General features: G+C 59.9%; 108 protein-coding genes, 2 tRNA genes and 1 pseudogene (2 of these 111 only partly in view). 47 read left to right on the top strand and 64 right to left on the bottom strand.

Annotation, left to right across the window (positions count from 1 at the left end; translation table 11 throughout):
- The 3 genes in view from IHQ43_RS01225 to IHQ43_RS01235 are tightly spaced (each overlapping or abutting the next) and all read left to right on the top strand, a layout consistent with a single transcriptional unit that may run on beyond the window.
- A protein-coding gene (locus IHQ43_RS01225; RefSeq protein ID WP_192563098.1) for an efflux RND transporter periplasmic adaptor subunit crosses the window boundary here: on the top strand, positions 1 to 457 show its 3' end. The gene continues 647 nt to the left of window position 1, outside the view; only the last 457 of its 1,104 coding nucleotides appear in the window; its start codon lies off the left edge, out of view; the stop codon is at positions 455 to 457.
- Positions 454 to 1,518 (top strand): efflux RND transporter periplasmic adaptor subunit, encoded by a 1,065-nt coding sequence (locus IHQ43_RS01230; RefSeq protein ID WP_192563099.1) that lies wholly within the window; start codon positions 454 to 456, stop codon positions 1,516 to 1,518. Before IHQ43_RS01225 ends, IHQ43_RS01230 begins: the two co-directional genes overlap by 4 nt.
- Complete coding sequence (locus tag IHQ43_RS01235; protein ID WP_192563100.1) at positions 1,515 to 4,568, top strand: efflux RND transporter permease subunit; 3,054 nt, start codon at positions 1,515 to 1,517, stop codon at positions 4,566 to 4,568. Before IHQ43_RS01230 ends, IHQ43_RS01235 begins: the two co-directional genes overlap by 4 nt.
- Before the next feature lie 26 nt (positions 4,569 to 4,594).
- Here the strand turns inward: IHQ43_RS01235 and IHQ43_RS01240 are convergent, their stop codons facing one another.
- Positions 4,595 to 5,224: a class I SAM-dependent methyltransferase gene (locus IHQ43_RS01240; protein WP_192563101.1), complete on the bottom strand. Its 630-nt coding sequence runs from the start codon at positions 5,222 to 5,224 to the stop codon at positions 4,595 to 4,597.
- 307 nt (positions 5,225 to 5,531) lie between these two features.
- Here IHQ43_RS01240 and IHQ43_RS01245 point away from each other — a divergent pair, with 307 nt between their 5' ends.
- A complete protein-coding gene (locus tag IHQ43_RS01245) occupies positions 5,532 to 6,848 on the top strand; it encodes a hypothetical protein (RefSeq protein ID WP_192563102.1) in 1,317 nt (438 codons plus the stop codon).
- Positions 6,849 to 6,900: 52 nt separating this feature from the next.
- Here IHQ43_RS01245 and IHQ43_RS01250 read toward each other — a convergent pair whose 3' ends face one another.
- The 11 genes from IHQ43_RS01250 to IHQ43_RS01300 all read right to left on the bottom strand — a co-directional run bounded on the left by IHQ43_RS01250 (position 6,901) and on the right by IHQ43_RS01300 (position 18,463).
- A complete protein-coding gene (locus IHQ43_RS01250; protein WP_192563103.1) occupies positions 6,901 to 7,545 on the bottom strand; it encodes a methionine ABC transporter permease in 645 nt (214 codons plus the stop codon).
- On the bottom strand, positions 7,535 to 8,659 hold the full coding sequence (locus IHQ43_RS01255) for a methionine ABC transporter ATP-binding protein (protein ID WP_192563104.1): 1,125 nt from the start codon (positions 8,657 to 8,659) through the stop codon (positions 7,535 to 7,537). The genes IHQ43_RS01250 and IHQ43_RS01255 overlap by 11 nt, the downstream gene beginning before the upstream one ends.
- Positions 8,660 to 8,661: 2 nt before the next feature.
- Complete coding sequence (locus IHQ43_RS01260) at positions 8,662 to 9,471, bottom strand: MetQ/NlpA family ABC transporter substrate-binding protein (protein ID WP_007952748.1); 810 nt, start codon at positions 9,469 to 9,471, stop codon at positions 8,662 to 8,664.
- Positions 9,472 to 9,619: 148 nt separating this feature from the next.
- Positions 9,620 to 10,972: an LLM class flavin-dependent oxidoreductase gene (locus IHQ43_RS01265; protein WP_192563105.1), complete on the bottom strand. Its 1,353-nt coding sequence runs from the start codon at positions 10,970 to 10,972 to the stop codon at positions 9,620 to 9,622.
- The gene (locus tag IHQ43_RS01270) at positions 10,972 to 12,165 is read right to left on the bottom strand and encodes an SfnB family sulfur acquisition oxidoreductase (RefSeq protein ID WP_192563106.1); all 1,194 of its coding nucleotides are present in this window, start codon (positions 12,163 to 12,165) and stop codon (positions 10,972 to 10,974) included. Before IHQ43_RS01270 ends, IHQ43_RS01265 begins: the two co-directional genes overlap by 1 nt.
- Before the next feature lie 38 nt (positions 12,166 to 12,203).
- Positions 12,204 to 13,445 carry an SfnB family sulfur acquisition oxidoreductase gene (locus IHQ43_RS01275; RefSeq protein ID WP_192563107.1) on the bottom strand — a complete coding sequence of 414 codons (1,242 nt, stop codon included), beginning with the start codon at positions 13,443 to 13,445 and terminating at the stop codon, positions 12,204 to 12,206.
- A gap of 266 nt (positions 13,446 to 13,711) precedes the next feature.
- Complete coding sequence (locus IHQ43_RS01280; RefSeq protein WP_192563108.1) at positions 13,712 to 14,476, bottom strand: hypothetical protein; 765 nt, start codon at positions 14,474 to 14,476, stop codon at positions 13,712 to 13,714.
- A gap of 457 nt (positions 14,477 to 14,933) precedes the next feature.
- Entirely contained in the window at positions 14,934 to 15,683 is a 750-nt protein-coding gene (gene tcyN / locus IHQ43_RS01285; protein WP_192563109.1) for an L-cystine ABC transporter ATP-binding protein TcyN, read from the bottom strand.
- Between the two features lie 4 nt (positions 15,684 to 15,687).
- A complete protein-coding gene (gene tcyL, locus IHQ43_RS01290; protein ID WP_007952735.1) occupies positions 15,688 to 16,353 on the bottom strand; it encodes a cystine ABC transporter permease in 666 nt (221 codons plus the stop codon).
- Complete coding sequence (tcyJ, locus tag IHQ43_RS01295; RefSeq protein WP_192563110.1) at positions 16,353 to 17,153, bottom strand: cystine ABC transporter substrate-binding protein; 801 nt, start codon at positions 17,151 to 17,153, stop codon at positions 16,353 to 16,355. The genes tcyL and tcyJ overlap by 1 nt, the downstream gene beginning before the upstream one ends.
- Positions 17,154 to 17,458: 305 nt before the next feature.
- Positions 17,459 to 18,463, bottom strand: coding sequence for a D-cysteine desulfhydrase (locus tag IHQ43_RS01300; protein ID WP_192563111.1), 1,005 nt, complete (start codon positions 18,461 to 18,463; stop codon positions 17,459 to 17,461).
- Between the two features lie 190 nt (positions 18,464 to 18,653).
- Between IHQ43_RS01300 and epsC the strand changes: the two genes are divergently transcribed.
- Both epsC and betT read left to right on the top strand, forming a co-directional pair.
- Complete coding sequence (gene epsC / locus IHQ43_RS01305) at positions 18,654 to 19,580, top strand: serine O-acetyltransferase EpsC (protein ID WP_192563112.1); 927 nt, start codon at positions 18,654 to 18,656, stop codon at positions 19,578 to 19,580.
- A gap of 409 nt (positions 19,581 to 19,989) precedes the next feature.
- Complete coding sequence (betT, locus tag IHQ43_RS01310; protein WP_192564935.1) at positions 19,990 to 21,951, top strand: choline transporter BetT; 1,962 nt, start codon at positions 19,990 to 19,992, stop codon at positions 21,949 to 21,951.
- Positions 21,952 to 21,975: 24 nt separating this feature from the next.
- On the opposite strand, the gene IHQ43_RS01315 is transcribed toward betT, so the two are convergent.
- A complete protein-coding gene (locus IHQ43_RS01315; protein ID WP_007952727.1) occupies positions 21,976 to 22,236 on the bottom strand; it encodes a hypothetical protein in 261 nt (86 codons plus the stop codon).
- 213 nt (positions 22,237 to 22,449) lie between these two features.
- Positions 22,450 to 23,487 carry a LacI family DNA-binding transcriptional regulator gene (locus IHQ43_RS01320; RefSeq protein ID WP_192563113.1) on the bottom strand — a complete coding sequence of 346 codons (1,038 nt, stop codon included), beginning with the start codon at positions 23,485 to 23,487 and terminating at the stop codon, positions 22,450 to 22,452.
- A 206-nt stretch (positions 23,488 to 23,693) separates the two neighbouring features.
- On the opposite strand from IHQ43_RS01320, the gene IHQ43_RS01325 reads away from it, so the two are divergent.
- The 3 genes from IHQ43_RS01325 (at position 23,694) to mgrA (ending at position 28,388) form a co-directional block, all read left to right on the top strand.
- Positions 23,694 to 25,919, top strand: coding sequence for a TonB-dependent receptor (locus IHQ43_RS01325; protein WP_192563114.1), 2,226 nt, complete (start codon positions 23,694 to 23,696; stop codon positions 25,917 to 25,919).
- 1 nt (position 25,920) lies between these two features.
- Positions 25,921 to 27,240 (top strand): LLM class flavin-dependent oxidoreductase, encoded by a 1,320-nt coding sequence (locus tag IHQ43_RS01330; protein WP_192563115.1) that lies wholly within the window; start codon positions 25,921 to 25,923, stop codon positions 27,238 to 27,240.
- A gap of 110 nt (positions 27,241 to 27,350) precedes the next feature.
- Positions 27,351 to 28,388, top strand: coding sequence for an L-glyceraldehyde 3-phosphate reductase (mgrA, locus tag IHQ43_RS01335; RefSeq protein ID WP_008087334.1), 1,038 nt, complete (start codon positions 27,351 to 27,353; stop codon positions 28,386 to 28,388).
- 160 nt (positions 28,389 to 28,548) lie between these two features.
- On the opposite strand, the gene tauD is transcribed toward mgrA, so the two are convergent.
- The 8 genes from tauD to IHQ43_RS01375 form a co-directional block, all read right to left on the bottom strand.
- A complete protein-coding gene (tauD, locus tag IHQ43_RS01340) occupies positions 28,549 to 29,391 on the bottom strand; it encodes a taurine dioxygenase (RefSeq protein WP_192563116.1) in 843 nt (280 codons plus the stop codon).
- 57 nt (positions 29,392 to 29,448) lie between these two features.
- Entirely contained in the window at positions 29,449 to 30,288 is an 840-nt protein-coding gene (gene tauC / locus IHQ43_RS01345; RefSeq protein WP_192563117.1) for a taurine ABC transporter permease TauC, read from the bottom strand.
- Positions 30,285 to 31,079, bottom strand: a complete 795-nt coding sequence (gene tauB / locus IHQ43_RS01350; RefSeq protein ID WP_011331959.1) for a taurine ABC transporter ATP-binding subunit — start codon at positions 31,077 to 31,079, stop codon at positions 30,285 to 30,287. The genes tauC and tauB overlap by 4 nt, the downstream gene beginning before the upstream one ends.
- A gap of 16 nt (positions 31,080 to 31,095) precedes the next feature.
- Positions 31,096 to 32,073 (bottom strand): taurine ABC transporter substrate-binding protein, encoded by a 978-nt coding sequence (gene tauA / locus IHQ43_RS01355; RefSeq protein WP_192563118.1) that lies wholly within the window; start codon positions 32,071 to 32,073, stop codon positions 31,096 to 31,098.
- Positions 32,074 to 32,253: 180 nt separating this feature from the next.
- Positions 32,254 to 33,623, bottom strand: a protein-coding gene (locus IHQ43_RS01360; protein ID WP_192563119.1) for an IS3 family transposase whose coding sequence is annotated in 2 segments (ribosomal slippage) — positions 32,254 to 33,152 and positions 33,152 to 33,623 — 1,371 coding nt in all. Because the reading frame shifts where the segments join, the coding sequence is not laid out codon by codon here.
- Positions 33,624 to 33,900: 277 nt separating this feature from the next.
- Positions 33,901 to 35,484, bottom strand: coding sequence for a glutamate--cysteine ligase (gene gshA, locus IHQ43_RS01365; RefSeq protein WP_192563120.1), 1,584 nt, complete (start codon positions 35,482 to 35,484; stop codon positions 33,901 to 33,903).
- A 318-nt stretch (positions 35,485 to 35,802) separates the two neighbouring features.
- Positions 35,803 to 36,186, bottom strand: coding sequence for a PaaI family thioesterase (locus IHQ43_RS01370; protein WP_085712709.1), 384 nt, complete (start codon positions 36,184 to 36,186; stop codon positions 35,803 to 35,805).
- On the bottom strand, positions 36,186 to 38,510 hold the full coding sequence (locus IHQ43_RS01375; protein ID WP_192563121.1) for a Tex family protein: 2,325 nt from the start codon (positions 38,508 to 38,510) through the stop codon (positions 36,186 to 36,188). The genes IHQ43_RS01370 and IHQ43_RS01375 overlap by 1 nt, the downstream gene beginning before the upstream one ends.
- A gap of 360 nt (positions 38,511 to 38,870) precedes the next feature.
- Between IHQ43_RS01375 and ompR the strand changes: the two genes are divergently transcribed.
- Both ompR and IHQ43_RS01385 read left to right on the top strand, forming a co-directional pair.
- Entirely contained in the window at positions 38,871 to 39,611 is a 741-nt protein-coding gene (gene ompR / locus IHQ43_RS01380; protein WP_192563122.1) for an osmolarity response regulator transcription factor OmpR, read from the top strand.
- Between the two features lie 114 nt (positions 39,612 to 39,725).
- Entirely contained in the window at positions 39,726 to 41,039 is a 1,314-nt protein-coding gene (locus tag IHQ43_RS01385; RefSeq protein ID WP_192563123.1) for an ATP-binding protein, read from the top strand.
- A 35-nt stretch (positions 41,040 to 41,074) separates the two neighbouring features.
- Here the strand turns inward: IHQ43_RS01385 and rimK are convergent, their stop codons facing one another.
- The 3 genes from rimK to rimA are packed head-to-tail and all read right to left on the bottom strand — an operon-like array spanning position 41,075 to position 43,252.
- Complete coding sequence (rimK, locus tag IHQ43_RS01390) at positions 41,075 to 41,980, bottom strand: 30S ribosomal protein S6--L-glutamate ligase (RefSeq protein WP_007949201.1); 906 nt, start codon at positions 41,978 to 41,980, stop codon at positions 41,075 to 41,077.
- Complete coding sequence (rimB, locus tag IHQ43_RS01395) at positions 41,977 to 42,456, bottom strand: retropepsin-like aspartic endopeptidase RimB (protein ID WP_482082710.1); 480 nt, start codon at positions 42,454 to 42,456, stop codon at positions 41,977 to 41,979. The genes rimK and rimB overlap by 4 nt, the downstream gene beginning before the upstream one ends.
- A gap of 16 nt (positions 42,457 to 42,472) precedes the next feature.
- Positions 42,473 to 43,252: a S6 modification regulatory phosphodiesterase RimA gene (rimA, locus tag IHQ43_RS01400; RefSeq protein ID WP_192563124.1), complete on the bottom strand. Its 780-nt coding sequence runs from the start codon at positions 43,250 to 43,252 to the stop codon at positions 42,473 to 42,475.
- Between the two features lie 116 nt (positions 43,253 to 43,368).
- Here rimA and IHQ43_RS01405 point away from each other — a divergent pair, with 116 nt between their 5' ends.
- Entirely contained in the window at positions 43,369 to 43,776 is a 408-nt protein-coding gene (locus IHQ43_RS01405; RefSeq protein WP_192563125.1) for an RNA-binding S4 domain-containing protein, read from the top strand.
- Between the two features lie 65 nt (positions 43,777 to 43,841).
- Here IHQ43_RS01405 and IHQ43_RS01410 read toward each other — a convergent pair whose 3' ends face one another.
- Positions 43,842 to 44,642 (bottom strand): phosphatase PAP2 family protein, encoded by an 801-nt coding sequence (locus IHQ43_RS01410; protein WP_192563126.1) that lies wholly within the window; start codon positions 44,640 to 44,642, stop codon positions 43,842 to 43,844.
- Positions 44,643 to 44,746: 104 nt separating this feature from the next.
- Here IHQ43_RS01410 and hslO point away from each other — a divergent pair, with 104 nt between their 5' ends.
- Both hslO and IHQ43_RS01420 read left to right on the top strand, forming a co-directional pair.
- A complete protein-coding gene (gene hslO / locus IHQ43_RS01415) occupies positions 44,747 to 45,649 on the top strand; it encodes an Hsp33 family molecular chaperone HslO (protein ID WP_085608616.1) in 903 nt (300 codons plus the stop codon).
- A 181-nt stretch (positions 45,650 to 45,830) separates the two neighbouring features.
- Positions 45,831 to 47,372, top strand: coding sequence for a phosphoenolpyruvate carboxykinase (locus tag IHQ43_RS01420; protein WP_192563127.1), 1,542 nt, complete (start codon positions 45,831 to 45,833; stop codon positions 47,370 to 47,372).
- Positions 47,373 to 47,437: 65 nt separating this feature from the next.
- Here IHQ43_RS01420 and nadS read toward each other — a convergent pair whose 3' ends face one another.
- The 6 genes from nadS to IHQ43_RS01445 form a co-directional block, all read right to left on the bottom strand.
- The gene (gene nadS / locus IHQ43_RS01425) at positions 47,438 to 47,725 is read right to left on the bottom strand and encodes a NadS family protein (protein WP_192563128.1); all 288 of its coding nucleotides are present in this window, start codon (positions 47,723 to 47,725) and stop codon (positions 47,438 to 47,440) included.
- Positions 47,726 to 47,727: 2 nt separating this feature from the next.
- A complete protein-coding gene (locus tag IHQ43_RS01430; RefSeq protein WP_115076186.1) occupies positions 47,728 to 48,042 on the bottom strand; it encodes a type II toxin-antitoxin system RelE/ParE family toxin in 315 nt (104 codons plus the stop codon).
- A 111-nt stretch (positions 48,043 to 48,153) separates the two neighbouring features.
- Positions 48,154 to 48,453, bottom strand: a complete 300-nt coding sequence (locus IHQ43_RS01435) for a hypothetical protein (RefSeq protein ID WP_115076187.1) — start codon at positions 48,451 to 48,453, stop codon at positions 48,154 to 48,156.
- A gap of 326 nt (positions 48,454 to 48,779) precedes the next feature.
- On the bottom strand, positions 48,780 to 48,956 hold the full coding sequence (locus tag IHQ43_RS29720) for an antitoxin PaaA2 family protein (RefSeq protein ID WP_341829654.1): 177 nt from the start codon (positions 48,954 to 48,956) through the stop codon (positions 48,780 to 48,782).
- Positions 48,957 to 49,003: 47 nt separating this feature from the next.
- The gene (locus IHQ43_RS01440; protein ID WP_192563129.1) at positions 49,004 to 50,131 is read right to left on the bottom strand and encodes a hypothetical protein; all 1,128 of its coding nucleotides are present in this window, start codon (positions 50,129 to 50,131) and stop codon (positions 49,004 to 49,006) included.
- A 102-nt stretch (positions 50,132 to 50,233) separates the two neighbouring features.
- Entirely contained in the window at positions 50,234 to 50,515 is a 282-nt protein-coding gene (locus tag IHQ43_RS01445) for a hypothetical protein (protein ID WP_192563130.1), read from the bottom strand.
- A gap of 304 nt (positions 50,516 to 50,819) precedes the next feature.
- Between IHQ43_RS01445 and IHQ43_RS01450 the strand changes: the two genes are divergently transcribed.
- Positions 50,820 to 51,323: a polysaccharide deacetylase gene (locus IHQ43_RS01450; protein WP_192563131.1), complete on the top strand. Its 504-nt coding sequence runs from the start codon at positions 50,820 to 50,822 to the stop codon at positions 51,321 to 51,323.
- Between the two features lie 17 nt (positions 51,324 to 51,340).
- On the opposite strand, the gene IHQ43_RS29660 is transcribed toward IHQ43_RS01450, so the two are convergent.
- Positions 51,341 to 51,475 (bottom strand): hypothetical protein, encoded by a 135-nt coding sequence (locus tag IHQ43_RS29660; protein ID WP_267895892.1) that lies wholly within the window; start codon positions 51,473 to 51,475, stop codon positions 51,341 to 51,343.
- Between the two features lie 234 nt (positions 51,476 to 51,709).
- Here IHQ43_RS29660 and IHQ43_RS01455 point away from each other — a divergent pair, with 234 nt between their 5' ends.
- The 3 genes from IHQ43_RS01455 to IHQ43_RS01465 all read left to right on the top strand — a co-directional run bounded on the left by IHQ43_RS01455 (position 51,710) and on the right by IHQ43_RS01465 (position 55,434).
- Positions 51,710 to 53,638 carry a RecQ family ATP-dependent DNA helicase gene (locus tag IHQ43_RS01455; RefSeq protein WP_192563132.1) on the top strand — a complete coding sequence of 643 codons (1,929 nt, stop codon included), beginning with the start codon at positions 51,710 to 51,712 and terminating at the stop codon, positions 53,636 to 53,638.
- A gap of 109 nt (positions 53,639 to 53,747) precedes the next feature.
- The gene (locus IHQ43_RS01460; protein WP_192563133.1) at positions 53,748 to 54,971 is read left to right on the top strand and encodes a 3-hydroxyacyl-CoA dehydrogenase; all 1,224 of its coding nucleotides are present in this window, start codon (positions 53,748 to 53,750) and stop codon (positions 54,969 to 54,971) included.
- A 31-nt stretch (positions 54,972 to 55,002) separates the two neighbouring features.
- Positions 55,003 to 55,434: an acyl-CoA thioesterase gene (locus IHQ43_RS01465; protein ID WP_192563134.1), complete on the top strand. Its 432-nt coding sequence runs from the start codon at positions 55,003 to 55,005 to the stop codon at positions 55,432 to 55,434.
- A 65-nt stretch (positions 55,435 to 55,499) separates the two neighbouring features.
- On the opposite strand, the gene IHQ43_RS01470 is transcribed toward IHQ43_RS01465, so the two are convergent.
- The 4 genes from IHQ43_RS01470 to IHQ43_RS01485 form a co-directional block, all read right to left on the bottom strand.
- Entirely contained in the window at positions 55,500 to 55,979 is a 480-nt protein-coding gene (locus tag IHQ43_RS01470; RefSeq protein WP_085698021.1) for a glycine zipper domain-containing protein, read from the bottom strand.
- 357 nt (positions 55,980 to 56,336) lie between these two features.
- Positions 56,337 to 58,685 carry an FdhF/YdeP family oxidoreductase gene (locus IHQ43_RS01475; RefSeq protein ID WP_192563135.1) on the bottom strand — a complete coding sequence of 783 codons (2,349 nt, stop codon included), beginning with the start codon at positions 58,683 to 58,685 and terminating at the stop codon, positions 56,337 to 56,339.
- Positions 58,682 to 59,521: a formate dehydrogenase accessory sulfurtransferase FdhD gene (fdhD, locus tag IHQ43_RS01480; protein ID WP_192563136.1), complete on the bottom strand. Its 840-nt coding sequence runs from the start codon at positions 59,519 to 59,521 to the stop codon at positions 58,682 to 58,684. Before fdhD ends, IHQ43_RS01475 begins: the two co-directional genes overlap by 4 nt.
- Positions 59,522 to 59,613: 92 nt before the next feature.
- Positions 59,614 to 60,501 carry a LysR family transcriptional regulator gene (locus IHQ43_RS01485; RefSeq protein WP_192563137.1) on the bottom strand — a complete coding sequence of 296 codons (888 nt, stop codon included), beginning with the start codon at positions 60,499 to 60,501 and terminating at the stop codon, positions 59,614 to 59,616.
- A gap of 138 nt (positions 60,502 to 60,639) precedes the next feature.
- On the opposite strand from IHQ43_RS01485, the gene lysM reads away from it, so the two are divergent.
- Entirely contained in the window at positions 60,640 to 61,089 is a 450-nt protein-coding gene (lysM, locus tag IHQ43_RS01490; RefSeq protein ID WP_007952645.1) for a peptidoglycan-binding protein LysM, read from the top strand.
- Between the two features lie 93 nt (positions 61,090 to 61,182).
- On the opposite strand, the gene yrfG is transcribed toward lysM, so the two are convergent.
- The gene (gene yrfG / locus IHQ43_RS01495) at positions 61,183 to 61,845 is read right to left on the bottom strand and encodes a GMP/IMP nucleotidase (protein WP_007952643.1); all 663 of its coding nucleotides are present in this window, start codon (positions 61,843 to 61,845) and stop codon (positions 61,183 to 61,185) included.
- Positions 61,846 to 61,933: 88 nt separating this feature from the next.
- Here yrfG and nudE point away from each other — a divergent pair, with 88 nt between their 5' ends.
- Both nudE and cysQ read left to right on the top strand, forming a co-directional pair.
- Entirely contained in the window at positions 61,934 to 62,500 is a 567-nt protein-coding gene (nudE, locus tag IHQ43_RS01500) for an ADP compounds hydrolase NudE (protein ID WP_192563138.1), read from the top strand.
- Positions 62,501 to 62,505: 5 nt separating this feature from the next.
- Entirely contained in the window at positions 62,506 to 63,339 is an 834-nt protein-coding gene (gene cysQ / locus IHQ43_RS01505) for a 3'(2'),5'-bisphosphate nucleotidase CysQ (RefSeq protein ID WP_192564937.1), read from the top strand.
- Positions 63,340 to 63,352: 13 nt separating this feature from the next.
- Here cysQ and IHQ43_RS01510 read toward each other — a convergent pair whose 3' ends face one another.
- The 4 genes from IHQ43_RS01510 to rfbC all read right to left on the bottom strand — a co-directional run bounded on the left by IHQ43_RS01510 (position 63,353) and on the right by rfbC (position 67,694).
- Positions 63,353 to 63,808: a YiiD C-terminal domain-containing protein gene (locus IHQ43_RS01510; protein WP_192563139.1), complete on the bottom strand. Its 456-nt coding sequence runs from the start codon at positions 63,806 to 63,808 to the stop codon at positions 63,353 to 63,355.
- A gap of 40 nt (positions 63,809 to 63,848) precedes the next feature.
- On the bottom strand, positions 63,849 to 65,237 hold the full coding sequence (locus IHQ43_RS01515) for a sigma-54-dependent transcriptional regulator (protein WP_192563140.1): 1,389 nt from the start codon (positions 65,235 to 65,237) through the stop codon (positions 63,849 to 63,851).
- Complete coding sequence (locus IHQ43_RS01520) at positions 65,234 to 67,042, bottom strand: sensor histidine kinase (RefSeq protein ID WP_192563141.1); 1,809 nt, start codon at positions 67,040 to 67,042, stop codon at positions 65,234 to 65,236. The genes IHQ43_RS01515 and IHQ43_RS01520 overlap by 4 nt, the downstream gene beginning before the upstream one ends.
- Positions 67,043 to 67,148: 106 nt before the next feature.
- Entirely contained in the window at positions 67,149 to 67,694 is a 546-nt protein-coding gene (rfbC, locus tag IHQ43_RS01525) for a dTDP-4-dehydrorhamnose 3,5-epimerase (RefSeq protein WP_192563142.1), read from the bottom strand.
- 175 nt (positions 67,695 to 67,869) lie between these two features.
- On the opposite strand from rfbC, the gene IHQ43_RS01530 reads away from it, so the two are divergent.
- The 3 genes from IHQ43_RS01530 to IHQ43_RS01540 all read left to right on the top strand — a co-directional run bounded on the left by IHQ43_RS01530 (position 67,870) and on the right by IHQ43_RS01540 (position 72,525).
- A complete protein-coding gene (locus tag IHQ43_RS01530; protein WP_192563143.1) occupies positions 67,870 to 70,782 on the top strand; it encodes an aminotransferase in 2,913 nt (970 codons plus the stop codon).
- Between the two features lie 178 nt (positions 70,783 to 70,960).
- Complete coding sequence (gene aguA / locus IHQ43_RS01535; protein ID WP_085608632.1) at positions 70,961 to 72,067, top strand: agmatine deiminase; 1,107 nt, start codon at positions 70,961 to 70,963, stop codon at positions 72,065 to 72,067.
- A gap of 245 nt (positions 72,068 to 72,312) precedes the next feature.
- Positions 72,313 to 72,525: a hypothetical protein gene (locus IHQ43_RS01540; protein WP_065257771.1), complete on the top strand. Its 213-nt coding sequence runs from the start codon at positions 72,313 to 72,315 to the stop codon at positions 72,523 to 72,525.
- A 64-nt stretch (positions 72,526 to 72,589) separates the two neighbouring features.
- On the opposite strand, the gene IHQ43_RS01545 is transcribed toward IHQ43_RS01540, so the two are convergent.
- The gene (locus tag IHQ43_RS01545) at positions 72,590 to 74,677 is read right to left on the bottom strand and encodes a TonB-dependent receptor (protein ID WP_192563144.1); all 2,088 of its coding nucleotides are present in this window, start codon (positions 74,675 to 74,677) and stop codon (positions 72,590 to 72,592) included.
- Between the two features lie 254 nt (positions 74,678 to 74,931).
- Between IHQ43_RS01545 and IHQ43_RS01550 the strand changes: the two genes are divergently transcribed.
- From IHQ43_RS01550 to IHQ43_RS01575, 6 genes are all read left to right on the top strand, one after another.
- On the top strand, positions 74,932 to 75,600 hold the full coding sequence (locus IHQ43_RS01550; RefSeq protein WP_192563145.1) for a DsbA family protein: 669 nt from the start codon (positions 74,932 to 74,934) through the stop codon (positions 75,598 to 75,600).
- A 298-nt stretch (positions 75,601 to 75,898) separates the two neighbouring features.
- Entirely contained in the window at positions 75,899 to 77,185 is a 1,287-nt protein-coding gene (locus IHQ43_RS01555) for an OprD family porin (protein ID WP_192563146.1), read from the top strand.
- A gap of 233 nt (positions 77,186 to 77,418) precedes the next feature.
- A complete protein-coding gene (locus tag IHQ43_RS01560) occupies positions 77,419 to 78,165 on the top strand; it encodes a 2OG-Fe dioxygenase family protein (protein ID WP_192563147.1) in 747 nt (248 codons plus the stop codon).
- A 79-nt stretch (positions 78,166 to 78,244) separates the two neighbouring features.
- Entirely contained in the window at positions 78,245 to 78,622 is a 378-nt protein-coding gene (locus IHQ43_RS01565) for a GNAT family N-acetyltransferase (protein ID WP_007952618.1), read from the top strand.
- Entirely contained in the window at positions 78,619 to 79,335 is a 717-nt protein-coding gene (locus IHQ43_RS01570; RefSeq protein ID WP_085702720.1) for an AzlC family ABC transporter permease, read from the top strand. The genes IHQ43_RS01565 and IHQ43_RS01570 overlap by 4 nt, the downstream gene beginning before the upstream one ends.
- Positions 79,314 to 79,631 (top strand): AzlD domain-containing protein, encoded by a 318-nt coding sequence (locus tag IHQ43_RS01575; RefSeq protein ID WP_007952614.1) that lies wholly within the window; start codon positions 79,314 to 79,316, stop codon positions 79,629 to 79,631. Before IHQ43_RS01570 ends, IHQ43_RS01575 begins: the two co-directional genes overlap by 22 nt.
- Here IHQ43_RS01575 and IHQ43_RS01580 read toward each other — a convergent pair.
- On the bottom strand, positions 79,548 to 80,474 hold the full coding sequence (locus tag IHQ43_RS01580) for a LysR family transcriptional regulator (protein ID WP_085712740.1): 927 nt from the start codon (positions 80,472 to 80,474) through the stop codon (positions 79,548 to 79,550). The genes IHQ43_RS01575 and IHQ43_RS01580 overlap by 84 nt on opposite strands.
- A gap of 459 nt (positions 80,475 to 80,933) precedes the next feature.
- On the opposite strand from IHQ43_RS01580, the gene IHQ43_RS01585 reads away from it, so the two are divergent.
- From IHQ43_RS01585 to IHQ43_RS01610, 6 genes are all read left to right on the top strand, one after another.
- Positions 80,934 to 81,224: a type II toxin-antitoxin system RelB/DinJ family antitoxin gene (locus IHQ43_RS01585; protein ID WP_085712741.1), complete on the top strand. Its 291-nt coding sequence runs from the start codon at positions 80,934 to 80,936 to the stop codon at positions 81,222 to 81,224.
- Entirely contained in the window at positions 81,190 to 81,504 is a 315-nt protein-coding gene (locus IHQ43_RS01590) for a type II toxin-antitoxin system YafQ family toxin (protein WP_169428431.1), read from the top strand. The genes IHQ43_RS01585 and IHQ43_RS01590 overlap by 35 nt, the downstream gene beginning before the upstream one ends.
- A 326-nt stretch (positions 81,505 to 81,830) precedes the next feature.
- Positions 81,831 to 82,049, top strand: coding sequence for a tautomerase family protein (locus IHQ43_RS01595; protein ID WP_192563148.1), 219 nt, complete (start codon positions 81,831 to 81,833; stop codon positions 82,047 to 82,049).
- On the top strand, positions 82,046 to 82,690 hold the full coding sequence (locus IHQ43_RS01600) for a DsbA family oxidoreductase (protein ID WP_192563149.1): 645 nt from the start codon (positions 82,046 to 82,048) through the stop codon (positions 82,688 to 82,690). The genes IHQ43_RS01595 and IHQ43_RS01600 overlap by 4 nt, the downstream gene beginning before the upstream one ends.
- 33 nt (positions 82,691 to 82,723) lie before the next feature.
- On the top strand, positions 82,724 to 83,434 hold the full coding sequence (locus IHQ43_RS01605; RefSeq protein ID WP_085608639.1) for an SDR family NAD(P)-dependent oxidoreductase: 711 nt from the start codon (positions 82,724 to 82,726) through the stop codon (positions 83,432 to 83,434).
- 492 nt (positions 83,435 to 83,926) lie between these two features.
- Entirely contained in the window at positions 83,927 to 85,258 is a 1,332-nt protein-coding gene (locus IHQ43_RS01610) for a DNA cytosine methyltransferase (RefSeq protein ID WP_192563150.1), read from the top strand.
- Here IHQ43_RS01610 and IHQ43_RS01615 read toward each other — a convergent pair.
- Entirely contained in the window at positions 85,245 to 86,048 is an 804-nt protein-coding gene (locus tag IHQ43_RS01615) for a hypothetical protein (protein WP_192563151.1), read from the bottom strand. The genes IHQ43_RS01610 and IHQ43_RS01615 overlap by 14 nt on opposite strands.
- Before the next feature lie 198 nt (positions 86,049 to 86,246).
- Between IHQ43_RS01615 and IHQ43_RS01620 the strand changes: the two are divergent.
- A pseudogene (locus IHQ43_RS01620) lies at positions 86,247 to 86,637 on the top strand (SDR family NAD(P)-dependent oxidoreductase); the annotation flags it as partial.
- Positions 86,638 to 86,695: 58 nt separating this feature from the next.
- Here IHQ43_RS01620 and IHQ43_RS01625 read toward each other — a convergent pair.
- Positions 86,696 to 86,962 carry a DUF3077 domain-containing protein gene (locus tag IHQ43_RS01625; RefSeq protein ID WP_192563152.1) on the bottom strand — a complete coding sequence of 89 codons (267 nt, stop codon included), beginning with the start codon at positions 86,960 to 86,962 and terminating at the stop codon, positions 86,696 to 86,698.
- Positions 86,963 to 87,091: 129 nt separating this feature from the next.
- On the opposite strand from IHQ43_RS01625, the gene IHQ43_RS01630 reads away from it, so the two are divergent.
- Complete coding sequence (locus IHQ43_RS01630; RefSeq protein WP_192561489.1) at positions 87,092 to 88,342, top strand: IS256 family transposase; 1,251 nt, start codon at positions 87,092 to 87,094, stop codon at positions 88,340 to 88,342.
- Between the two features lie 166 nt (positions 88,343 to 88,508).
- Here IHQ43_RS01630 and IHQ43_RS01635 read toward each other — a convergent pair whose 3' ends face one another.
- The 9 genes from IHQ43_RS01635 to IHQ43_RS01675 all read right to left on the bottom strand — a co-directional run bounded on the left by IHQ43_RS01635 (position 88,509) and on the right by IHQ43_RS01675 (position 95,466).
- The gene (locus IHQ43_RS01635; protein WP_192563153.1) at positions 88,509 to 89,126 is read right to left on the bottom strand and encodes a GNAT family N-acetyltransferase; all 618 of its coding nucleotides are present in this window, start codon (positions 89,124 to 89,126) and stop codon (positions 88,509 to 88,511) included.
- Positions 89,127 to 89,140: 14 nt separating this feature from the next.
- A complete protein-coding gene (locus IHQ43_RS01640) occupies positions 89,141 to 89,317 on the bottom strand; it encodes a hypothetical protein (protein WP_192563154.1) in 177 nt (58 codons plus the stop codon).
- 607 nt (positions 89,318 to 89,924) lie between these two features.
- A tRNA-Thr gene (locus IHQ43_RS01645) sits at positions 89,925 to 90,000 on the bottom strand.
- 75 nt (positions 90,001 to 90,075) lie between these two features.
- On the bottom strand, positions 90,076 to 90,912 hold the full coding sequence (locus IHQ43_RS01650) for an FkbM family methyltransferase (RefSeq protein WP_192563155.1): 837 nt from the start codon (positions 90,910 to 90,912) through the stop codon (positions 90,076 to 90,078).
- Between the two features lie 344 nt (positions 90,913 to 91,256).
- On the bottom strand, positions 91,257 to 92,492 hold the full coding sequence (locus IHQ43_RS01655) for a methyltransferase (protein ID WP_192563156.1): 1,236 nt from the start codon (positions 92,490 to 92,492) through the stop codon (positions 91,257 to 91,259).
- Positions 92,473 to 93,162: an ABC transporter permease gene (locus IHQ43_RS01660; RefSeq protein ID WP_192563157.1), complete on the bottom strand. Its 690-nt coding sequence runs from the start codon at positions 93,160 to 93,162 to the stop codon at positions 92,473 to 92,475. The genes IHQ43_RS01655 and IHQ43_RS01660 overlap by 20 nt, the downstream gene beginning before the upstream one ends.
- Positions 93,159 to 93,854 carry an ABC transporter permease gene (locus IHQ43_RS01665; RefSeq protein WP_192563158.1) on the bottom strand — a complete coding sequence of 232 codons (696 nt, stop codon included), beginning with the start codon at positions 93,852 to 93,854 and terminating at the stop codon, positions 93,159 to 93,161. Before IHQ43_RS01665 ends, IHQ43_RS01660 begins: the two co-directional genes overlap by 4 nt.
- 78 nt (positions 93,855 to 93,932) lie before the next feature.
- The gene (locus IHQ43_RS01670; protein ID WP_192563159.1) at positions 93,933 to 94,679 is read right to left on the bottom strand and encodes an ABC transporter substrate-binding protein; all 747 of its coding nucleotides are present in this window, start codon (positions 94,677 to 94,679) and stop codon (positions 93,933 to 93,935) included.
- A 13-nt stretch (positions 94,680 to 94,692) separates the two neighbouring features.
- Positions 94,693 to 95,466 (bottom strand): ABC transporter ATP-binding protein, encoded by a 774-nt coding sequence (locus tag IHQ43_RS01675; protein ID WP_007897462.1) that lies wholly within the window; start codon positions 95,464 to 95,466, stop codon positions 94,693 to 94,695.
- 552 nt (positions 95,467 to 96,018) lie between these two features.
- Between IHQ43_RS01675 and gabP the strand changes: the two genes are divergently transcribed.
- Complete coding sequence (gabP, locus tag IHQ43_RS01680; RefSeq protein ID WP_192563160.1) at positions 96,019 to 97,410, top strand: GABA permease; 1,392 nt, start codon at positions 96,019 to 96,021, stop codon at positions 97,408 to 97,410.
- 71 nt (positions 97,411 to 97,481) lie between these two features.
- Here gabP and IHQ43_RS01685 read toward each other — a convergent pair whose 3' ends face one another.
- From IHQ43_RS01685 to IHQ43_RS01695, 3 genes are read right to left on the bottom strand one after another with little or no spacing between them, the layout of a single operon-like run.
- Positions 97,482 to 97,934, bottom strand: coding sequence for a hypothetical protein (locus IHQ43_RS01685; protein WP_192563161.1), 453 nt, complete (start codon positions 97,932 to 97,934; stop codon positions 97,482 to 97,484).
- A gap of 6 nt (positions 97,935 to 97,940) precedes the next feature.
- Positions 97,941 to 98,354, bottom strand: a complete 414-nt coding sequence (locus IHQ43_RS01690) for a hypothetical protein (RefSeq protein ID WP_007952560.1) — start codon at positions 98,352 to 98,354, stop codon at positions 97,941 to 97,943.
- A 20-nt stretch (positions 98,355 to 98,374) separates the two neighbouring features.
- A complete protein-coding gene (locus IHQ43_RS01695) occupies positions 98,375 to 99,325 on the bottom strand; it encodes an alpha/beta hydrolase family protein (protein ID WP_192563162.1) in 951 nt (316 codons plus the stop codon).
- Positions 99,326 to 99,588: 263 nt separating this feature from the next.
- Between IHQ43_RS01695 and IHQ43_RS01700 the strand changes: the two genes are divergently transcribed.
- On the top strand, positions 99,589 to 100,038 hold the full coding sequence (locus IHQ43_RS01700; protein ID WP_192563163.1) for a carboxypeptidase regulatory-like domain-containing protein: 450 nt from the start codon (positions 99,589 to 99,591) through the stop codon (positions 100,036 to 100,038).
- Here the strand turns inward: IHQ43_RS01700 and IHQ43_RS01705 are convergent.
- From IHQ43_RS01705 to IHQ43_RS01725, 5 genes are all read right to left on the bottom strand, one after another.
- Entirely contained in the window at positions 100,035 to 100,373 is a 339-nt protein-coding gene (locus IHQ43_RS01705) for a hypothetical protein (RefSeq protein ID WP_192563164.1), read from the bottom strand. The two genes, IHQ43_RS01700 and IHQ43_RS01705, sit on opposite strands and share 4 nt — an antisense overlap.
- A 136-nt stretch (positions 100,374 to 100,509) precedes the next feature.
- Positions 100,510 to 100,585: transfer RNA gene (locus IHQ43_RS01710), tRNA-Phe, on the bottom strand.
- A gap of 104 nt (positions 100,586 to 100,689) precedes the next feature.
- The gene (locus IHQ43_RS01715; RefSeq protein WP_007952551.1) at positions 100,690 to 100,962 is read right to left on the bottom strand and encodes an oxidative damage protection protein; all 273 of its coding nucleotides are present in this window, start codon (positions 100,960 to 100,962) and stop codon (positions 100,690 to 100,692) included.
- Complete coding sequence (gene mutY, locus IHQ43_RS01720) at positions 100,959 to 102,026, bottom strand: A/G-specific adenine glycosylase (RefSeq protein WP_192563165.1); 1,068 nt, start codon at positions 102,024 to 102,026, stop codon at positions 100,959 to 100,961. Before mutY ends, IHQ43_RS01715 begins: the two co-directional genes overlap by 4 nt.
- A complete protein-coding gene (locus IHQ43_RS01725; RefSeq protein WP_192563166.1) occupies positions 102,023 to 104,248 on the bottom strand; it encodes an AsmA family protein in 2,226 nt (741 codons plus the stop codon). The genes mutY and IHQ43_RS01725 overlap by 4 nt, the downstream gene beginning before the upstream one ends.
- 355 nt (positions 104,249 to 104,603) lie before the next feature.
- Between IHQ43_RS01725 and IHQ43_RS01730 the strand changes: the two genes are divergently transcribed.
- From IHQ43_RS01730 to hisF, 6 genes are all read left to right on the top strand, one after another.
- Positions 104,604 to 106,268, top strand: coding sequence for an OFA family MFS transporter (locus tag IHQ43_RS01730; protein ID WP_192563167.1), 1,665 nt, complete (start codon positions 104,604 to 104,606; stop codon positions 106,266 to 106,268).
- A 294-nt stretch (positions 106,269 to 106,562) separates the two neighbouring features.
- Positions 106,563 to 107,156, top strand: coding sequence for an imidazoleglycerol-phosphate dehydratase HisB (hisB, locus tag IHQ43_RS01735; RefSeq protein ID WP_192563168.1), 594 nt, complete (start codon positions 106,563 to 106,565; stop codon positions 107,154 to 107,156).
- The gene (hisH, locus tag IHQ43_RS01740) at positions 107,156 to 107,794 is read left to right on the top strand and encodes an imidazole glycerol phosphate synthase subunit HisH (RefSeq protein WP_192563169.1); all 639 of its coding nucleotides are present in this window, start codon (positions 107,156 to 107,158) and stop codon (positions 107,792 to 107,794) included. Before hisB ends, hisH begins: the two co-directional genes overlap by 1 nt.
- On the top strand, positions 107,795 to 108,055 hold the full coding sequence (locus IHQ43_RS01745; RefSeq protein WP_011332018.1) for a DUF2164 domain-containing protein: 261 nt from the start codon (positions 107,795 to 107,797) through the stop codon (positions 108,053 to 108,055).
- Positions 108,056 to 108,097: 42 nt separating this feature from the next.
- Entirely contained in the window at positions 108,098 to 108,835 is a 738-nt protein-coding gene (hisA, locus tag IHQ43_RS01750; RefSeq protein WP_003220753.1) for a 1-(5-phosphoribosyl)-5-[(5-phosphoribosylamino)methylideneamino]imidazole-4-carboxamide isomerase, read from the top strand.
- A gap of 9 nt (positions 108,836 to 108,844) precedes the next feature.
- Complete coding sequence (hisF, locus tag IHQ43_RS01755; protein WP_007897430.1) at positions 108,845 to 109,615, top strand: imidazole glycerol phosphate synthase subunit HisF; 771 nt, start codon at positions 108,845 to 108,847, stop codon at positions 109,613 to 109,615.
- A 51-nt stretch (positions 109,616 to 109,666) separates the two neighbouring features.
- Here hisF and IHQ43_RS01760 read toward each other — a convergent pair whose 3' ends face one another.
- Positions 109,667 to 111,133 (bottom strand): trypsin-like serine peptidase, encoded by a 1,467-nt coding sequence (locus IHQ43_RS01760; RefSeq protein ID WP_192563170.1) that lies wholly within the window; start codon positions 111,131 to 111,133, stop codon positions 109,667 to 109,669.
- Between the two features lie 218 nt (positions 111,134 to 111,351).
- Here IHQ43_RS01760 and IHQ43_RS01765 point away from each other — a divergent pair, with 218 nt between their 5' ends.
- On the top strand, positions 111,352 to 112,053 hold the 5' portion of the coding sequence (locus tag IHQ43_RS01765) for a substrate-binding periplasmic protein (protein WP_192563171.1). The gene runs 54 nt beyond the window's last position; 702 of the gene's 756 nt are visible here — the first part of the coding sequence; the start codon lies at positions 111,352 to 111,354; the stop codon falls past the right edge of the window.

Consider the following 112,053-nt stretch of genomic DNA (forward strand, 5'->3'; position numbering starts at 1 on the left):
CGAGCGGCCGGCGGAGCGCTCGATTGTTGTCAGCCTGCTCGACAACCCCGCCATCAAGACCACCGGCACCGTGCGTGAAATCACCCCGGCGGTGTCCGCGCAGTCCGGCACGGTGCAGGTCAAGGTCAGCCTCGACAGCCTGCCGCAGGGGATGCAACTGGGCTCGGTGGTGAGCGCCACGGCCAAGGGCACCGGCAAGTCGGCGGTTGAATTGCCGTGGTCGGCGCTGACCAAGAACATCAGCGATCCGGCGGTGTGGATGGTTGACGACAAAGGCGAAGCGCAGTTGCACAACGTCACCGTCAGCCGCTACCTGATCGGCAAAGTCATCATCAGCGAGGGCCTCAAGGGCGGGGAGAAAGTCATTGTCGCGGGAGGGCAGTTGCTGCATCCGGGGATGAAGGTCGAAATTGCCGAAAACACCTACAAGGATCTGCAACCGGGAGCACAGCCATGAAGCGTCTGGGGCTGTTATCCATTGGCGTGTTGCTGGCCGCCTGCTCGAAAAGCGAGCCACCGCCGGAACCGGTACGGCCGGTGTTGTCGGTCAAGGTCGAAGCAATGAGCGAGGAAAACCTCGGGCGTTTCGCCGGCAGCATTCAGGCGCGCTATGAAAGCAACACCGGTTTTCGTGTCGGCGGGCGCATTGCCAGCCGCAACGTCGATGTCGGTACCGAGGTGCAGAAGGGCACGCTGCTCGCCACCCTCGATCCGTCCGACCAGCAGAACCAGTTGCGTTCGGCCCAGGGCGACCTGGCCAGGGTTCAGGCCCAACTGATCAATGCCCAGGCCAATGCCCGCCGTCAGCAAGCGCTGTTTGATCGCGGCGTGGGTGCGCAGGCGCAACTGGACATTGCCATGACCGACCTGAAAACCACCCAGGCTTCGCTGGATCAGGCGCGGGCGGCAGTCAATCAAAGCAAGGATCAACTCGACTACACCGAGTTGCGCTCCGATCACAAAGCCGTGGTGACCGCGTGGAACGCCGAGGCCGGGCAAGTAGTGACGGCGGGCCAGCAAGTGGTGACCCTGGCGCAACCGGACATCAAGGAAGCGGTGATCGATCTGCCGGACACCCTGGTCGATGAGATCCCGTCCGACGTGGTGTTTCTGGTGGCCGGGCAGCTCGACCCGAGCATCAACACCACGGCCACCCTGCGCGAGATCGAACCGCAGGCACAAAGCGCAACGCGCACCCGACGCGCGCGGTTGACTCTGGCCAATACGCCTGACGGCTTCCGCCTTGGCACGGCGATCAGCGTCACCCTCAGCTCGGCGATCAAGCCGCGTATCGAATTGCCCGTCACAGCGTTGCAGGAGGTCGATGGCAAACCGCGAATCTGGGTCATCGACACCCAAAGCAAAACCGTCAACCCGCGCGACGTCAGCGTGATCAGCCGCACCGACAGCAGCGTGGTGCTCGCGGGGGGCGTGAAGAACGGCGAGCGTGTGGTCAGCGCCGGCGTCAACAGTCTCAAACCCGGACAATCCGTGAAACTTGACGAGGACAGTCAATGAAAGGCTCTTTCAATCTCTCCGAATGGGCCCTCAAGCATCAGTCTTTCGTCTGGTATCTGATGTTCGTCGGATTGCTCATGGGGGTGTTCTCCTACTTCAATCTGGGGCGCGAGGAAGACCCGTCGTTCACCATCAAGACCATGGTGATCCAGACCAAATGGCCGGGCGCGACCCAAGAGGAAACCCTCAAGCAGGTCACCGACCGCATCGAGAAAAAACTCGAAGAGCTCGACTCCCTCGATTACGTGAAAAGCTACACGCGCCCCGGCGAATCGACGGTGTACGTGTACCTGCGCGACACCACCAGCGCCAAGGACATTCCGGAAATCTGGTACCAGGTGCGCAAGAAGATCAACGACATTCGCGGACAGTTTCCGCAAGGCATTCAGGGGCCTGGATTCAACGACGAATTCGGTGACGTGTTCGGCTCGGTGTACGCCTTCACCGCCGACGGCCTGACCATGCGCCAGTTGCGCGACTACGTGGAGCAGGCGCGGGCCGAGATCCGCAATGTGCCGGGGCTGGGCAAGATCGAGATGATCGGTCAGCAGGACGAAGTGCTCTACCTGAACTTCTCGACCCGCAAACTCGCGGCGCTGGGCATCGATCAACGCCAGGTGGTGCAGAGCCTGCAATCGCAGAACGCCGTGACCCCGGCCGGTGTCATCGAGGCGGGGCCCGAGCGGATTTCGGTGCGGACTTCGGGGCAGTTCGCTTCGGAGAAAGACCTGGCCGAGGTCAATCTCAAGCTCAACGACCGCTTCTATCGCCTGGCCGATGTGGCCGATATCAGCCGTGGCTACGTCGACCCGGCCACACCGGAATTCCGTTTCGACGGCAAGCCGGCGATCGGTCTGGCGATTGCCATGCAGAAGGGCGGCAACGTCCAGGAGTTCGGCAAGGCCCTGCATAAACGCATCGATGAGCTGACGGCAGATCTGCCGGTCGGCGTGGGTGTGCACACGGTGTCCGATCAGGCGGTGGTGGTGGAGGAAGCCGTCGGCGGCTTCACCAGCGCGTTGTTCGAAGCGGTGGTGATCGTGCTGGTGGTCAGCTTCATCAGTCTCGGCGTGCGCGCCGGGCTGGTGGTGGCGTGCTCGATCCCGCTGGTGCTGGCGATGGTGTTCGTGTTCATGGAGTACAGCGGCATCACCATGCAGCGGATTTCCCTCGGCGCTCTGATCATTGCCCTCGGCCTGTTGGTGGACGATGCGATGATTACCGTGGAAATGATGGTCACGCGGCTGGAAATGGGCGAGAGCAAGGAGGAGGCGGCGACATTCGCCTACACCTCGACGGCGTTCCCGATGCTCACCGGTACGCTGGTGACGGTCGCCGGTTTCGTCCCCATCGGCCTCAACGCCAGTTCTGCCGGCGAGTACACCTACACGCTGTTCGCGGTGATTGCCGTGGCGATGATCGTGTCCTGGATCGTGGCGGTGTTCTTCGCACCGGTGATCGGCGTGCACATTCTCAGCACCAACGTGAAACCCCATGAGGCCGAGCCGGGGCGCGTTGGCCGCGCATTCAACGGCGGCTTGCTGTGGTGCATGCGCAATCGCTGGTGGGCCATCGGCATCACCGTGCTGTTGTTTGTGCTGGCGGTGTTCTGCATGCGCTTTGTGCAGAATCAGTTCTTCCCGTCCTCGGATCGACCGGAAATCCTCGTCGACCTCAACCTGCCGCAGAATGCCTCGATCGACGAGACCCGCAAGGCCGTCGACAAACTCGAGGCCACGCTCAAGGGCGACGCGGACATCGTGCGCTGGAGCACCTACATCGGCCAGGGTGCGATCCGTTTCTACCTGCCACTCGACCAGCAATTGCAGAACCCGTACTACGCGCAACTGGTGATCGTCAGCAAAGACTTCGAAGCCCGCGAGGCTTTGAGTCAGCGCCTGCGCGAACGGCTGCACAAGGACTTCGTCGGCATCGGCAGCTACGTGCAGGCGCTGGAAATGGGCCCGCCGGTGGGGCGTCCGATCCAGTACCGGATCAGCGGCAAGGACATCGATCAGGTGCGCAGGCACGCCATCGACCTGGCGACTGAGCTGGACAAGAACGAGCACATCGGCGAGATCATTTACGACTGGAACGAGCCGGGCAAGGTCCTGCGCATCGACATCGCCCAGGACAAGGCGCGCCAGCTCGGGCTGTCGTCCGAAGACGTGGCGAACCTGATGAACAGCATCGTCAGTGGCGCCCCGCTGACCCAGGTCAACGACGATATCTACCTGATCAACGTGGTCGGTCGCGCGGTGAGTTCGGAACGCGGTACGCCGGAAACCCTGCAGAACCTGCAGATCGTCACGCCCAACGGCACGTCGATTCCCTTGCTGGCCTTCGCCACGGTTCGTTACGAGCTGGAGCAGCCGCTGGTGTGGCGTCGTGACCGCCTGCCGACCATCACCATCAAGGCGTCGGTGCGTGACGAGATTCAGCCGACCGATCTGGTGAAAATCCTCAAGCCATCCATTGATGACTTCGCAGCCAAACTGCCAGTCGGCTACAAGGTCGCCACCGGCGGTACGGTCGAGGAGAGTGGCAAGGCGCAGGGGCCGATTGCCAAGGTGTTGCCGCTGATGCTGTTCCTGATGGCGACCTTCCTGATGATTCAGTTGCACAGCGTGCAGAAGCTGTTCCTGGTGGCCAGTGTCGCGCCACTGGGGCTGATCGGCGTGGTGCTGGCGCTGGTGCCGACCGGCACGCCGATGGGCTTCGTGGCGATCCTCGGGATTCTGGCGCTGATCGGCATCATCATCCGCAACTCGGTGATCCTCGTGACCCAGATCGACGAGTTCGAGCGCAAAGGCTACGCGCCGTGGGATGCGGTGGTGGAAGCGACGGAGCACCGGCGCCGGCCGATCCTGCTCACCGCAGCGGCGGCAAGCATGGGCATGATCCCGATCGCCCGGGAAGTGTTCTGGGGGCCGATGGCCTACGCGATGATCGGCGGGATCGTGATAGCGACCCTGCTGACGCTGCTGTTTCTACCGGCGCTGTACGTGGCCTGGTACAAGATTCGCGAGCCGAAGAAAGAGGCGCAGTAAGGCGAGCGCCTTGCGCTCATCGCCAACTACACGGCTTTGCGCCAGACACTCGCCAGCCAGGGCTGCTGCTCACGCGGCAGCCCTGCCGGCCGGTAGTAATGTTCCAGCTCGACAAACCCGGCAGCGGTCAACAATCCGCGCCAGGCTTGCAGATCGTGATACGAGCCATAACGCGGCCCGTTCCAGCCCTCACGGTTGTCCCCTCGCGGATTGGAGCTGAACAGCACGCCGCCCGGTTTCAATGTCCCGTGCAACTGCTTCAAGACCCGGGGCAATTCCTGCAACGGCACATGAAACAGCACCGCGTTGGCGAAGATCCCATCGAAGCGCTCTGCCGGCAGATCCAGCTTCAGAAAGTCCTGGCACCACACCTCGCAACCGCTGTCTTCCCGGGCCATCTGCGCGAATTTCTCCGCGCCGTCGAGACCGACGGCGACGTGCCCCTTCCGGGTGAACGTCTGCAGATCCCGCCCCGGCCCGCAGCCGAAATCGAGGATGGAGAACGGTACCTCGGCCTGAATGTGCCGCAACAGCGCATCGATGTTCTGGCTGACGTCGTGATCGCGGGTGCCTTCGCGAAAGTCTTCGGCTACGGAGTTGTAGTGGCCAAGGGTGGTGGCGGTGATCTGCTCAAGGTCGACAGGAGTCTGTTTCATGGTCGGGCTGCGATGGCAATCGGGTTATCGGAATATACGCGATGCGGGAGAGGCCAGTGGTACCAGGCATCGCCATCAGGTCTGTACGGATGTCCTAACTATTTACCGCACGGCGTGCTCGGGCAGCGGCTGAAATAGCGCCTGCGCGATAGACGGCTGTCGCGTTGTCTGTCCTTTTCAATCGGGAGGGACTTACTTGAAAACAGGATTTCCCATGGTCACAAGTCGCAAACCCTCCGTCGCTTCATCGCCCGTTCGCCCTGAGCCGGGCTCAACCCCGAGCCGCGTTCGGCCTGGCAGTCCACGCTTGATCGACGAGCCGGTATTGAAGGTTTCCCGGCTTGCGTCGCCAGTCGCCGACAGTCAGCCCCGACTCCCGACCATTGCCGATGCCGTCAGGATCAGCCCGTTGCCGCTCGCCGAAAGTGCTTCCATTCGTTCGGTACTGCTGTCGCTGAAACAATATCGACTGAGCCTTTCGGTCCGCCTGCCGGAGCCCGATGCCCAAGGCCTCAGGTCCTTCAAGGGTCGCCAGTTCGTCGATGTCGGTCCAGGCGAAATCGTGCAGGTTCAGCGAGATACGACCACGGGCGAATACCGGGCGATGCTGCCGTCCGAAGGGGTTGCGTCAGGACCGACGCTGGTACTTGATCGGCAGACGATGATCTGGAAGGCCGAGCAAGTATCGATCCTGTCCGACATCAATGGCGTCATCAACGATCGGGTGGATTCCAGCGCCGACAGCTTGAGGCATTCGGCCTCGCCAGATTCACCGGGCAGGTTCTATGAAGGTCGTGATGACCGGTTCGAGCGGCAGGTTTCTGAAACCGTGACCATTGTTGCGCGCGGTCTGGAACAGTTTTCCCCGCAGCATTCAGCCATTCTGCGCACGAAGTTGAGAGCGACGCAGCGGATATTCTCCGATGCCAAGGATGGCGTCACGGCGAACTATGTCGAGGCGGCAGGGATACTCGAGGGGTATTTCGGCCAGCATCATGAGCTCGTCAGCGAGCGGTTTACCGATTGCCTTTCACGGGGCGAGGCGCTGTCAAGGGAGTATCAGGGGCCGTGGGGGCTGGACAAGTTCGTGGCCGTCGAGTCTGACCCGGATCGCAGTGCCTGGATGTACCCGCTCGACTTCCATGGCCGTTTTTTCATCAGTCTGAACTGGCTCGACGCGGGGGACTATGCCTCCGTTCTGGGGCATGAAATGTTGCACACCAACAGGGTCAACCGGTTCGTCAGTGTCGGGCCCGGTGCGCTGGATTTCTTTTATCTGGATGCCCAATTGGGACACGCCCTGGATCGTCCCGTCCCTGTTTACGAGATCGCCGAGCAAGGTATTTCCGAAGTCATCATGCAGGGCGGTTTGACCGTGGCGTATCTGGAGGGCTTCACAAGTGACCATGACAGTTTCATCGCCGGGGTAGCACACCGTCTGGGGCGGTCGGACAAGCTGGACATTCAGATGGCTGTCGATCTGTTCAATGCCAACCCCTCCGTACGCTCTCAAATGGCTTCGAATAATGCCGACAGCATCATCTATGCGGCGAAAAGCCTGCAGACACTGCATATGGCGCGAACAGCCGACAGCCAACTGATGAGCCGTTTGCTGGTGAGCTGAACCCTGGCCCGGCGAGGCCCGAAAGCGGTCAGTTCCGCTTTCGGGCGAGGGCTCAGCGCTTGTTCAACCCCCGCGCCAGGCGATCGCCGCCCAGTTGAATCATCGCCACCAGCGCCACCAGCAGTACGATCACGGTCAGCATGATCTGGCTGTCGAAACGCTGATAGCCATAGCGATAAGCGATGTCGCCCAGACCGCCGGCGCCAATCGCCCCGGCCATGGCCGACGAGTTGATCATCGTCACCAGGGTGATGGTGAAACCGCCAACGATCCCCGGCAGCGCTTCGGGCAACAGCACATGCCAGACAATGTGCCAGCGCCGGCAGCCCATGGCCTGCGCGGCTTCGATCAGGCCGTAATCGACTTCACGCAGGCTCACCTCGGCAATCCGCGCAAAGAACGGCGTGGCCGCGATGGTCAGCGGCACGACGGCCGCCCACACGCCGTAGGTGGTGCCGACGATCAGCCGGGTGAACGGGATCAGCGCCACCATCAAAATCAGGAACGGGATCGAGCGAAACAGGTTCACGAACGCACCCAGCGCGCGATTGAGCACCGGCGCTTCGTAGATCCCGCCCTTGTCGCTGGTGACCAGAATCACCGCCATCGGAATCCCCGCCAGCAGTGCGATCAACGATGACACGCCGACCATCAGAAACGTGTCGATGAAACCCTGCAACAAGCGATCAAACCACATAACCCAGTACCTCCGTGCGTTGTGCCCATTGGCTGGCACGCTGACGCAATTGCTCGGCGTTCAGCTTCGAGCCTGCCACCGCCAGCAACAGTTGCCCGAGCGCGTGGCCCTGAATCCGTTCCACGCCGCCCTGAAGCAATTTCACCCGGCCACCGAGGGCGGCGAACAGTGCGGCCAGATCCGGTTCGTCCTGCTGGTTGCCGGTGAACTGCAAACGCAGCACCACGGCCGCGTCGGACGACGACGGTTGCGCCTGCAAACGGCTTTGCAACTCTTCGGGCAAAGCGTGCTGTAACGGTGCGAGCAAGGTCTGACTGACCTCGTGCTGCGGGTTGCCGAACACTTCCCAGACCGGGCCTTGCTCGACGATGCGGCCATGTTCCAGGACGACGACGCGGTCGCAGATTTCCCGGATCACGGCCATCTCGTGGGTGATCAGCACGATGGTCAGGCCCAGGCGTTTGTTGATCTCGCGCAGCAGGCCGAGGATCGACTGGGTGGTTTCCGGATCCAGTGCCGAGGTAGCTTCGTCGCAGAGCAGAATGTCCGGGTCGTGCACCAGCGCCCGGGCAATGCCGACACGCTGTTTCTGCCCGCCGGACAACTGCGCCGGATAGGCCTTGTGCTTGGCTTGCAGGCCCACCAGTTCCAGCAGGTCGCGAACCTTTTTCTCCCGTTGTTCCCTCGGGACGCCGGCGACTTTCAGCGGCAGCTCGACGTTCTGCCACACCGTTTTCGCCGACATCAGGTTGAAGTGCTGGAAGATCATGCCGATTCGCCGCCGCAGGGCGACGAGACGATCCTCGTCGTACTCGCCGATGTCCACCTGATCGATCAGCACCCGGCCCGAGGTCGGTTGTTCGAGGCGATTGATGGTCCGGATCAGCGACGACTTGCCGGCGCCGCTGCGACCGATGATGCCGAACACTTCACCGCGCTGGATCGCCAGGTCGATGCCTTGCAGGGCGGCGACCGGGCCTTGTTTGCCGTCGTAGGTTTTGCCGAGCCCGACGAAACGCACATGGGCGCGGTTCAGCTCGGGATGTAGCTCGGTGCGCTGTGCCAGCGCGGGTGGCTCTGGAAGATCCAGTCGCCGTTGAATGGCTGCCGTCATCCTCAGCTTTCCCAGCCGGCCTGGTACAGCTTGCCGTGGGCCTTATCCAGCGCGGCGCGTACGGCTGGCGAATGCTGGTAGATGTCGACGAACTTGATCAGGCGCGGGTCGGTTTTGCTCTTCGGCTGGATCACGAACTGAATCACGTATTCCTTGTGATCGAGGCCGTCGAACAGCAACGCGGAGCCAGCATCGAAGGTCTTCGCCAGACGAATGTAGGCCGGGTAGCCCTGGACCAGATCGGCGTCGTCATAAGCGCGCACCAGTTGCACGGCTTCGACTTGCAGGATCTTGATCTTCTTCGGGTTGGCGACGATGTCGTCTTCGGTGGCCTTGTAGCCGACGCCCGGTTTGAGGGTGATCAGACCGGCCTTGGCCAGCAGTTGCAGACCACGTCCGCTGTTGATCGGGTCGTTGGCGATGGCGACGCTGGCGCCCTCAGGCAGCTCGTCGAAGCTTTTGTATTTCTTCGAATACAGGCCGACGTTGTTGATGATCCCCGGTGCGAACGGCACCAGGTCGAAACCGGAGGCCGCCTTGGCGTTTTCCAGGAACGGGATGTGCTGGAAGTAGTTCACGTCGATGTCACCGGCGGCGAGGCTGACGTTCGGCGCGATCCAGTCGGTGAACTCCACCAGTTCGACTTTCAGGCCTTGTTTGGAGGCCTCTTCGACGGCGGCTTCCAGCGGAATCGCGAAGGCTGCAGTGGTGCCGATTTTCAACGGCGCGTCGGCGGCGAACACCGCCGAGCTGAACAGGCCGAAGGCCAGGGCCAGTGCTTTGACTGGGTGGGACAGGAGCTTCTTGGTCATGGTGGTTTTCCAGTCAGTGAATTTAGCCTGATCGCTCCCACGCTCCGCGTGGGAGCGCGCCTCAATGGACGCTCTGCGTCCGCTGTCGGGACGCAGAGCGTCCCAGGCTGCATTCCCACGCGGAGCGTGGGAACGATCAGTGCAAGGGTTAGTGTCGGTAGTGGGCGCCGGTGTGTTGCTGCGGCAAATGCGCTTCGCCGTGAAACAGTTTTTCCCGCAGGCTGCCGGTGTCGTACGCGGTCTTGTACGAGCCGCGCCGTTGCAGTTCCGGAATCACCAGATCGATGAAATCCACATAGCTTTCCGGGGTGACGATGCGGGTCAGGTTGAAGCCGTCGAGGCCGGTTTCGGCGATCCACGATTCCAGTTCATCCGCCACCTGCTGCGGTGAGCCGACCACGGTGATGTAGCGCCCGCCGAGGGCGTGCTGGTCGAGCAGCTTGCGGCGGGTCCAGTCGTTGTTCTGCAGGTTCCTGGTGGCGGACTGGATCGCGTTGCTCTTCACGTACTGGATCGGCTCGTCGATTTCGTACTGGGAAAAATCGATCCCGGTGGACGCCGAAAAATGCGCCACGCCCGCTTCGGCGCTGGCGTAGCTCAGGTATTCGGCGTGCTTGGCCCAGGCCGCTTCTTCGGTCTCGCCGACGATCACGTTCAGGCCCATGAACACCTTGATGTCCTCAGGGTTGCGACCCGCCTCGACGGCGCTGGCGCGGACCTTGTCCACCTGCACCTTGGTCGACGGCTTGTTCTGGCCGCTGATGAATACGCACTCGGCATGACGCCCGGCGAACAGCAGACCGCGATCCGAACTACCGGCCTGGAACAGCACCGGCGTACGCTGCGGTGATGGTTCGCACAGGTGATAACCCTCGACCTGATAGAACTCGCCCTTGTGTTCGACCTTGTGCACCTTGTCCGGCTGCGCGTAGATCCGCTGCTGCGGATCGTTGAGCACCGCGCCGTTTTCCCAGCTGCCTTCCCAGAGTTTGTAGAGCACTTCGAGGTACTCGTCGGCCTGGTCGTAACGCCGGTCGTGCTCGACCTGTTCGCTCAGGCCCATGGCCTTGGCGGCGCTGTCCAGATAACCGGTGACGATGTTCCAGCCCACCCGTCCACGGCTCAAGTGATCGAGGGTCGACATGCGGCGGGCGAACAGATACGGCGGCTCGTAAGTGAGGTTGGCGGTCAGGCCGAAACCGAGGTTTCTGGTCACGGCGGACATCGCAGAAACCAGCAGCAGCGGATCGTTGACCGGCAGCTGGATCGACTCTTTCAGGGTGACGTCCACCGAGTTCTGGTAGACGTCGTACACGCCGACGATGTCGGCGATGAACAGCCCGTCGAACAGCCCGCGCTCCAGCAACTGCGCCAGTTCGGTCCAGTATTCGATGGTCTTGTACTGGGTCGAGGTGTCGCGTGGATGGGTCCACAGCCCGTGGTTGATGTGGCCGATGCAGTTCATGTTGAACGCATTGAGCAGGATCTTTTTCTTGCTCATCAGATGGTCCCTCGCAGCGGAGGGTTTTCATCGTTGAGGTAGTAATTGCCCACCGCGTGATACTTCCAGCGCACCGGATCATGCAGGGTGTGCACCCGGGCGTTGCGCCAGTGACGGTCGAGGCCGTGCTCGATCAGGGTGGCCTGGCTGCCGGCCAGTTCGAACAGGGTGCTGCCGGCGGTCAGAGAGATTTCAGTGCTGATCGCCCGTGCTTCGGCAACGGCAATCGAGGCCGCTGCTACCGTGTCGGCGTTGGTCTCGGCCTGGGCCGCATCGAGGTATTCGCCGGCACGTTCGAGCAAGGCTTCGGTGGCGTGCAGGCGAATGCTCAGGTGGCCGAAGCTCTTGAGGGTCAGCGGATCTTCGGTGGCCTTGTCGTTGCCTGAATCAATCCATGGCCGGGTCTTGCTGCGTACGAAGTGCAGTGCATCTTCGTAAGCGGCGCGGGCGATGCCGGTGTCGATGGCGGCGTGAAGGATCTGCGCCAGCGGGCCGACCGGGGTCGGGCGCTCGAAAGCGCTCTGGAACGGGATGACATCTTCGGCGGCGACATACACGTCTTCGAACACCACCGAACCGCTGCCGGTGGTGCGCTGACCGAAGCCGCTCCAGTCGTCGATCACGGTCAGGCCTTTGCTGTCGCGCGGGACGAAGGCCAGTTGCTGCACGCCGTTTTCATCGACCACGGACGTTGGAATCCGTTGGGCGTAAATGGCACCGGTTGCGTAGAACTTGCGGCCGTTGATGCGATAACCGCTGCCGTCGCGTTTAAGGCGGGTGACTCGGTCGTGGGCGGTCCTGGTGCCCAGCTCCGCCAGGGCATTGCCAAAGCGCTGGCCGGCGAGGACTTCGGCGTACAGCCGTTGTTTCTGTTCGTGGCTGCCGTTCACCCGGAGCACTTCCAGGGCATAAAAATGGTTTTGTGGAATCTGCCCCAGCGAGCCGTCAGCACGGGCGATCAGGGCGATGACTTTGGCCAGGGTCACGTTGGACACGCCGGCGCCGCCGTACGCTTTGGGCACGCTGATGCCCCACAGGCCGGAGCGGGAAAACACGTCGAGCTCCGGCAGCGGCAGGCGGCGTTCGCGGTCGCGCAGGTTGCTGTCGCGCTGGAAGTCTTCGGCCAGGTCGCTGGCGACGATCAGGGCTTGCTCGTCGCTGGTGATGACCGCGACGGGATGGGAAAGAGTCATGTGTTTCTCCAGAGATCTGGTCAAAAGTGTTCTGGTCGTCAGATCCAGGAATGGCGAGCCGGCAACTTGCCGTTGAGGCGATAGGCGCCGACCGCGTGATACTTCCAGCGCACCGGGTCGTGCAGGGTGTGCACCCGGGCGTTGCGCCAGTGACGGTCGAGGTTGAATTCGGCGAGGGTGGCGCGGCTGCCGGCCAGTTCGAAGAGTTTTTCGCTGGCCAGCAGCGAGATCTCGGTGGTCAGCACTTTGGCTTCGGCAACAGCAATCGAGGCGCGGGCGGCGGACTCGGCGGTGAGTGGCGCGGCGTGCACCTGATCCAGCACTTGCCCGGCCTTGCGCAGCAGCGCCTCGGCGGCGTGCAGTTCGATTTTCAGTTTGCCGATGTCGGCGATCACGTAGAGGTCATCGCTGGCCCGCTCGACGTTGGCGTCGATCCAAGGCCGGGCGCGGGTCTTGACGAATTCGATGGCGTCATCGATGGCGCCACGGGCGATGCCGGCGTCGATGGCAGCCTGAATCAGCTGTGAAACTGCGCCCTGGGTGTTGGGCTTTTCATTGATTTTCCAGTTGTCCACCACGAGGCCGGCATCGACCCGCACGTTGTTCAACAGGATTGTGCCGCTGGCGGTGGTGCGCTGGCCGAAACCGGACCAGTCATCGACGATGCGCAATCCCGGCGTGCCTCGACGGACGAATGCAAGGACTTGCTTGCCGTCATCGTTGAGCGCCTTGACCGCCACCCAGTGGGCGAACAGGGCGCCGGTGGAGTAGAACTTCTGGCCATTGATCACGTAGTCATCGCCGTCGGCGGTGATGCGCGCTTTCAGTTCCAGGGTGTCCTTGGTGCCGCGTTCAGGCCCGGCGTTACCGATGCGCCAGCCTTCGAGCACGCTCTGTAACAGTTGCTGTTTCTGCGCTTCGGTGGCGCTGCCGAGGATCAGGTTGATGATGCCGAACTGGTTCTGCGGGATCTGTCCCAGCGCCGGGTCGGCTGCGGAAATGATCGCGAACACCTCGGCCAGGGTGACGAAGGAAACCTGCGGGCCGCCGTACTCGCGCGGAATCGCGATGCTGCCGAGGCCGCTGCGGGTGAACTGTTCGATTTCCGACCACGGCAGCTTGCGCTGACGATCACGTTTGGCCGCCTGCACGCGGGCGACTTGCGCCAGCTCATGGGCGGCCTTGATGGCTTGAACGTCGTTGCGCAGCACTTGTGCGGGCAACAACAACGGGGCGATGTCCAGGTCACTCTGGACGTTTGCGTCTGCCAGACTGGACATCAGTGCCGCTCCTTGGCTGCACGCAATGCCCTGGCGATCTGCACTGGGGTGATTGTGTTCCGGACCATGTTACCTACCTCACATCTCATGAAAAACGCCGCAAAAGTGCGGCGAACGAAAGAATGTCCGGTGGTCCGGTTCATATACCCTAAGCGCGTATAAAATTTAAATAAACTAACTTTTAGGAATATGTATAGAAGGGGGCGTGGTCCGATTGGTTAAGCGCGCGGCGGCAAGGGAAGTCGTCCCTCGCCGACCGTCGATGCTCATTTTTTTTGCGGCTCTGCTGCCTTCGGCGTTTCCTTGAGCGGCACCTTGAGATAGGGATTCACGCAGCCGATCTTTAGCGTTCGCGGCGGCGCCCAGCGCGAGTTGTTGCCGACCCGGTCGAGGATGCAATAGGTGACGTCCAGTCGCAGATCCTCGCCGGCCTCGGTGATGATCGCCGGCGGCACCCAGACCTGAATCGGCTGGCCGACATCGGCAGGAGTGATCTGCGCCAGGTCCATCCGTACATCGCCCCAGCGCAGGGTGATGGCATCACCTTCGGCCATGTTCAGATACGGCTCGATGGTCAGCGGCACGCCGCGTCTGATCTGGTTCGCGTTCACCCCCTGACGGCGAATGGTGTCGGGCAGGGTCACGGGGGCCAGTTGCTGATTTTCGTCACCGCACACTGCCGGGGGCTGCCCTCCGGGACAGTCGAGTTTGACCGTGACCCGCGCTGCTGCCGACAGCGATGGTCCGTGACCCACCCGCATGACCCGATAGTGGATGCGTGACAGGCCGCTGGCTATGAAGCTCTCCGGCACTTTGAGGCTGACCGGTGCCGCGACGTCTTGCTCTTTCAGCAGGTGAGAGGCGACGTAGCAGTTGTTCCAGAACAGTTCGATCAGATCGCCGCTGTCCATGTCCGGGTAGGGCGGCACATTGACCAGCAGGTGAGCCGCTGCCGCGAGGTTGATGCCGTTGTTTTGGGATGGCGCCAGGCTCGGCGCGGCCAGTTCGGGGATATGCGAAGTGCGGGTCATGTAATCCTCTCCTTGAAGCCTTGCAGCGAAATCCGTTTCTGAAAGTTCAAATGGCGTGAATTGCCCGGTAATAAAAACAAGGTCGTTCGGCCATTCGTTATCGAGTCTTGGTAATGTTGTGGGGTGCGATGAGTGACTAGATAAAAGTTCGCTGAATGGCGTGTCAACGGACAGAGTTAGTTAATTGAAGAATTACGGATTTATCAGAAGCTTCCTACGCCGATAAGGCACTCTACCTATTCTGCATGGCGAATCGGGCCACAGCTTTTGCCGGATTTTATGGTTCTGTCGTCGATTGGTTTGTAAGGCTGGATACTTGGAAGGGGGAAGTTTCGATCGCAGCGAGATTGTTGCAGGACATATATATGTAATGCAGTCGCTTGATTAAAATTTTTACTGGGGAGGATGTAAGCGAAACTTCCATCCGTGGAAGTTTTTATTCAGGAAAGTTTACGGCTCAGCCGTTGTTTCTGAACTTGCTGAGGAACTGTCGAGTGCGTTCTTCTTTCGGATCGGCAAACAACGCTTTCGCTTCACCTTGTTCGACGATCACGCCCTTGTCGAAAAACACCACGCGGTTGGCCACGTCACGGGCGAACGCCATTTCGTGGGTGACGATAACCATGGTGCGTTTCTCCTCGGCGAGGCCGCGGATGGTCGCCAGCACTTCACCTACCAGTTCCGGATCGAGGGCCGAGGTCGGCTCGTCGAACAGGATCACTTCCGGCTCCATCGCCAGCGCCCGGGCAATCGCCACGCGCTGTTGCTGGCCACCGGACAGGCGCCTGGGGTAGGCGTCTTCCTTGCCCGCCAGGCCGACCTTGGCCAGCAGCTTCTTGCCCAGGGCAATGGCTGCATCGCGAGGCGTCTTCTTGACCACGATCGGGCCTTCGATGACGTTTTCCAGCGCTGTGCGATGGGGAAACAGGTTGAAGTTCTGGAACACGAAGCCCACGTGCTGGCGCAGGTTGCGCACCAGGCTCTGCTGCTGGTTCAGCGGGCGGCTGGTATCGATCTCGATTTCGCCGACCTTGATCCGGCCGCTGGTGGGTTGCTCGAGGAAGTTCAGGCAGCGCAGGAACGTGGTCTTGCCCGAGCCGCTGGGGCCGATGATTGCCACGACCTCGCCTTCCTTCACCTCCAGATCAATGCCGTTGAGCACGACTTGACCCTTGAACTGCTTTGTCAGTTTTTCCACGACAATCATGGGGTCAGGACTCCTGGTCGTGCCGATTGACCCGCTCTTCCAACTTGTTCTGGAAGTGCGACAGCACCGTGGCCAGAATCCAGTAGATCAGCGCGGCGGCAAGATACATGGTGAAGACTTCGAAAGTCCGGGCGGTAATCAGCTGTGCCTGACGGAACAGCTCCGGCACCTGAATGGTGGCGGCCAGTGCGGTGTCCTTGACCAGCGAAATAAAGCTGTTGCCCAGCGGCGGCAACGCCGTGCGCATCGCCTGCGGCAGGATGGCCCGGCGCAGGGTCTGCGCGCGGGTCATGCCGATGCTCGCGGCGGCTTCCCACTGGCCGCGTTCGATCGAACCGATCGCGGACCGCAGGATTTCACAGGCGTAGGCGGCCATGTTCAGCGAGAAGCCGATCAGTGCCGCCGGCAGCGGGTCGAGTTCCATGCCCAATTGCGGCAAGCCGTAATAGATCACGAACAGTTGCACCAGCAACGGCGTGCCGCGAAAGAACGACACGTAGATGCGGGCCAGCCAGCTGACCGACTTGAAGCGCGACAGGCGCATCAACGCCAGGCCAAAGCCCAGCAGCAGGCCGAAGAACATGCCGCCCAGGCTAAGGATTACCGTGTAGTACGCGCCCTTCAACAGGAAGGGCGCGGAGTCCAGTGCGAGTTGGAAAGCTTCTTCCATTATTGGGTGACGTCAGCGTTGAAGTATTTCGTGGACAGCTTCTCAAGGGTGCCGTCGGCACGCAGTTCGTCGAGGGCCTTGTTCACGGCGGCCAGCAGTTCAGGCTCGCCTTTGCGCAGGGCAACGCCGGCTTCCTGACGGGAGAAGGCTTCACCGGCAGCCACGGTTTTCGGCGCTTTCTTGGCGTATTCCAGCGCAGCCAGACGGTCGATCAGAATCGCGTCGGTACGGCCGTTGTTCAGGTCGGCGAACTTGGTCGGATCATCGTCGTAGGTGCGCACGTCGGCACCCGGCACGTTGGCGCGGACCCATTGCTCGTAGTTGGTGCCCAGGCCCACGCCGACTTTCTTGCCGGACAGGTCGGCGGCGGATTTGATGTTCAGCGCGGCGGCCTTGTCTTTCAGCACCAGCGCCTGAATCCCGGAAACGGTGTACGGCTCGGAGAAGTCATACTTCTTCTTGCGCTCTTCGGAAATGGTCACCTGATTGACCACGACGTCCAGACGCTTGGATTCCAGGGCCGCGAGGATGCCGTCCCATTTGGTCGGCTGAATCTTGGCCTTCACGCCCAGCTTCTTGGCCAGGGCTTCAGACAGTTCGACTTCGAAACCCGACAGCTTGCCGTCGGCATCGACGAAGCTGAACGGTGGGTAAGTGCCTTCCAGGCCGACGTTGATAACGCCTTTGTCCTTGATCTGTTGCAGTTGCTCGCCGGCAACGGCGTTGCTGATCAGACCGGCGCTCAGTGCCAGGCCCAGCGAACCTACCAGCAGATTTCGACGTAGTGCGGAAAGAATCATGACAAGCCCCTGTGTTTTCTTATGGAAGACGCTTAAGGAAAGTTGGCGAATCCGGGAATTGGACGACAGCGCTATCCTGCCTTAAAGCAGCTTATGCGTCTCTCGCGAAATTCGCCTGCGGCGAGACTATAGGGCGATTCTTTTAGAATGGAAAATAATGAATTTACAATTTGTTATTCATCTGTGGAATATGTGTTTTTCGTATTTCGATTGATCCCACACGCTGCGTGGGATCGTTTCGGCGGGGGCAAGGGACGCGGAGCGTCCCGGGCTGCATTCCCACGCAGAGCGTGGGAACGAGCGCATCAGAGAAAATCTTTGTACGCAAACAACGCCGGGGCGCCGCCGGTGTGCAGGAAGATGATGGGGCCGTCGTCGAAACGCCCGCGACCGATGCCGTCGAGCAACCCGGCCATGGCCTTGCCGGTGTAGACCGGATCGAGCAGCACGGCGTCCTGGCTGGCCAGCAGTTTCACTGCCGAGAGCGTCCCGGCATTCGGCTCGCCGTAGCGCGGGCCGAAGTATTCGTCCCACAGTTCGACCTTGAAATTCTCCGGCAACGCCACGCCCAACAGATCGGCAGTGCGTTCGGCCAGGCCCTGGACTTTCGGGCGCTGATCTTCTTCGCTGCGCGATACCGTCACGCCGATCACCGGCAGTTGCGGCAGGGCTTCGCTCAAAGCCAGCGCCAGGCCGCTGTGAGTGCCGGCGCTGCCCGAGGCCAAAACGACGGCGGCGAATTGCAGCCCCGTGTCCTTGATCTGCTCCGCCAGTTCCAGACCGGCGCGCACGTAACCCAACGCGCCAATGGCGTTGGAGCCACCGATCGGCACCAGATACGGCTTCTTGCCGTTGCTGCGCAGGCGTACGGCGAGAGCGGCCAGTTGTTCGTCGGCGTTGTCGAGGTTGTCGACCAGCTCGACCTTGGTGTCGAACAGGTCCAGCAGCAGGCGGTTGCCGTTGCCGGTGTAGTTGCTGTCATCGGTGCCGAGCGGATTTTCCAGCAGCGCCACGCAGCCCAGGCCGAGTTTCGCGGCCAGCGCGGCGGTCTGGCGAACGTGGTTCGATTGCAGTGCGCCGGCGGTGATCAGGGTGTCGGCGCCTTGGGCGAGGGCATCGGCGGCGAGGTATTCGAGCTTGCGCAGCTTGTTGCCGCCCATGGCCAGTGGCGTCAGGTCATCGCGCTTGATGTAGACATCGCGGCCGAGCCAGGTGGACAGGCGCTCGAGTTTTTCCAGTGGAGTCGGTTGGCCGAGCAGGTCGAGGCGGTTAAAGCGGTCCAGCTGTTGTTTGATCGGTTGTGTGGACATGGTTCCGTACTGATGCAAGGAGATGTCAGGACTATAGGCACGCCGATTTACCGGGGCAACCGCCAATCGCTTATAGCCAAATGTGCTTAGGCCAGCACTATCGGTTCTTAATTCGCCCCGGTGGGCTTGCCGTAAAGTAGTCGCCGTTGACGCGGCCAGACAGTCCGGCCGCCCGTGAGGAGTCTTTACCGTGAGCGAGCGTTCCAGCCATTGGCAATTGCAGACCATCGTCAGCCAGCTGCGTACCGCGCGGGATCATTGGCGTGCGCAAAACGGCCGAGCCAGCGGCGAGCAGGGCGGGCGCGAATTGCCGTCCCGTGATGCGATGGCGCAGATCCTGGAAGCCTTGTGCGGCGCGTTGTTTCCGATGCGGCTGGGGCCGGTGGATCTGCGTGAGGAGAGCGAAGATTTCTACGTCGGCCACACCCTCGACGTCGCGCTGAATGCGCTGCTGGCCCAGGCACGACTCGAGCTGCGTTACGTCGCCCGTCACAGTGCCCAGGCCGACACTGAAGTCGAGGCCCAGGCCATCAGGATCATTCAGGATTTCGCTCTGGCGCTGCCGGGTCTGCGCAGCCTGCTCGACACCGATGTACTGGCCGCCTACCACGGCGACCCGGCGGCGCGCAGCGTCGATGAAGTGCTGCTGTGCTATCCGGGGATTCTGGCGGTGATTCACCATCGTCTGGCCCACCATTTGTATCGCGCGGGTCTGCCGTTGCTGGCGCGGATCAGCTCGGAGATCGCCCACTCGGCGACCGGTATCGATATTCACCCGGGCGCGCAGATCGGCCGCAGTTTCTTCATCGACCACGGTACCGGCGTGGTGATCGGCGAGACCGCAATCATCGGCGAGCGCGTGAGGATTTATCAGGCGGTGACCCTCGGCGCCAAACGCTTCCCGGCGGATGAGGACGGTCAGTTGCAGAAAGGCCATCCACGGCATCCGATCGTCGAGGACGACGTGGTGATTTACGCCGGGGCGACGATTCTGGGGCGGATCACCATTGGTAAAGGCTCGACCATCGGCGGCAACGTGTGGCTGACCCGCAGCGTGCCGGCCGGGTGCAACCTGACCCAGGCCAACCTGCAGCATGATGACGGGACACAGAAGTAACGATTACACCTGATCGTTCCCATGCTCCTGCGTGGGAACGCCTCCAGGGACGCTCCGCGTTCCGGACTTCCACCGAAACAGAGAATGGCCTGCAATATGACGCGGAGCGTCAAGGGCGGCATTCCCACGCAGAGCGTGGGAACGATCAGTTGGGAACGATCGCCCGCGTCCCGGCGTCATAACCCTCCTTGAGCTAGCGTACGAAAGGTACCGCTGAGCCCTGCGATTAGTCCTGAGCGTACTATCCATGTTTAACTTGAACGTTCATTCAAGTTAAACCGGCGGTTCGCTGCCCGCTCACAACAGGAGGCTTGCCTTTGCTGAGTCCGATCATTTCAGCCATTTTCCAACCCCTTGAGGTGCACTGTTCATGAGTGCATCGTCCACCCCCGCCAGCGGCCTGGTGCGCATGAATCCGCCGGTGTTCTGGTTCGCCGCGACGGTGATCCTGCTGTTCGGCCTGACAGTCATCGCCATGCCGGAACAGGCCGGCGCCTGGCTGCTTGAAGCGCAGAACTGGGCGGCCAATACGGTCGGCTGGTACTACATGCTCGCGATGACCCTGTATCTGATCTTCGTGGTGGTCACCGCGTTGTCGGGCTACGGCAAGATCAAACTCGGTGCCGACCACGACGAACCCGAATTCAGTTACCTGTCCTGGGCCGGCATGCTGTTCGCCGCCGGGATCAGCATCACGCTGTTTTTCTTCTGTGTGTCCGAACCGCTGACCCACATGCTCCAGCCGCCCCAGGGCGAGGCCGGCACGGCAGAGGCAGCGCGTCAGGCGATGCAGATCCTGTTTCTGCACTGGGGCCTGCACGGCTGGGGCGTGTTCGCCTTCGTCGGCATGGCACTGGCGTATTTCGCCTACCGGCATAACCTGCCGCTGGCCCTGCGTTCGGCGCTGTACCCGCTGATCGGCAAACGCATCAACGGCCCTATCGGCTACGCAGTGGACGGCTTCGGCATCATCGCCACGGTGTTCGGTCTCGGTGCGGACATGGGCTTCGGCGTGCTCCATCTCAACTCCGGTCTGGACTACCTGTTCGGCATCGCCCACACCCAGTGGATTCAGGTCGGCCTGATCACGCTGATGATGGGTGCGGCGATCATCGTCGCCGTCTCCGGTGTGGATAAAGGCGTGCGGGTGATGTCCGACATCAACATGCTGCTGGCCTGTGCGCTGCTGCTGTTCGTGTTGTTCGCCGGCCCCACCCAGCATTTGCTCAACACCCTGATCCAGAACCTCGGCGACTACCTCGGCGCGTTGCCGATGAAGAGTTTCGACCTCTACGCCTATGACAAACCGAGCGACTGGCTTGGTGGCTGGACAGTGTTCTACTGGGCCTGGTGGATTGCATGGTCGCCGTTCGTGGGCCTGTTCATCGCACGGATTTCCCGTGGCCGGACCATCCGCGAATTCGTCTTCGGCGTGCTGCTGATTCCGCTCGGTTTCACCCTGGCGTGGATGTCGATCTTCGGCAACAGCGCCATCGACCAGGTGCTCAATCACGGTATGTCGGCACTGGGCATGTCGGCCCTCGACAACCCGTCGATGACTCTTTACCTGCTGCTGGAAACCTATCCGTGGAGCAAGACTGTCATCGCGGTGACGGTGTTCATCAGCTTCGTGTTCTTCGTCACCTCCGCCGACTCCGGCACCGTGGTGCTCTCGACCCTGTCGGCCAAGGGCGGCAATCCGGATGAAGACGGGCCGAAATGGCTGCGGGTGTTCTGGGGCGCGATGACTGCACTGATCACCAGCGCGCTGCTGTTCTCCGGCAGCATCGATGCGCTGAAGTCGGCGGTGGTGCTGACCTCCTTGCCGTTCTCGCTGATTCTGCTGCTGATGATGTGGGGCCTGCACAAGGCGTTCTATCTCGAGTCGCAGAAGCAGATCGCGCAACTGCATTCGCTGGCGCCGGTGTCCGGCTCACGGCGTGGCAAGGGCGGCTGGCGTCAGCGTCTGAGCCAGGCCGTGCACTTCCCGTCGCGCGACGAGGTGTACCGCTTCATGGACACCACGGTGAAACCGGCCATCGAAGAAGTGACGGCGGTGTTCGCCGAGAAAGGCCTGAACGTGATCACCCAACCGGATCCGGCGCACGACAGCGTCAGCCTGGAAATCGGTCACGGCGAGCTGCACCCGTTCATCTACCAGGTGCAGATGCGCGGCTACTTCACGCCGTCGTTCGCTCGCGGTGGCATGGGCTCCAAGCAGCTCAACAATCGCCGCTACTACCGCGCCGAGGTGCACCTGAGCGAGGGCAGTCAGGATTACGATCTGGTCGGTTACACGAAAGAGCAGATCATCAACGACATCCTCGACCAGTACGAACGGCACATGCAGTTCCTGCATCTGGTGCGTTGATCGGGGCAGGGCGCCGGGACGGCTTCAGGTCTCGGCGCTCAGCACCATGAACAACACCATCGCCGCCAGCGGCACGCCATACACAGCGCTGCCGATCGCAATCTCCGACCCCAGCGGCTGCCCGGCGTGCACCACGCCGACCGCACCATTGATCACCGTCAACGCCAGCCACAACGCCGCGAAACCATAGGCCAGCGTCTGCCGACTGAAGCCGATGCGCTCGCCGATGTAAAACATCAGCGCCAGCAGGATCAGGCCGAAGAAGATGATGATTGCGGTGTGCATGGATGTGCCTGCGGGATGTGCGGTGTTTGATCGGACGCTTTCGCGGGCAAGTCGAATCGTCGCACCGCCGCTCCCACAGGTTCTGTGTTGCGTACAAAATCTGTGGACGACGGAGAACCCTGTGGGAGCGGCGGTGCGACGATTCGACTTGCCCGCGAAGGGGCCACCTCGGTTTCATTTAGAGCATAGCCAACTCAGCCCACGCTGTGCTCATCAGGTACTTTCCCGCTCAATGACCGTGCACTGCAGCAGATTCAACCGCTGCACCTCATCGCTCGGCAACACGCCCAGGCTTTCCAGCACCCGCGTCGCCGCCAGTACGCCGATCTCCAGCGCGGGCGGTTTGATGGTGCTCAGGCTGGGCAGCAGCATCTCGGCGAACGGGTAGTCGCCGAAGCCGAGGACGGCGCAGTCTTCGGGGATCTTGAGGCCGGCGCGTTGTCCGGCGAGCAGGCCGCCGGCGGCGAGGTTGTCGTTGGCGAAGATGATCGCGTCCGGGCGAGGTGAGGCGTTCATCAGCGCTTGCATCGCTTGCTTGCCGGCCTCGAACGGGGCGTGATCGGCGTCCGGTGCAAATACCCAGGGCTCAAGTCCTAGCTCACGCACGGTCGCGGCGTAACCGTCGCGGCGCTCCAGTGCGCTGAAGTCGCCAGGTGCGCTGTTCTGCACAAACGCGATTCGCCGATAGCCCTTGCCGTGTAAGTAACGAGCGGCGCTGACACCCACTTCAAAGTGCGAAAAGCCGATCTGCATCGGCTCGCGATCTGGCTGGTAATCCCAGGTTTCGATCACCGGAATATCCGCCTCGGCGAGCATCTTTTCCGTGCCCGGACTGTGGAAGTGACTGGTGACCACCAGCGCCGCCGGCGACCAGCCGAGGAAGGCCCGCACGGCGTTTTCTTCCTGTTCAGTGCTGAAGTAACTCGATGCCAGAAGAAGCTGATAACCATGACGGCTGAGGGTGTCGCTGAAGCCCTGAATGGTGTTGGCAAAGATCGGCCCGGAGATGTTCGGGATCACCATGCCGACGATTTTCCCCCGCGCCGAGGCGAGCCCGCCGGCCACCAGATTCGGCACGTAACCCAGTTCGGCGACCACCGCCGCTATCCGTTCGCTGCGTTCGGGCGAGACCTGTTCCGGCTGGTTGAAGTAGCGCGACACGGTGATCGCCGAAACACCGGCCTGGCGCGCCACCGCGTTGAGGGTCACGCGACCGGCGCCGCGGCGTTTGCGGGGCTTTTCTTCGCTCAAGGCTCGATCCTTCTTAAAAACAAAAACGCATATAAAAGTAATTTTTCAGTATTGGACGGTCTATGTCCGGCTTGCCAATACTGGCGATGTTAGCGCTAACAAAGCGCGTTGTCTGCTACTCGCTCGAGCGAATGCCCAAGACACCGAGACAGGCGCTGTCGTCGCAGAACGGCAGCGGTTCAGGGCAACTTTTCGAGCGGGCAAACATGTACAACATTCCTGGGGCGACACACAAACTGGCGCAATCGATCCGCGCTGCGGGCTGGCTACTCACCGGGCTGGCCGCGCTGCCGCTGCCGGCCGCGTTCGCCGCCGACAGCACCGATCAGGAGCCGACACTCAAGTCCGTCACGGTCACCGCCACCCGCCGCGAAGAGTCGCTGCAAAAGGTGCCGGTGGCGGTGTCGGTGATCGACGGCGAGCAACTCGAGCGCGACAACCGCAACAGCGTGGTGAGCATCGTCCAGCAAGTGCCGTCGCTGAATTTCCGCACTGGCGCATCGAACAAGGACACCTCGTTGTTCGTGCGCGGCGTGGGGACGATTTCCACCTCGCCGGGTGTCGAACCGACCGTGGCCACGGTGATTGATGGCGTGGTTTATGCGCGCCCCGGCCAGTCCACTCTGGATCTGCTGGACCTGGAACGCGTCGAAGTCTTGCGCGGCCCGCAAGGCACGCTGTTCGGCAAGAACGCTTCGGCCGGCGTGCTGAACATCACCAGCAAGGCGCCGACCGCCGAGACCCACGGCTACATCGATCAGTCGTACTACAGCGGCAACGAAAGCCGCACCCGTTTCGGCATCGGCGGCAGCCTGATTCCGGACACGCTCAAGGGTTCGATCAGCACCTTGTTCGGCACTTACGATGGCAACGTCGACAACCAGCACAACGGTCAGGAGGTCAACGGTTACAACCATCGCGGCGTACGCGGCAAACTGGAATTCACCCCGAACGACGACGTCACCTTCACCCTGATCGCCGACTACATGCAGTCCCACGATGACGGCCCGAACGGCGTCGTGACCAAGTCGTTGACCCCGGCCTTCGCCAACGCGCTGAGCCCGGTCAGCGCCACCAGCCACAACCGCGACATCAACACCGACACCCGCTCCCACGTCGAGGACACCAACAAGGGCCTGTCCGGCCAACTCGACTGGCAACTGGGTGATTACACCCTGACGTCGATCACCGCGTGGCGCGGCTGGGACAACACCCAGTATCAGGACGGCGACCGCCTCGGCACGGTGACGGCGGCGTTCCCCGGCACGGCGGACAAGGGCGATCTGGCCTTCGACCAGTACTCGCAGGAACTGCGTCTGGCGTCGCCGAAAGGCGAGTTTCTCGAATATGTCGGCGGCCTGTTCTACATGCACGGCAAGGATGACGAGACTTATCAGCGCACGCTGACCACGACCACCAGCGTCAACCGTGGCGTCGCCGACTACAGCACCACCAGCGACAGCTATGCGGTGTTCGGCGAAAGCACGCTGAATTTCACCTCGGACTTGCGTGGCATCGCCGGCCTGCGCTACACCCACGATGATCTGGAATACGATCACCGTCGTGTCTCCACGTCTGCAACCACGGTCAGCGGCATTCAACCGGCCACCCGCAGCTCCGGTTCGGTGGACGAGGATGGGTGGTCCGGCCGGCTCGGTTTGCAGTACGACCTGAGCGATACCGTCACTACCTACCTGACCTACTCGCGCGGTTACAAAGGCCCGGCCTACAACGTGTTCTTCAACATGCAGCCGCGCGATACCGAAGCGCTGAAACCGGAAACCTCCAACACCTGGGAGGCGGGGATCAAGGCCTCTTCCTGGAACAATCGCCTGACCACCAACCTTGCGGTTTTCCACAGCGGCTACGAAAACTATCAGGCGAACTTTTTCGACACCGTCGCCGGGCAAGTCGTAACGCGCCTGATCAACGCCGGCAGCGTCAGCACCGAGGGCGTGGAACTTGATTTCGCCTTGCAGGCGACTCAGCAACTGAAGTTCTCCGGCGCACTGGCCTACACCCGCGCCCGCATCGACCAGTTCTCCTGCCCGGCGGGCGCGGCGGCGTCGTGCAACGTCAACGGCAAACCGCTGCCGTTCAGCCCGGACTGGAAAAGCTACGTGCGGGCCGACTACTTCATCCCGCTGGATAACGGCCTGGATATCGAACTCGGCACCGACTACAGCTGGCAGAGCGAAGTGCAGTACGACATCAGCCAGAACGCCGACACCAAACAGGGCGCCTACGGCCTCTGGAACGCCAGCGTCGCTCTGGCCGATTACACCAACGGCTGGCGCGTGGCATTGCTCGGCAAGAACCTCACCGACAAGTCGTATTCGCCGTTGCTCGCCAGCGGTGGTAATTACATCTACCGCGCCGTGCCCCGCGACGACGAGCGCTACTTTGGCGTGCAACTGCGCAAGGATTTCTGAGATGAGCAGACAGCTGAAACTCGGCGCGTTCCTCATGGCCACCGGGCACCACGTTGCCGCGTGGCGCCATCCGGACGTACCGGCCAATGCCGGGCTGGATTTCGCCCATTACAAACGCCTGGCGCAGATTGCCGAGGCGGCGAAGTTCGACACCCTGTTCGTCGCCGACAGCGTCGCCGCCCCGACCCAGGACATCGCCAGCCGCATGGCCCGTTCGGATCACTTCGAACCGCTGACCTTGCTCTCGGCGTTAAGCGCAGTGACCGAACACATCGGCCTGATCGCCACCGCCACCACCAGCTACAACGAGCCGTACCACGTGGCGCGTAAATTCGCGTCTCTCGATCACCTGTCCGGCGGGCGAGCGGGGTGGAATCTGGTGACCTCGGACAACGCCGCCGAAGCGCAGAATTTCGGCCGCGACGAACACATCGGCCATGCCGAACGCTACAGCCGCGCCCGGGAATTTCATCAGGTGGTCACCGGGCTCTGGGACAGTTGGCAAGACGACGCCTTCATTCGCGACAAGGCCAGCGGCGCGTATTACCACCCGGAAAAACTGCATGTGCTGAATCACGTCGGCGAGCACTTCCGGGTCAAAGGCCCGCTGAATGTCGCGCGTTCGCCACAGGGTCAGCCGGTGATCGTGCAGGCCGGCTCGTCGGAAACCGGGCGTGAACTGGCGGCGCAGACGGCCGAAGTGGTGTTCACCGCGCAGACCTCGCTGGCCAGCGCCCAGGCGTTTTACGCCGAGCTCAAGGGACGGTTGCCGAAGTACGGACGCAGTGCCGATTCGCTGAAAATCATGCCCGGCGTATTCGTCGTGGTCGGGCAGACGGAAGCCGAAGCGCAAGAAAAATGTGAAACGTTTCAGCAATTGGTCGAACCCGAGGTTGGCGTCGCCCTGCTTGGGCGTATGCTGGGCAACTTCGATCTGTCGAAGTACCCGCTGGACGGGCCGCTGCCGGAATTGCCGCTGACTGAAAGTGGCCAGCAGAGCCGGCAGAAGTTGCTGACGGAGCTGGCGGGGCGGGAAAACCTCACGCTGGCTGAGCTCGGTCGCAAGATTGCCGGTGGTCGCGGGCATTACAGTCTGGTTGGTACGCCTGAGCAGATTGCCGACCGCTTGCAAGAATGGTTCGAGCTAGGCGCGGCGGACGGTTTCAACGTGCTGGTGCCGCACCTGCCGGGCGGGCTTGAAGACTTCGCCAACGGCGTGGTCCCGGAACTGCAACGGCGCGGGCTGTTCAGAACGGAATACGAAGGGCGGACTTTACGCCAGAACCTTGGCCTTGCCCGCCCCGGCAACAGATTTGTGTAGCACCTTTCGCGAGCAAGCTCGCTCCCACATTTGGAACGCATTTCTTTGTGGGAGCGAGCTTGCTCGCGAAGCAGTCGACACCCATTTCAAGATAGACAAGAGAGGATTCGATGACTTACACCGCTGCCGAAAACCGCTATGACTCCATCCCTTACCGCCGCGTCGGACGCAGCGGTCTGGTGCTGCCGGCGCTGTCCCTGGGCCTGTGGCACAACTTCGGCGACAGCACGCCGATCGACACCCAGCGCTCGTTGCTGCGCACGGCGTTCGATCTGGGGATCAACCACTTCGACCTGGCCAACAATTACGGCCCGCCCTACGGCAGCGCCGAGATCAACTTTGGCCGTCTGCTGCGCGAAGACTTCAAGCAATACCGCGATGAGCTGATCATCTCCAGCAAGGCCGGCTGGGACATGTGGCCCGGCCCTTACGGGCAGGGCGGCGGCTCACGCAAATATGTGCTGGCCAGCCTCGACCAGAGCTTGCAACGCCTGGGCCTGGACTATGTGGATATCTTCTATTCGCACCGCTTCGACCCGGACACCCCGCTGGAAGAAACCGCCAGCGCCCTCGCCACGGCGGTGCAGCAGGGCAAGGCGCTGTACATCGGCATCTCGTCGTATTCCGGGGTGAAAACCCGCGAAATCGCCGCGTTGCTCAAAGAATGGAAAGTACCGCTGTTGATCCACCAGCCGGCGTACAACCTGCTCAACCGCTGGGTGGAAAAAGACCTGCTCGACACCACCGACGAACTCGGCACCGGCGTGATTGCGTTCACCCCGCTGGCGCAGGGTCTGCTGACCGACAAATACCTCAACGGCGTGCCGGCGGATGCGCGGGTCAATCGCCCGGGCGGTGGTTCGCTGCAGGCTTCGCATTTGTCCGAGGCCAACATCGCTCATGTACGGGCGTTGAATGAAATCGCCAAGCGTCGTGGGCAGAGTCTGGCGCAACTGGCGCTGGCGTGGACGCTGCGGGATCCGCGAGTGACTTCGGCACTGATCGGCGCGAGCCGGCCGGAGCAGATTATCGAAAACGTCGGGGCGTTGAAGAATCTGAGCTTCAGTGCGGAGGAGCTGGCGGAGATTGACCGGTTTGCTCAGGAGGGCGGGATCAATCTTTGGGAGAAGCCTTCGACGGCTGAATAACTGACTGGCGCCGAGTTATTCGGCGCCTGCTCTGACGCTTTCGCGGGCAAGCCCGCTCCCACAGGGGCCGAGTCGTACACAAAATCTGCGAACACAGCTGTATTTGTGGGAGCGGGCTTGCCCGCGAAGAGGCCGGCTCAAGCACTAAAGAAATCCGGGCCTATTTAAAGAACGGCACATCCCCCAACACCGTAGCCCGCTGCATCACCCGCCGCGCCGGCCGGTAATCATCCACCGCGTAATGCTGCGTCACGCGGTTGTCCCAGAATGCAATGTCATCCTTCTGCCAGCGCCAGCGAATGGTGAATTCCGGCCGCGTCGCATGCGCGAACAAGAACTTCAACACCGCTTCACTCTCGGTTTCCGACAGCTCATTGATCTTCGACGTGAATCCTTCGCTGACGAACAGCGAACGGCGCCCGCTCACCGGGTGCGTACGAATCACCGGGTGCGACAGCGGTGGATTCTTGTGCCGCGCCGCTTCCCACTGCGCCAGTGCTTCCGGCGTGTTGCCGTAGCGCTCCAGCGGAAACGAGCGGGTGAAATCGTGAGTCGCAGTCAGACCTTCGAGCAGCGCTTTCATCGGTGCCGACAGCGCCTCATACGCAGCAATCCCGCTGGCCCACAACGTATCGCCTCCAAATTCCGGCAGCAACTTGGCACTGAGCACCGCGCCCATGGCCGGGGTCGGCAGGAAGGTCACGTCGGTGTGCCAGATCGCGTTGTCGCGCACGTCGGTGACGGCGGTGTCGAGGATCAGCACTTCCGGTTGCTCCGGCACGTTCGGGTAGATCGGGTGAATATGCAGGTCGCCGAAATAGTGGGCGAAGCGTGCCTGCTGCGAAGGCTCGATCGGCTGATTGCGGAAGAACAGCACTTGGTACTTGAGCAACGCCTGCTCGATGGCGTCGCGCTGTTCCTGGTTCAGCGGCTGGCTGATGTCGACGCCGCTGATCTGTGCGCCGAGGGCCGAGCTTAACGGGGTGATATTCAGGCTGCTCATGGTGGTTCTCTTCAATTCCGGGGCCCCGAAACTGTCGGGGTAGTCAGTGCTGAAAAATCAGTGGGCCTGGCCGTGCCACGGCACCAGTTTGCGTTGCAGGGCGCGCAGGCCCATTTCCATGGCGAAGGCGATCAGGGCGATGACCAGAATCCCCAGCACCACCACATCGGTGACCAGGAATTGCGCGGCCGACTGCACCATGAAGCCCAGGCCGCTGGTGGCCGCGATCAATTCGGCGGCGACCAGGGTCGACCAGCCGACACCCAGACCAATGCGCACTCCAGTGAGAATGTCCGGCAGGGCGCTGGGCAAAATCACGTGGCGAATCAGTTGTGCGCGAGTCGCGCCGAGCGACTGTGCGGCGCGCAATTTGGCCGGGTCGACGGTACGCACGCCGGTGGCGGTAGCAATCGCGATCGGAGCGAAAATCGCCAGGTAGATCAGCAGTACTTTCGACAGCTCGCCGATGCCGCACCAGATCACGATCAGCGGCAGATAAGCGAGGGGCGGAATCGGACGGTAGAACTCGATCAGCGGATCGAGCACGCCACGGGCGATGCGGTTGGCGCCGATGGCAATGCCCACCGGCACCGCGGTCAAAATCGCAAAACCCAGGCCGAGGCCGATGCGACTGAGGCTCGCGCCCAGGTGCTGCCACAAGGTCGAATCCATGTAGCCCGTGGTCGCCAGCAACCAGCCTTTTTGCAGTACAGCGGAAGGTGGCGGCAGGAACAGCGGTTCGATCAGGCCGGTGGCCGTGACGGCCCACCAGATCACCAGCAACGCGAACAAGGTCAGCAGGCTGATCCAGCGAGTGCTGAGACTACGGCGTACGGGAATCACCACCGACGCGGTGGCGGGTTTCACAGCGGTGGCGGAAACGTCGTAACTGCTCATGCGCGCTCCTGCCGCTGAACGGCGCTGCGTTGCGAAAACACTTTGGCCAGCACGTGTTCGCGGGTTTCGATGAAGCGCGGATCGGACTTGATCGCCCGCGCCGATTCGCCGGCGGCGTAGCGCTGGCCGAAGTCGAGGTGCAGACGCTCGACGATCTGCCCCGGATTCGGCGCCAGCAGGATCAGGTCGGTGGCGAGGAACACCGCTTCTTCAATGTCGTGGGTAATCAGGAACACCGGTTTGGCGGTGCGTTGCCAGACTTGCAGCAACAGCTCCTGCATCTGTTCGCGGGTGAAGGCGTCGAGGGCGCCGAAGGGCTCGTCCATCAGCAAAACACGGGGGTCTGCCGCGAGGGCGCGGGCCAGGCCAACACGTTGCTTCTGGCCGCCGGAAAGCTGCCAGATACGACGGTGTTCAAAACCGGAAAGGTCGACCAGTGCGAGCATTTCCCGAGCGCGCTGTTCGCGTTTGTCCTTGGCCACACCGGCCAGTTCAAGGCCGAAGGCAACGTTGGCCAGCACGTCTTGCCAGGGCAACAGGGCATCGTCCTGGAACACCACGCCGCGCTCGGCGCTCGGACCTTTGACCGGCACGTTGTCGAGGGTGATGCGGCCGGCGCTCGGTTCGACGAAACCGGCAATCAGGTTCAACAGCGAAGTCTTGCCACTGCCGGACGGGCCGAGGGCCACCAGCAATTGCTGAGGGCCGAGGGTCAGGGAAATGTCGGACAGTACCGGTTCCGGGCTGCCGGGATACTGTGCGCTGATGCGCTCCAGCTGTAGCAAGGCCATCGCAGTTAACTCCCGATCAGTTGGTGATGTACTTGGCGCTGACGTACGGCGCGTAGTCCGGCAGTACCGCTTCGACCTTGCCTTGCTCCTTGAGGAACGCAGCGGTGTCGGTGATGGCCTTGGTGGTCGGCGCGCCGAGGTCACTGACCTGATCCGCCGCCAGCGGGTAGACGTTGCCTTGCAGCAGCAATGGGATGTCGCTGGCCTTGGCACCGGAGAGTTTCACCAGTTTGTCGACATTGCTCTGATCGGCCAGCCAGGCTTTCGGATCCTTGCGGTAGTCGGCGTAGGCGTCGAGGGTGACCTTGGCGAATGCAGTAACGATTTCCGGGTGCTTCTCGGCGAAGTCCTTGCGCACGATCCAGGCGTCGAAGGTCGGTGCGCCGAACTTGGCCAGTTCACCGGAAGTGATCAGCACTTTGCCGTTTTCCTTGGCCACACCCAGCGCCGGATCCCAAACGTAAGTGGCGTCGATGTCACCGCGTTTCCACGCGGCAATGATCGCTGGCGGGGCAAGGTTGAGAACGGTGACTTTCGAAGGGTCGATGTTCCAGTGTTTCAGCGCGGCGAGGAGGCTGTAGTGCCCGGTGGACACGAACGGCACGGCGATTTTCTTGCCGATCAGATCCTGCGGGGTCTTGATGCCGGAGCCGTCGCGGGCGACCAGTGCTTCGGCGGCGCCGATCTGGGTGGCGATGAGGAAGGTTTCAACCGGGACTTTGCGGGTGATCGCGGCGGTCAGCGGGCTGGAACCGAGGTAGCCGATCTGCACGTCGCCGGAAGCGATGGCGGCAATGATGTCGGCACCGTTATCGAATTTGCGCCAGTTGATGTCGGCCTTGGTGGCTTTCTCGTAGGCGCCGTCGGCCTGGGCGACTTTCGCCGGGTCAACGGTGGTCTGGTAGGCGACGGTGAGGTCGGCGGCCTGAGCCAGGAAACTCGCGGCAGCCAGAGAGGCCACGGCCAGCAGGCGAAGCGGGAAATTCAGTTTCATTCAAGAGCTCCATATCAGGCGACCGAGCGTCGGCGTGAAAGGAGACTAAATGATCTAAGAATCTAAAAATAAATAACTTTTTAGAATGAGCTTATGAGCGGAAAAATCTAAGGGAGAGTACGTGATTTGATAGTTCCCACGCTCTGGACTGACCCCGAAAAATTGGACGATCGTAAAAATCTATACCTGAGCAGATTGAGTCCTGTATTCAACAGGGCTCAATCCGTTTAACTTCAGCCTGATGCGTCGGTGATTGTAGTAGTGGATGTAGTCCACCAGGCCAGCGTGAAGCTCGTCCAGACTACTGAATTTGTTCAGGTAAAAAAATTCGGATTTCAGCGTGCCAAAAAAGCTCTCCATCGCCGCATTGTCGTAGCAATTACCTTTGCGCGACATGCTAGGCGTGACCGAGCGCTCTTTGAGAAGTCGACCATAGATCGGCATCCGATATTGCCACCCTTGGTCGGAATGCAAAATTGGCTTCTCATGCGCCTGAAGACGATCAAATGCCTTTTTCAGCATCGCCCCGACCATGCTGAATAATGGTCGTCTGGCTATGTCGTAAGAAATGATTTCGCCGTTATACAGATCCAGGATGGGCGAGAGATAAAGTTTTTGCCCTCCCACCTTGAACTCTGTGACATCGGTTACCCACTTCTGATTTGGCTGTTGCGCTTCAAACTCGCGCTTCAGCAGATTAGGAGCAGCCTGGCCTGCTTCTCCTTTGTAAGCGCGATATTTTTTCACACGCACAAGGCTCTTGATCTGAAGCTCGGTCATCAGACGTTGAACCGTCTTGTGATTGACCCGGTGACCAGCATCTCGAACTGCCAAAGTGATGCGGCGATAGCCATATCGTCCTTTGTGCTCGTCGAAAATTGTGCGGATCCTGGTTTTCAGGTCCGCATACTTGTCGGCGGCCTGGAGCACCTTGTGCTGATAGTAAAACGTGCTGCGCGCCAGTCCGGCGGCTTTCAGCAAGTCCTCGAGAGGGTACTGCTGCCTTAGCTCGATTACGATTTGCGCTCTTTCTGCTGCGCTGCTCGCTTCTTCTGAACCAAGGCATCGAGCTTTTTTAAATAGTCATTTTCCAACCGAAGCTGATTTAGCTCCGCGATCAGCTCATCCCGAGTACGGGAATCATCATCGGGTGGCTGGGGTTGAGAAGGTAAGGTCGGTTTCGGCATCTTTTTCTGAGATCCAGGTCGGTTGGGCTGCCGAGACAAGGCATTTTTACCGGCCCCATAATAGCGGCGCTCCCAGTCACCAATGATGTTGAATTTTCGGATATCAAACAATGCCGCCACTTGGCGGTAGGAAAGTTGCTCTTCGCGCATGCGTTTCAAGACAGATAGTCTGAATTCAGCGCTGTAGTGCTGCACTTTTTTTGCTTCTAAAGCGGCCGCGCCATGGATCTGATAGGCCGCGACCCACTGGCGCAATGAAGAAAAATCTACATCGTGCCGCCCCGCAACATCTCTAAGACCGGTTTTACCAGAGCAGTAGTCCTGCACCGCCAACAGCTTCACTTGAACTGTGTACTTCGCCATAAAACACCCCATCGGTTGTGTCCAACCTTTGGGGTGCAGTCCACTCTGCGTGGGAATTCAGCTTGTGACGCTCCGCGTCACTGGGACGCAGAGCGTCCCTTGAGGCATTCCCACGCGGAGCGTGGGAACGATCATCAAAAATCTAAGGGAGAGTACGTGATCGTTCCCACGCTCCGCGTGGTAACGCCTCAATGGACGCTCCGCGTCCAAGTGACGCAGAGCGTCACGATCTGCATTCCCACGCAGAGCGTGGGAACGATCACGGACTGGTAGGCGATCAGTTACTGATCGCCAAAATACTCGCCTGATACGACCCGACAAACACGTCGAAATCGCCCACCTCGTTCTGCTCCAGCTCAGCCTGTTGCGCCAACGACGAGTGCGCCAGTTCTTCAAACTTCGCCTGTTCCTCAGCCGCCAAAGGCTCGCTGCGGAAGAATTCGGCGTGGGCCTGGCTCTGGCGCAGGGAAAATTGCGCGAAGCTTTCCTTGTGCGTGGCCATCGCCGCCAGCACCTGGGCCGAAGGCGTCAGGGACGAATCCTTGACCTTGGCCAGTTGCGCATCGAGTGCCTTGCTGTGGGCATCGCCGCCGTGGCTTTGATCCAGCAGTGCCGCCAGCGGAGCGATTTTTTCCAGCAGTTCGGCCGCCCACTCCTTCAGCTCGACCGGTTGACCGTCGCGCTGCAATTGCAGGCCTGGACGCCGGCCTTCCTTGACCACGCTGAGGAAGTTGGAGGTGGCGTTGCCGCAGGAATTGTTGGTCAGCAGCGGGCTTTCGTTCAGCGCGCAGTACAGCAGGAACGCGTCGAGGAAACGCGACTCGGTGAGGTCGATGCCCATCGGCAGGAACGGGTTGATGTCCAGGCAGCGCACTTCGACGTACTGGATGCCACGGGCCATCAAGGCCTGGATCGGCCGCTCGCCGGTGTAGGTCACGCGTTTCGGGCGGATGTTCGAGTAGTACTCGTTTTCGATCTGCAAGATGTTGGTGTTCAGTTGCACCCACTCGCCATCCTGGTGCGTGCCGACTTCGACGTACGGCGCGTACGGCGTGGCGACCGCTTTGCGCAGGCTGTCGGTGTAGCTCGCCAGGTCGTTGTAGCAAGGGGTCAGGCCGGCCTGGGCGTTGCTCTGGTAACCGAGGTCACTCATGCGCAGGCTGGTGGCGTAGGGCAGGTACAGGGTGTCCGGATCCAGCTGTTCCAGCTGGTGCGCACGACCGCGCAGGAAACCCGCGTCAAGCGCCGGCGAAGCACCGAACAGGTACATCAGCAGCCAGCTGTAGCGGCGGAAGTTACGGATCAGCGCGATATAGGACGACGACTGGAAATCCCGGTCGGTGCCGACGAAGCCCTCGGCTTCCTTGAGCAGCGGCCAGAGTTTTTCCGGCAGGGAGAAGTTGTAGTGAATCCCGGCGATGCACTGCATGGTCTTGCCGTAACGCAGGGCCAGGCCCTTGCGGTAGACGTACTTGAGCTGACCGATGTTGGAGGTGCCGTAATAGGCGATCGGGATATCTTCCTCGGCCGGCAACGGGCACGGCATCGATGGACTCCACAGATACTCGTTGCCGAGCTTGCTGTAGGCAAAGCGATGAATCTTGTCCAGGCTGGCGAGGGTATCGGCAGGGTCTGGCAGGGCAGGCGTGATGAACTCCAGCAACGACTCGGAATAGTCGGTGGTGATCTGTTCGTTGGTCAGCGCGGAACCCAGGGCTTCAGGGTGCGGCGTTTGGGCCAGGCGGCCTTCGCCGGTCACGCGCAGGCATTCACGTTCGATACCGTGAAGGCACTGCTCAAGCAGAGAGAGGTTAGCGCGCTCGCCGAGCAGAGCCAGGCGGCGGTTGAGAAGTTCGCTCAATTTGGATTCCTTCACGCGTCAGTCGCCCCAATATGGGGGTGGGCAGGACGGTCTACAAGGGTGAAGTTGAAACTGGCGTTTTCGCCTGGTTTTTCGGGCTCTGAAGCCCCCCGTTGAAACGCCAACTTCATTCCCTGAATCTGGCCGATGCACGCGAAGAAAATGAGATCCCTGTGGGAGCGGGCTTGCCCGCGAAAGCGGTGTGTCAGACAAGTTGATACTGGCTGATACGCCCCATTCGCGGGCAAGCCCGCTCCCACAGGAAACTCCGACGCTGCGATCACAGCGCCGAAATTAACTCAAAATGATGAACAACATCTACAGGACAGCGAACGTGCCTTGCGCTTTTGCGACCAGTTTGTCGCCCTGCATCACGTCGGCTTCGACCACCAGCGTGCGCCGGCCCGGGTGGATCACCCGGGCCGTGCACATCACCTCGCCTTCAGAGACGGCGCGGATGTAGTTGATCTTGCACTCGATGGTCGCGCTCTGCTGGTCAAAGCCGTGGGTGCTGGAACAGGCCAGCCCCATGGCGATATCGACCAGACTGAACAGCGCGCCACCGTGCAGCTTGCCGCCGCGGTTGCGCAGTTCGGGTTCCAGCACCAGGGCGACTTGCGCCACCCCGGTTTCCAGGCTGTGCAGGCGGCAGCCCAACAGCTTGAAAAACGCGCTCTCGACGAGCCCGGCCGGAATTTCCATCAGCGTTTCTTCAACTGCTTGGCGTTGGCAAACAGCGACGCCATCGCGTTATTGGCTGGAGCCGCCGGAGTGCTTTCCTTGCGCGGCGCCGAAACCTGCGACTGGCGTGGCGCCGAGCCCGGACGCGCGCCACGGGCACCGTCGATCTTCTCGCCCGGGGTGTCGCTCATGCGCATCGACAGGCCGACGCGTTTGCGCGGGATGTCGACTTCCATGACCTTCACTTTCACCACGTCACCGGCCTTCACCGCTTCGCGCGGATCCTTGATGAATTTCTCCGACAGCGCCGAAATGTGCACCAGACCGTCCTGATGCACGCCGATGTCGACGAACGCGCCGAACGCAGTCACGTTAGTCACCACACCTTCGAGGATCATCCCCAGTTGCAGGTCCTTCAGGTCCTCGACGCCTTCCTGGAACTCGGCGGTCTTGAACTCCGGACGCGGGTCGCGACCCGGTTTTTCCAGTTCCTGGAGGATGTCGGTGACGGTGGGCAGACCGAAGGTCTCGTCGGTGAATTTCTTCGGATCCAGGCGCTTGAGGAACCCGGCGTCGCCGATCAGCGAGCGGATGTCGCGGTCGGTTTCAGCGGCGATGCGCTGCACCAGCGGATAGGCTTCCGGGTGAACGGCCGAGGAATCCAGCGGGTTGTCGCCGTTCATCACGCGCAGGAAGCCGGCGGCCTGTTCGAAGGTTTTCTCGCCCAGACGCGCGACTTTCTTCAACGCAGCGCGGGTTTTGAATGCGCCGTGCTCGTCACGGTGAGTCACGATGTTCTGCGCCAGGGTCGCGTTGAGGCCGGAGATCCGCGCCAGCAGCGCCACGGAGGCGGTGTTCACGTCCACGCCCACGGCGTTCACGCAGTCCTCGACCACGGCGTCCAGGCCGCGCGCCAGTTTCAACTGCGACACGTCGTGTTGGTACTGGCCGACACCGATGGATTTCGGGTCGATTTTCACCAGCTCGGCCAGTGGATCCTGCAAGCGACGGGCGATGGACACGGCGCCACGGATCGACACGTCCAGATCCGGGAATTCCTTGGCTGCCAGCTCCGATGCCGAATACACCGATGCGCCGGCTTCGGAAACCATGACCTTGGTCATTTTCATCGCTGGGTATTTTTTGATCAGCTCGATGGCCAGTTTGTCGGTTTCACGGCTGGCGGTGCCGTTGCCGATGGCGATCAGGTCGACCGAGTGCTTGGCGCACAGGGCGGCCAGGATGGCGATGGTCTGGTCCCATTTGTTGTGCGGCACGTGCGGGTAGACCGTGGCGTGATCCAGCAGTTTGCCGGTGGAGTCGACCACCGCAACCTTGCAACCGGTACGCAGGCCCGGGTCGAGGCCCAGGGTGGCGCGCGGGCCGGCCGGGGCGGCCAGCAGCAGGTCGTGCAGGTTGTGGGCGAACACATTGATCGCTTCGGTTTCGGCGCCGTCGCGCAACTCGCCGAGCAGGTCGGTTTCCAGGTGGGTGTAGAGCTTGACCTTCCACGTCCAGCGCACCACTTCACCCAGCCATTTGTCGGCCGGACGGTTCTGGTTCTGGATGCCGACGTGCTGGCCGATCATGCCTTCGCACGGATGCAGGGTGCCCGGCAGCTCTTCGCCGACTTTCAGCGCGGAGCTGAGGATGCCTTCGTTGCGGCCACGGAAAATCGCCAGCGCGCGGTGTGACGGCATGCTTTTCAGCGGTTCGTCGTGTTCGAAGTAGTCGCGGAACTTGGCGCCTTCCTCTTCCTTGCCGGCGATCACGCGGGCACTGAGGGTGGCTTCCTGCTTCAGGTAGGTGCGCAGTTTTTCCAGCAGGTTGGCGTCTTCGGCGAAGCGCTCCATGAGGATGTACTTGGCGCCTTCCAGCGCTGCCTTGGCGTCGGCCACGCCTTTTTCGGCGTCGACGAAGCGCGCGGCTTCGGCTTCCGGGGCCAGTGACGGGTCGTTGAACAGACCGTCGGCCAGTTCGCCGAGGCCGGCTTCCAGGGCGATCTGGCCCTTGGTGCGGCGCTTCTGCTTGTATGGCAGGTACAAGTCTTCGAGGCGGGTCTTGGTGTCGGCGAGTTTGATTTCGCGTTCCAGCTCAGGGGTGAGTTTGCCCTGCTCCTGAATGCTGGAAAGAATGCTGATGCGCCGTTCGTCGAGTTCTCGCAGGTAGCGCAGACGCTCTTCCAGATGACGCAGCTGGGTGTCATCGAGGCTGCCGGTCACTTCTTTCCGGTAACGGGCGATGAAGGGAACGGTAGAGCCTTCATCGAGTAGCGCGACGGCCGCTTCGACCTGTTGTGGGCGTACGCCGAGTTCCTCGGCGATGCGGCTGTTGATGCTGTCCATAAAACCACCTGACAAATTGTGAAAGCAGGCTCGCAGGCACGTAAATGAAGGCCCGGAGTCTGGTGGGGCGGCTTGATGCTGGCCGCTGCCTGGGTCAAAAGGCATCCCGTTGACCCGTGAAATCGAACAATTACTGCGGCGCCCATGAAAATAAAGGACGGCCACCTGCGGTAACGATTCAGACGTTGCCTGACACAAAAGGCCGCGCATTATAACCAGCGTTCTGTCATTCGGGGGCGACGCAGTCTGTAGGCACAAGCCCCGGTTTTCTGGCAGTGAAGGAAAAATCTGCTAACAATGCACACGGTGCGTATAACGGCAGCTACGCCATAATGCGCGCCGAGCTAAAAGGAGCATCCAATGAGCAGCACTGCACAAACTGCTGAAGGCGAAAAAATTCTCATCGTTGACGACGATCCGGGGCTGAGCAGCCTGCTGGAACGCTTTTTCGTCAGCAAGGGCTACCGCGCCCGCGCCGTACCGAATACCGAGCAGATGGACCGTCTGCTGTCGCGTGAAGTGTTCAACCTGGTCGTCCTCGACCTGATGCTGCCGGGCGAAGACGGCCTGACCGCTTGCCGCCGCCTGCGTGGCGCGAACAATCAGATTCCGATCATCATGCTCACCGCCAAGGGCGACGAGCTGAGCCGTATCAAGGGCCTGGAACTGGGCGCCGACGATTACCTGGCCAAGCCGTTCAACCCGGACGAGCTGATGGCTCGCGTCAAGGCCGTGCTGCGCCGTCAGGCCGCACCGGTGCCGGGCGCGCCGGGCAGTGAAGAAGAAAACGTCACGTTCGGCGACTACGTGCTGTCCCTGGCTACCCGCGAACTCAAGCGCGGCGAAGAAGTGCACATGCTCACCACCGGTGAGTTTGCGGTACTCAAGGCTCTGGTGATGAACGCCCGTCAGCCGCTGACCCGCGACAAGCTGATGAACCTGGCCCGTGGCCGTGAGTGGGATGCCCTGGAGCGTTCCATCGACGTGCAGATTTCCCGTCTGCGCCGGATGATCGAACCTGACCCGTCCAAGCCGCGCTACATCCAGACTGTCTGGGGTGTCGGCTACGTGTTTGTGCCGGATGGCAACTCCACCAAGTGATGGGTGATTTGTAGGAGCGAGTCTGCGCGAAACGGTCGGAAACGCCGTCTGCGCAGACTCGCAATCCGCAATATGCGAGCATTGCTCGCTCCTGCAAGTGTGTAGCGGTTATCCATGAAAACCCCCGTCTGGTTTCCCCAAAGTTTCTTCTCCCGCACCCTTTGGCTGGTGCTCATCGTCGTATTGTTTTCCAAGGCATTGACCCTGGTTTATCTGTTGATGAACGAGGACGTGCTGGTGGACCGCCAATACAGCCACGGCGTCGCCCTGACGCTGCGCGCCTATTGGGCCGCCGACGAAGAGAACCGCGCGAAAATCGCCGATGCCGCGACCCTGATCCGGGTGGTCGGTGCCGGTGTGCCGGAAGGCGAGCAGCACTGGCCGTACAGTGAAATCTATCAGCGACAGATGCAGGCGGAGCTGGGGGCCGACACTGAAGTGCGCTTGCGCATGCACTCGCCGCCAGCCCTGTGGGTTCGCGCGCCGAGTCTTGGTGACGGCTGGCTGAAAGTGCCGCTGTATCCACACCCGTTGCGTGGCCAGAAAATCTGGAACGTACTCGGCTGGTTCCTGGCGATCGGGTTGTTGTCCACGGCGTCTGCGTGGATTTTCGTCAGTCAGCTCAACCAGCCATTGAAGCGTCTGGTCTTCGCCGCCCGGCAACTCGGTCAGGGCCGCAGCGTACGCTTGCCGATCAGCGACACTCCCAGCGAGATGGCCGAGGTCTATCGTGCCTTCAACCAGATGGCCGAAGATGTCGAGCAGGCCGGTCGCGAACGTGAGCTGATGCTGGCCGGGGTGTCCCATGACCTGCGTACGCCGCTGACGCGCTTGCGCCTGTCGCTGGAATTGATGGGGGACCGCACGGATCTGACCAACGATATGGTGCGCGATATCGAAGACATGGATGCGATTCTCGACCAGTTCCTCGCGTTCATTCGCGATGGTCGGGACGAGTCGGTGGAGGAGGTGGATCTCAGTGATCTGGTGCGTGAAGTCGCGACGCCGTACAACCAGAGTGAAGAGAAAGTGCGTCTGCGCCTGGAGCCGATCCAGCCGTTCCCGTTGCGTCGGGTGTCGATGAAGCGTTTGCTGAACAACCTGATTGGCAACGCATTGAATCATGCCGGCGGCAGCGTGGACGTCGCGGCCTATGTGTCTGGCGACACCAGTGCACCGTACGTGGTGCTGAGCGTGATGGACCGTGGGGCGGGGATCGCCCCATCGGAGCTGGAGGCGATTTTCAACCCGTTCACCCGAGGGGATCGGGCGCGGGGCGGGAAGGGTACCGGGCTGGGTCTGGCGATCGTGAAGCGGATCGCTTCGATGCACGGCGGCAATGTTGAACTGCGCAATCGCTCCGGTGGCGGGCTGGAGGCGCGGGTTCGGTTGCCGTTGGGGCTGATGCTGCCGCGGGACGCGGTTTGATTTTCAGGCGGCCTTGCGGCCGCCTGATTCAAGGTTCAACCCTTGCCCTTGGTGCGGGTCATGTTCGGCCCGCCATTCTTCTCAAGGTGTTCGATGATGATTCCCGCCACGTTCTTGCCCGTGGTGGTTTCGATCCCTTCCAGACCCGGTGACGAGTTCACCTCCATCACCAGCGGCCCGTGGTTGGAGCGCAGGATATCCACACCCGCTACCGCCAGCCCCATGACCTTGGCTGCACGCAGCGCGGTCATGCGTTCTTCTGGCGTGATCTTGATCAGGCTGGCGCTGCCGCCCCGGTGCAGGTTGGAGCGGAACTCGCCGGGTTTGGCCTGACGTTTCATCGCCGCGATCACCTTGTCGCCGACCACGAAACAGCGGATGTCCGCGCCGCCGGCCTCCTTGATGTATTCCTGCACCATGATGTTCTGCTTCAGGCCCATGAACGCCTCGATCACCGACTCCGCCGCCGTCGCGGTTTCGCACAGCACCACGCCGATGCCCTGGGTGCCTTCCAGCACCTTGATCACCAGCGGCGCGCCGTTGACCATGTCGATCAGATCGGGAATGTCGTCCGGCGAGTGGGCGAAACCGGTCACCGGCAAACCGATGCCCCGGCGTGACAAAAGCTGCAACGAACGCAGCTTGTCCCGCGAACGGGCGATGGCTACCGATTCGTTGAGCGGAAACACCCCCATCATTTCGAACTGACGCAACACCGCGCAGCCATAAAACGTCACCGACGCGCCGATTCGCGGGATCACCGCATCGAAACCCTCCAGCGGCTTGCCGCGGTAATGGATCTGCGGCTTGTGGCTGGCAATGTTCATATAGGCGCGCAAGGTGTCGATCACCACCATTTCATGCCCGCGCTCGGTTCCGGCTTCGACCAGACGGCGGGTGGAATACAGACGCGGGTTCCGCGACAGCACAGCGATCTTCATGCAACACCTGTGGAGGAGGTAGATACCGGGAACACCGGCTTGTCTTGTACATATTTGATGCCCGGATTGACCACCAGCTGGCCGTCGATCAGGGCTTTGGAACCGAGCAACAGGCGATAGCGCATGGACTTGCGGCAGGCCAGGGTGAACTCGATCGGCCAGACCCGATCACCCAAGGCCAGGGTGGTGGTGATCACGTAGCGCACCTGGGCCTGGCCATTCGAACTCTTGATGGTTTTGCGGGCAACCAGCGGTGCTTCGCAGCGTCGATGGCGCAACTGCACGACGGTGCCCAGGTGCGCGGTGAAGCGCACCCACTTCTCGCCGTCGCGTTCGAACGGCTCGATGTCGGTGGCATGCAGGCTCGAGGTACTGGCGCCAGTGTCGATTTTTGCCCGAAGGCCGGCGACTCCCAGATCCGGAAGCGCCACCCACTCGCGCAGACCGATAACGGTCAAATGGTCAAATGTCTTCAATGGAAAAAACCAACAATTAACGCGTCCACGCTTCAGGGGACACCTGGGCCAACGCTTTGAATGCGGGTTTGGCGAACCAGTAACCCTGCATCAGAAATATTCCGCAGTCCGCCAGGAAATCACGTTCACCAGCGCTCTCTATGCCTTCGGCGATGACTGTAACGTTCAACTCCGCACAGATTGTGACAATCCCCCGAACGATAGCCTGACGAACACGGTCACGATCGATATCGCGTATCAGCGCCATGTCGAGTTTGATCAGGTCCGGTTGGAAATCGGCCAGCAGATTGAGCCCCGAATAGCCGGCACCGAAATCGTCGATGGCCGTCTTGAAGCCGAATTCGCGGTATTCACGCAGAATATTGGTCAAATGGCGATAGTTATCTACGTGCTCGCTTTCCAGCGTTTCGAAAATCAGCCGGTCGATCGGGAAATTGTGTTTCCTGGCGGCCTCCAGGGTGCTGCGAATGCATAACTCTGGACGATAGACGGCGTTGGGCATGAAGTTGATCGACAAGTGTGTCTGCATATTAAGCTCGGCCGCGCCTTCGATGGCGCGAGTCCGGCAGAGCTGGTCGAAACGGTAGCGGTTATCTTCTGTAACCAGATCCAACACCGTTAATGCACCTTCACCGGCCGTACCACGGACCAATGCCTCGTAGGCGTAAACCGACTCGTCACGCAGGTCCACGATGGGCTGGTACGCGAAGGAAAAATCGAAGCCCAGCGGCTCGCTTTGCTGGCAGCCCTGGCACCCGGATTTGGGCGAGGTCAATGAAGACGGAAATTTGGTCACTCGATCACTCCATGCCGCTGAACCGGCGAAGATCACAGTTTATCTGGAGGGCCGGGTTCTTGCGCCCGACAGAATCGGTAGTACAGTTCCGACTACTGGCTGAACGAGGAATTCATATGGCACAAAAAAGCGAAGAAGACGACAAGGTCCGTCTCGACAAGTGGCTGTGGGCCGCGCGGTTTTTCAAGACTCGCGCCTTGGCCAAGGCTGCCATCGAGAGTGGCAAAGTGCATTGTCGGGGAGAGCGCTGCAAGCCTGGAAAAGAGCCGCGCATTGGCGATGAATTCGAGATTCGCGCCGGCTTCGACGAGAAGACCGTTGTGGTTCAGGCCTTGTCGATCGTGCGTCGCGGCGCACCTGAGGCGCAGACACTGTATGCCGAGACCGAGGCGAGTATTGCCAAACGTGAAGCGGCTGCGGCGATGCGCAAGGCGGGCGCTCTGGGCGTGACCACCGATGGCAAACCGAGCAAGAAGCAGCGTCGGGATCTGTTCAAATTTCGTGGGAACAGTAGCGTCGAATAAAAAACGCAGCCTGCCGGCCTGGGTTCAAGACCCGCCGGAGGCTGCTTTATTACATCAGTCGTTGATTACCGCGCGGACACTACGCTCATCCGCGAAACCACCGGCAGCTTGCCCATTAACCGGAAAACCGGCGCCGTGAGCTTCAGCCAGAAGTTTGCCGCGTGATAAGCAAACGGCGTGTAGTAACCCCAACCCAACGCCAACACCGCCAGCAGCATGCCGCCGATGTAGTCGTCCTGGCCCCAATGTGCACCAGCGACCAGACGCGGCAACATGAACAACAGTGCCAGGCCCCAGATCACCAGGAACTGGCCGACGGTGCGGCTGAACACGCCCATGAACAGCGCCCAGATCAGCAGCACCGAAGCGTGGTCACCGGGGAAGCTCTGGCTCGAGCGATCCTTCAGTTCCCAGGTCTTCTCCAGATGCGGGAAGTAATCGCTGATATGCACTGCGCCTTCGAGCACCATCGATGGACTGCTGTGCTGCCAGCCCATGTGATCGGCGAACTTGGAAAACAGCGTGCGGATCACCACCATCAGCAGCAGGATCGAGAAAAATCCGAAAAAGGCGCGACGCACGTCAATCGCCCTGAACACCCAGTCGCCCTTGATCAGCAGTATCAGCAGGATCAGGCCGACGACGATGTCGAACGGTCGCAGACTTGCAATTGCCCAGATGTGGAGCCATATGGGGTTGCTGGCCAACGGTGCGTTGAGTGAGCGGAACAGCCACTCGTCGAAAATCACACACAGCATCTGACCCGTAGGCCATAACCAGAAAGCCAGTAGTGCCAATGGCACGATGTTGCACAGAACCAGCCGGCCGAGGTTCCACCTTGATTGGAACAAACCCGGATTGTTCATAAAATGCCTCCCGTGGCTGAACATCGGCATCAAAAAGGATGCCAGAAGCGCGGGATTTTCATTCTTTGTAACCATTTTGTCATCACATTCAGATACCCAGACCTATGACCGATTTCCTCGATACCGATTACACCCAACGCTTCATCTTCGATGACAGCGACACTCGCGGCGAACTGGTGTCGCTGGAGCGCAGCTACGCCGAAGTGCTCGCCAAGCACCCTTACCCGGAACCGGTTGCGCAATTGCTGGGCGAACTGATGGCGGCCGCCTCGTTGCTGGTGGGCACCCTGAAATTCGATGGCTTGCTGATTCTTCAGGCCCGTTCCGAAGGCCCGATCCCGCTGCTGATGATCGAATGCTCCAGCGAACGCGAGATCCGTGGCCTGGCGCGCTATCACGCCGAGCAGATTCCGGCCGACGCGACGCTCGGCGATCTGATGCCGAACGGTGTCCTTGCCTTGACCGTCGACCCGATCGCCGGCCAGCGTTACCAAGGCATCGTCGACCTCGACGGCGAAACCCTGTCCGACTGCTTCACCAACTATTTCGTCATGTCCCAGCAAGTTGGTACCCGCTTCAAGCTCTGCGCCGATGGCCGTCGCGCCCGTGGTCTTCTGCTGCAGCAGTTGCCGGCCGATCGCCTGAAAGACGAAGAAGAACGCGCCGCCAGCTGGCAGCACATCACCGCGCTGGGCAACACCCTGACCGCTGATGAACTGTTGAGCCTGGACAACGAAACGGTCCTGCATCGCCTTTACCATGAAGAGCAGGTCCGTCTGTTCGATGTGCAGAAACTGCGCTTCCACTGCAGCTGCTCTCGCGAGCGGTCGGGCAATGCACTGGTCAGCCTGGGTCTGGAAGATGCGCAGGCGCTGGTGGCCGAGCAAGGTGGGAAAGTCGAGATCGATTGCCAGTTCTGCAACCAGCGCTACCTGTTCGACGCGGCAGATATCGCTCAATTGTTCGCTGGTGCGGGCGTCGAGACGCCGTCAGATACCCGGCACTAAAACGGTTCAGCGCAGGTAAATTCACTGCTCAACGACGGAATTTCGCCGTTACGACGGGAGGACCCTACTCTTTTTGGGCTTTTCTGGCATAATCCGGCCCACTTTTTTCGCGGTAGTAGTGCACGACTTTCTACTACAAAACGTTTGGAGCACACTCGGCCACTGGCCGACGGGGAACCTCATGACGCAAGCCAATAACGCCGTGTACACCGATCTGAGTGTTGATGATCTGGTAAAAGAAGCCCTGAACCGCGGTGAAGGCGAGCTTGCCGATACCGGCGCTCTGGTTGTTCGCACCGGTCACCGCACCGGCCGTTCGCCAGTCGACCGTTTCATCGTTGAAGAGCCTTCCACCCAGGCTGCCATTGCCTGGGGCCCGATCAACCGCAAGTTCCCGGCCGACAAGTTCGACGCGCTGTGGGCTCGTGTCGAAGCATTCAACAACGCGCAAGAGCATTTCGTTTCCCACGTGCATGTAGGCGCGGCCGAAGATCACTACCTGGCCGTGAAGATGACCACCCAGACTGCCTGGCAGAACCTGTTCGGTCGTTGCCTGTTCATCAACCCGGCCCAGTACAACCCGGCCGGTCGCGAAGAGTGGCAAGTGCTGAACGTGGCCAACTTCGAGTGCGTGCCTGAGCGTGACGGCACCAACTCCGACGGTTGCGTGATCCTCAACTTCGCACAGAAAAAAGTGCTGATCGCCGGCATGCGTTACGCCGGTGAAATGAAGAAAGCCATGTTCTCGGTGCAGAACTTCCTGCTGCCGGCTTCCGACGTACTGCCAATGCACTGCGCTGCCAACATCGGCGAAGAGGGCGACGTGACCCTGTTCTTCGGTCTGTCCGGCACCGGCAAGACCACCCTGTCCGCCGACGAAAGCCGTTACCTGATCGGTGACGACGAACACGGCTGGGGCGAAGGCGTTGTCTTCAACATCGAAGGCGGCTGCTACGCCAAGTGCATCGACTTGTCCGAGAAGAACGAGCCGGTCATCTGGAAAGCCATCAAGCACGGCGCTGTGCTGGAAAACGTCGTGATCGACGACGCCAAGCACGCCGACTACGCCGATGTCAGCCTGACCCAGAACAGCCGCGCAGCCTACCCGCTGGAGCACGTTGCCAAGCGTTCCGAGAAGAACCTGGGCGGCGAGCCAAACGCTGTGATCTTCCTGACCTGCGACCTGACCGGCGTCCTGCCGCCAGTGTCGATCCTGAACAACGAGCAAGCGGCCTACCACTTCCTGTCCGGCTACACCGCACTGGTGGGCTCGACCGAAATGGGTTCGGGCAGCGGCATCAAGTCGACCTTCTCCACCTGCTTCGGCGCACCGTTCTTCCCGCGTCCGGCCGGCGAATACGCTGAACTGCTGATCAAGCGCATCCGCGGCTTCGGCTCCAAGGTCTACCTGGTCAACACCGGCTGGACCGGCGGCGGCTACGGCGTCGGCAAACGCTTCAATATCCCGACCACCCGTGCGGTGATCGCAGCGATCCAGAGCGGCGCGCTGATCGATGCAGCCACCGAGCACCTGGACACCATCAACCTGGACGTGCCACTGGCCGTACCGGGCGTCGAAACCAACCTGCTCAACCCACGCAACACCTGGGCTGACAAGGCTGCGTACGACGAAGCTGCAAAAGCACTGGCCGGTCTGTTCATCGAGAACTTCAAGAAGTTCGAAGTGAGCGACGCGATCAAGGCTGCCGGGCCTAAGTTGTAAGACTTAGTTTTGGTAAATGAAAAAGCCGCCTCTTGAGGGCGGCTTTTTTGTGAGCGTTCATTTTCTCAATGGGCCAATGCATTCAAAACATGAACCGGGTCGTTATGAATGGCCTTGAGCAGAGCTTTTGCCGGCCCGGTTGGCTCGCGACGACCCTGTTCCCAATTTCGTAGAGTGCCGAGTTGGACGTCGATCAGTGCCGCAAATTTGGTCTGGGTCAAACCGGTAGCTTTACGAATTTCTTTGACCTGCAATGCATCAACGTGGAATTCGCGAGAAGGTGTGCGCCCGCCTCGTACGATCTCGTCCATCTCTTGCACACTTTCCATCAGCTCATCAAAAAATTTGCTCATGGTCATCTCCATTTTTCGATCAAGACCTTGAGTGCTTTACGCTCATCGCTGGACAGATCGTGTTGTTCATTTTTAGGGTAGATCATCAATAACCCGATTTGTGACGCCGAAACGAAGTGGTAGTAGATAACCCGTGCTCCGCCTCGCTTGCCGTGTCCTTTCGCTGCGATTCGGGTTTTGCGGATCCCGCCTGTGCCTTCAATTACATCGCCAATCGAAGGACTTACAACCAGTTGCTTCTGAAAAGCGGCATACGTGTCATCGTCCAGCAGCTCTTTTACTCGACGGGTAAAGATCCGAGTCTCAACAAAAATCATCGTAAATGTACGCCATTGGCTTACCTTCCAGCAATGCTGAAGGGATTTGAGTAGATGACTGGTAAGTGATCGTTCTCATGTCGAACATGGGAACGATCTGATCACTCAACCTCAGACTGGAGCTTTCCAGTTGAGCATTCGTTGCTGGGCGACCTGCAACAGGTCAAACCCGTCTTTGGTCAGCAGGTAAAGGGCGTGGGTGATGTGGGGAATGTCTTCAACGTCGGCATGTTTGAAGCAGAGGCAGTAGAGAGTTTGCAGCAGGTCGCTTGAAGCGCGCAGGCGCTGGACGGCGCATTCGAGGATGTCTTGCGGGTTGGCCTCGGTGTCGATGACCAATGGCTTGGTGTCGGTGAGGTTGGTATCAAGTGGGCGGTAGCGATCGTTGGGGAACTGGTTCCATGATTTCATTGGTTAGACTCTCTCAAGTATCCGAAGAACCGCCAACATCATGACCAAACGATAGGAGGCGGACTGTGTTCGGGTTGGTCAACCAGAGAGAGAGAACTCCAGGCACGCCGAAGCGTCCCAAACACAGCCGCCATAAAGCGTGCCGCATGAATCAGTCGGCAAGCATACAAGGGCATGCGAAGTTTCTCTCTCATTTTCAGGTGACCAAACCCGAGTCGCTGATTTGGCAGCGACAGTCACGACTATAGATTTGAGCTAATAAACGGCGATAGCCGATAAGGCATCGCTCCATGTAGGACGTGGACGAAGATTCGATAGGGTCGTTCCTACGGATTCTTGCGTGTTCTCAACAGTTCACGTTTCACTGCCATCAAGCGTCTCGACTCTTCATCGGGGATGCTTGGCCGGGGATCATCGATGCTTTTCTGAACTTGCCGAGTAACCCACTCTTTGTAGGTCTCCTCGTCGCAGTGAGGTTCAATTCCGTCAGTGGATCTATCCATCGTTCAATTCTCCCGTGATTGTGTTGACGTCTGTTACCGGTCCCGCCTCAACGAATCGCCCGATACCCCTCAACATCCAGCACGCTCGTCGTCAGTCCACTCGCCGGGGTGTAGATCGCGCCTTTCACCGTCGAGAACGGAACGCCTTTGCTGCCCAGCGAAACGTAGCGCTCGCCCTGATCCAGCTCGGTGAACCAGGTGTAGGAACACTTTTCCATGGCCTTGTATTTCGCTGCCGCGTTGACGATGGCGGCGGTGTGGTTTCGCAGGTTGGCGTCGGTGAGGTTGAGGTTCTTCTCGAGCACGGTGCCCCAGCGTTTCAGACAGACCTCGGCAAAGTGGCGGACGATGAGGCCGGGTTCGGCCAGCACTTTTGGACCGCTGTTGCCGTCGGCGGAGGCGTTGCCGACCAGGGTGGCGTGACGGCCGGGCATGGGGAATATGCTGGTCCTGGTGCCGGTCGCGGTTTGCGGGATGACGCAACTGAAGCCCTTGGAGCGCTCATCCCGCGCGTAGAAACCCACATACTCTTTTACGTTGGCGTTGAGCTTGACCCGTTGTTCCTGAAAGTTGCCAATGCCCGGCACCGGATCAATGGCAAAGATATTCACCGGAATGTTTTTCAGTGCACTGTCGTTGAACATGGCATTGGCCAGCATGTGACAACTGATACCGCCACGGCTCCAGCCCACCAGATTGACTTTTGTTGGAGTGACACCGTCCTTGCGAAAGGTTTTAATAATTTGCTCCTGTAACTTCTGTTGCGTAACGCTGCGTTCCCCATAGTTATATTTACGCCACATCCAGGAACCTTCGACTTTTACCTCTTCAATCGGGATGCCGGCTGCTTTGAGACGGTTGTATTCCGCTTCGGTCAGTTGCTCGCGCTGCCAGTCACATTTGCCTTTGATGATGTTCATCGCATGTTGGACGTTTTCCTCCCAGCCCTTGCCGAACAAGGTTCCGCTGAGGCCGTAGTCCTTGGATTGGATGAACAGTTCATCGGCTTGCAGGTTGCTGGTACCGGGGCCATCGACGACGATCCACTCGGCGAACTCGCGCCCGGTGTGATGAGAGGCCAGTGTGGAGACCAATTCCCCATTCCAATAGTTAATATGTGCATTATCAAACTTTGTCGAGCCTGTACCGCAGAAGAAAATAGTTAGAGTCGTCATGTTATTGCTCTTGATTGATGTAAGAGCAGGCAGGTTAGTTCCGGTTTTTGTTGGAGTGGAAGCGATGGGTTGTTGCGAGCTTTGTAAGTGTGGCTGGCAGTGTCAGTTATTTATTCGTTGTCTGGCAACTTCCAGTAAGTCACAACCGTCTTGCGTCAACAAATAAAGCGCATTAACGATGTTGGGGATGTCTTTTACGTCGGCCTGTTTGAAACACAAGCAGTAAAGAGTTTCCAGCAGATCGCTGGCGGCGCGCAGGCGTTGGTCGGCGGCATTGAGCAAGTCGCCCGGTTTTGCCTCGGTGTCGATAACCAATACCGGGTTTTCACCGTCGCAAGTCTTGAGAGAACGAAAACGGGTATTCAGCGGTTTGTACATGTTCATGATTGAGGTGTGTCCTTTGCGAAGTTGCTTCGGCGAGCCGACACAGGGTTTTCAGCTGCGCCGGCCACTATAGAAGGGCTCCATCGAATGGGACAAGACAGCCACGATGGACAGATTTCGTAGGGGTTTTTCCGGGGTTAGGGCATTTTCCCTACGCGTTTTTGCGGCTTTTTCACAGCCAAACCCTGAGGGGCGAAATTTCCCACGTGTTTGTCGGGCGAATCCCGGTAAACCTCTGTATGGTGCGCGCCAGAATCCGTAGGGCGTTTCCAGGCGTCCGACACAGACTTAAAGGGAATTAGGTATGCAGTGGCTACGAATGGCCTCGATCGTTTTGCTGTGGGCCAGTGGTTGTCGTCTGGCGTTGGCCTTCGACACGGGTAACGGGTTGGTGCTTGCCAACCTGGAGCGCACCGGTTGGCCCGACGCGCTCGCCACTCAGGCCGACATCGATACGGCTTCCCGCGCTGAGGTGCTGGTTTTCGGCAAGGCGCTGTTGGCGAGCGAAGCCCTGGACGAGCGGGAACTCACACAACGACTGGGCGTGCAGCAAATGCAGCTCAAGTCGATCAGACAAGTACGCGACGGTCTGTGGGATCGCTTGCTCAACACCTACCGCAATGCCAGCACTCACTGCGACGAGCAAGCATTTTGCCCCCGGGTGCGCAGCGTTGCCGACTTGCGTCAACTGGCGGCAGCCTTCACCGGCGATATCAGCCCGGCTCATGCACAATGGGCGAGCAAGAGCCTCGATGTGCATGAACGGGTACTGGATGAGCAATTGCGGGTAGCCGTATTGCGGCCCTGACACAGCGCTTGCGGGGGTTAGGTCGAGGGCGCTTCGGTGACGGTCACGACGCTGGCCAGGATCGGCGGAAAGTCGTCGGGAGAGGGCGTGCAGCCTCCCAGCAGCAGGGAGGCAAAGATCAGGGCGAGGGGCAGTTTCAAGTTGTTCGACATATTCACTCCTTGTTGAAAATCCATGCGCATGGGCCGTCCTGGCTCAAGGCGTGACGGACAATACCCTCGGGTCGATTCACGCGGCGATGAACAAAGTGTTTCATTTGTTTGATCCCTTGACCGAGCCGTCGACGCTGTATCATCCCGTATCGATTTGACCCCCGACCTTTTCTCGACTCGCTGCGATCGCCCGCTAGGCTGTTGGCATCACAGCGGTCAACGGAGTGACAGCGAATGCACAACACCCTGGAACAGGTTTTCGGTTATCCACAGTTTCGACCCGGTCAGGAGGCCGCAATCAGCGCCGTTCTCGCCGGACGCTCGGCAGCCGCGATATTTCCCACCGGCTCCGGCAAGTCCCTTTGTTACCAGGTGCCGGCACTCCTGCTGCCACACCTGACGCTGGTGGTCTCGCCGCTGCTGGCACTGATGCAGGATCAGCTCGAGTTTTTGCGACGGCACGGGATTTCGGCAGGCAGCATCGATTCTGCGCAGAGCCGCGAAGACGCCAACGATGTGATGGCCCGCGCTCGTTCAGGCGAGCTGAAGATCCTGATGATTTCCGTGGAGCGTTTGAAGAACGAGCGCTTTCGCAACTTTTTGCAGCAGGTACCGATCTCGCTGCTGGTGGTGGACGAGGCGCACTGCATCTCAGAGTGGGGCCACAACTTCCGTCCCGATTACCTCAAGCTGCCGGACTACCAGCGCCAGTTCAACATCCCGCAAACCTTGTTGCTGACCGCTACGGCAACGCCGAAAGTCATCGCCGACATGCAGGCGAAATTCGCCATCGCCGAAGAGGATGTGGTGACCACCGGTTTCTATCGGCCGAACCTCAATCTGCTGGTCGAACCAGTGCGTGGGCAGGACAAGCGCCGACGCCTGGTGGAGTGGATGAGCGCGCGCGCGGGCCAGCCGAGCATCGTCTACGTGACCCTGCAGAAAACCGCCGAGCACATCGCCGAACATCTTGAGCGCAATGGCATTCAGGCCGAGGCCTATCATGCCGGTTTGCCCCATGAGCAGCGGGACGCGATCCAGAAGCGCTTCATGGGCGGGCAGTCCAATTGCATTGTTGCCACCATCGCCTTCGGCATGGGCATCGACAAGAGCGACATCCGCAACGTGGTGCATTTCGACCTGCCCAAATCCATCGAAAACTACAGCCAGGAAATCGGCCGCGCCGGGCGTGACGGGCAGCCCTCCGACTGCCTGGTGCTGGCCAATCGCGATAGCCTCAACGTGCTGGAAAACTTCGTGTATGGCGACACGCCGGAGCAAGATGGCATTCGTCACGTGCTCGACGAGTTGCAGGCCGCCGCGCCCGAAGGCCAATGGGAATTTTTGCTTGGGCCGTTGGCGGACCAGAGCAACATTCGTTCGTTGCCTTTGAAGACGTTGCTGGTGCAGTTGGAGCTCCGAGGGCTGATTGCCCCGCGCTACGCCTACTACGCCGAATACCGTTTCAAATACCTGCTGGAGCCCGAGGCGTTGCTCGAGCGTTTCGAAGGTGAACGCAGGGATTTCATCGCCGCGATCATCCAGACCTCAAGCCGCGCACGCACCTGGGCCACGGTGAATTTCGAGGCGATGTACGAACAGTATTCCGCCGAGCGCAACCGGGTGGTCAAGGCGCTGGATTATTTCCAGGAAAAGGGCTGGGTCGAGCTCGAGAGCAAGCAGATGACCGAGGTCTACAACGTCTTGCACGGCGATTTCGACAGCCAGACCCTGAGCGCTGAACTGCATGACTATTTCACCCGCCATGAGCAAACCGAAGTAGCGCGGATTCACGCTATGCTCGAGCTGTTCGCCACCGAGCGATGCCTCGGATATCGGCTGGCCGAATATTTCGGCGATCACAATGCGCCGCAGCAGTGCGGGCATTGCTCGGTGTGCCACGGGCAAGTCGCCCGGCTGCCGGCACCGCCGGAATTGCCGGCGCTTGTGGATAAAAATTTTGCAGCATTGTGTGGCGAGTTTATCCACAGGCATCAGCAGCACTCGGGCAGTGCTCCGTCGGCGGAGCGGTTGACCCGGTTTCTGTGCGGAATCAGCGTGCCGTTGTTTACCAAACTCAAGGCGCGGGCCATTTCCGGGTTTGCGGCGCTGGAGGAGTATCCCTACGCCGATGTTCGAGCCTGGGCTCAGGCGCATCTTTGAGGTCCCAGATTCATCTGCTGAATGTCGATCATCACGGCAATGAACTTCAAAAATGCCCGGTGGCTGACTATGGTGATGGCTGTCTTCGGATCGCCAACAAGAGAACAACATGAGCCAGACATCCTTCACTATTCAGCAGGCCGCCGTGATCGGCGCAGGCACCATGGGCCGCGGCATTGTCATGTGCCTGGCCAACGCCGGCGTGTCAGTACAGTGGGTCGATAACAATCCGCAGATGCTCGAGCAGGCGCTTTCCACCGTGGCCGATACCTACGCGCACAACGTGCGACAGGGGCGCATCGATCAGGCCGAGGCCGATGCGCGGATTGCCCGTATCAGCGCGGCGGCGGACTATGTGGCGATCCGCAACGTCGACCTGGTGATCGAGGCGGTGTACGAGAATCTTGAGCTCAAGCAGAAGATTTTCCGTGAGCTCGATGGGGTGCTCAAGCCCGAGGCGCTGCTGGCGAGCAATACTTCGGCGCTGGACATCGACGCCATTGCGGCCGCGACACGGAGACCGACTCAAGTGCTGGGCCTGCATTTCTTCAGCCCGGCGCACATCATGAAGTTGCTGGAAATAGTCCGTGGCGCGCAGACCTCGCCGGCGGTGCTTGAGGCTGCGCTCGGGCTGGGCAAGCGCATGGGCAAAGTCAGTGTGGTATCGGGCAACTGCCACGGTTTTATCGGCAACCGCATGCTGCATCCGTATGTGCTCGAGGCGCGCAAGATGTTGCTCGAAGGGGCGTATCCTCACCAGGTCGATGCCGCGTTGCAGAGCTTCGGTTTTGCCATGGGGCCGTTTCGCATGTACGACGTGGTCGGCATCGATCTCGAGTGGCGTGCCCGCGAACTGGCTGGCAAAGGGCAGGACGCGCCGCAGGTTCAGGTGGATAACCGCCTGTGCGAGCTGGGTCGCTTCGGTCAGAAGTCCGGCAAGGGTTATTACCATTATGAGCCGGGCAGCCGTCAGGCCGAGCATGATCCCGAGGTCGATGCGCTGGTGTTGAGCGTCAGCGAAGGGTTGGGGTTTCATCGGCGGGATATCGGCTCGGAGGAGATCCTCGAGCGGTGCTTGCTGGCATTGGTCAACGAGGGTGCGAAGATCCTGCAGGAAGGGATTGCCGAGTCGGCGCAGGACATCGATCAGGTCTATCTGAATGGCTACGGCTTCCCGGCGGAGCGGGGCGGGCCGATGGCCTGGGCGGATGATCAGGGGCTGGCCGACATTCACAAGCGATTGCTGGCGCTGGAGACCCGGCAGGGCGATCACTGGCGGCCGGCGCCATTGATCGGCGAGCTGGCGGCGCGAGGCAAGGGTTTTTACCTTTAGACTGAGCCGATCACTCCAGGAATCGACACTGATGTCCAACCCGATGCCGCAACGCAGCGATTTCCCGCACTTCCAGCCGATCACCACGCGCTGGCATGACAACGACGCCTACGGTCACGTCAATAACGTTACCTATTACAGCTTCTTCGACACGGCGGTGAATACCTACCTGATCCAGGTCGGAGGGCTGGATATCCATGACGGCGAGGTGGTGGGGTTTGTGGTGAGTTCGTCCTGCGACTACTTCGCGTCGATTGCTTTCCCGGATCGAATCGAGATCGGCTTGCGGGTCGGCAAACTGGGCAACAGTTCGGTGCAATACGAACTGGCGGTGTTCAAGGCCGGGGAAGATGAGGCCTGTGCCGCCGGGCGCTTCGTGCATGTATTCGTCGACCGGGCATCCAATCAGCCGGTGTCGATTCCGGCCCTGTTGCGCGAAGCGCTGGAACGTTTGACCGTGTGACGGGCAAAAAAAATCGCAGCCCGGGGGAGCTGCGATTCGGGTATACCGGTCGATGAGGCCTGGCCTCAGTCGCGGTAATAGCGGTGGTGCTTGCGATGGCCATAGGCATGACCACGACCTGGGTGACGGTCACGGTAATAGCGACGATCATCGTGGCGACGATCGTAACGACGATCATCGTCATCGCTCTTGTTGCCCATGTAGTTGCCCAGCGCGCCACCCGCGCCACCGCCGGCTGCTGCGCCGATCAGGCTGCCGGTGGTGCCGCCCATGCTGCGGCCGACCACGTTACCGCCGGCTGCGCCCAGCGCACCGCCGATGGCTGCTTCGCCACGGCTGCGCTTGTCGGCGCCGACCGCACTACCACCCGCGCCACCCAGGGCTGCGCCAATGGTTGAACCTGTACTGCCGCCTAACGATTGACCGACGACCGAGCCAAGAACCCCGCCCAATGCGCCGCCCACACCTGCTTCGGTGGTGCCTCCGGCAGAAGCGAAGCCACTGACCAGGCCAAGGGACAACAAGAGAATCGAGGAGAACTTCATAGAGGAGCCTCAAAGGGATGACGGCGCGATCCTGAGGCTCTGGAATGGGCGTGACAATCGAAATCCGACGAATAACACGACTTGTATACAATTCTGCAAGTTACTGATTTTTGGGCGGAACTTAACGGATTTTCGCCGGTCTTTAACTACTTCGGACAGGCCGCTTTGATACAAGGCGGCCTTTTTTGTGGGCGTTTGAAAAGTGTTCGCGCAGGAAAAAATCATTGATTCGGCTGCCGCTTTCGCGAGCAAGCTCGCTCCCACAGTGACGCGTTCTTCCAGAAGAGACCCGTACTCATGTGGGAGCGAGCTTGCTCCGGGCGGCGTTCCGACGAAGGCGCCCGTTCAGGCGTCGTATCAGGCCGATTTGGCCATGATCAGCCCCGTCTCACTCGCCGCTTCCAACCGGATAGCAATGAACTTCGACGTCGGCGTATGGCTGCCATCACCGGTGCTTTCCAGCGGCACCAGCGGGTTCACCTCAGGGTAATAAGCTGCCGCCTGCCCGGCCGGAATATCGAACGCCAGCAGCGTGAAGCCTTTCACCCGACGCTCGCGACCATCATCCCACAGCGACACGATGTCAGCCTTCTGCCCCGGCTTGAAGCCCAGACGAATGATGTCCGCCTCGTTGGCGAACAGCACGTCGCGCTGTCCCTTGACCCCGCGATAACGGTCGTCGAGACCATAGATCGTGGTGTTGTACTGATCGTGGGAACGCATCGATTGCAGGATCAGGTCTGGCAGTTTGCCGGTGGCGCGAGTGCGCTCGTGGATCAGGTCCTTGGGCAGCATGTTCGGCTTGAAGTTGGCCCGGCCGGAAGTGGTGTTCCACTTGCGTGCACCGGCGCTGTTGCCGAGGTAGAAACCGCCCGGATTCTTGACCTTCTCGTTGAAATCCTTGAAGCCCGGAATGGTGTCGGCGATCAGTTCGCGGATGCGTCGGTAGTCGGCCACCAGCCAGTTCCAGTCCACCGGTTTGCTGCCCAGGGTCGCGGCGGCGATGCCGGCGATGATCGACGGCTCCGAGCGCATCTGGTTCGACAGCGGCTGAAGTTGACCGTTGGAGGCGTGCACCATGCTGAACGAGTCTTCCACGGTGACGGCTTGCGGGCCTTCGGTCTGGATATCAATGTCGGTACGACCCAGGCACGGCAGGATGAGTGCGTCCTTACCGTGGGCCAGATGGCTGCGGTTGAGCTTGGTGCTGATCTGCACGGTCAGGTCGCAGTTGCTCAGCGCCTGGAAGGTGCGTGGGCTGTCCGGTGTCGCCTGGGCGAAGTTGCCGCCCAGACCGATAAATACCTTGGCGCGACCTTCGGCCATCGCGTGAATCGCTTCAACCACATTGTGCCCGTTGTGACGTGGCACCTTGAACTGGAAGCGACGCTCCAGGGAATCGAGGAAGGCCACTGGCGGGCGCTCGTTGATCCCCATCGTGCGGTCGCCCTGCACGTTACTGTGGCCGCGCACCGGGCACAGACCTGCGCCAGGCTTGCCGATATTGCCGCGCAGCAGCATCAGGTTGGCGATTTCCTGGATGGTCGGTACCGAATGACGATGCTGGGTGATGCCCATCGCCCAGCACATGATCACGTTCTTGCCTTTGGCGTACATGCGCGCCGCTTGTTCGATTTCTACCAGGGTCAGGCCGGACTGCGCGACGATCTGCTCCCACGGCGTGTCATCGACAACGCCGAGGTACTCCAGCACGTTGATGCTGTGTTCATTGAGGAAATCGTGATCGAACACTGCCGGTGCGCCAGCCTTTTGCGCATCGCGCTCCCATTGCAGCAGGAACTTGGCCATACCCCGCAGTACCGCCATGTCGCCGCCCAGCGCCGGGCGGAAATAGGCGGTGTTGGTCGGTTTGTCACCGTTGGTGAGCATTTCGATCGGGTGCTGCGGATGCTGGAAGCGTTCCAGCCCACGTTCTTTCAGCGGGTTGACGCACACCACCTGAGCACCACGTTTCACCGCTTCACGCAGCGGCTCGAGCATGCGCGGGTGGTTGGTGCCGGGATTCTGGCCCCAGACAAAAATCGCATCGGCATGCTCGAAGTCGTCAAAGGTCACGGTGCCTTTGCCGACGCCGACACTCTGCGCCAATGCCACGCCGCTCGCCTCGTGACACATGTTCGAGCAGTCGGGAAAGTTGTTGGTGCCGAAGGCGCGCACGAACAGTTGATACAGGTACGCCGCTTCGTTGCTGGCGCGGCCCGAGGTGTAGAACTCGGCCTGATCCGGGCTCGACAGCGCTTGCAGGTGTTTGCCGATCAGCGCGTAGGCATCGTCCCAACTGATGGGCTTGTAGCGATCGGTTTCGGCGTCATACACCAGCGGCTCGGTCAGACGGCCCTGATATTCGAGCCAGTAGTCGCTCTGCTCCAGCAACGAGGTGACGCTGTGCTTGGCGAAGAATTTGCCATCGACGCGGCGCTTGGTCGCTTCCCAGTTCACCGCTTTGGCGCCGTTCTCGCAGAACTTGACCATCCCGCTTTCCGGCGAATCGCCCCAGGCGCAGCCCGGGCAGTCGAAACCGCCGTTCTGGTTGGTCTTGAGCATCATGCGCAGGTTTTTCAGCGCGTTGTCGCTGGTCAGCCAGGCCTGGGCCACGCTGATCAGTGCGCCCCAGCCACCGGCTGCACCCTTGTAAGGCTTGTAGCGCGGGACGGGTTTCTGGTCGGCTTGATGATGTTGGCTCACAGGTGTTTCTCCATTTCTGGGCTATACACCCGCGGCGCATTCTTCTGCGGCAGGTGGATGAGATTGAGGTTGTGGCGCCGGGCCCATTGCACGGCGAGGCCGGTGGGCGCGGACAGGCTGACCAGGGTCTGAATCCCGGCTCGCAAAACTTTCTGGATCAATTCGAGACTGCAACGGCTGGTGACAATCGCCAGCCCGCCGGCTGTGGATATCTTTTGCCGGATGAGGCCGCCGATCAGCTTGTCGAGGGCGTTGTGCCGGCCGATGTCTTCGCGGCCCAGCAGCAGTTCACCACTGGCGTTCATGAACACCGCCGCATGCACCGCGCCGCAGTGCTGGCCCAGCGGCTGGAACGCACCGATGCGCTGGCGCAGACCGTCGAGCCATTCGATGGGCGGCAAGGGTGCGCCGGGCAAGACCTTGAGATCAGGCAACGCCTGCTCCACCGCCTCCACACCGCACAACCCGCAACCACTGGTACCGGCCAGTTGCCGACGCTGCTGTTTAAGGTTCCAGAAGGCGCGATTGGCGATGGTCACTTGCGCGTATTGCGCCGAGCCCGAACCGCTCAGTTGCAGGTCGTAGATGTCCGAGGCGTCTTCGATGATGCCGCTGCCGAGGCTGAAGCCGACGATGAAGTCTTCAAGGTCGGTCGGCGTTACCAGCATCACGGCCTGACTGATGCCGTTGTAGGCAATCGCCAACGCGACTTCTTCGGCCAGCGCAGTGCTGGCCGACTCCGCGAGGGGAAGGTCGCTGTAGCTGTAGGTCTGACTGGCGGCAGGCGCGGGCGTTTCGAGAGCAGGCGCCGCGCAGGCCGGGCGCTTGGCGTTCATGGCATCACCGACGGATTGATCAACGTTAAGACTAGGCGCGGCAAGATGTCGCGTCTAATCGCTAGTGTCGATCCTTCGATAGATGCGGTCGATCAAGCGTCCGTTGGTGATTTTTGATAGAGCGCGAAACAGGCCTCGGCCAGCGCCGAGCGGGGTGCCCCGCGACGCATGATCAGGCCCAGTCGGGCGAGGGTCTGGGCGTTTTCGATGGGTTGCAGGCGCAGGTTATCCGTGAGGTTTTCCAGGCCACCATCGAGTGGCATCACCGCGCAGCACAGGCCGCCGTGCACAGCCTGCAACAATTGGTGAACGGCGTCGGTTTGCAGCAACGGTTGCGGCGTAAGGCCACGGCTGTGGAAGTTATGGTCGATGGACTGGCGAAAGTGCATGCCGCTGGTGAGCATGCCAAGAGGCAGTTCGATCAGCGACTCCCAGCTCAGGGGCGCTTCGCCAAAACTGAAGAACCGCTGGTCGTAGAGCAGGCCCATCCGGGTTTCACTGAAGGCCAGGGATTCAAAACGCTCGCCGTCGAGGCGATCAAGGTAAGACACGCCAATGTCGATGCGGTTGTTCGCCAGTTGTTCCAGAACCTGTTCGGAGCTCAGCGATGACAGTTCGAAACGCAAGTTCGGATGCTGTGCGTGCAGGCGCTGCATCAAAGGCAGCGCATCGAAACTCGACAACGGCACCACGCCCAGCCGCAGGGTGCCGATCAGATTGCCGCGACAGGCCGCCGCTTCCGCCTGCAAGCCGTCGTAGGCCGCCAACACCGTACGCGCCCAGGCCAGCACCCGTTCGCCCGGCGCGGTGAACCCTTCAAAGCGCTGGCCACGGTTGACCAGCGGCAGGTCGAGTTCTTCCTCGAGGCTGCGCAGGCGCATCGACAGGGTCGGCTGGGTAATGTGGCAGCGGGCGGCGGCCTGGCCGAAATGGCGGGTTTCGTCGAGGGCGATGAGGAATTTCAGCTGCTTGATGTCCATCTTCGCTCCGGGGCGCTGACAAGGGTGGGCGATTCTACCGCTTGCGCGGGGGCAGGGTCATTGGTCGGGCCGGAACCGGGTTTGTCCGGGGTGGTCTAGGCTTTGTCGACTGACCCTTTATTCCATGGAGTGAACGCAATGAGCCTTTTCAGCTTTCTGAAAGAAGCAGGTGAAAAAATCCTCGACGCACTGACGCCGGACAAGGCTGAAGCTAACGGCGAGGCGTTGACCAAACACGTGCAGGACGCGCTGACCGGCATCGACACTTCGAAGATCCAGGTCAAGGTTGAAGGCGAGAAGGTCATCGCCACCGGCGAGGCGGCCACCCAGGAGGAAAAAGAAAAAATCCTGCTGGCGCTGGGCAACGTGGCTGGTGTCAGCGGCGTGGACGATCAGATCACCGTCACCGGCGGCGTTGCCGCTGCTGCAAAATTTGTCACGGTCGAGAAGGGCGATACGCTGAGCGCGATTTCCAAGCGTGTGTACGGCGACGCCAACAAGTACAACAAGATTTTCGAGGCCAACAAGCCTCAGCTCAAGCATCCGGACAAGATCTATCCGGGGCAGGTGCTGCGCATTCCCGAGTAACCGCAAATACCGCTATCGCGAGCAGGCTCGCTCCCACATTGGAATGCATTTCAGTTGTGGGAGCGAGCCTGCTTGCGATGGGGACGATGCGGTCTACAGGCCCGCAATCAAATCCCGATAATCCTCGACCGCTGCAAACTCCCCGGTATCCTTCGGTCCTTTGCGGCTGTCCGGCTCCTTCACGGCCAACAGATGCGCCACGCCGAAATTCCGCGCACTGCGCAGGATCGGCAAGGTGTCGTCGATGAACAGGCTGCGTGCCGGGTCAAAGCCGATGTCAGCCTGCAACGCATCCCAGAATTGCGGGTTCTCCTTGGGAAAACCGTAATCGTGCGAGCTGATCAGCCGCTCGAAGTACGGCGCCAGTTCGATTCGTTCGAGTTTCAGCGACAGTGAATCACGGTGCGCGTTGGTGATCATTACCACGCGTTTGCCGGCGCGTTTGATGGCCTCCAGAAAGGTATCGGCGTCCGGGCGCAGAGCGATCAGGTGGGCGGTTTCCAGTTTCAGTTCGCGAACTGACAGCTTAAGTTCCGCGCTCCAGAAGTCCAGGCAGTACCACTGCAACTGACCGGCATGGCGTTCGAACAACGGCTGCAATTCCATTTCCGCCATGGCCCGGCTCACGCCATGCAGTTCGGCGTAGCGTTGCGGCAAGTGTTCCAGCCAGAAGTGGTTGTCGAAGTGCAGATCCAGCAACGTGCCGTCCATGTCCAGCAGAACGGTATCGATGTCGGACCAGGGTAGTGAAGGCATGGCAACGTCTCGAGCGGTAGAAGGATATCCGACGCAAACAATCGGAAAAGCCGCGTTATAGTAGCGCGTTCACGCCAAGGAGCTTTGCATGCGCCAGAAACCCACCGTACTTGCCCGCGAGATCGTCGCCACCAGCCGGCTGTTCTGCGTCGAAGAGCTGAAGCTGCGTTTCTCCAACGGCGTGGAACGCACCTACGAGCGACTGGTCGGCAAGGGCGCCGGCTACGGCGCGGTCATGATCGTGGCAATGCTCGATACCGAGCACGCGGTGCTGGTAGAGGAGTATTGCGGCGGCACCGACGAATATGAACTGTCGCTGCCCAAAGGCCTGATCGAACCCGGCGAAGATGTCCTGGCTGCCGCCGAACGCGAGCTCAAGGAAGAGGCCGGTTACGGCGCGCGACAACTGGAGCATCTGACCGAGTTGTCGTTGTCCCCCGGTTACATGAGCCAGAAAATCCAGGTGGTGCTGGCTACCGACCTGTACGAAGAACGTCTCGAAGGCGACGAACCCGAGCCGATGCGCGTGGACAAGATCAACCTGCGAGAGCTGTCGACGCTGGCGCAGAATCCGAATTTCAGTGAGGGGCGCGCCCTGGCGGCGCTGTACCTGACCCGCGACCTGTTGACCCAGCGCGGATTTTTTCAGTCATGAGTGAGATATCGATGAATTTTCCCCATCCGTTGATGGCGCCGGTGGTTGAGTTGGCCCTGCGGGCCGGTGAGGCGATTCTGCCGTTCTGGCGTGCCGATGTGGCGGTCACCGCCAAGTCCGATGATTCGCCAGTGACGGCGGCGGACATGGCCGCTCACCATGTGATCGTGGCCGGTCTGACGGCGCTGGATCCGAGCATTCCGGTGCTGTCCGAAGAAGACGCCAATATCCCGCAAAGCGTACGTGCAGGCTGGCAGCGCTGGTGGCTGGTGGATCCGCTGGACGGCACCAAGGAGTTCATCAGCGGCAGCGAAGAATTCACCGTCAACATCGCACTGATCGAGAACGGCCGGGTAGTGTTCGGTGTGGTGTCGATGCCAACCAACGGTCGCTTCTACGTCGGCGGAGCCGGGCTTGGTGCCTGGCGCGGCGATACGGGCGGTACGCCGCTGGCGATTCAGGTGCGTGATGTGCCCGGTCCTGGCGAACCCTTCACCGTGGTCGCCAGCCGCCGTCATTCGAGCCCCGAGCAGGAACGCCTGCTGGCCGGTTTGAGCGCCAGCCTGGGCGAGTTGCAACTGGCCAATATCGGCAGTTCGCTGAAGTTCTGTCTGGTGGCCGAAGGTGCAGCGGATTGTTACCCGCGACTGGCTCCGACTTCGCAGTGGGACACGGCAGCCGCGCAGGGTGTTCTGGAAGGGGCGGGCGGCGAAGTGCTGGACCTGAGTGGCGATGCATTCTGTTATCCACCACGGGAATCGTTGTTGAACGGTTTCTTCCTGGCATTGCCGGCGAAAGCCGCGTGGCGGGCGAAGCTGCTCGAACTCGCCCGTTCGTAAACGCGTTCTGTCTTCAGCGGTGCAGGACGTACTGCCCGCTGAACGTCACTGCATCCTCCTCGCTCCCGGCATTGACCACCCGCGTATGCAGAGTCAGCCGCGCCCGTCCGTAGCGCTGATACATCGCCAGAAACTTCTTCCACACCGCAGCGCTCGGTGACGGGCAGATCGCAATGGCATCGCCGGTGACCGGCAGTGGATAACTGATCTGCCCTACCTGGATCACGATGTGCCCGTCCTCGATGCCTTCCTCTTTCAAACGCAAATGCAGCCAGCCCCAACCCGCCAGCACAGCGCCGCAATACAGACTGCCACCGAACATGGTGCTCTTGTGATTGACGTTGGCGTCCAGCGGCAATTGCAGGCGCAATTGCTGTTCCTGCCAGTCGAGCACTTTGAGGCCCATGTCCCGGGTCAGCGGGATGTCGTGGTGAAGAACGGATTCCAGATAACGACTGTCGTGCTTCATGCCCGGGCCTCTTGGAGCAGAAAAGTGAATTGAACGTGCTTCATTCGGATTCGTCGGAATGGCCGCCGCTGCCAGCGAAATTCAGCCCATGCTTGCGCAGTTTGTCGTGCAGGGTCTTGCGCGGAATGCCCAAGGCTTCGGCGAGACTGCGTACGGAACCGTGAGAGCGGGCCAGTTCGGCGGCAATCAGGGATTTCTCGAAGTTTTCCACTTGCTCGCTGAGCCCTCCCGCCGTGATTTCGACGGTGGTGCCGGAGCTGCCATCGGGCTGCGTGTTGTCCAGTGCCAGTTCCAGGCCGAGGGCAAAGCGCTCCGCCGCGTTCTGCAACTCCCGCACATTGCCCGGCCATGAGTGACGCAGCAGCAAGGCCCGTTGCGCCGGTTGCAGTTCGTGCGGTGGCAGACCATGGCGAGCGCTGGCTTCGTCGGCGTAATGCTGGAACAGCATCAACGCGTCTTCGCCCCGTTCACGCAACGGCGGAATGCGCAGCGGCGCCACGTTGAGGCGGTAATACAGATCGGCACGGAAACGTCCCTGATCGGCGGCCTGGCGCAGGTCTTCCTTGGTGGCCGCGATGACGCGGATGTCCAAAGGTATCAACTGATTGCCGCCCAGGCGTTCAACCACCCGCTCCTGCAACATGCGCAGCAGCTTGACTTGCACGTCCATGCTCATGCTTTCGATTTCGTCGAGGAACAGCGTGCCGCCATTGGCGAATTCGAACTTGCCGATCCGACGCTTTTGCGCGCCGGTGAAGGCGCCGGGCTCATGGCCGAACAATTCGCTTTCGACCACCGACTCGGCCAGCGCTCCGGCGTTGATTGCCACGAACGGGCCGTTACGCCGACTCGAAAGATCATGCAGAGCACGGGCGACGACTTCCTTGCCGGCACCGGTTTCGCCGAGGATCAGCACGTCGGCCTTGGTCGCCGCCAGCGCGCCGATCTGTTCGCGCAGGCGCGACATCGGCGCGGACTGACCGACCAGCCGCGCGCTTAGCTCGTTGCGATCACTCAGGGCCATGCGCAGGCTGCGGTTGTCCAGCACCAGGCGGCGCAGGGCCAGGGCGCGGCGCACGCTGTCGAGCAGGGCGTCGCTGGCAAAGGGTTTTTCCAGAAAGTCATAGGCACCGGCGCGCATGGCCTGCACGGCCAGTGGCACGTCGCCGTGGCCGGTGATCAGCAGCACCGGCAGCTCCGGGTCTTGAGCATGCAGTTCGCCCAACAGTTCCAGGCCATCCATGCCGGGCATGCGGATGTCGCTGACCACGACGCCCGGCCAGTCGCGCTCCAGTTGTGCGGCCAGGCCCTTGGCTTCGGACAGCGGAAGAATTTTCAGGCCGGCCAGATCCAGAGTCTGGCCGAGGGCCTGACGCAGGTGCGGATCGTCGTCGATCAGCACCACCTGAATGCGGTTGTCGATGGTCATGCGCTTCGATCCTCGGACGGTTGCAGGCTGACCCCGGGCGCGCCGGCGCGCAGCCGCAGGGTGATCAAGGCGCCACCTTGCTTGTGGTTGGCGAACGACAGTTCACCACCGAAGGCGCGCATCAGGGTTTCGCAGATGGCCAACCCCAGACCGAGGCCCTGGGTGCGGGTCTTGGTCGTGTAAAACGGTTCGCTGGCGCGGCCCAGGGCTTCCATGCAGAAACCCGGGCCATTGTCGCGAATGTACAGATTGACGCCTTCGTCAGTGGATTCGGCACTCAGCCACAGTTTGCGCGGCGGGCCTTTTTCCGTGAGGGCATCGAGGGCGTTGGCCAGCAGGTTGCCCAGCACCTGGCGCAGGCGGGTTTCCCCGGCCTCGACCCACAAGGTGGCGGCCGGCAGATCGCGGATCAATTCAACGTCCATGCTGCGGCGCCGTTTGGCCAGCAGCGCCAATGCGTCGTCCAGCGCCGGTTGCAGGGCAACGCTTTCCGGGGCGTGGCGGTCGCGACGGGCAAAGGCGCGCAGGTGGGCGATGATCGACGCCATGCGTCCGGTCAGTTCGCTGATCAGTTTGAGGTTGCCGCGGGCATCTTCGGTGCGCTCATGGTCGAGCAGCACTTCGGCGTTTTCGGCGTAGCTGCGGATCGCCGCCAGCGGCTGGTTGAGTTCGTGGCTGATGCTCGCCGACATCGTCCCCAGCGCCGACAGTTTGCCGGCCTGCACCAGATCGTCCTGGGCCCGCACCAGCTCCTGCTGGGCCTGCTCGCGCTCGAGCACTTCCTGTTTCAGTCGGCGGTTGAGGCCTTCGAGATCACTGGTGCGCTCGGCGACCCGGCCCTCAAGCTCCCGCCGGGCCTTGGCTTCGAAAGCGATCCGTTCCAGGTAATGACGACGACGCTGCATCATCAGGCCCAGCAACAGCATCACCACCAGCAAGGTGGCGCCGCCGATCGCCACGACCGTGCGCACCGGTCGGTCGATCAACGTACGCGGGGCAAGGATGCTGACGCTCCAGCCGGTTTCCGCGATGTCCTGGGTCTGCGGTAGCCACGCGGTCGGACTCAGGTTCAACGGGCGAGGCTCTCGGGTCGGGTAGGGCTGGATGGCGGTGATCGCCGCGCGCTCGGCATCACTCAGGGTGCGGGTCGCGCGAAAACGCCATTCCGGGCGCGAGGTCAGGATGACCACGCCGTTGTGGTCGGTCACCAGCAGTTGTTCCGGGGTTTTGCCCCACAGGCTTTCGGTGTGGTCGAGGTCTACCTTGATCACCAGCACGCCGATGATTTTTTCGCCGCTGCGCACCGCGGCGGCGAAGAAGTAGCCGCGCTTGGCGGAAGTGGTGCCCAGACCGAAGAAGCGCCCGAGGCGGCCGGCCATGGCCTCGCTGAAGTACGGCCGGAAAGAGAAATTGCGGCCGACGAAACTGTCATGTTTGTCCCAGTTCGACGCCGCCAGCGTCTGGCCGTTGGTGTCCATCAGGTACATGACTTCGGCTCCGGTCTGCGCGGAGATGTTCTTCAACAGGCGGTTGGCATTGCCCTGGGTCACGCCGTCGTCCGGCGCCCCGAGTACTGCGCGCAACGCAGGCAGGTCGCCGAGAATTTGCGGCAGCACTTCGTAGCGATGCAGTGTGCCCAGCAGGTTGGCGACGTAGAGGTCGAGGGTCTGGCGGTTCTGGCCGGCCAGTTCGCTGCGGTAATAGCGCTCGGCCAGATGTTCCAGCGGCCACAGCAGCGGTGCCAGGCACAGGGCCAGCAGGGCGAGGCTGCGCCAGCGAGGGCGACGGGGAAGGGTCGGAGTCATGAGCATCGGGCGCCTGTGGGTACAGGCGCATTATGCCTAGGCTTGCAGGCGCAGTCTGCGCACCCGTGGCCGGGTGGGCAGCGGCGCTGAAGATTCACATAGAACTTCAGGAAAAGACGTCGGCATCCTTGAGGAAGGCAGCCACCTGATCCTTGGCTGACAGTTTCGGCGCTTCGTCCAGCTGCCAGTCGATGCCCAGATCCGGGTCGTCCCAGCGAATGCTGCGTTCGGCGGACGGGGTGTAGTAATCGGTGGTCTTGTAGAGGAATTCCGCGAATTCGCTCAGCACCACGAAACCGTGTGCGAAACCTTCCGGGACCCACAATTGGCGATGGTTGTCGGCGGAAAGACGCACGGCGACCCACTTGCCGAAATGCGGCGAGCTGCGACGGATGTCGACTGCCACGTCGAGCACTTCACCGGCAGTTACCCGGACCAGTTTGCCCTGAGTATTTTCCAACTGGTAATGCAGCCCGCGCAGAACACCTTTCTGCGAGCGCGAATGGTTGTCCTGGACGAATTGCGTGTCCAGGCCTGTAGCGTCCTTGAAGGCCTTCGCATTGAAACTTTCGTAAAAAAAGCCACGCTCGTCACCAAACACCTTGGGTTCGATGATCAAGACACCAGGCAGGTCGGTGGTGATTACATTCATGGGGATTTTCCAGTGGAAGGTGTGAATGGGCGACATTCTTGCGCAAAGTGCCGGTGGGCGCGAGGGGCCGGGAGCATTTCGTCCGAAGTTACATACTTTTCCTACGGAGCAGGGGTTGCGGATCGCCTGCAGCGGTGGCGATATAGGCGCCTAATAAAATTTCAGGGGTCGTTCCATGTCGTTCGCCACGTTGATCCATCGCGCCAGTTTGCCCAGCCCTCAGGTTTCGATGGAGCAGGCCCGGCATCTGCTGGCGCAGCATTACGGCTTGAACGGCACGTTGCAGGCCCTGGGCAGCCAGCAGGATCTCAATTACCGGGTCGACAGCGAGCGTGGGCGCTTCGTATTGAAGATCTGCCGGGGCGACTATTCGCTGGTTGAACTGCAGGCCCAGCATGCGGGCCTGAAATACCTGGCCGAGCGGGGCGCGGTGAAGGTGCCTCGGGTGATCGCGGCCAATAACGGCGCTGATCTGCTGACCCTCGACGTTGGTGGAGAGTCGGTGCATGTGCGGCTGCTCGATTACATCGAGGGCCAGCCACTGACGGCCCTTGATCATCTTGGCCACGAAGTCGTCGCCGGCTTCGGCCGGCTCTGCGGCGAAATGGATCTGGCCCTGGCCGGGTTCGACCATCCGGGACTCGAACGCACGCTGCAATGGGACGCGCGCCACGCCAGCGCACTGATCGAGCACCTGCTGCCGGTCATCGAAGACGAACGCCAGCGCACGCTGATCGCCGAGGCTGCCGAACAGGCCAGGCTTCGTTTGCAGCCGCTGCTGGAAAAGCTGCCGGTGCAGGCGATCCACATGGACATCACCGATGACAACGTGGTCTGGCAGCGCGATGCCCGGCGGCACTGGCAGTTGCAGGGCGTCATCGATTTCGGCGATCTGGTGCGCACCTGGCGCATCACCGATCTGTCGGTCACCTGCGCCGCGCTGCTGCATCACGCCGCCGGCGATCCGTTTGTGATCCTGCCGGCGGTGCAGGCCTATCACGCGGTCAATCCGCTGCAAAACGAAGAGCTGCTGGCGCTGTGGCCGCTGATCGTGGCGCGGGCGGCAGTGCTGGTGCTCAGTGGCGAGCAACAGGTCAGCATCGATCCGGGCAATACCTACAGCCGCGACAACCTCACCCATGAATGGGAAATCTTCCGGGTCGCCACTTCGGTGCCGCCGGCATTGATGGAGGCGGCGATTCTCACGGCGGTCGGCCAGATATTCCCGGCGATCGACAGTGAAGGCTTTGCGCCGTTGCTGCCGGGTCTGGTCGGGCGCGAATTCGCGTTGATCGATCTGGGGGTGCTGAGCGCGCACTTCGAGGCGGGCAATTGGGAGCAGCCCGGGATTGATCAGCGTCTGTTGAATGAAGCCGCCGCCATCCACGGTCTGGCGGCCAGTCGGTATGGGCAATACCGGTTGTCGCGCACCCGGCCTGACAGCGCCGATGAGCCAGAGACGTTCCCGTTGCACGTTGAATTGCATGTAGCCCAAGGCTCGGCGGTGGAAGCGCCGTTTGCCGGCGTGCTGCACCTGTCGGCCGATGGCGCGCTGCGACTCGACGGCCCGCAACTGAGCCTGCGTCTGTGGGGTGTGAAACCTTCGTTGCACAGCGGCGCAGCACTGGTCAAAGGTCAGGTGCTGGGTTCGGTGGAGGGTCCGTTGATCGTGCAATTGATTCGCGGCGCACAGCTTGAAGCACCGCTGTTCTGCACGCCGACCCGCGCGGCGGCATGGCAAGCGCTGTCCCCGTCGCCCGCAGCGCTGCTGGGCCTGGCCTGCGACGCTGAGCCCGAGCTGGACGCCGCAACCCTGCTGGCGCGCCGAGACGCCAGTTTCGCCCGCACCCAGAAACACTATTACGTTGACCCGCCACGAATCGAGCGCGGCTGGCGCAATCACCTGATCGACATGCAGGGCCGCTCCTATCTCGACATGCTCAACAACGTCGCGGTACTCGGGCACGGTCATCCGCGCATGGCGGCGGTGGCGAGCCGGCAGTGGTCGCTGCTTAACACCAACTCGCGGTTCAACTATGCGGCCGTTGCCGAGTTTTCCGAACGCTTGCTGAAGCTGGCGCCGGAGGGCATGGATCGGGTGTTTCTGGTCAACAGCGGCAGCGAGGCCAATGACCTGGCGATTCGTCTGGCGTGGGCCGCCAGCGGTGGGCGCGACATGATCAGCGTGCTGGAGGCCTATCACGGCTGGACGGTGGGCGCGGACGCGGTCTCGACCTCGATTGCCGATAACCCGAAAGCCCTGAGCAGTCGTCCGGACTGGGTGCATGCGGTGACCGCGCCGAACACCTATCGCGGCGAGTTTCGCGGCCCGGATTCGGCGCCGGATTACGTGCGCAGCGTCGAACAGCATCTGGCGCAGATCAATGAGCAGAAAAGGCAATTGGCGGGGTTCATCTGCGAGCCGGTCTACGGCAATGCGGGCGGGATTTCGCTGCCGCCGGGTTACCTGAAAAAAGTCTACGAAATGGTGCGCGCCCGGGGCGGCGTGTGTATCGCCGATGAGGTGCAGGTCGGTTACGGGCGCATGGGCCATTTCTTCTGGGGTTTCGAAGAGCAAGGCGTGGTGCCGGACATCATCACCATGGCCAAAGGCATGGGCAACGGCCAGCCGTTGGGCGCCGTGATCACCCGCCGGGAAATCGCCGAGGCGCTGGAAGCCGAAGGCTATTTCTTCTCGTCCGCCGGCGGCAGTCCGGTGAGCTGCCAGATCGGCATGGCGGTGCTCGATGTGATGGAAGAAGAAAAACTCTGGGAAAACGCCCAGGTGGTCGGCGCCCACTTCAAGGCCCGGCTGGAAGCGCTGATCGATCAATATCCGTTGGTCGGCGCGGTGCACGGTTCCGGGTTCTATCTGGGGGTCGAGCTGATCCGCAATCGGCAGACCCTGGAACCGGCGACCGAGGAAACCACGCTGTTGTGTGATCGCCTGCGGGAGCTGGGGATTTTCATGCAGCCGACCGGTGATTACCTGAACGTCCTGAAGATCAAACCGCCGATGGTCACCTCGCGTCAGAGCGTGGATTTCTTTGTCGACATGTTGGCGAAGGTGCTGGAAGAAGGGCTTTGAGGCCATCCGCGACCTTCAAATGCCGATTTGTATCGGCATTTGAAGGGGTTAATTCAGATTGTTTTTTCTTTATGGCTTCTAAAGCCGATATTTATCGTTTATAAAGTCGCCATAGTCCGTCGTCCAACCCTGTACGGCGTGTTGAAAACCCTCGACGGTTCCCTGGAGTCTGATCGACATGACCACATTGAAAAGCACACCACGCGCCGATGGCTTCTACATGCCGGCCGAATGGGCACCGCAAACCCAGACCTGGATGATCTGGCCCGAGCGCCCTGACAACTGGCGTCTGGGCGGCAAACCGGCGCAGGCTGCCCACGCGGCCGTGGCGAAGGCCATTGCGCGTTTCGAACCGGTGACCGTGGCGGTCTCCGCCGGCCAGTACGAAAACGCCCGTGCTCGTCTCGACGTGCCGAATATCCGCGTGGTCGAGATGTCCAGCGATGACGCCTGGGTCCGCGACAGCGGTCCGACCTTCGTGATCAACAACAGCGGCGAAGTGCGCGGTGTGAACTGGGACTTCAACGCCTGGGGCGGCTTTGATGGCGGTCTGTATTCGCCGTGGAATCGCGATTCCCAGGTCGGCGGCAAGATCCTCGAAATCGAGCGCAGTTCGCGTTATCGCACCGAAGGCTTCGTGCTTGAGGGTGGATCGATTCACGTCGACGGCGAAGGCACGCTGATCACCACTGAAGAGTGCCTGCTCAACCGCAATCGCAACCCGCACCTGGGCCGCGAAGAAATCGAAGCGGTGCTCAGCGAAAACCTGTCGGTGGACAAGATCATCTGGCTGCCGGATGGCCTGTTCAACGATGAAACTGACGGCCATGTGGATAACTTCTGCTGCTACGTGCGTCCGGGCGAAGTGCTGCTGGCGTGGACCGACGATCCGCAGGATCCGAACTACCCGCGCTGCCAGGCCGCGATGAAAGTGCTGGAAAGCAGCACCGACGCCAAGGGCCGCCCGTTCACGGTGCACAAGATGCCGATTCCGGGGCCGCTGTTTGCCACTGAAGAAGAATGCGCGGGCGTGGATCCGGTGGACGGCACTCAGGAGCGCAACCCGAGCGTGCGTCTGGCCGGTTCCTACGTGAACTTCCTGATCGTCAACGGCGGCATCATTGCGCCGAGCTTCGACGATCCGATGGATGCCCCGGCCCGCGAAATCCTGCAGAACCTGTTCCCGCAACACGAAGTGGTGATGGTGCCGGGTCGCGAACTGTTACTGGGGGGCGGCAACATTCACTGCCTTACCCAACAGCAACCCGCACCACACAAAGAGTGAGTGCGGATGTAACAGCTTGAGTTGATTGAGAAAACGACCGGGCAGTCATTTGCTGTCCACGCTTGAAGAGAAACCCGCAGCCCGTCAGGACTGCGGGTTTCTTTATGTCCGCTTGTCGGCGATTTCCAGACATTGGCATAGCTCTTGTATCGCTCATGGCGCACTAGGGAGGGGGGAGAACTTCAATAGTTCTGTCATAAACCTTGGATAACGTAGCCGCTCACGAACGGGGAGAGAGCGCTGAAATGAACGCCGAAGTGAACGTAATCAGCGAGCGGACGTTGCATCCCATGGCGGTAAATAGTGAGTCGCTCCAGATTGTCGCGCACTGGTTGAAGTCCAATGGAACGCGTCAGATCAGGGAACCTGATCCGCGCCGGATGATGATCGAGCGTTACCCCGCTGGCCTGTTCAGCGAGGCCGAACTGGATGCACTTTGGGATGTGATGGAAGGATAAGAAGAACAAACAAGGATTGTAAAAAGCGCTGCCGGGATGGCAGCGCTTTTTTTATGGGCGCGAATCAGAAGCTGTAGGTGCCGGTGACGACCAGGCTGCGCGGTGCGCCTGGCTGGATCTGGAATGCGCTGGTGGCCGACGAGTAATACTCGCGGTCGGTGATGTTGTTCAGGGCGCCCCGCAGGTCCCAGTCCTTGTGGCGGTAGCCGACCAGCGCGTCCCAGCGGCCGTAGCCCGGCAGCACGGTGGTGTTGGCGTTGTCGGCATAACGCTGGCCGACCAGGGTCAGGCCGGTTTCGGCGTACCAGCCCATTTCCGGTTTCCAGGTCAGGAACAGGCTGCCGTTGCGCTTGGCCACGTTGTTCACGCGTTTGCCTTCCAGGCCGTTGTTGTCCTTCTCGATGGTCGCGTCCTGCACACCGACGCCGCCGCGCACGTACCAGTTGCCGACGATCTTGCCGGTACCGGTCAGCTCGATGCCGCGCGAACGCTGCAGGCCGCTGAGCACGGTCAGGGTCGGGTCGTTCGGATCGGTGGTGCGACGGTTGTAGAGTTCCAGTTCATAGACGGCGAGGGTGGTGCTCAGGCGATCGTCGAGCCAATCGCTCTTGACTCCGATTTCCTTCTGCTTGGTCAGCTCCGGGCTCAGGTCATTGGTGTTGCCGGCCGCACCCGGGGTGATGCCGATCAGACCGCCGCCCACCGGCGAGAAGGTCTTGGTCCACGAGGCGTAGAACGAGTGATTCTGCAGCGGCGTCCAGACCACGCCGAAACGCGGGCTGGTGCTGTGGCTGTCACGGTCTTCGGAGATATTGCGCAGCTTGTTGGTCGACTCGATATCGAAGGTGTCGTAGCGCAGGCCGGCCAGCAATTGCCATTGATCGTTCAGGCGCAGTTGATCCTGAACGTAGACCGCGCGGCTTTCGACTTCGGTGTGGCTGCTGCTCGACACCTGCATGCGCCCGGTGTGGCGCAGTTCGCGGTTGGGGTTGTACAGATCCAGCGACGGCACCGGTTGAGTACCACGGCCGGTGGCCGCGTTGTAGAGCGTCGGGTCGCGGCGCTGGCTGCCGGTTTCGAGGCCGGTCAGCAGGCGGTGCTCGAGGCCGAAGGTTTCGAATCCGCCTTCCAGCTCAACGTTGTTGAACACGTTGCGGGTGGTCAGGTCCTGTTGCCAGTGCTGACGAGTGACCTTCTTCGTCGCCGGGGTGTAACCGGTGAGGTAGGTGTTGTCGAAATCGCTGTCGAGCTTGAACACGCCGAGTGTGTGGCGCAGCTGCCAGTTGTCGTTGATTTCATAGCTCAGCTTCGAGCGCAGGGATTGCGTCTTGTCGTCGATGAAGTCGTGATCGTTGCCGTAGGTCGTGTCCCGGCCGACATCCGCCGGACGTCCACCGACGCCGGGAATGCCGCGATCCGGTGTGCGGTTGTAGCGGCTGTATTCGTATTGCACCAGCCAGTTCAGGTCAGGGGTGAGCTGCCAGCTCATCGACGGTGCGAACAGCTGGCGATTGCCGCTGACGCCGTCGCGGAAGCTGTTTTCGTCCATGTTGCCCATGTTCAGGCGCAGGCTGATGTTGTCGCTCGGGTCGGTGCTGAGGTCGGCGTACAAGCTGCGCAGGTCTTCACTGCCGCCCTGGGCCTCGATGGTCGAACGGCGGCCGAATTCGGGTGCCTTGCTCACGCGGTTGACGATCCCGCCCTGGCTGCCACGGCCGTACAACACAGCGGCGGGGCCCTTGAGCACTTCGACGCGTTCGATGTTGTGCAGATCGCGCTTGTACTGGCTGTCGTCGCGGATGCCGTCCAGATAGAAGTCATTGCTGGCGTCGAAGCCGCGGATGCGCAGGCTGTCGAAGCGCGTATCGCCACCGCTGCTGACGTTGGGCATGCCGCTCAAGGCGTCGCCCAGGTCATTGGTGCCGTAGTTGGCGAAGTTGGCAGTCTTCACCGAGTCGATCGCCTGGGGCACGTAACGCACGGGTGTTGAGGTGCGGGTCGCGGTGTTGCTGACCTTCACGCGCGGGTCGTCGGCCTGCGCTTCGGCGTTGATCGAAGTGGCGGGAAGCTCGGTCGCGGAGTAAGCGAAACCGGAGGACAAAAAGGCAGAAAGCCCAAGCGTGACGGGCGTGAGACGGAACGGGGCAGGCATTGAAAAGCGCATCCGAAAGGGTGGAAGAATTCGAGCGCGCGAATGGTAATGCTTTGCATTTACTTCCGTTAATTATTCCTGAAAAGTTCCGTGGTTTGATTGTGTCAATTTATTTCAGGCTTGTGTCGGAGCGGACAACCGTCGCATTCGACCGATTGCCGCAACAGACTGAAAGCCATTTCGGCGTTTTTCCGCAACGACCGAGGGACTAATGTGCCGACATCATTTTTCCCACCTTCTAGCCGGAGCTTCCGATGACTCTTCATTACATCTACGACCCGCTGTGCGGCTGGTGCTACGGCGCCAAACCGCTGGTGCAAGCCGCTCAGCAAGTGCTGCCGGTGATCGCCCACGCCGGCGGCATGATGACGGGTGCCAACCGCCAGAACGTTTCGCCGCAACTGCGTAACTACGTGATGCCCCATGATCGACGCATTGCTGAATACACCGGTCAGCCGTTCGGCGAAGCTTATTTCGAAGGCCTGTTGCGTGACCACACGGCGGTGTTTGATTCGGCACCCCCAATTGCCGCTGTAATGGCAGCGGAAAAAATCGACGGTCGTGGCCTGGAACTGCTTGGGCGTTTGCAGACTGCGCACTATGTAGAAGGGCGGCGAATTGCCGACGAAAGTGTGCTTGTGGGATACGCGGTAGAGCAGGGCTACAACGCCGATTTGTTCTTGAATGCCTTGCACTCCGTCGACACCGAACAACATGTAAAGAACAGCCGCGCCCTGTTGGCAAAACTTGGTGGGCAGGGTTTTCCAACTTTCGCACTGGAACAGGACGGTCAGTTCACACTGGTTGATATCGGTCCGTGGCTCGGCAAACCAGAAGCCTTCGCCCAATGGTTGAGCGAGTCGTTTACGCCTGCGCCAGGGGCTGAAACCCTGCCGGTCTGTGGCCTCGATGGTTGCGCGTAATCCAGCATCAAATCCCTGGCTGCGGTCAATTCCGTGCATGCAGCCATCGCAAAATTTACTTTTTTTAGACGTTTTTCGCCTATTTAAAGACGATTCTTGAAATTGACACATTGTTGAGGGCGCGGCTACGATTCGGCCCAACGCCTGTGGCTAACCGCCATGACACAAAATCAGGAGCAGGCCCGCCATGACATTGTCTTGAGCGGGTCTTTTTGTTTCGGGGTGAATAAAAGAGTGCAATAAGCGCCGTTTCAGCCGTTCGACACAGCGCGTTTCAACCCGTAATAAGGAAAACAAAATGTTGAACAAGCGAATCAGTCTGATCGCACTGGGGATGTTGAGTGCCACGTCGGCCATGGCTAACGACCAGGCCGAGTCCAAGGGTTTTGTTGAAGACAGCAGCCTCAAAGTGCTGCTGCGCAATGCCTACATCAATCGTGACTACAAAGATGGCAACAAGGACAAGGCCGAGTGGGGGCAGGCGGCCATCGGTACGTTCTCGTCCGGTTTCACCCAGGGCACCGTCGGTGTCGGTGTGGACGCTTTCGGTCTGTACGCGCTGCGTCTGGACGGCGGCAAGGGCCGCAGCGGCGCTGGCGGTATCGACTTCTTCAAACAGGGTGACAGCGGCAACGCGGCTGACGACCTGTCCAAGGGCGGCGCAGCGGTCAAATTCCGTCTGTCCAACACCGTGCTGACCTACGGCGACCAGATGCCGGCCCTGCCGGTGCTGAACTACGACAACTCGCGTCTGCTGCCGGAAAGCTACACCGGTACCTTGATCACTTCCAAAGAGATCAAAGGTCTGCAACTGGATGCCGGTCGTTTCACCGCCGAATCGCGCAAGAGCGCTGAAGGTCGTGACAGCGGTGGTCTGAAGTCGATCAACGTGTTGGGCGGCAGCTACCAGTTCACCGAACAGTTCAAGGCTGCGCTGTATGCTTCCGACGTCGAAGACGTGCTGAAGAAGCAATATGTGAACGCCAACTACGTGTTCCCGATCGACAAGGATCAATCCCTGACCCTGGACTTCAACGGTTACCGCACCAAGCTGGACAACTCCTACGTCCGCGAAAACGGTGTGACCGGCGACGACAACAAGATCTGGAGCCTGGCAGCGACCTTCGCCACTGGCCCGCACTCGTTTACCGTGGCGCACCAGCGCTCCACCGGCGACAGCAACCTGGGTTACGCCTACGGTGGTTACCAGAAAGGTCAGGGTCGTGTGGGTGACGGTGGCAACACCATCTACCTGGCCAACTCCTACTGGTCCGACTTCAACGCTGAAGACGAGCGCAGCTGGCAGCTGGGTTACGGTCTGGACTTCAGCGCGTTCGGCGTACCGGGTCTGAGCTACAACTTCGCGTACGTGCGTGGCGACAACATCACCACGTCCACGAGTGAAGGCGGCACCGAGCGTGAGATCTTCAACCAGTTCAAGTACGTCGTGCAAAGTGGCCCGGCCAAAGACCTGAGCATCAAGCTGCGTAGCTCGATCCTGCGTGTTTCGCAGAAATCCAGCGAATACAACGTCAGCGGCAACGAACTGCGTGTGTTCGTGGATTACCCGATCAACATCTTCTGATGATCGGCTGAACCCGCGAAACGCGACAGAAAAACCCCGACTCGTTCGGGGTTTTTTTTTGACGTTTTTTGAAAAAACAGCATAAAAACCCGTGTTTTTGTCATTTGAAATGCACTTTCAAGCTGTTTCAAATCGCGTTTCAAACAGGGCTTTAAATGCCTGAAATTCTTTCTCATGGACGCAAATTCTCCACCTAATAGATTAGGCCGCTCAATGCAGCGGAGAATTTGGTAATGATCGTTTTAACCAGAGAAGTGGGCGAATCGCTACGGCGCGACAAGTACGCCAATGTGCAGGGTGCTGACTTCAATCTCTACGGTCATTTCGCCGACTTCGTCAGACTGACCAAAAGTTGGGAAAACATGGAGCCTGACAGTTACTACGGTCAGGCCGAAGCCGGCATGCGTTACCGTCGTTACAGCGACTTTGAATACAACCCCAAGACTCGCGAACTGAAGCAGCTGGAACATCGCGCGTACGTGCAGTCCAAGGAAAACAATGCTTACGTGGGCGGCGTGGTGCGGCACTTCCAGGACTTCTCGGACGAAGTCATCAGCTCGCCGGTAATGCGCAGCCTGATCGACACCGATTTCGAAGTGTACAAAAGCGTGTTGCCGGAAGAGCTGCACGATGAAATCTGGCAGTGCCAGATTCATCAGATCCGCATCGAGATCAAGCCCGGCAAACAACTGGAAATCACTCCGGAGGGGATTCACTGCGACGGTTATCCGTTCAGCGGCGTGCACTTCTGGGGCCGCAACAACGTCGAGGGTGCCGAGAGTCGTCTGTACGACATCCACGAGCATCAACTGGCGTCGACCACCTACCAGGAAATCCTCGACACCACCTACTTCCTCGACCGCGACATGCGCCACTACGTGACACCGGCACGCAACACCCACTCCCACGCCATGGCGTACCGGCAGATTCTGGCGATTTCCTTCTCGCGGCCCGGGACCGCTTTCGACATTGTTCGCTAATCAGATCACCCAAGTAGACGGCGTCGAATGCTCGACGCCGGTGGTACTGCGGCGCGCGACGGCCAAGGATGCCCAGCGCATGGAGCGCTTTTTTCGCCAGTTCGACGAAGTGTCGTTCTGTGAATGGCAGGACGCCAAATGCCTGCGCGGCGTGCTGATCCAGAAAACCACCACGGCGTATCTGGCCTTCGATGTCGAAGGCGAAATCGTCGGCGCGGTGCTGGGCGGCATGCTGGGCAGTCGCGGCACCATCAACCATCTGGCGGTCAGCCTGCGCTATCGCAGCCAAGGCGTCGGCCAGCGGCTGGTGGAAGCGGCCTCGGCCGACATGAAACGGGTCGGTGTGCTGCGGATGTTTCTGTTCGTCGACGATGCTAACCTCGCGGGCAAGCGTTTCTGGACAGCCCAGGGTTTTTGCGAACCTCACGGCGAGCGGACATTTGAGAGGGATCTATGAATGAAACATCCGGCAGTGCGCCGCTGATGGTCGATCGTCAGCCATCGCGCACCTTTGCCGAAGCCAGCCCGGTGGTGGCCGGTTACTTCACCGTGTCGTTCGTGTTCGGGCTGATGGCCGTCAATGCCGGCCTGCCGCTGTGGCTGCCGGTGGCGATGTGTCTGTTCGTGTATGCCGGGGCTTCGCAATTCGCGGCGCTGGCGCTGATCAGCAGCGGGGCATCGCTGACCACCATTGTGCTGACCACGTTTCTGATCAACGCGCGGCACATGCTGATGTCGGTCTACATGGCGAAGGCCCTACGGGCGCTGGGCCTGAGCCGGATGGAGCGCTGGTGTTACGCCGGCGGCCTGACCGATGAATCGTTCGCCTTCCACAGCGTCAAACTGGGCACTGGTGCACCGGTGAACATTCGATATCTGATCGGCTTCAACCTGTTCTGCCACACCTCTTGGGTGATCGGCGGATTGTTGGGTGCGCTGTGCGCGCAGTACGCGTCGCACTTGATCAAATATCAGCTCGATTACGCGCTGACCGCGATGATGCTCTACGTGCTGGTCTCGCTGTGCAACACCCGCAACAAACTCATCGCCGCTATGGCCGCAGTCGTCTGCATGGGCGCACTGAGTCTGGTGGGCAGCTCGCCATTCAACGTTTTCATCGCCACGTTTGTGGGCTGCGGAGTGGGTGTATGCCTGACCAAACGTTCCTGATTCTGGTGGTCGCGCTGATGATGGCCGTGACCTTCCTGCCACGGGCCTTGCCGCTGCAGGTCAACACCGAGCACTGGCCGCCCTTCGTCGCGCGGGCGCTGGAATACCTGCCGGTGGCGATCGTCGCTGCGATCAGCCTGACACCCTTGTTGATCAAGGATCAGCACATACAGCTCGATCGCCCGGAATTCTATGCAGCGATTCCGACGCTGTTATGTGCGTATTTCAGCAAAAACCTCTTTCTCAGTGTGGCGGTTGGGACGGCTGCGTACATTGCGCTCGGCTCGTTCATGTAGCGGCAGATCGACCACGTCGTTCAACGCCTGGCCGGACAGATCCGGGTTGTTCACCGCCAGGCGCACTTCGAGGAAATCCTCGAACCCGGGGAAGATCGTCAGGCCGTTCTTCTGCGCGGCCTCGCGGGAGACCATGCCGACGGCATCCATCTGGGTGATGAGCGACAGGGTCAGCGTTTCGCTGCAGGAGTAGATCGTCCGCTGACTGTTCTCATGATTGCCCAGCCCGGCGTCGAGAAAACGCAAAAAGCTGTGGGAATACGGACAATCTTCTGCGGGACGCACCTGAAACTTGTTGCCGAGCAACGTCAGCGGATCGTTCTCCTGACCACAGTGCGCGCCGACCACCTGCACCTGCACTTCAGGCAGGACGATGCTCGGCAAACCCGGACGCTGCGGGCCGATCAGCACCGCAAGGTCGAAGTCCTCATTCTTCAGCTTGCTGAGGTTTTCCATCGACTCGGCATAGCTGAATTCCATCTGGTAGTCGGGGAATACATCGATCAGGCGCCCTATCAATCGCCGGTTGAAATCCGGGTCCAGCGTGGTATTCAACGCCACTTTCAACGTGCGCTGTCCCGGCACCTTCAATGCTTCGACTTTCTCCTCCATCTGCCGCGTGGCAATCAGCACTCTGTCCATATAGGGCGTCAGCTCGGTGCCTTGCGGCGTCAGCGTCAGCCCCTTGTTGGAGCGTCTAAACAAGCGGAAACCGAACTGCTCTTCGACCTTGTTCAACTGTGCGGCCAGGGCCTGCACGGTCAGGCACGAATGCTCGGCTGCGGCCGACAACGAGCCGGTCTGCACGATGCGCATGAGGTTGCGTAAGGTTCTGCTATCCATGGGTAATGCCCTCTGAAGTGGGCTGGGTATTGTTGTGTACGTGACGGCCTGAACGGCGCCATTTGCCGGCTATATTCCTGCACCTGAGCATAGTTGTCGCGCAATTAGTAGCGAATTGATGTCCCCGCCGATGGCTGGAGGCTGACACAGGATCGGGGTTTTTGGTGACGTGGGGGTGATTGGGGTCAAAAAAAGTGCACGGTTTGGGTGCGTCTGGTCAGATTCATCAAGAGAAACGACTGACAGGGTTCACACGTTATGCCTGCACGATGAGCAGATACATCTCAGGGAAATTGGCGATTGGGCTGATAGCAGTCCGGTGTCAAAGCGGATGAAATAGAAGTGAGTTACGACGGTGAAGACCCGTATATCAACTTCACATTGACCCCAAACGAATCCCCTGATCACAATGTAGAGGTGGCGCCAATGTAGCTACAAAATCACAATGAGGTAATTGAAATGGGTGCACTACTGAAAACCACCGATGTGCGTTGCCGCATTGATGAGGATTTGAAGGCGCGTGCCACTGAGGTTTTGAACGCTTGCGGGCTCAGTATTAGTGATGCCATGCGTCTGTTTCTCCGTCAGGTCGTTGCGACCCAAGGCTTGCCCTTTGAGGTGCGCGTCCCTTCAGAGAAGACCGCCCGCGCGATGATGGAAGCACGAGATATTCGCCAGCGTTTCGACTCGATAGACGAGATGCTGAGGGCTGCCGATGGCGAAACCGGAGAAAAGACAAAAACGCGCTGAGCGGCCTAAGCAGGCTTCACAAACGTCCGAGTTCAAGAAGTCCTGGGATCGTTACGAGCGTGCCGGGCGTCGAGATATGAATGAAGTTCGTAAGGTGATGGTCATGTTGTTTTTGGGCGAACAGTTGCCTGCGGAGTATGTGGATCATGCTCTAAACGGTGATTGGACTGGATTTCGCGAGTGTCACATCGGCGGTGACTTTTTGATGATTTACGAAAACACACGCCCAGATTTGATCACCTTCGTTGACTTGGGTACTCATTCCGAACTGTTCAAATAGCGCGCACAAAAAAGCCGACATCGCTGTCGGCTTTTTTGTTGAAGTCGCTCGATATTGTGCTCCCTCAAGCAGGGGAGAAGAGGTCTCACCCGAACGCTGATTTTCAGGTCATCAACGGGGTTCCTAACGCCGGCTATCGCCACCTGATGGCAGCCGGTTTCGCGCTCTTGAGGGGATTCTCTGTCACTGAACTTCGGCTTGTCAATTCATTACACCACCTCACAAATGAAGTACCCCACCCCTACTTTTTCCCCTCCCGCCACACGCCTAAATTGAGCTCCAACACCTGACCATCATCCCGAGGGCAGGTCACTGGAGTCGTCGTCATGCCATTTGTCAGCGTACGCATCACCCGCGACGGTGTTACCCGTGAGCAGAAAGCTCAGGTGATCGCCGAAATCACTGAAACCCTGGAACGCGTCCTCAACAAACGCCCGGACCTGACCCACATCGTGATCGAAGAAGTCGACACCGATAACTGGGGCTACGCCGGCATCACCACCACCGAATACCGCCGACAACTGGTGGAACGGGGTCAGTCATGACCCCGACCGTGACCATCGATTTTGTCTCCGACGTGGTGTGCCCCTGGTGCGCACTCGGGGCGACAGCGCTGGAGCAGGCGATCGGCAATCTGGCCGGCGAGATTTCGGTAGAGCTGACCTACAAGCCCTTCGAACTCAACCCGGACATGCCCGCCGAAGGTGAACCGGCGGTGCCGCACCTGATGCGCAAATACGGCCGCACCGCCGAAGACGTCGCTGCTGGCAAGAAGATGCAAATCGAACGCGGCCAGGCCATCGGTTTCGAGTTCGACCTGGAGAAACGCACGCACTTTCACAACACCTTCGACGCTCATCGATTGCTGATGTGGGCGGCGCAGGAAGGGCGGCAGGTCGCGCTGAAAAAGATCCTGCTGCGCGCTTACTTCCGCGACGGCGACAACCCCAACGATCACCCGACGCTGATCCGTCTGGCGACCGAAGCCGGGCTGGATGCGGCGAGGGCCCGCAAGGTGCTGGCCAATGACGAATTCGCGAGCGAAGTGCGGCAACTGCAGGCGTTCTACCGGCAGCACGGAATCAACTCGGTGCCCGCGCTGATCCTGAACGGCAAGCACCTGGTGTCCGGTTCGCAATCGGTCGAGTACTACGAACAAATGCTGAAACAACTGGCGACCGCCTGATTCAACACCTACTTATTGATTGAGGATTTCATCATGAGCAACTCGAAAAAAACCGTCGTTATCACTGGTGCTTCCCAAGGTCTGGGCGAAGGCATGGTCAAAGCCTTCCGTGAGCTGGGCTACAACATTGTCGCCACCTCGCGCTCGATCAAACCGTCGAACGACCCGCAGATCCTGACCATCGCCGGCGATATCGGCGACCCGGCCACCGCACAGCGCGTGATCAGCGAAGGCGTGGCACGCTTCGGCCGCATCGATACCCTGGTCAACAACGCCGGCATCTTCGTCGCCAAACCGTTCACCGCCTACACCCCGGAAGACTACGCCGCGGTGCTGTCGGTCAACCTCAACGGCTTCTTCTACATCACCCAACTGGCCATCGCCGAGATGGAAAAACAAGGCAAGGGCCACGTGGTCAACATCACCACCAGCCTGGTCGACCACGCCATCGACGGCGTGCCCTCGGTCCTCGCCTCACTGACCAAGGGCGGCCTCAACGCCGCCACCAAATCCCTGGCCATCGAATACGCCAAACGCGGAATCCGGGTAAACGCCGTATCGCCGGGCATCATCAAGACGCCAATGCATGGCGAAGAAACCCACGCGGCACTGGGCGCGCTGCACCCGGTTGGGCACATGGGCGAGATCGACGATATTGCGCAGGCAGTGGTGTATCTCGATAACGCGAATTTTGTGACGGGCGAGATTCTGCATGTGGATGGTGGGCAGAGTGCTGGGCACTGATTGAAGCGGTAACACGAAGCCCTTGCAGAGATGCGAGGGCTTTTTTGTGGGCGACAGCTTTGTGACGCTGTTTCATCTGAAGCTTGAGATATCTGCTGGTGTGATGAACAGAAAAATATGCTCGAAGGATGTCGTCTTTTAGGCGTAACCAAATTCTTGTCAGTTCTTACAGAGAGAATGGATCTGCAGATTCGTCAGAAAGTGGCAATGCTCTACAGAAATGTTACGTGAAAATCTGCATGGCAAAAGGGAGACTTTAATCTTCACTGGGAATTTTCTACAGCGGAAGGAGGCTAAAACGTTGAAGAGTTTCACATTCCAGCGTCCATCACAAACCGCGAACCCTCGAGTGGGATCTTCATGCCGGAACAGAGTAGGTAGAGGATGGAGGACGTTTGGTCGCGACGCCGAGATTTAGCCTTCGATCCGCGTCATTGATGAGATAGACTGGGGGTTTATACAGTGCTAATCAGCAAGAGAATTACTAGAGAAATGTCTAGACCAATTGGAGTTGACTTATTCGCTGGTGCAGGGGGGCTCAGCCTAGGTTTTGAACAGGCTGGGTTCGATGTGGTCGCCGCTGTGGAGATCGACCCGGTGCACTCTGCAATACATGAATATAATTTCCCGCACTGCAAGGTTCTTGCCCAGTCAATAACAGACCTAAATGGGGCAAGCATTCGCCAGCAGGCAGATTTGGGCGACAGGGAGGTGGATGTAGTTTTCGGGGGTGCTCCTTGTCAAGGGTTTTCAATGATAGGACAACGTGCTCTTGATGATCCCCGTAACTCATTGGTCAGGGATTTTGTGCGCATTGTTCATGAGCTCGATGCAAAGTACTTCGTTTTTGAAAACGTTAAAGGGCTTACTGTTGGGAAACACCGAAAATTTTTGGAAGAACTGATTGCCGAGTTTGATGCGGAGGGTTACGAGGTTCGAAAAAATTGGCAGGTTTTGAATGCTTGTAATTTTGGCGTTCCGCAGGATCGACAACGTTTATTTTTGCTGGGAGCTAAAAAGGGTTTAAATGTTCCTGAATATCCGGTGCCAGTTACGGCGCGTGCCGGGCGAGTTAGGAAAGATGAAGCGGAGCTTCCCCTAGGTCCTACTTGTTTAGATGCTCTCGGTGATCTCCCCGATGCAGAGTTGTTTGAAGAATTACTTGTAACTGATGAGGTTCAGACAACTAATTGGGGGCGGCCTAGTGGTTATGGTTCGCTCATGAGGTGTATGAATAAAGAAGGGTGGTATTTTGGTTATCAACGTCAATGGACACCTACCCTGTTAACTGCGAGCCTCAGAACAGATCATACGGAAATTTCACGTCGTAGATTTTCCGAAACTAACCCAGGTAGTGTTGAACCTGTCTCTCGGTTTTTCAAACTGCCACTTGACGGCGTATCGAATACTCTTCGCGCGGGAACTGATTCGGCCCGAGGTGCTTTTACCAGCCCTCGTCCGATACACTATGAGTACAACCGATGCGTTACCGTACGAGAAATGGCTCGGTTACATGGTTTTCCTGATTGGTTTCGATTCAACGAGACGAAATGGCACGGTGCTCGCCAGATAGGAAATGCGGTGCCGCCTCCCCTTGCAAGAGCTGTAGCAGGCCAAGTTATGGTCGCCATGGGAGTCAAACCTAACCGACCTGAGCAAAAAATTAACCTCGGAGCTACGAGGCTTCTGCGTATGGGAGTGACCGAGGCATCGCGTTACTTTGGCATAGAGAATCCCATCGGTCGACGTGATCAAAAAAGTGGCATAAAAAAACGCAAACAGCACGAGGTAGAGGAGCAGCGCCTGCACGCTACTGAAAGCTAAACCGCCGGATATTAATAATTTCTATTTGATCTATATCTGTGTGGGGAGAGAACTCGATGATCCACACAGTATTCAAATTGTCTCGCCATAGTCCGATACTACGGATTCTTAATTCGGCTGTGAGATGTTTTTCTGCTGCGTAAGTATTAAGGTTTAATGCCTGAGACCAAGAAAGTTTATCTTGGCCACCTTTTCCAGAAATCGGAACTATAGTTTGAATGCCTTCTCGATCAATACCTGCTTGTACTTCATCGATCTCAATTTGGCCGTAACTTACTGAGGTTCGATGGTGTCCTTGGATAGGCCAGGCTTTGAAGCCAAGTATCGTGCTTAATAAGTCAATGTTTCTAACTCTTGTGAAAAGTGCCTGCTCATCATTTCCCAGTAGCGATGATATGAAAGGGGTGGTTTGATCTATTGCGATTTCCAGCGGTGGTTGTACAAATTGGTTGAGGTCGATGATATTTTTACGTCGCGTGCGCCGAAACTTATAAAGGCCTTTTCCTCTTTGTAGCCAAGTTATAGGTCCGCACTGTTCTACTTCTGCTGGAAGTTCGCGGCGGGCGTCGTAGGTGTATTTTATATCTGGAACATTCGCAACTTCTGTATCTATCACGCCATCTGCTATGGCAGCGCGCATTGCGATGCGTACATGCTCTTGGTTGAAGTCGATTTCATAAGGAATTGTAGCAGGTGCCATTCCTGCAGTTAGATGCCTAAAAAGATATACTATAACTCGATCATATTTTGTGAGTTTAAGGAGCGCTTCGTGTGGAGTTTGGCTCAGCATGTGAGTTTGCCCGTAAAATTAGATAAAAGGTGCTTCAATAGCGTAGGTTATCGCTAACAGCTAAATGAAGTCAGTCAATTTTTTATTGAAATTTCGACAACAAGCGGCAGTAGGCTATTATTAAACGATATTTTTAGGAGTGGGCCAAGAGCTTCTTTCAAGAGTGATTCTGGCTAGCGAGAAACAGAAAAGGTGTCAGATCTGAATGGCATTCAACTAGCCATCGCCGAGATGGAAAAACAGGGCAAGGGCCACGTGGTCAACATCACCACCAGTCTGGTCGACCACGCCATCGAAGGCGTGCCCTCGGACCTCGCTTCGCTGACCAAGGGCGGCCTCAACGCGGCCACCAAATCCCTGGCCATCGAATACGCCAAACGCGGAATCCGGGTGAACGCGGTATCGCCAGGCATCACCAAAACGCCGATGCATGGCGAGGAAACCCACGCGGCACTGGGTGCGCTGCACCCGGTTGGGCATATGGGCGAGATCGAGGATATCGCTCAGGCGGTGGTGTATCTCGATAACGCGAACTTTTGTGACTGGCCAGATTCTGCACGTGGACGGCGGGCAGAGCGCTGGGCACTGATTGATCCGGTAACACAAAGCCCTCGCAGATTAGCGAGGGCTTTTTTGTCGGTGACGGTTTACGGATCTGGACTCAGCACTTTGACCGCGTCATCGACCAGCGCCTTGCTCAACTCCTGCAAATATTGCGAGGCGCAGGCGTGGAGTTCCGGATCGTTGGCGGCAGAAGTATCTGACGTGAGCAGTTTGGAGATATGGAGCAGATGCGAGGCGTGGGAGAGGGCGGTGACGACCGGCACGCCGGGGTTGGTGCGGAAGAGTGCGTGGTTGGAGTGGAAGAAGAAATGGGTGAGGCCGAGGGTTTTCAGATCGTGGGGATGGGTCATGGCTTCACCTACCGTTTGTTGGGAGGTGGAAAGGGCAGACTTGGGACGGATCGATGCTAATCATTTGTGAAACTCCCGGGACTGTCAGATATTTTGTGTTCGGGCATAACATGAGTAAGAGGTGCATGTATGCCAACCAAAAAGAAACCCGCGTTGCGAGAGCTGCCGAAAATCCCGAAAGAGCTGCTCGAGCAATTCACCGATGGACCGATGACCGCTGAAGCCATCGAGGACGCGTCAGCAGCGTTCAAGAAGGCTTTGATCGAGCGAGCGCTGAGTGCAGAGCTTGGTCACCACTTGGGCTATCCGCCGGGCGCGCAGCGCCCAGAGGATGAAACCAACCAGCGCAATGGTAAGAGCGGCAAGACGGTTCTAACCGGTGACGGCCCGCTACGGCTGGATATTCCACGCGACCGGGACGGCAGTTTTTCCCCGATCCTGATTCCCAAACACGAGCGCCGCTACACCGGGTTCGATGACAAGATCATCGCCATGTATGCGCGTGGAATGACGGTCAGAGAGATCCGGGCGTTTCTTTCCGAGCAGTACGGTACCGATGTTTCTCCTGACTTCATCAGCTCTGTAACCGACGAGGTCATGGCAGAGATCGGTGCATGGCAACAGCGGCCTTTGGAGCCGATGTATCCGGTTATTTTCTTCGATGCTTTGCGGGTCAAAATCCGCGAAGAGGGGCTGGTTCGCAACAAGGCGATCTACTTGGCCCTGGGTGTTTTGCCTGACGGAACACGCGATATTCTCGGCATCTGGATAGAAAATACCGAGGGCGCCAAGTTCTGGATGAAGGTTTTCAACGACCTCAAGACACGCGGCGTCGAAGACGTGTTGATTGCTGTGACCGATGGCCTCAAAGGCATGCCAGAAGCGCTCAACGCCGTGTTTCCAGACACGACACTGCAAACATGCATTGTTCATCTGATCCGCAACAGCCTTGATTACGCGGCCTGGGACAAGCGTCGCGAACTGGCCAAGGCGCTCAAACCGATCTATCAGGCGGTGACCGCCGAAGCGGCCGAGCAGGCGCTGGATGCGTTTGAAAACGGGCCATGGGGCAAGCAGTATCCGACGGTAGTAGCGGCTTGGCGGCGCGCCTGGGATCGTGTGATCCCATTTTTCGTGTTCCCGCCGGCGATTCGAAAAGTGATCTACACGACCAATGCCATTGAGAGCATCAACGCTCAGTTGCGCAAGATCATCAAGACCCGCGGCCACTTCCCGACCGACGATGCGGCGACAAAACTGATCTGGCTTGGATTGCGCAATATCACCGCAAACTGGGGCTCAGCGGCCCATGACTGGAAAAGCGCGATGAATCAATTTGCGATTCTGTACGGAGATCGATTTATCAGGCCAACCTGGTAAAAGCACGGCCTGCCTGACGGCAGGCCGTTACCGGCCCGCACACAAAATATCTGACAGTCCCCCGTCAGGCAGGCCGTTACCGGCCCGCACACAAAATATCTGACAGTCCCAATATATCTGTCCCCATTTCCAGTCCCCATTTACACATTTCCAATCCTAGATGAATTCACGCTATCGAGCGTTCCCCTTCGGGCTCGTCTTCTGCATCTGATGCTGCCTCGACATCGAGCTTATTCAGATCCAAAAACATCACAGGATGCTCTCTCTGACGGTTTTCTTCGGTATCCAACAACGTGAATCCCAGTTTGTTCTGGTAGAAATCCACGGATCCCGCTTTTGAATCTGTAACCAGAAACCGACAGCCTACAAATTGCGAGATCTGATGAACTGCCAGAGCAATGGCGAATTCCATCAGCGTTTTCCCGATTTTGTGGCCGTGATAGCTATTGTCGGTTGCCAGGCGAGCGACCTTCAGTGCCGATATGGACTGGTAACGATTGGCCGCCTCGCAATCTTCCAACGGGTACGCGCCGTCCAGATCGATCTCGCTGCACGTAAGGGTCACATACCCGACAATGCGTTTTCTCGCATGCAGTGCGTTCGGGTCAGCGGGAGGAACGATGGCCGCATATGTCACAGCCACATTGTTCTGCTGGAAATCCAGCGCGTTTCTCTGGATGAACGATTTCAAGGGCCTCAGACTCGCATCTGGGCCCATCGAAAATCGATTTGTTTGGTGTTCGGAGTGCAGCTTTTCTATGAAGTAATCGACGCCTACCTGCATCTGAACTCGCTGAATTAACGAGGACGCGCGCTACCTTGTTCGCTAAAAACCTGGCTCAGGATATCGCGGCCACGGGCATAGGATGCCTGGGCTTTTGGATTTGGTTTGTCATCGCGCATGTGTTGCACGAAGCGGGCAGCGTCGGCATCAGTCAGCTCAACGCGGCTGAAGGTTTCGCTTTTGATTGCCATTTTGAATCTTTCCTTGCAGTGAAAAGCACTGCGCTCGAAGGATCGTTATTAACGATTCAACGACCGAACGTAGTTTCGCTTCGCTTTACTCATTGAGTATTCGGCTTTGTGCGGTCGTACAAGCACATTTGAACACGGTTGACGCTAATGTCAACTCAATAGGGTTGCAAAATAAGCGTGATGGTTCTGCGTATTCAAGGCTTCAACATCCCTCCGTTTCGATAACCTATTCAACGGTAAACAGTTTTTCCTCCTTTGCTAAGCGTTAGCGCTTACAAGAAGAATTTGTTTCTGATGGTGATCAGGATCGATGAATACCGCGGATTACCGCCACGGTTAGGCAGTCATTTCGATTTTGCGCTCAGCGGCCGCTTCGTCGAGATATGCATGGTCGAAACGCTGAGCGGCGCCATCCCGACAAAGGAAAAGGTGACAAGGAAAAGGTGACAGATTTATTTTTCGATCACCTGTCAGTTTTCTATAGCGCGGGGTGCCGATCACTCGGGGCCGATGTCAGGTGCCAAAACCTCTACCATTGCGGCAAGAGCATTTTCCAACCGCCAGAAACAACAAAGCCCCTGCATTTCTGCAGGGGCTTTGTTTTGTATGGTGCCGGCACCAGGAATCGAACCCGGGACCTACTGATTACAAGTCAGTTGCTCTACCATCTGAGCTATACCGGCGTGTGGGCGACGATTATAGCGGCTCGGTTGCTTCTGTAAACCCCTGAATTCAGACTATTTTTGCGCGGGCTTCAATCAGGCTCGGCGCAGGACGTTGCGCAGTTTCTGCAGGGCTCGCCAGGCGCGGTTGTTCTGGAGGGCGCGCAGTTGGGCTTCGGCGTGTTCGGCGCGTTGTGTGGCGGCGCTGATTTGCGCCAGGGCGTCGGCTTCGCTGGGGCTGACGGGGTGGGCGAAGGGGTGGCCGAGGCACAGCTGGAAGTTGTCGAGCTGGCAGGGCGGCATGTCGAAGGCCGGTTTCAGGTTCAGGTGTTCGTCGGCCAGGAAGTAGCTGTTGAGGCCGTCGAAGCAGACGTTGGTATAGCCCGCGTCGGTGATCAGGTGTTCCCAGGTGTGGTCGCGTTCGAACGGGGTTTCGATGAGGATGATCCACGGGCGTAAGCGGCTGAAGTCCATGCCGCGCAGCACAGTTTCTTCGTGGCCTTCGACGTCGATTTTCAGGAATTGGATTTCGCGATCGGTGGCGTGTTCTTCGCAGATCGAGGTCAGGGTGCGGGCCTCGACGGTGAGGCTGCGCACGTCGAGGCCTAGGTCGCGGCGCTCTTGAGCGGTGACGGGGTCGGCGGTGGACAGGCCGGTGCCGGGAATGCCGTAGAAGGTCACTTCGCCGGGCTTGTCGCTGGCGATGCATTGCAGGGTCGTGTCGCGCGGGCGGTGCTGGCGCAGTGCGTCGTGGAAGTTTTGCATCGGCTCCACGTTGATGCCGCTCCAACCGCGATCATAGAACGCCTTGGTCACCGAGTCGTGGATCGGGTCGTTGGCGCCGACATCGATGTAGAAGCCGTTTTCAAAGTACTTGAGGGCGCGCCACAGGCGGATGTCTTCGAAATTCTGTGCGTAAGAGATGAACGTCACGGTCACTCCCTGTCGGTCAGATTTTTCTTGTTCGGGCGTGCGCTACCTGCACGGCGTAGGTCTGTATAGCAAGGGCGCATGGCAGGCGCAATTGCCCGTTGCCGGCGTCCGCGATTCGGCGGTTATGTCCTTTTGGTCGAGGGCTTATGCACAACAGGCTTTGAAGAGGGCGCGCTTAGGCAGGTTTTTGTGGACGGGTTCTCATTTGAGTCGCAAATCCCTGTTTTGCCGGTTTTTTATTTATGTGAACAAAAAATGACCAGCGCTGTTAATGGTCTGAAACAGCCGTGGATATTGGATCCACGATAATTCCATCAACAGAGTTATCCACAGGCTTTGAAAGATTAAACGCGTTCGGCCAACAGCAGGAAATTGCGCGGGGTGAGCGGCGCCTCGCAGAAGGTGCCGAGGCGTACGACGTATCCCTGCTCGGTGAGGAAAAGTGCCCGATCCAGATTCAGCCAAAGCTCCAGCGGTCGTCGGAACAGTCCGCGGAGCAGTTCCAGGTTGCGAACTTCGGCCAATCGCTGCCAACCGGCAGCTTCCAGTGCTACCCAATCTGGCGAGCCGATTGTGGATAACTCTTTCAGCGCTGCCAGATCGCGGCAGTAATCGGCGAACGGGTTGTCCAGCCAGGCGGTTGGCAGAGAAGGCGTTGGCAGGTATTCGTCGACGCCGCGCACTTGCCGTTGCAGGAGGTCGAAGGCCAGTCGCCGGGCCATGGAGGTATCACGCTGACGTCGGACGCGGGCACCGGCGGTGACGGTCTCGCTCATTGGCAGTGAAAGATCTTCCAGCGATAGCTGTAGGGCGGAGCGTGAACCTGCGGAGGACAACGCCTGATATTCAGTGCGACTGATCCGGTTGTAGCAGCATGGTGCAATCGCCAATTGTCGGCAGCCAGCGGCGGAGGCCAGTTGCATCAGCCGCACATGCAGGTCGCCGCAAGCGTGCAGGGCGACAGGGGTGTGTTCGGCGTGCAGCAATGACGCGGTGTTGGCCGCGAGCACATCCTGCTCGACATGCAGCGCATGCAGTTGATGACGCTGACTTAGCGCCTGACCGCTGGCAACCAGCGCCGGGTCGTATTCCAGACAGGTGAGTTGCTGATCAGCACCGAGTAGACGCCGACCCAAATGCCCTTTGCCCGAACACCAATCCAGCCAGTGCTTCGGTTGCGAGGCAAACGCCAAGCGGCTGGCGAACGCCTCGATCTGCTGCCATTTGCGCCCCGGCACATCGACATTAAGACGATGCCCGGCGGCTTCCAGAGAATGCGCAGGCAGCTCACCGACCGAGCTCAGCTCAAGCGACAACGCTGCCAATGAAGCAAACGGCTCCGGCGCATCCAACAGTTCGGCAGGGTGGTTATGGGCGTTTTCCGCATCTTCCAGCGATCGCCCGCGTAGCCACGAGGCCAGTTCCGGGTAGGACGCTTCCCAAGGCAGTTGCAGATGAGTGAAAGGGCGGGGTTTCCACAGCGCCTGATGCGCCGTGAGAAATGTATCCAGTGCCGTGAAACGGGCGAGCAGATCCTCGCCCGTCAGCACGTAAGAAGAGTCAGCGTCCCTGGCACGCATCGACGCGCAGCCAACGTTCCAGCAGCTTGAAGCCGCGAACCAGCACGTAGGCCATCACCAGATAGAACACCCCGGCCGCAAAGAAAATTTCCACCGGCAAATAAGTGCGGGCAATGATCGTACGGGCCATGCCGGTCAGTTCCAGCAACGTCACGGTACTGGCCAGGGCACTGGCCTTGAGCATCAGGATCACTTCGTTGCTGTAGGCCGGCAGGCCGATGCGCGCGGCACGCGGCAGGATGATGTAGAACAGCGCTTTCGGCCGGGACATGCCCAGCGCACGCGCCGCTTCGATCTCGCCCGGCGGAATCGCCTGGATCGCGCCGCGCAGGATCTCGGCGATGTACGCCGCGGTATGCAGGGTCATGGTCGCGGTCGCGCACCAGAACGGATCGCGCAGGTACGGCCACATCGAGCTGTTGCGCACCGCGTCGAACTGAGCCAGGCCGTAGTAGACCAGGAACAGTTGAACCAGCAACGGCGTGCCACGGAAAAAGAAGATGTAGGCGTAGGGGAAAGCGCGCACGTACCAGAGCTTCGAAGAACGGGCGATGCCCAGCGGAATCGCCAGCAGCAAACCGGCGATCACGGCGATGGCCACCAGTTCCAGGGTCAGCGTCGCGCCTTGGGCCAGTTTCGGCAGCCACTTGATGATGACTTCCCAATTCATTGAGCGCTCCTCGCGAAGCCGCGTGCGGCGCGTTTTTCCAGCAGGTGCATGCCGATCATCGCCAGCACGGTCAGGCACAGGTACATGAGCGCCGCCACCATATAGAAGGTGAATGGCTGCTTGGACACGGTCACGCCGATCTGCGCGTGGCGCATGATTTCTTCCAGACCGATGACCGACACCAGCGCGGTGTCTTTCATCAGGATCATGAACAGGTTGCCCAGACCGGGCAGGGCGATGCGCCACATTTGCGGCATGATCAGCTTGGTGAAGATCCGCCATTTCGACAGGCCCAGGGCCACGCCGGCCTCACGGTGGCCTTTGGGAATGGCGAGGATCGCGCCACGAAACACTTCCGTGGCGTAGGCGCCGAAGCACAGGCCCAGCGCGATGACGCCGGCAGCGAAGGCGCTGAGTTCCAGTTCGGGATTGCCGAGGAACTCTCCGAGCGCGCGCATGGCGTTGACTGTACCGAAGTAGATCAACAGCACCCAGAGCAATTCCGGGACGCCACGCACCAGGGTCGAATAGGTTCCGCCAAGCCATTGCAACGGCTTGTACGGGGAAGTCTTGGCCAAGGCGCCGAGCAGACCGAGCACCAGCCCCAGGCACAGGGCCGAGAGTGCCAGTTTGACGGTCATCAGCGCGCCGGCGAAGAGCGCCGGGCCGAATCCGTAGAGGTCGATAATCATGGATTTCTTTTCAAATCGCGGCAGGCAAGGCCGGGGATCGGCGCCGTCATGTAACGGCGCCGATCCGGCAGGTCAGGATCAGTAGATGCTGAACGGGAAGTACTTGTCGTTGATTTTCTTGTAGGTGCCGTCGGCAACGATTTCCTTCAGCGCGGCGTTCAGCTTCTCGCGGATCGGGTCGCCTTTGCGTACAGCGATACCGATCTTGTCGCTTTCTTCCACCGGGTCGCCCTTGAATTCGTAAGGCTTGCCGGCGTCGCTTTTCAGCCACTCGTAGTTGACGTATTTGTCGGCGAGGATGCCGTCCAGACGACCGGAGGTCAGGTCGAGGTAGGCGTTTTCCTGGGTGTCGTAGAGTTTCACTTCGACGCCCGGCATGTTGTCTTCCATGAAGGTGCCAGCGAGGGTCGCACGCTGGGCACCGATCACTTTGCCTTTGAGGGAGTCCTTGTCGGTCTTGAACTCTTTATCCTTCGGCGCGATGAATTGCAGTTTGTTGGAGTAGTACGGGTCGGTGAAGTCCACCGCTTGCTTGCGCTCGTCGGTGATCGACATCGAGGAGATCAGGAAGTCGAACTTCTTGGCGTTCAGGGCCGGGATGATGCCGTCCCAGTCGGAGGTGACCACGGAGCATTCAACTTTCATCTTGGCGCACAGAGCGTCGCCGATGTCTTTGTCGAAGCCGACGACGTTACCGCTGGCGTCTTTGTTGTTGAACGGCGGGTAAGCCGCTTCGATGCCCATCTTCAGGGTCTCGGCCATGGCACCGGCGCTGAACGCGAGGGTGACGGCGGCGGCCAGGAAGACCTTTTTGTAGTTCTGCATGCGGGTAGCTCCGTTAGCGGTTGCTGGACATGAATTGTTTGCAGCGCGCCGAAAGCGGGTTTTCGAACACCTGCTGTGGCGATCCTTGCTCTTCTACCAGGCCCTGGTGGAGGAACACCACTTCGCTGGAGACCTGACGGGCGAAGCCCATTTCATGGGTCACGAGCAGCATGGTGCGGCCTTCTTCGGCCAATGCGCGGATGACATTAAGTACTTCCTGGACCATTTCCGGGTCAAGGGCGGAGGTGGGCTCGTCGAACAGGATCACCTTGGGCTGCATCGCCAGCGTACGGGCAATCGCCGCGCGCTGTTGCTGGCCGCCGGACAGTTGCGCCGGGTAGGCGTGGCGCTTGTCGGCGATGCCGACCTTGGCCAGCAGCGCTTCGGCGACTTCGATGGCTTCGGCCTTGCTCTGGCCGAGCACGCGGCGCGGGGCTTCGATGATGTTGTCGAGCACGCTCATGTGCGGCCACAGATTAAAGTTTTGAAACACAAAACCAATCTCGGAGCGCAGGCGGTTGATCTGCTTGCCGTCGGCGGCAACCAGTTCGCCATTCTTGGCGGCCTTGAGCTTGAGTTCTTCCCCGGCGACCAGGATCTGGCCCTGGTGCGGGTTTTCCAACAGGTTGATGCAACGCAGGAACGTGGACTTGCCGGAACCGGAGGAACCCAGGATCGAGATCACATCGCCGTCGCGGGCGGTCAGCGAGATGCCTTTGAGCACCTCAAGCTGTCCGTAGCGTTTGTGCAAGTTGCGGATTTCAAGCGCGGGCGTGGCCTCAGCCATGTGCGTTCCTCATATATGTTGCGCTCCTGCTGTTGGTTGGCCTTCCTGGCGAGGCGGCCAAGCTAGCATAGCGTTTCAATGGCAGCCAACAGCGCTACGAGCGGTAAACGGATGGCGTGTGGCAGGTTGTCGCATCGGCGCAGCAGACTGTCGCCCCATCAACAACCGAACGGGTGTTTGAACGTGGATTCCCGTGGGTGTCGCGTAAAAAAAGGCGCGATGTTGCCACCTTTGGCGGGGTGTTGGAAGCGCTATCCGGCCGAACGTTCCTCATTCGCCCTTTTATTGTGCATCCCGTACTTTTTCAGTGTGTTTCTGGTGCGCTCGTTCGTTTGAAAAGTGAGTCGCAGGGTAACGCTTTGGCGAAAGGCCAGTATTCTCAAGGACTTGCGATGACTGTCCGGTCGCGCTGAAAGCCGCAGGCCAGAAGAGCTTGAAACATTTTGGCGCAATTATTGCGTGCAGAATCTGGAACGCCCCGTTGGATTCTTTTTACGAGAAGGAACGCCAGACGGGCCGGACGCAATCGCTTTCCTCGCAAAGGTAGTTTCAATGAGCAGTACCCAAAGCTCCAATGGCCTCGAACAGGGGCTCAAACCGCGTCATGTGACCATGCTGTCGATCGCCGGGGTGATCGGTGCAGGTCTGTTCGTAGGCTCCGGCCACGCCATCGCCGCTGCCGGTCCCGCTGTTCTGCTGGCTTACGCCGCTGCCGGCGCGCTGGTTGTGCTCGTGATGCGCATGCTCGGCGAAATGGCGGTTGCCTCGCCTGACACCGGCTCCTTCTCGACTTACGCCGACCGTGCCATCGGGCATTGGGCCGGTTTCACCATCGGCTGGCTGTACTGGTGGTTCTGGGTATTGGTGATTCCGCTGGAAGCCAACGCCGCCGCTACCATCCTGCACGCGTGGTTCCCGAGTGTGGAAATCTGGGCCTTCGCGCTGATCATCACCATGCTGCTGACGGTGACCAACCTGTTCAGCGTGAAAAACTACGGTGAGTTCGAATTCTGGTTCGCCCTGCTTAAGGTCGTGGCGATCATCGGTTTCATCATTCTCGGCGTCGCGGCCATTTTCGGCTTCCTGCCGAACAGCCAGGTCAGCGGCGTTTCGCACATCTTCGACACCCAGGGCTTCCTGCCAAACGGCATGGGCGCAGTATTGGGCGCGATCCTGACCACCATGTTCTCCTTCATGGGTACCGAGATCGTGACCATCGCGGCCGCGGAATCGAAGAATCCTGGCAAGCAGATCTCCAAGGCCACCAACTCGGTGATCTGGCGGATCGGCCTGTTCTACCTCGTATCGATCTTCATCGTTGTGGCCCTGGTGCCATGGAACGATCCGGTTCTGGCCAGCCTCGGCTCCTACCAGACTGTGCTTGAGCGTATGGGCATCCCGAACGCCAAGATGATCGTTGATATCGTGGTACTGGTCGCTGTGACCAGCTGCCTGAACTCGGCGCTGTACACCTCTTCGCGCATGCTGTTCTCCCTCGGCAAGCGTGGCGATGCTCCGGCCATGGCAACCCGCACCAACAAGAGCGGCACCCCTTACTGGGCGGTGATGCTGTCCACTGGCGCAGCGTTCCTGTGCACCTTCGCCAACTACGTGGCCCCGGCTGCGGTGTTCGAGTTCCTGCTGGCCAGCTCGGGCGCCATCGCGCTGCTGGTGTACCTGGTGATCGCGATTTCACAACTGCGCATGCGTAAACAGCGCATGGCTCGCGGCGAGAAAATCGTCTTCAGCATGTGGCTGTTCCCGGGCCTGACTTACGCGGTGATCGCGTTCATCGTGGCGGCCCTGACCATCATGTTGTTCCAGGATGCCCACCGCGTGGAAATCCTCGCGACCGGCCTGCTGAGTCTGGTCGTAGTAGCTACCGGTCTGCTGGTAGCTCGCCGTCGCAAGGCGGAAAACCGTGGTGCGGCAGTTCTGAACTGATCCGCAACGCGTAACGCAAAACGGCCGCTGTCAGTGATGACAAGCGGCCGTTTTACGTTACTGCGAGCGGTTTATTCGCTCTTCTCATCCGGCGCATCCAGCGACTGACCGTAGGTGTCCAGCGCAATCCCGAAATCGCTGATGAACTCCGGCTCACTCAGCCAGGCCTGGGCGGTCTCGCGGTCCATGCCATCGGCCCACATGCGGTAGTCGATCAGCATGTCGGCGGCCAGATGGGTGGCGGCCATGCCTTCGTTTTCGGCGTTTTCCATGTCCAGCAGTTCAGGATGATCGACGATGATGAACGCCAGCTCGCGGAGCAGCGTCAGGAGCATTTCGTTGCGGCTGACGGCTTCGGCGTCGCGCATCTTGCTGAACATCGCCAGGGTGTATTCCGGGATCGGCTCGGCGAGGTGACCGAGGTCATCGTCCTGGGCCAGAGGTTTGCGACCGACCATGCGGATTTGCTTGGCTTTGGCCTTGGCGCGTTTGGCGCGTTTCTGCTGCTTGTTAAGGGATGCCATGGGAACTCAGTTTTTCTGTTGGGTTTGTGCGGCGATCGCGTCGGACGCAGCCACATAATCTTTCTGGAAATCCGGCGATTCGATCCATGCCAGCGCGCCGGCCTCGTCGGTCTCGGTGGACCACTGACGGTACTCGATCAGCGCGGCGAGGATGAAATCCATTGCGCCTTCTTCGCCTTCCTGCTCGTACACCAGCTCCAGCAGCGGGTCTTCGAGGAACGCGGTACACAGGGCCTGCTGGCTGATCTTCTCGGCGTCGATCATTTTCTTGAACAGTTCGGTCAGATCCACCGACTCGAAATCGATGCGGTCGTCGTTCGGGTCCAGCTCGACCGGCGCTTCCGCACGTTTGGTGCGGTTCTGCTTGGCCTTGGTCTTGGCCCGGGCGGCGCGTTTTTGCTGCTTGTTGGCGGAAGCCATGGTGTGTGTTCCGTGGTGCGTTAAAGGGCTTGGCTGCGTGGGATTTTGCGCCCCGGTGTGTCGGAGGCCAGTTTGCCGGTCTGCAGCCAGGTCAGAGCGATGGGCCATAGTGTGGCTTGGTATGCGCTGCGAAAAAAGGCGAAATGTCCGACTTGCTGTTCGCCGATGTCCTGCGGCTCGATTCGCAGGTGGGTCTTTTGCGCGTTGTGGAAGTAAGCGAGCAGGCGTTCGATGGCAGGAATAGTGCCGTAGGGATCGTCGCTGATGCTGATTGCCAGGGCTTTGGCCCGGACGTTGGTGAAGGGCAAGTCCGCCATCTTTCTACCGCTCGGGCGCTGCTCATAACGCGCGGCCGGCGTGCTCCAGTCGCGCACCACACCGGCGGGCGTGTCTTCCAGCCAGCCAAGTCGTTTGCCCGGAAAGTAGCCACACAACAGCGTGACCAGCGGCATCAGCAGATGCCATTTGCCGAACATCCGCCAGCGGTGCTCGGGCGCGTAATCGCGCCAGTAAGCGAATTGCGCGCCTACGGTCACCAGTCGTCGGATTGTCTTTCCGGACGCCCCCAGGCCTGCTGCGCAGCCACCGAAGCTGTGTCCGACCACATCGATCGGTTGACCAGGAAACTCCCGCTGCGCGCGCTTGAGCATCGCCTCGAAATCCAGCGCGCCCCAATCTGTCCACGAAGCCTGCAAATGCCTCATCGACTTCGGTCGCGACTCGCCAATGCCACGGTAGTCGTAAATGATCACGTCTAACCCATTGGCGAACAGATACGCCGCGAAGCGCGAGTAGTGGCGGCAGCGCACGGACGTGGCGGCGTTGATGATCACCACGGGGCGCTGTGGGTCGGGCGAAGCGTGGCGCCAGGTGAAACCGCCGAGCAGATAGCCGTCGGTGGCGGGTTCGTGGAAGGGCTCGCTTTCTGCTGACAGCTGACTGAGTGGCAGTGTCGCGCTTTGTAGGTTCATGGCGATCCAGACTTTCGGGGACGGGTCGAGGATGAACTTCAAGCGGGTGGGGATGCAATGAATTGAAGCGCAGTGAATTCCAGATTCGCAGGTTGATCAGGTTTCACTAATTCGAGACGCAGTGCGGCGCGAATCGTTGGTGGGGTTTTCTGTAGTCCTTTTCGTATCAACCGCAACTCCCAATCGTTCTAAAACCCACCCCGCAAGACAAAATCTAAAAAGAGGTAACGATTGGGTTCCGCGAGAGCCCGGGAGTCGTCCTCATGAAACGCGTTCTTTCATTTGTGCTGCCCGTTGCCGCTGCGGCAGTGCTGCTGTTTCCGATCATGGCGCAGGCCGCGAGTCTGGAACCGATCGACACTGCCGCTGTGCAGGTTCAGCAGCAAGAGCAAAACGGCGTTCGCTATCTGGCCGGCGGGATTGGTGAAGATGAGTCGAAAGCCATTCAGCAATCCGCGGGCTACAACCTGCACATGACCTTCGCCGTCGGCATGCAAAACCAGTACACCGCCGATGTCGACGTGATGATTCAGAAAGCTCCGGGCCAAACCGTGCTGACGCTGAATCAAACCGGGCCATTGGTGTACGTGCAGTTACCGCCCGGCAAGTACACGGTCGTCGCGACCCGCAATGGTGAAACTCGCCGGGATGCTGCGGAAATTGGCGGAGGTGCTGCGCGCAATCTGGTGTTCCACTGGAATGACAACAGCTAGCGTCGCCGACGGTCACGCCCGGGTGGCGTGACCGTCGCGGTGCGCCCCATCCAGATCAGTAGCCAGGCTGCGCTCGCCAGGAAGAGTGCAAAGATGCAGTGCGAGGCAACAGTGAACCAGAAGTCGAAGGATTGTTCGGCCTGTGAATACACGGCGAAGTGTTTCCCCCGCGCCATGTTGCTGATGCGTCCCTGAATCAGACCGTTCACCGTTTCATAGGCAAGCAGGCCGATGCAGAGGATCAGTACGATGCCAAGTGCGATCATCAGCCAATCGGTGCGTTTGATGGGTTGCTTGGGATGGGGCAGGGGGACGCGGGTTCTTTTCTGGTTCATCGCGGGGATGACCCTCTTCCGTAAGGGTTGAGCAACGTATCGCGAATTCCGACCTGCAAGATGGGCGGAATCGGGGCGTTATCAAATCGCAGGCATAAAAAAACCCTGAATCTTGCGATTCAGGGTTTTCGGTATTTGGTGCCCAGAGACGGAATCGAACCGCCGACACGGGGATTTTCAATCCCCTGCTCTACCGACTGAGCTATCTGGGCAACGGGGCGCATTAAAAGGGTTTTTCGGATTTACGTCAACGACTTTTTTAAAATTTCTTAAATTAATTCCGTCGCTTACGATCCGACCCCCGATTTCGCGGGGTTTACTCTGCAGGCGGAACGTAGCCTTCGGCCTGAGCGTATTCCTCGCCGGAGAAGTACTTGTCCATTTCGCCCTGAAGAAATTTGCGGTCTTCGGCGTTCATCATGTTCAGGCGTTTTTCGTTGATCAGCAGGGTCTGGTGTTTCTGCCAGTCAGCCCAGGCCTTGGCCGAGACGTGTTCGAAAATATCCTGGCCCTTGGCGCCCGGGTACGGTGGGCGCTCCAGACCTTCGAGTTGTTCTTTGTACTTGCGGCACATTACGGTGCGGGTCATGTCGACTCTCCTGCATTCAAGACGGCGGCCGCGCGTTCGAGCAAGGTCTTGACCGGGGCGGCGAGGCCCAGGCGCGGCGGGGTGGCGAGGTTATACCAGAGCCAGTCGGCCTCGGCCACGTGACCGCCGGCCTCCTGAACCTGAACCAGCCAGGGTTCGATGGACAGCTGGAAGTGGCTGAAGGTGTGGACAAGGCTCGGCAGCGCCTGCTGCTCGCCCAGTTCCAGCGAGTGCTGCGCGGCGAGGTGTTGCAGGTCGTCGAGGTCGTCGAGTTCCGGCAGGCTCCACAAACCGCCCCACAATCCGCTGGAGGGGCGGCGGTAAAGCAGAATCGCGCCGTCCTCGTTGGCCAGCAGCGGCATCAGCGTGCGTTTCTGCGGGATGGCCTTGCGCGGCTTGGGGATCGGGTAACGCGTCTCCAGGCCGAGCATGTGCGCTTCGCAGCCCTTTTCCAGCGGACACAGCAGACAGCTCGGCTTGCTGCGGGTGCAGAGCGTGGCGCCCAGATCCATCATCGCCTGGGTATAGGCGTTGACCCGATCCTGCGGCGTGAAGCGCTCGGCATTGGCCCACAGCTGTCTGGCGACTTTCGGCTCGCCGGGGTAGCCCTCCTGCGCGGTAAAGCGCGCCAGCACCCGTTTGACGTTACCGTCGAGGATCGGCGCGCGCAGGCCCATGCTGATGCTGGCAATCGCGCCGGCAGTCGACAGGCCGATGCCCGGCAAGTCCGTGAGCTTCTCGACATCGCGTGGAAACTCGCCGCCGTACTGGCTGACGACAATCTTCGCGGTCTTCTGCAGATTGCGCGCGCGGGTGTAGTAACCCAGCCCGGTCCACAGGTGCAGCACTTCGTCCTCCGGCGCTTCGGCCAGGGCTTCGACCGTCGGCAGTGCGGCCATGAAGCGGTCGAAGTAATTGAGCACGGTGCTGACCTGAGTCTGCTGCAACATGATCTCGGACACCCACACCCGGTACGGGTTGATGTTCTGTTGCCAGGGCAAATCATGGCGTCCGTGGCGGTCGAACCATTCCAGCACCGCCGTGGAAAACTGCTCCGCTCTCATCGCTTGAACAGCCCCTTCAATGCGTTTTTCAGTTCCGGGCTGACTTTGTCGCCCAGTTTCTCGTCGATTTTTTCGCTGATCTTGTCGCCGGCCAGTTTGGTCGCGACCTGGCCCATGCGTTCGTTGTCCACGCGGCAGGCCTTGGCGCCCAGCTCAAGCGGACCACGGCAACGCAGCGGCCACTCGATGCCGACGAATTTGTCGCCGACCTGGCAGGCCGGATCCGGCATGGCGCTGGTATCGCCTTCGACGATGATGCCGACGCGATAGTCCATTCCGAGCACTTTCAGGTCGATATCGCCGTCACCGTTGACGCTCATGCCGGGAATACGCACTTTCAGGTCCGGGTTGCTGGCCACGCCGTTGCGGAAGGTCAGGTTGCCCTTGAGCTCCTGGAACGGCGTGTCCTTGCCGCGCGGTTCGCCGCTCAGGGATTTGCGGTTGAGGGTGGCGATGCCCTTGCACAGTTGCTGTTCAAGGTTGGCGTTGAGCAGCACGCCGTTGTTGATCACGAAACTGGCGTTGCCGTTGAGGGTTTCGATCAGCGCCTGCTGGCTGTTGCCGCTGCCGGTGACGGTGCTGGTGAGATTGACCAGACCTTTGACCGGCGGGTTCTTGCCCTGGCTTTCGAGGATTTTCTCCACCGGCACCCGGTTGATCCGGGTTTGCAGGTTCAGCACTGGCGCGGTCTGGCGCACGTCCAGCGTGCCCTTGGCTTCGAAGTCGCCGTTGTACAACTCGCCGCGCAGGTTCTCCAGGGTCAGCAGGCCGCCCTGGCCGGAGGCCTTGAGAGCGGCGTTCTGGATCGGCAGCTTGTCGAGGATCAACTGGCCGAAGGTCAAGTCGGCGTTCACGTCGAGCTTGCTCAGGCGCTCAACAGGGAACAGGCGCTCGGTGCTCCAGGCGCTTTTGCTCGGTTTCTCCGGCAGCGGCGTACTGCCGGCACCGGCCATCGCATCAGCCTCGGTGCTGGCGACTTCGGCCTGACGGACCTGGGTGGCGTTGTTGGCTTTTTCCGATTTCGGCGGCAGGTAACGGTCGACGTTGAAGGTGTCGGCCTTGAGGATCGCCCGCAGCGATTGCTTGGCGAAATCTTCGACGGCGATGCGACCGCTGAAATTGCTGTCGTCGAGCTTGAGGTTGATGTTGTCCAGCGAAACGCTGGTCGGCGTCGCGGCGACACGGCTGACCAGTTCAACCTTGCTCAGGCTGCCTTCGGCCATGGCCGGCAAGGTCTGGCCGATGCTGTCGACGAATTTCGCCAGGTCGAACTGGGCGATGGAAATCCCGCCGGTGATCTGTGGCGTTTTGTCCAGATCGTTGGCTTTCAGCTCACCCAGTGCGCGCAGCTGATTGACCGACAATTTGATGCCGGTCCATTCGGCGACGTTGGCGGCCTTGTCCAGCAACAATTGCCCTTGGGCGGCGAAGGTCACGGTCTTGCCTTGCAGCGGATCGCCGGCAACTTCGCCGGACAGCTTCAGGTCTTCGAACTTGTAGCGTTGCAGGGCGCGCTCGAAGCGCAGCTCGCCGTTGAGCTCGGTGCGCACCCGCAGCACAGGCTGGTTGGTGCCGAGGAACGCGGTGGCCTTGACCGGAATGTTGGTCGAATCGTGAACCGCGCCGGTGCTCAACTGGATGCTTTCGGCGCTGAATTGCTTGCCGGTCAGCTCGTCGTTGTACTCCACGCGGGCGTTGTTGACGGTAAGGCTGTCGATGTCGAGACGGATCGGCTGGGCCGGTTTTTCCGGTTGCGCAGTGGCCTCGGGGGCGGATTCGGCCGTTGTGGTCGGCGCAGGTGTGCTGCCGGCCTTCGGCGGCACCTTGCCGATGTCTTCCCAGTTGCCATGACCATTCTTGTCACGATTCAGGCGAAGGTTCAGGCCTTCGACGCGCACGTCGCTCATCTGCACTTCGCGGCGCAGCAACGGCAGTACCCGCACGGACAGGCCGAGCATCTGCAGGTCGGCAAACGGTTCGGCAGGCTTGGCCAGGGTCGCGACGCTGGCCTCGTGCAGTTCCAGGCCGAGCCACGGGAACAGGCTCCAGCCGATATCGCCATTGAGCGTCAGCTCGATGTGGGCCTTGTCGCGGGCAATCTGGCGGATCTCGTCTTTGTAGTCGTTGGGATCAAACAGGTGGGTCAGGGCGAAGCCCGCCGCCACAATGATCAGCAACAGCCCGAGAAGTACCAGACCCAGGATTTTGCCGAACGCTTTCATGGGCGAGTCCTTGTAAGTAGTCGAATTCTTGATTTAGCCGGGGAGTATAGCGCTGCATCACCCCGCGCTGTTGCGGTGTCCCGTGCAGCCTGCTGAACCGCGATGTACAGCGCTTCGACAACGATCGGCATCGGGGTTCCCCGGCGACAGGAGATCAGATGACACGAAAAAGGTGATATCAGTTTGGTTTTTCTGTCACGTGCAAATGGTAACCTTCGCCCGTTCGTCCGCCCATCTGCGACTTAACGTCGCGCTTTCAAGGAGCTTCACCCGCAAAAAACGGTCATGCCTGCGTGCATAAAGGCCGGGGGTGAGCAGTGGCTGGCGAACCATACTAATAATTGGGGGATACACAATGAGCACGACCATTACGGCGGACGGCTTCAAAGCCGATCAGCCCGGGTTCCTGTCCAAGGAACGCATCATCGCCAAGCCCGGTTTCAACCGTTGGCTGGTCCCGCCGGCCGCTTTGGCCATTCACCTGTGCATCGGCATGGCCTATGGCTTCTCGGTGTTCTGGTTGCCGCTGTCCAAGGCGCTGGGCGTGACCGCTCCGGTGGCTTGCGCACCGGACATGAGCTTCATCGCACAAGTTTTCTCGTCGCAATGCGACTGGCCGATCTCCATGCTCGGCTGGATCTACACCCTGTTCTTCATCTTCCTCGGCTGCTCGGCAGCGATCTGGGGCGGCTGGCTCGAACACGCAGGTCCTCGCAAGGCCGGTGTTGTATCGGCACTGTGCTGGTGCGGCGGTCTGCTGATTTCCGCGCTGGGTATCTATACCCACCAGATCTGGCTGATGTGGATCGGCTCCGGCGTGATCGGCGGTATCGGTCTGGGTCTGGGCTATATCTCGCCGGTGTCGACCCTGATCAAGTGGTTCCCGGACAAGCGCGGTATGGCGACCGGCATGGCGATCATGGGCTTCGGTGGTGGCGCGATGGTCGGTGCGCCACTGGCGACGGCTCTGATGAGCCACTTCGCTTCGCCGGCTGGTGTGGGCGTGTGGCAGGCCTTCGTGGCGATGGCTGCAATCTACTTCGTGTTCATGATCGGTGGCGCACTGGCTTACCGCGTACCGCCAACCGGCTGGAAGCCTGAAGGCTGGACCGCACCGGCGAAGAAAGCGTCGAACGCGATGATCACCCACCGTCACGTTCACGTGAATGTGGCGTGGAAAACCCCGCAATTCCGTCTGGTGTGGCTGGTGTTGTGCCTGAACGTGTCCGCCGGTATCGGCATCCTCGGCATGGCTTCGCCACTGTTGCAGGAAGTGTTCGGCGGCAAGCTGCTGGGTAATGATCTGCCGTTCGGTCAACTGGACGCCGGTCAGCTGGCTTCCATCGCTGCGATTGCAGCCGGTTTCACCGGTCTGCTGAGCCTGTTCAACATCGGCGGTCGCTTCTTCTGGGCGTCGTTCTCGGACTACCTGGGCCGCAAGAACACTTACTTCGTGTTCTTCGCGCTGGGTTTTGCGCTGTACGCACTGATCCCGAACCTTGGTCACCTGGGCAACGTTGCCCTGTTCGTGGCGGCGTTCTGCATCATCTTGTCGATGTACGGCGGTGGTTTCGCGACCGTTCCGGCGTATCTGGCCGACCTGTTCGGTACGCAGATGGTCGGTGCGATCCACGGTCGTCTGCTGACGGCCTGGGCCGCCGCTGGCGTGCTGGGTCCGGTACTGGTGAACTACCTGCGTGAATATCAGCTGAGCATCGGCGTTGAACGCGCTGCCGCTTACGACATCACCCTGTACATCCTCGCTGGTCTGCTGGTGCTGGGTTTCCTGTGCAACCTGCTGGTGCGCCCGGTGGCCGACAAGTACTTCATGACCGACGCCGAACTGGCTGCCGAACAGGCGCTGGGCCACGACAAGGGTGCTGACGCCAGCACCGTGCTGGAGTGGAAAGCCGCGCCGGGCAGTAAGCCATTGGCGATCGCTGCGTGGCTGGTGGTGGGGATTCCGTTGGCGTGGGGTGTGTGGGTGACCCTGCAGAAGACGGCGGTTCTGTTTCACTAAGACGCTGAAGTTGCCGGCCTGATATCTCAGGCCGGCACCAACACCTGTGGGAGCGAGCTTGCTCGCGAAGAGGAGGGTAGATCGGACGACATCGCTGTCGGCTGACCCACCGCTTTCGCGAGCAAGCCCGCTCCCACATTTGTTTCCGGGTGCCTGTAATGGCTTGTATGGACATGTCTACCCGCGACAGTCGGGGCTTCTATCCGTCTGCCATATCACCTCTCGTGTTTCTGTTTCGGCCCCGCGCCCCTATAATGGCTGCCTTTTTCGCCCAATGATTTTGCGGAGCTGGTGATGGCCGAACGTAAGGCGTCTGTCGAGCGCGACACTCTGGAAACCCAGATCAAAGCCTCGATCAACCTTGATGGCACCGGAAAGGCCCGATTCGATATCGGTGTTCCTTTTCTTGAGCACATGCTGGATCAGATCGCCCGTCACGGGTTGATCGACCTGGATATCGAATGCAAGGGCGATCTGCATATCGACGACCACCATACGGTGGAAGACGTCGGTATCACCCTCGGCCAGGCCTTCGCGCAAGCCATTGGCGACAAGAAAGGCATCCGTCGCTACGGCCACGCCTACGTGCCGCTCGATGAAGCGCTGTCGCGCGTAGTGATCGACTTCTCCGGCCGTCCGGGCCTGCAGATGCACGTGCCGTACACCCGCGCCACCGTTGGCGGCTTCGACGTCGACCTGTTCCAGGAGTTCTTCCAGGGCTTCGTCAACCACGCGCTGGTCAGCCTGCACATCGACAACCTGCGTGGCACCAACACCCACCACCAGATCGAAACCGTGTTCAAGGCTTTCGGCCGCGCGCTGCGCATGGCCGTCGAGCTGGACGACCGCATGGCCGGTCAGATGCCTTCGACCAAAGGCGTCCTGTAATGCAGACGGTTGCAGTTATCGATTACGGCATGGGCAACCTGCACTCGGTGGCCAAGGCCCTGGAGCACGTCGGTGCCGGCAAGGTGCTGATCACCAGCGATGCGGCAGTGATCCGCGAAGCTGACCGTGTGGTTTTCCCCGGCGTCGGCGCGATTCGCGATTGCATGGCGGAGATCCGTCGCCTCGGTTTCGATTCGCTGGTGCGTGAAGTCAGCCAGGATCGTCCGTTTCTCGGCATCTGCGTCGGCATGCAAGCCTTGCTCGACACCAGCGAAGAGAACGACGGTGTCGACTGCATCGGCCTGTTCCCGGGCGCGGTGAAGTTCTTCGGCAAAGACCTGCATGAAGACGGCGAGCACCTGAAAGTCCCGCACATGGGCTGGAACGAAGTGAAGCAGGCGGTGGATCACCCGCTGTGGCACAACATTCCGGACCTGGCGCGTTTCTACTTCGTGCACAGCTACTACATTGCCGCCGGTAACCCGCGGCAGGTGGTCGGCAGCGGTCATTACGGCGTCGATTTCGCCGCGGCGCTGGCCGAAGGTTCGCGTTTCGCCGTGCAGTTCCACCCGGAGAAGAGCCATACCCATGGCCTGCAATTGCTGCAGAACTTCGCCGCGTGGGACGGTCGCTGGTAAATGGCCGTCAAGAAATCCAAGCCGCCGATCCTGACCCTCACTCCCGAGCAGGAGAGCGAGGCCAACCGCAAGATTCAGCGGTTCATGGAGGATCGTTTCGAACTGGACCTGGGTTCGTTCGAGGCGGCGGAAATTCTTGAGCTGTTTACCCGCGAAATTGCTCCGCACTATTACAACAGGGCGATTTTCGATGTGCAGACCCACCTCAAGGAGCGGTTTGAAAGCATCGAAAGCGACCTGTGGGCGCTCGAGAAAAACTGATTTCCGAGCCAAGCTGAACATTCAAATTTGAAGGTTTGCCAGATGCTGATTATTCCCGCTATCGATCTCAAAGACGGTGCCTGCGTACGTCTGCGCCAGGGCCGCATGGAAGATTCCACAGTGTTCTCCGATGACCCGGTGAGCATGGCTGCCAAGTGGGTGGAGGGCGGTTGCCGTCGTCTGCATCTGGTCGACCTGAACGGCGCTTTCGAAGGCCAGCCGGTCAACGGCGAAGTGGTGACCGCAATCGCCAAGCGCTACCCGACCCTGCCGATCCAGATCGGCGGCGGCATTCGTTCGCTGGAGACCATCGAGCACTACGTCAAGGCGGGCGTCAGCTACGTGATCATCGGCACCAAAGCGGTGAAGGATCCGGCGTTCGTCGCTGAAGCCTGCCGCGCATTCCCGGGAAAGATCATTGTCGGTCTGGATGCCAAAGACGGTTTTGTCGCCACCGATGGCTGGGCTGAAATCAGCACCGTGCAGGTCATCGACCTGGCCAAACAGTTCGAAGCCGACGGCGTGTCCTCGATCGTTTATACCGACATCGCCAAAGACGGCATGATGCAGGGCTGCAACGTTCCGTTCACCGCTGCGCTCGCTGCTGCCACCAAGATCCCGGTGATCGCTTCCGGCGGCATTCACAACCTGGGTGACATCAAGTCGCTGCTCGACGCCAAGGCACCGGGCATCATCGGCGCAATCACCGGCCGGGCGATCTACGAAGGCACTCTCGACGTCGCCGAAGCGCAAGCTTTCTGCGATTCGTACCAAGGCTGAGGACTGACCATGGCGCTGGCCAAACGCATCATCCCTTGCCTGGACGTGGACAACGGCCGGGTCGTCAAAGGTGTGAAGTTCGAGAACATCCGTGACGCCGGCGACCCGGTGGAAATCGCCCGTCGCTACGACGAGCAGGGTGCCGACGAGATTACCTTTCTCGACATCACCGCCAGCGTCGATGGCCGTGACACCACGCTGCACACCGTCGAGCGCATGGCCAGCCAGGTGTTCATCCCGCTGACCGTCGGCGGTGGCGTGCGGACCGTGCAGGACATCCGCAACCTGCTCAACGCCGGTGCGGACAAGGTGTCGATCAACACCGCTGCCGTGTTCAACCCGGAATTCGTCGGCGAAGCGGCGCAGCATTTCGGCTCGCAATGCATCGTCGTCGCCATCGACGCGAAGAAGGTTTCGGGTCCGGGCGAAACCCCGCGGTGGGAGATCTTCACCCACGGCGGTCGCAAGCCGACCGGCCTCGACGCGGTCGAGTGGGCGAAGAAAATGGAAGGCCTGGGTGCCGGTGAAATCCTCCTGACCAGCATGGATCAGGACGGCATGAAAAACGGCTTCGACCTCGGCGTGACCCGCGCCATCAGCGATGCGCTGGGCATTCCGGTGATCGCTTCCGGCGGCGTCGGCAACCTGCAGCATCTGGCCGATGGCATTCTTGAAGGCCACGCCAGTGCCGTGTTGGCGGCGAGTATTTTCCACTTCGGCGAATACACCGTGCAGGAAGCCAAGGCCTACATGGCCCATCGCGGCATAGTGATGCGATGAAAACGCCCCCCCTTGAAGTTGATTCTTTAAGGGGGGTAAACATTGTGTGATTTAAAATTTGTCGAAATGGTCAATTCTGACCTCTGACCTGTCGTGTATCTCGTCAAACGCAACGCTGCATAACTTGGCAGGCAAGTCCTGATCGTAGACAAATACATCCAGCTGGTCCGATTTCTGGTTGAAGCCTTCAGGGCTCTGGCAATCCGTTGTGCTGGATGGTCCCACCTTGTAGGAGTACCAGGCAGTTGCTCCGCCCGAAGTCATCCGGCTATAGCCGGATCCTTTTCTCAGGCTTAGATCGGGAAGCGGAACGACCTCGTCCTCTATCAGTTCAACAGGCAGCGACAGGGCATTTCTCAATAATCCCGGGGATAATTTCTTTTCCGGGGAGTTTGTGCCGATGATGCAAAGAAAATAGCGCCCGGTTCTTGACCCCACCTTGTTATTGATAATGGGTTCTTTCGAGCTGGTCGCGGCAGAATAACGCGATGGACTTTCGCATTGTTTTGCCACGCGCACAGTCTTGTGACGATAGAACGCGGTGTCGATCGAGAACTGGTAATCCCAAGTAGGTGCTATGGCTGCACCGCTTCTCGATATCTTGATTTTCTTGTATTTCGCCGAGGGCCTTTCATCCGTTTCTACGTTGAATGTCGGGTAAAGTTCGCAATGGTTTTCAAATAGAAAGCCGGATCGAAAGCAGCTTCTCAGGTGAGGTACGAGGTTTCCGTAAAGATTGCCTTCGATTGCGGAGTAACCCTTTTCTGTCAGGATGCAAGGTGCATGCAGGTAGCAGGGGTCTAGAGACGGGGCCGCATTTCCGGTTCCCACGACGCCGATAATTTCATTGGTGTAGCGATCCAGCAGCGGTGCCCCTGAGACGCCTCCTTTATTACTCTGACAGCGGGTCATGAAATTGTTACGCCACACCCAATCTTCTTCAATAATGTCTGGAGCCGATTGCAGCGTACAGGCTGTCATTTCCAGAGTTTTATACTCTGGTGCCCCCACAACCAGAACTTCGGAGTTTACGGCTGGCGTGCGTGTAGCCAGTTTTAGAGGTTTTATACCGTCCTCCATGAGCGTTTTCAGGCTGACATCAAGTTCGACGATGGCCATGTCGACACCTTGCATGCTGCGCCATTTCACCTTTTTCAAATTATAGGTTTTCAGTTTTTCTGAATCGCTGAAGTAATTAAATGTGATGGTTCCTTTTACCGGTTGGTTTTGCATGATTTTGCCGTTGGACAAATTGATGCAGTGGCCAGCAGTCAGAACATAGGCAGGAGGGCGCTGGATACCTGTTGTCTCCAGCGTATCAAGCAGGGTGGCGGTACATACGGTATTTGTCGTCAGGCGGCCGATACCCTGCCAGTGATCACGTGAACCATCACGGTTGTCCAGAGACATCGCGGGTAACAGACTTTTTACGCCTTCCCCATAGTCCTGAGGGGATGCCAGGCAGTTGGAGAAAGCGAATCCCAGGGTGCTGAACAGCAGTAATTTTATTGGGTGCATTGTTAACGCTCTGTGGTTTATTGGTTACAGCGAACACGCTGTGTTCGGTAACGGCAATAAATCAGGGCTCAAGGGGGGGCAGGGTGGTAGTTATGTACTACTTAAGGTATGGCGTCGCACGAACGGTGAGGCCTGATCACCATGAAGTCATAACGCCAGTAGACAGCATGGCGTACCCAAGGCACTCTTGGGCACGCCATGGATTTCGGTAGCCCGACATGATCAAACGCCTGCTTCTCGCCCTCGCCAGTGCCTCCGTGTTGTTGATCAACACCGGTCACGCCGAAGAAAGTCCCGACACCGATCTGGTGCTCCTCACCGAAAACTTCCCGCCGTACAACATGGCGAAGAACGGCAAGAATTTCGCACAGGACGAAAACATCAACGGCATCGCCACTGACATCGTGCGCGAGATGTTCAAGCGTGCCGGCATCACTTACAGCCTGACCCTGCGCTTCCCTTGGGAGCGGGTCTACAAACTGGCGCTGGAGAACCCCGGTTACGGTGCATTCGTCATGGCGCGTTTGCCGGATCGCGAAAAGCTCTTCAAGTGGGTCGGCCCGATCGGCCCGGACGACTGGGTCATGCTGGCCAAGGCTGACAGCAAGATCACCCTCGAAACCCTGAACGATGCGCGCAAATACAAGATCGGCGCCTACAAGGGCGATGCCATTGCCGAGACCCTGACCAAGCAAGGTCTGAAGCCGACGGTGGTGTTGCGTGATCAGGACAACGCCAAAAAGCTTGTCAGCGGCCAGATCGACCTGTGGGCTACCGGCGATCCTGCCGGGCGGTATCTGGCGCGGCAGGATGGCGTGACCGGGCTGAAAACCGTGCTGCGCTTCAACAGCGCCGAACTGTATCTGGCGCTGAACAAGGAAGTGCCGGACGAAGCCGTTGCCAAGCTTCAGGCCGCCCTT

The sequence above is a fragment of the Pseudomonas gozinkensis genome, assembly GCF_014863585.1.
Lineage (GTDB): Bacteria > Pseudomonadota > Gammaproteobacteria > Pseudomonadales > Pseudomonadaceae > Aquipseudomonas > Aquipseudomonas gozinkensis.

Bases quoted from the DNA above. Each gene is read 5' to 3' on its own strand.
- IHQ43_RS01230 (WP_192563099.1), top strand. From the start codon at position 454: ATGAAGCGTCTGGGGCTGTTATCCATTGGCGTGTTGCTGGCCGCCTGC.
- IHQ43_RS01235 (WP_192563100.1), top strand. From the start codon at position 1,515: ATGAAAGGCTCTTTCAATCTCTCCGAATGGGCCCTCAAGCATCAGTCT.
- IHQ43_RS01240 (WP_192563101.1), bottom strand. From the start codon at position 5,224: ATGAAACAGACTCCTGTCGACCTTGAGCAGATCACCGCCACCACCCTT.
- IHQ43_RS01250 (WP_192563103.1), bottom strand. From the start codon at position 7,545: ATGTGGTTTGATCGCTTGTTGCAGGGTTTCATCGACACGTTTCTGATG.
- IHQ43_RS01255 (WP_192563104.1), bottom strand. From the start codon at position 8,659: ATGACGGCAGCCATTCAACGGCGACTGGATCTTCCAGAGCCACCCGCG.
- IHQ43_RS01260 (WP_007952748.1), bottom strand. From the start codon at position 9,471: ATGACCAAGAAGCTCCTGTCCCACCCAGTCAAAGCACTGGCCCTGGCC.
- IHQ43_RS01265 (WP_192563105.1), bottom strand. From the start codon at position 10,972: ATGAGCAAGAAAAAGATCCTGCTCAATGCGTTCAACATGAACTGCATC.
- IHQ43_RS01270 (WP_192563106.1), bottom strand. From the start codon at position 12,165: ATGACTCTTTCCCATCCCGTCGCGGTCATCACCAGCGACGAGCAAGCC.
- IHQ43_RS01275 (WP_192563107.1), bottom strand. From the start codon at position 13,445: ATGTCCAGTCTGGCAGACGCAAACGTCCAGAGTGACCTGGACATCGCC.
- IHQ43_RS01280 (WP_192563108.1), bottom strand. From the start codon at position 14,476: ATGACCCGCACTTCGCATATCCCCGAACTGGCCGCGCCGAGCCTGGCG.
- tcyN (WP_192563109.1), bottom strand. From the start codon at position 15,683: ATGATTGTCGTGGAAAAACTGACAAAGCAGTTCAAGGGTCAAGTCGTG.
- tcyL (WP_007952735.1), bottom strand. From the start codon at position 16,353: ATGGAAGAAGCTTTCCAACTCGCACTGGACTCCGCGCCCTTCCTGTTG.
- tcyJ (WP_192563110.1), bottom strand. From the start codon at position 17,153: ATGATTCTTTCCGCACTACGTCGAAATCTGCTGGTAGGTTCGCTGGGC.
- IHQ43_RS01300 (WP_192563111.1), bottom strand. From the start codon at position 18,463: ATGTCCACACAACCGATCAAACAACAGCTGGACCGCTTTAACCGCCTC.
- betT (WP_192564935.1), top strand. From the start codon at position 19,990: ATGAATCCGCCGGTGTTCTGGTTCGCCGCGACGGTGATCCTGCTGTTC.
- IHQ43_RS01315 (WP_007952727.1), bottom strand. From the start codon at position 22,236: ATGCACACCGCAATCATCATCTTCTTCGGCCTGATCCTGCTGGCGCTG.
- IHQ43_RS01325 (WP_192563114.1), top strand. From the start codon at position 23,694: ATGTACAACATTCCTGGGGCGACACACAAACTGGCGCAATCGATCCGC.
- IHQ43_RS01330 (WP_192563115.1), top strand. From the start codon at position 25,921: ATGAGCAGACAGCTGAAACTCGGCGCGTTCCTCATGGCCACCGGGCAC.
- mgrA (WP_008087334.1), top strand. From the start codon at position 27,351: ATGACTTACACCGCTGCCGAAAACCGCTATGACTCCATCCCTTACCGC.
- tauD (WP_192563116.1), bottom strand. From the start codon at position 29,391: ATGAGCAGCCTGAATATCACCCCGTTAAGCTCGGCCCTCGGCGCACAG.
- tauC (WP_192563117.1), bottom strand. From the start codon at position 30,288: ATGAGCAGTTACGACGTTTCCGCCACCGCTGTGAAACCCGCCACCGCG.
- tauB (WP_011331959.1), bottom strand. From the start codon at position 31,079: ATGGCCTTGCTACAGCTGGAGCGCATCAGCGCACAGTATCCCGGCAGC.
- tauA (WP_192563118.1), bottom strand. From the start codon at position 32,073: ATGAAACTGAATTTCCCGCTTCGCCTGCTGGCCGTGGCCTCTCTGGCT.
- IHQ43_RS01370 (WP_085712709.1), bottom strand. From the start codon at position 36,186: ATGGAAATTCCGGCCGGGCTCGTCGAGAGCGCGTTTTTCAAGCTGTTG.
- IHQ43_RS01375 (WP_192563121.1), bottom strand. From the start codon at position 38,510: ATGGACAGCATCAACAGCCGCATCGCCGAGGAACTCGGCGTACGCCCA.
- ompR (WP_192563122.1), top strand. From the start codon at position 38,871: ATGAGCAGCACTGCACAAACTGCTGAAGGCGAAAAAATTCTCATCGTT.
- IHQ43_RS01385 (WP_192563123.1), top strand. From the start codon at position 39,726: ATGAAAACCCCCGTCTGGTTTCCCCAAAGTTTCTTCTCCCGCACCCTT.
- rimK (WP_007949201.1), bottom strand. From the start codon at position 41,980: ATGAAGATCGCTGTGCTGTCGCGGAACCCGCGTCTGTATTCCACCCGC.
- IHQ43_RS01405 (WP_192563125.1), top strand. From the start codon at position 43,369: ATGGCACAAAAAAGCGAAGAAGACGACAAGGTCCGTCTCGACAAGTGG.
- IHQ43_RS01410 (WP_192563126.1), bottom strand. From the start codon at position 44,642: ATGAACAATCCGGGTTTGTTCCAATCAAGGTGGAACCTCGGCCGGCTG.
- hslO (WP_085608616.1), top strand. From the start codon at position 44,747: ATGACCGATTTCCTCGATACCGATTACACCCAACGCTTCATCTTCGAT.
- IHQ43_RS01420 (WP_192563127.1), top strand. From the start codon at position 45,831: ATGACGCAAGCCAATAACGCCGTGTACACCGATCTGAGTGTTGATGAT.
- nadS (WP_192563128.1), bottom strand. From the start codon at position 47,725: ATGAGCAAATTTTTTGATGAGCTGATGGAAAGTGTGCAAGAGATGGAC.
- IHQ43_RS01430 (WP_115076186.1), bottom strand. From the start codon at position 48,042: ATGATTTTTGTTGAGACTCGGATCTTTACCCGTCGAGTAAAAGAGCTG.
- IHQ43_RS01435 (WP_115076187.1), bottom strand. From the start codon at position 48,453: ATGAAATCATGGAACCAGTTCCCCAACGATCGCTACCGCCCACTTGAT.
- IHQ43_RS29720 (WP_341829654.1), bottom strand. From the start codon at position 48,956: ATGGATAGATCCACTGACGGAATTGAACCTCACTGCGACGAGGAGACC.
- IHQ43_RS01440 (WP_192563129.1), bottom strand. From the start codon at position 50,131: ATGACGACTCTAACTATTTTCTTCTGCGGTACAGGCTCGACAAAGTTT.
- IHQ43_RS01445 (WP_192563130.1), bottom strand. From the start codon at position 50,515: ATGAACATGTACAAACCGCTGAATACCCGTTTTCGTTCTCTCAAGACT.
- IHQ43_RS01450 (WP_192563131.1), top strand. From the start codon at position 50,820: ATGCAGTGGCTACGAATGGCCTCGATCGTTTTGCTGTGGGCCAGTGGT.
- IHQ43_RS29660 (WP_267895892.1), bottom strand. From the start codon at position 51,475: ATGTCGAACAACTTGAAACTGCCCCTCGCCCTGATCTTTGCCTCCCTG.
- IHQ43_RS01455 (WP_192563132.1), top strand. From the start codon at position 51,710: ATGCACAACACCCTGGAACAGGTTTTCGGTTATCCACAGTTTCGACCC.
- IHQ43_RS01460 (WP_192563133.1), top strand. From the start codon at position 53,748: ATGAGCCAGACATCCTTCACTATTCAGCAGGCCGCCGTGATCGGCGCA.
- IHQ43_RS01465 (WP_192563134.1), top strand. From the start codon at position 55,003: ATGTCCAACCCGATGCCGCAACGCAGCGATTTCCCGCACTTCCAGCCG.
- IHQ43_RS01470 (WP_085698021.1), bottom strand. From the start codon at position 55,979: ATGAAGTTCTCCTCGATTCTCTTGTTGTCCCTTGGCCTGGTCAGTGGC.
- fdhD (WP_192563136.1), bottom strand. From the start codon at position 59,521: ATGAACGCCAAGCGCCCGGCCTGCGCGGCGCCTGCTCTCGAAACGCCC.
- IHQ43_RS01485 (WP_192563137.1), bottom strand. From the start codon at position 60,501: ATGGACATCAAGCAGCTGAAATTCCTCATCGCCCTCGACGAAACCCGC.
- lysM (WP_007952645.1), top strand. From the start codon at position 60,640: ATGAGCCTTTTCAGCTTTCTGAAAGAAGCAGGTGAAAAAATCCTCGAC.
- yrfG (WP_007952643.1), bottom strand. From the start codon at position 61,845: ATGCCTTCACTACCCTGGTCCGACATCGATACCGTTCTGCTGGACATG.
- nudE (WP_192563138.1), top strand. From the start codon at position 61,934: ATGCGCCAGAAACCCACCGTACTTGCCCGCGAGATCGTCGCCACCAGC.
- IHQ43_RS01510 (WP_192563139.1), bottom strand. From the start codon at position 63,808: ATGAAGCACGACAGTCGTTATCTGGAATCCGTTCTTCACCACGACATC.
- IHQ43_RS01515 (WP_192563140.1), bottom strand. From the start codon at position 65,237: ATGACCATCGACAACCGCATTCAGGTGGTGCTGATCGACGACGATCCG.
- IHQ43_RS01520 (WP_192563141.1), bottom strand. From the start codon at position 67,042: ATGACTCCGACCCTTCCCCGTCGCCCTCGCTGGCGCAGCCTCGCCCTG.
- rfbC (WP_192563142.1), bottom strand. From the start codon at position 67,694: ATGAATGTAATCACCACCGACCTGCCTGGTGTCTTGATCATCGAACCC.
- IHQ43_RS01530 (WP_192563143.1), top strand. From the start codon at position 67,870: ATGTCGTTCGCCACGTTGATCCATCGCGCCAGTTTGCCCAGCCCTCAG.
- aguA (WP_085608632.1), top strand. From the start codon at position 70,961: ATGACCACATTGAAAAGCACACCACGCGCCGATGGCTTCTACATGCCG.
- IHQ43_RS01540 (WP_065257771.1), top strand. From the start codon at position 72,313: ATGAACGCCGAAGTGAACGTAATCAGCGAGCGGACGTTGCATCCCATG.
- IHQ43_RS01545 (WP_192563144.1), bottom strand. From the start codon at position 74,677: ATGCCTGCCCCGTTCCGTCTCACGCCCGTCACGCTTGGGCTTTCTGCC.
- IHQ43_RS01550 (WP_192563145.1), top strand. From the start codon at position 74,932: ATGACTCTTCATTACATCTACGACCCGCTGTGCGGCTGGTGCTACGGC.
- IHQ43_RS01555 (WP_192563146.1), top strand. From the start codon at position 75,899: ATGTTGAACAAGCGAATCAGTCTGATCGCACTGGGGATGTTGAGTGCC.
- IHQ43_RS01560 (WP_192563147.1), top strand. From the start codon at position 77,419: ATGATCGTTTTAACCAGAGAAGTGGGCGAATCGCTACGGCGCGACAAG.
- IHQ43_RS01565 (WP_007952618.1), top strand. From the start codon at position 78,245: ATGGAGCGCTTTTTTCGCCAGTTCGACGAAGTGTCGTTCTGTGAATGG.
- IHQ43_RS01570 (WP_085702720.1), top strand. From the start codon at position 78,619: ATGAATGAAACATCCGGCAGTGCGCCGCTGATGGTCGATCGTCAGCCA.
- IHQ43_RS01575 (WP_007952614.1), top strand. From the start codon at position 79,314: ATGCCTGACCAAACGTTCCTGATTCTGGTGGTCGCGCTGATGATGGCC.
- IHQ43_RS01580 (WP_085712740.1), bottom strand. From the start codon at position 80,474: ATGGATAGCAGAACCTTACGCAACCTCATGCGCATCGTGCAGACCGGC.
- IHQ43_RS01585 (WP_085712741.1), top strand. From the start codon at position 80,934: ATGGGTGCACTACTGAAAACCACCGATGTGCGTTGCCGCATTGATGAG.
- IHQ43_RS01590 (WP_169428431.1), top strand. From the start codon at position 81,190: ATGGCGAAACCGGAGAAAAGACAAAAACGCGCTGAGCGGCCTAAGCAG.
- IHQ43_RS01595 (WP_192563148.1), top strand. From the start codon at position 81,831: ATGCCATTTGTCAGCGTACGCATCACCCGCGACGGTGTTACCCGTGAG.
- IHQ43_RS01600 (WP_192563149.1), top strand. From the start codon at position 82,046: ATGACCCCGACCGTGACCATCGATTTTGTCTCCGACGTGGTGTGCCCC.
- IHQ43_RS01605 (WP_085608639.1), top strand. From the start codon at position 82,724: ATGAGCAACTCGAAAAAAACCGTCGTTATCACTGGTGCTTCCCAAGGT.
- IHQ43_RS01610 (WP_192563150.1), top strand. From the start codon at position 83,927: ATGTCTAGACCAATTGGAGTTGACTTATTCGCTGGTGCAGGGGGGCTC.
- IHQ43_RS01615 (WP_192563151.1), bottom strand. From the start codon at position 86,048: ATGCTGAGCCAAACTCCACACGAAGCGCTCCTTAAACTCACAAAATAT.
- IHQ43_RS01625 (WP_192563152.1), bottom strand. From the start codon at position 86,962: ATGACCCATCCCCACGATCTGAAAACCCTCGGCCTCACCCATTTCTTC.
- IHQ43_RS01630 (WP_192561489.1), top strand. From the start codon at position 87,092: ATGCCAACCAAAAAGAAACCCGCGTTGCGAGAGCTGCCGAAAATCCCG.
- IHQ43_RS01635 (WP_192563153.1), bottom strand. From the start codon at position 89,126: ATGCAGGTAGGCGTCGATTACTTCATAGAAAAGCTGCACTCCGAACAC.
- IHQ43_RS01640 (WP_192563154.1), bottom strand. From the start codon at position 89,317: ATGGCAATCAAAAGCGAAACCTTCAGCCGCGTTGAGCTGACTGATGCC.
- IHQ43_RS01655 (WP_192563156.1), bottom strand. From the start codon at position 92,492: ATGCGTGCCAGGGACGCTGACTCTTCTTACGTGCTGACGGGCGAGGAT.
- IHQ43_RS01660 (WP_192563157.1), bottom strand. From the start codon at position 93,162: ATGAATTGGGAAGTCATCATCAAGTGGCTGCCGAAACTGGCCCAAGGC.
- IHQ43_RS01665 (WP_192563158.1), bottom strand. From the start codon at position 93,854: ATGATTATCGACCTCTACGGATTCGGCCCGGCGCTCTTCGCCGGCGCG.
- IHQ43_RS01670 (WP_192563159.1), bottom strand. From the start codon at position 94,679: ATGCAGAACTACAAAAAGGTCTTCCTGGCCGCCGCCGTCACCCTCGCG.
- IHQ43_RS01675 (WP_007897462.1), bottom strand. From the start codon at position 95,466: ATGGCTGAGGCCACGCCCGCGCTTGAAATCCGCAACTTGCACAAACGC.
- gabP (WP_192563160.1), top strand. From the start codon at position 96,019: ATGAGCAGTACCCAAAGCTCCAATGGCCTCGAACAGGGGCTCAAACCG.
- IHQ43_RS01685 (WP_192563161.1), bottom strand. From the start codon at position 97,934: ATGGCATCCCTTAACAAGCAGCAGAAACGCGCCAAACGCGCCAAGGCC.
- IHQ43_RS01690 (WP_007952560.1), bottom strand. From the start codon at position 98,354: ATGGCTTCCGCCAACAAGCAGCAAAAACGCGCCGCCCGGGCCAAGACC.
- IHQ43_RS01695 (WP_192563162.1), bottom strand. From the start codon at position 99,325: ATGAACCTACAAAGCGCGACACTGCCACTCAGTCAGCTGTCAGCAGAA.
- IHQ43_RS01700 (WP_192563163.1), top strand. From the start codon at position 99,589: ATGAAACGCGTTCTTTCATTTGTGCTGCCCGTTGCCGCTGCGGCAGTG.
- IHQ43_RS01705 (WP_192563164.1), bottom strand. From the start codon at position 100,373: ATGAACCAGAAAAGAACCCGCGTCCCCCTGCCCCATCCCAAGCAACCC.
- IHQ43_RS01715 (WP_007952551.1), bottom strand. From the start codon at position 100,962: ATGACCCGCACCGTAATGTGCCGCAAGTACAAAGAACAACTCGAAGGT.
- mutY (WP_192563165.1), bottom strand. From the start codon at position 102,026: ATGAGAGCGGAGCAGTTTTCCACGGCGGTGCTGGAATGGTTCGACCGC.
- IHQ43_RS01725 (WP_192563166.1), bottom strand. From the start codon at position 104,248: ATGAAAGCGTTCGGCAAAATCCTGGGTCTGGTACTTCTCGGGCTGTTG.
- IHQ43_RS01730 (WP_192563167.1), top strand. From the start codon at position 104,604: ATGAGCACGACCATTACGGCGGACGGCTTCAAAGCCGATCAGCCCGGG.
- hisB (WP_192563168.1), top strand. From the start codon at position 106,563: ATGGCCGAACGTAAGGCGTCTGTCGAGCGCGACACTCTGGAAACCCAG.
- hisH (WP_192563169.1), top strand. From the start codon at position 107,156: ATGCAGACGGTTGCAGTTATCGATTACGGCATGGGCAACCTGCACTCG.
- IHQ43_RS01745 (WP_011332018.1), top strand. From the start codon at position 107,795: ATGGCCGTCAAGAAATCCAAGCCGCCGATCCTGACCCTCACTCCCGAG.
- hisA (WP_003220753.1), top strand. From the start codon at position 108,098: ATGCTGATTATTCCCGCTATCGATCTCAAAGACGGTGCCTGCGTACGT.
- hisF (WP_007897430.1), top strand. From the start codon at position 108,845: ATGGCGCTGGCCAAACGCATCATCCCTTGCCTGGACGTGGACAACGGC.
- IHQ43_RS01760 (WP_192563170.1), bottom strand. From the start codon at position 111,133: ATGCACCCAATAAAATTACTGCTGTTCAGCACCCTGGGATTCGCTTTC.